Raw genomic sequence first — 114,425 nt, forward strand, 5'->3', positions numbered from 1 at the left:
GATCTCGGCGAGCACGTCGAGCCGACGGTCGGGCAGATTGACGACGCCGATGTTCGGTTCGATCGTCGCGAACGGGTAGTTCGCCGCGAGTGCGTCGTTCTGAGTCAACGCATTGAACAGAGTCGACTTGCCGACGTTGGGGAGACCTACGATGCCGATAGTGAGAGCCACGGGAGACCAGTCTACGCGGCTCGGGCCGCGCCCGGCGACGACGAGCTCGCAGGGGCGTCAGGCTGAGGAGCCGCGCAGGATCGAGGTCATCTTCTTGCCGCGGGCGACCTCATCGACGAGCTTGTCCATGTAACGGATCCGCTGCATCAGCGGATCCTCGATCTCCTCCACCCGCACCCCGCAGATCACCCCCGTGATCAGACCGGCGTTGGGGTTCATGCGCGGGGCCTCGGCGAAGAATGTGCGGAAGTCCGTCTCGTCGGCGACGATGCGTTCGAGGTCTGCGACGTCGTACCCGGTGAGCCAGCTGATGACGTGATCCACTTCGGCCCGGGTGCGCCCCTTGCGCTCAGCTTTCGCAACGTAGTGCACGTACACGCTCGCGAAGCTCGTCGAGAATATGCGATGTTCGGCCATGCGATGCCTCCGGTTCGACTGGAACGCTGCGGTTGCTGCTGCCCATTGTCGCACCGCTTTCCGCTCATCGCCGGATCCGACCGGTTTCGGAATGCAGCGCGCGACCGCCGGTGTCAGGGGCGTGTGACAGAGTTGAGGGGTGCCCGTCGACTTCACCGCCATCGATTTCGAGACCGCCAACAGCCACCCGTCTTCCGCGTGCTCGGTCGGCCTGGTGCGGGTGCGCGCAGGCGCGGTGGTGGATCGCGTGCACTGGTTGATCCGCCCCCCGGCCGGGCATGATGCCTTTCTCCCGCTGAACATCCGAATCCACGGCATCACGCCGGCGATGGTGGCCGAGTCGCGCGACTGGGCCGAGCAGCTGTCAGAGCTTCGGGAGTTCATCGGGAGCGACGTCGCCGTCGCCCATAACGCGAGCTTCGACATGGGCGTGATACGCGCGGCGTGCGCCGAGACCGTGACGCCGACGCCGCGGCTCAAGTATCTCTGCAGCGTGCAGGTGTCTCGCAAGACCTACGAGATCCCCTCGCACCGGCTCCCGCTCTCGGCCGCCGCGGCGGGCTACGGCGAGTTCGCGCATCACGACGCGCTGGCAGATGCGGAGGCGTGCGCTGCGATCATCTCCGACGCGGCGCGCAGACACGGGGTCGACTCGGTGACGGCTCTCGCGAAGCAGACCGGAGTGCGCATTCAGCAGTTGAAGGCGATTCCGCTCAAACTGTGATGCGCGCGGATATGCTCGTCCTGTGAGGGGCTTGATCCGGAACGATCGCATGGGCGCCCGGTTCCGTGCCGCGCTGGCGCTCGCCTCCGCGCTGCTTCTGCTCAGCGGATGCGCGAGCTGGGGTCTCAGCCAGCGAGGGTGGGCGTCGGCCCTCGAGTCGAGCGACGGCGTCGTTTCCGCGGACTGGCGGTACCAGAACAACTGGCCGAGCAGCAGCCCCCGGTACGACGCCACCGTGATCACGAAGCCCGACTTCAGCACCGCGCAGGCGCACGACCTCGCCGAGGCCAGTTGCGCGCAGGAGACCCGAATCGACGCCGCGACGATTCGCACCGGCGAGACCTCGGTCGCCGATGGCTCGGTGGAACTCCGCGTGGAGGGCGCGTGCATCTCGGAGGCTGCGCTCTCCCGCTTCGCCCGCGCTGCTGCAGCGATGGCGGAGCTCCCGTCGACCGACGGCGTCCGCTTCGCGCTCGGGATCACCGGCACCTCCGAGCAGACCGACCCGTCAGATGCGTACACCGTGCGTGTCACGGCGCCCGACACGGCAGCACTCCCATCGATCGTGCCGGCGCTGCAGAACGCCGCGGACGGCACCCCGCTCGTGCTCACGGCGGAGCGCATCGGGGCGGTCGGAGGCAGCGGAACCTCGGTCGAGGTCTCGCTGCAGACGGGAGCGCGCACCGACGATCTCATGGAACTCTTCGAGCTCGCGGCGCGCATCGATCATCGGCGGATCACGGTGAGCGATGCAGCGATCTCGGTCGCGACCAGCTCGACCGAGGCGGTGACGTCGAGTGCCGCCGCCGAGCTCTCGGCCGCGGCCGACCGGCTGGGCATCGAGGCGCGCATCGCCTTCGACGAGGGCGCCTCGACCGGCGACCAGGATGCGAGCTCCGATGCGGCTCGTGATACCGCCCTCGATCAGCTCACGCGAGTACCGGGTGGCGCGGTCGTGGAGTACGCCTCCCCGGGCTCCGAGCTCGCCGTCCGCACGCACGAGATCGCGGGTCTCGAGGCCGCGGTGAGGATCATCGCCGCGACGCCCGAACTGCGCGGATCGTTCCGCGTCCATGCGCCGGACGGCGGCACCGCGTTCTGGGTGGCGGTGCGACCGGGTGCGGTCTCCCCCGAGGTCGCAGCGGAGGCGACGCGGTCGGGCTTGAGTGCGCGCAGCAGCATCACCGGCATCGATCGCACGATCGTGCACCTGGCGGAGAGCGGGCCGGAGCTGACGATCTATCTCCGCGATGCCAGCAGCAGCGCCGTGACCGCGGCACGCGATGCGCTCGCTCCGTACGCGGGAAGCGGCGTGTTCACCGAGGTGCGGCTCGCTGCGAACGGCATCGATTTCGACGATCAGGTCGTGCCTGCACCGTGAATGTCGGAGGCGCGTGAGACCGTACATCTGCACGTCCATCCCCTCCTCGAAACGCGGTGCTCCATGAACACTCTGACGATCGCGCTGTTGAGCGCCAACCTCCTCCTCCTGATCGCGGTGCTCGTCGTCGTGCTGCTGCGCACCGGTCGCGGATCCGGATCCGCCACCGCTCCGAGCGATATCCGCGCCCTCCCGGCCGAGATCCGCCAGGATCTCTCCGCGCAGCGCGGCGAGATCGGCCAGGCGCTCTCGGGCATCACCGATCGACTGCACACGAGCGCGCAGGCGACGCTCTCGTCGCAGAACACGCTGCGGGCGAGCGTCGAGGCGCGGTTCGACGATCTTCGCGCGGCGAACGACGCGAAGCTCGAGCAGGTGCGGGTCGCAGTGGGTGAGCAGCTGCAGCAGCGTCTGAAGGCTTCGCTCGATGAGAACGCTCGGCGAGTGCAGACCCTCGGCGAGGTGCACGTGGCGAAGCAGACGGAGCTGCAGCAGGTGCTGCGAGATGAGCTCGAGAAGCTGCGTCAGGGGAACGAGGCGAAGCTCGAGAAGATGCGTGAGACCGTCGACGAGAAACTGCAGGGGACGCTCGAGCGCCGCCTCGGCGAGTCGTTCCGTCTCGTGAGCGATCGCCTCGAGCAGGTGCAGAAGGGGCTCGGCGAGATGCAGACCCTCGCCTCAGACGTGGGCGGCCTCAAGCGCGTGCTGACCAACGTGAAGAACCGCGGCAGCTGGGGCGAGGTTCAGCTGGCCCGCCAGCTCGAAGACATGTTGACGCCCGAGCAGTACGCGGAGAACGTGGCGGTGCGACCCGGCTCCGCCGAGCGAGTCGAGTTCGCCGTGAAGTTGCCGGGGCGCGGCGACGACCGCGAAACCGTCTGGCTGCCGATCGATTCCAAGTTCCCGCAGGAGGATTACGAGCGGCTCCTCGAAGCGCAGGAGCGCGGCGACCGCGGTGAGGTCGAGGCCGCGAGCAAGGTCGTCGAACGCGTGATCATCACGCAGGCGAAGCTCATTCGCGACAAGTATCTGGAGCCGCCGCACACCACGGACTTCGGCATCATGTACCTGCCCACAGAGGGCTTGTTCGCAGAAGTCATTCGACGACCGGGCCTCACGAGTCGTCTGCAATCGGAGTTCCACGTGACGGTCGCGGGGCCCACGGTGCTGATGTCGCTGCTCAACAGCCTGCAGCTGGGATTCCGCACCCTGGCCATCGAGCGACGCAGCTCGGAGGTCTGGAAGGTGCTGAGCGCGGCGAAGGGCGAGTTCCAGAAGTACGGGCAGGTGTGGGAGAAACTCGGCAAGCAGCTCGCGACGGCGCAGAACACGGTGAGCGAAGCGGGGCGCCGCACACGCGCCGTCGAGAAGCGGCTGCGTGCAGTGGAAACGCTGGAGCCGGCCGGCAGCGCCTCCACGGCGATCGATGACATGCTGCCCGTCGCTGAACGCGATCACACGACAGAAGGCCTGTGGGATGACGAGTGAGGCATCGGGCGCACCAGATCGCACTTCTCGCGTGCGCTAGCGTATGAGCATGGCCTCTGACGCGCTCACGCGCGCCGCGCATGCTCACGCGGCTCACTCCCCCGCCGATGAGACGCCGCTTCGGCTCCTCGCCCTGGACATCGACGGCACGCTGACCAACAGCGCGAAGCAGATCATGCCCTTCACGCGGAAGGAGATCGCGCGAGTCGTCGAGACCGGTGTGCATCCGGTCATCGTCACCGCGCGCGCCATCGATGCATCCCTGATCATCGAGCGCAAACTCGGAGTGCCCACCTCGCACATCGCCTTCGGCGGAGGCAGCGTCCGCCTGCGCGAGGGCGGCCGTCTCACGGTGCTCGAGGAGCATCCCTTCGACAGCTCCGCCGTCGAACTCATGCTCGACGCCGTGCAGGGCTCCGACGTGCACGTCGGCCTGTACACCGCGACTGAGTGGCACGTCAGCGATATGGGGTTCTGGGGGCTGCGCGAAGCCCGCAATACGTCGATCTGGCCCGACACGGTCGGGGACGGCACCCGGCCGCGTGCCCCCGCCGACCCCGTGCTCAAGCTGATGTTCCGGGGCGATCGCGAGGCGCTTGCGCCGATCAAGGCAGTGATCGACCGCGAGTTGCCGAGCGTGTTCGCGCATCTCTCGGCCCGGGTGCTCGAGGTCACGACATCGCGCAAACACGTCGCGCTGAGATCGCTGAGCGAACGCTTGGGCATTGCGCCTCGCGAGGTCATCGCCTTCGGCGACACCGAGGCAGATGCGCCCATGCTCGAGGAGGCCGGCGTCGGAGTACTGATGGGCAATGCGGATCCAGCGCTGCAGATCGCACCGCACGTCGAGCGGACGCTCTCGAACGACGAGGAGGGCGTGGGCCTCAGCCTGCGGAAGCACTTCCCTACGGAAGCGCCGTTCGAGATCTGAACCCCCGAACGGCGGAGGGCCCGAGCGCACAGCGCCCGAGCCCTCCGATCACCTGATCACGACCAGCGGTTGGGATCCATGTCGCTCGTGACGTGACGAATCGTGCCCGAGTGCGCGCGCATCACGATGCTCTCCGCACGCACGAAGGGTCCGTTGCGCTTCACGCCGTCGACGAACTCGGCATCGGTGATGCCGGTCGCGACGAAGTAGCAGTTGTCGCTCGCGACGAGATCATTCGCCTCGAGCACCCGATCGAGATCGTGACCGGCGTCGAGGGCGCGCTGACGCTCCTCATCGTCCTTCGGCCAGAGCCGCCCCTGGATCACTCCGCCGAGCGCCTTCACGGCGCACGCCGTGATGATGCCCTCCGGGGTTCCGCCGATGCCGACGCAGAGGTCGATGTTCGAGTCCCAGCGCGCGGCGTTCACTCCGCCTGCGACATCCCCGTCCATGAGCAGGCGCGTGCCCGCACCGGCGGCGCGGATCTCGGAGATGAGCTCCTCGTGCCGCGGACGGTCGAGCACTGCGACGCGGATGTCGGACACGTCGACCTTCTTCGCGCGAGCGAGAGCGCGGATGTTCTCGCCGATGGGGCGACGTATGTCGACGACGCCGACGCCGAGCGGCCCGCAGACGAGCTTGTCCATGTAGAACACCGCCGACGGATCGTACATGCTCCCGCGGTCGGCCACCGCGATGACGGAGAGCGCCCCCGGGCGCCCCTCAGCGGTGAGACGGGTGCCGTCGATCGGATCGACAGCGACGTCGCACTCGGCACCCTCCCCGTTCCCGACGACCTCGCCGTTGAACAGCCAGGGGGCCTCGTCCTTCTCGCCCTCGCCGATGACCACCGTGCCGCGCATGTTCACCGTCGAGAGAAAGCGGCGCATCGCGTCGACCGCTGCGCCATCCGCTGCGTTCTTGTCTCCGCGTCCGATCCACGGTGTTGCACGCATCGCCGCCGCCTCAGTAGCGCGCACGAGCTCCATTGCGAGGTTGCGATCGGGCTGCCATTCGCCCAGCGAATCAGGTTCAGTCATGCCTGCAACCCTACCGCGTAGACTGGTGCGACGAAGCGGAACCCTACGAAGTCAAGGAGCGCACATGCCCGTCGCAACACCGGAACAGTACGCCGCCATGCTCGACGCCGCGAAGACCGGAGCGTTCGCGTTCCCCGCGGTCAACGTCTCGAGCTCGCAGACCCTGAACGCCGCCCTGCAGGGCTTCGCCGAAGCGGGGTCGGACGGGATCATCCAGGTGACGACGGGCGGTTCCGACTATCTCGCCGGGCACACCGTGAAGAATCGCGCGGGCGGCGCGATCGCCTTCGCGAAGTACGCGGAGGAGGTTGCGAAGGCCCACGACGTGACCGTGGCGCTGCACACCGACCATTGCCCGAAGAACGCGCTCGACGACTTTCTCCTGCCGCTGGTGGCCGCGAGCGAGGCGCGCGTCGCGGATGGCGGCCTGCCCTACTTCCAGTCGCACATGTGGGACGGGTCGGCCGTTCCGCTCCCCGAGAACCTCGAGATCGCGAAGGAGCTGCTCCCCCGCCTGGCCGCGATGAACGTCGTGCTCGAGGTCGAGATCGGCGTCGTGGGCGGCGAAGAGGATGGCGTGAGCCACGAGATCAACGACCAGCTGTACACGACGCTCGACGACGCAGTCGCGACCGTCGAGGCACTCGGTCTGGGCGACCAGGGCCGCTATCTGACGGCGCTCACCTTCGGCAACGTGCACGGCGTGTACAAGCCGGGCGGTGTCTCGCTGCGCCCCGAGCTGCTCGCGGAGATCCAGCAGGGCCTGCAGACGAAGTACAGCACCGGTGAGAAGCCCCTCGACCTGGTGTTCCACGGCGGTTCGGGCTCGTCCGCCGAGGAGATCGCGGAGGCCGTGCGCAACGGCGTCATCAAGATGAACATCGACACCGATACGCAGTATGCGTTCACGCGCGCCCTCGCCGACTACATCCTGAAGAACTACGACGGCGTGCTCAAGATCGACGGCGAGGTCGGGAACAAGAAGCAGTACGATCCCCGCGCCTGGGGCAAGGTGACCGAGACCGCGATGGCGGCTCGTGTGGCTGTCGCCGCCGAGCAGCTCGGCTCCGCAGGGAAGTCGGTGAGCGCATAGTGGCGGTTCCCCACGAAGACGGAACGCAGGCACGGCCGTCGGAGCGCCCGCAACCGGCGTACGGCGAGCTGGCGCCCGAGGGGTGGGAGTGGACGCCCGAGGCGAATGACGATTCGCGCGGGGGCACCTCTTCGCTGAACTCCAGCGCCCCGGGATCCCCGGTGACCGGAGTGCCGCACAACCTCGGCGCCCGAGGCGACGCGTCGGGCGCACCTGCACCGGCTTCGCCTGCGGCACCCTCGACGGGAGCACGCGAACCCGAGCCGTACCGCGGAGACGCACCGCCGGCCCCGCGCGATCCGGCACCTCGCCAAACCCCGTCGTACGCACCCGAGAACGGCTACGGAGCAGCGCAGCAGAAGCCGCGCACGGCGGATCGCGTCATCACGATCATCCTGCTCGTGCTCGGCATGTTCGGCTCGTTGAACTTCGCCGCATCGATGATGAGCCTTCCGGCGAGTTTCTCGCTGATGGGTTCGGCGTTCGAGCTCGAGAATTTCAGCGTTCCATCCTGGGTCGGCACCGTCGGCACCGTGACCGCGATCGCGATCTTCGCGATCTTCGCCGTGAGCCTCATCTTCTCGATTCAACGCATGCGCGCTCGGAAGCTGGCATTCTGGGTGCCGCTGACCGCGGGTGCGATCGTTGTCATCGGAACCATCATCGTGACGACGGCCGTGCTGTTCAACGTGCCCGAACTGATGAGCGCGGCGTCCGATCCGACCGCGATGCAGAAGCTGCTCGACTCGCTGTCGGAGATGAGCCAGCCGTAGGAGCGAGCAGCGGGCCCGGCGTCAGTCGGGCCCGCTGCTGATCCTGATCAGCGCACGCGACCGCCGAGCGCACGCGCGTCCCGATTGCCTGCCGCGTCCTGCCGCAGTTCCTTCGGGAGCGAGAACACGAGATCCTCCTCGGCGGTGACGGCGGCCTCCACATCGCCGTACCCCGCATCCGCGAGATCGTCGAGCAGTTCCTGCACGAGCACCTCCGGCACCGAAGCGCCGCTCGTCACGCCGATCGTCTGCACCCCCTCGAGCCACTCCTGACGCACCTCGCTCGCGAAGTCGACGCGGTAGGCGGCCCGCGCACCGTATTCGAGCGCCACCTCTTTCAGTCGCACCGAGTTGGAGGAGTTCGCCGAACCGACCACGATGACGAGGTCGGCCTGCGGCGCGATCTGCTTCACGGCGACCTGACGGTTCTGCGTCGCGTAGCAGATGTCGTCGCTCGGCGGATCCTGGAGGTTCGGGAACCGCTCGCGGAGCCGGCGCACGGTCTCCATCGTCTCATCGACCGACAGGGTCGTCTGGGAGAGCCACACGAGGCGATCCGGATCGCGCACCACGAGCCCATCGACGTCGTCGGGCGAGTTCACGATCGTGATCCGATCGGGCGCCTCGCCGGCGGTTCCCTCGACCTCCTCGTGGTCGGAGTGGCCGATGAGGAGGATCTCGAGATCCTGCTTGGCGAAGCGCACGGCCTCGCGATGCACCTTGGTGACGAGGGGGCACGTCGCGTCGATGGCGTGGAGCCCGCGATCCGCGGCCTCGTCCACCACTGCGGGAGAGACGCCGTGCGCCGAGAAGACGACGTGCGCCCCCTGCGGCACCTCGTCGACCTCCTCCACGAAGATCGCGCCCATCTTCTCCAGCGTGTTCACCACGTGCACGTTGTGCACGATCTGCTTGCGCACGTACACCGGAGCGCCGTACCGCACGAGGGCCTTCTCGACCGCGACGACCGCGCGATCCACCCCCGCGCAGTACCCGCGGGGCGCGGCGAGAATGACCTTCTTCTGACCCATCACCGGAACGTCGCGCAGTCGGCCCGCCTGCCGCCGCATGCGGGGCATCGCCAGCGTCACCACGGGTGCCCCGATCGTGCGCTGATCTCGCACCTGGGTGTCGTTCATGAGCGCGATTCTACCGTCGCCGCCTGCGCAGTCCCGGGGCGGCGCGGTCGCGCTGAGCGCCAACTAGGCTGGTCGCATGGCAGACGCAGCATCGAACGGTCCCGCAACGCGGGAGGCCCCGTGGCCCGTCGCCGAGATGAGCGAGAAGATCGCCGCGTGGATCGATCGGCTCGGTCAGGTGTGGATCGAGGGCGAGGTCACGCAGTGGCAGCTGCGCGGCGGTCACGTCTACGGCAAGCTGCGCGACCTGCAGCAGGACGCGACCGTCAGCTTCACGGTCTGGCGCTCGGTCGCGCAGCGGTTGACGAGCGACTTCTCGCAGGGCGACCGCGTCGTCGCGCTCGTGAAGCCGAATTTCTGGGTCAAGGGCGGCTCGCTCACGGTGCAGGTGTTCGACATCTCGCACGTGGGGATCGGCGAGCTGCTCGAGCGGCTCGAGCGGCTCCGCCGGCAGCTGCAGGCAGAGGGCCTGTTCGACGCCGGCCGCAAGAAGCGCCTCCCCTTCCTCCCCGGGCGCGTCGGACTGGTGACGGGGCGCGATTCGGACGCCGAGAAAGACGTCGTGCGCAACGCCACCTTGCGCTGGCCGGGAGTGCAGTTCACACTCCACTACGCCGCGGTGCAGGGGGATCGCGCGGCCGCCGAGGTGGCCGCGGCGATCGAGACCCTCGATCGCGACCCCGACATCGATGTGATCGTCGTCGCGCGCGGCGGCGGAGACTTCCAGAACCTGCTGCCGTTCAGCGACGAGCGCGTGGTGCGGGCGGCGAGCGCGGCCACCACGCCGATCGTGAGCGCGATCGGGCACGAGGCGGATCGCCCGCTGCTCGACGAGGTGGCCGATCTGCGCGCTTCGACGCCGACCGACGCGGCGAAGCGCGTCGTGCCCGACGTCGGCGAGGAGCTGGCCGGGCTCGACCAGGCGCGGGCCCGGCTGACGACGCGCCTCGGCCAGGTGCTCGCCCACGAGACGGATCGCATCGCGCAGCTGCGGGGTCGCCCGGTGCTCGCGGCGCCGGATCGCCTCGTCGACGAGCGCGCCGAGGAGCTCGTCCGCTGGATCTCCCGCGGCACCGAGCTCGCAGACCGCGCTGTCGAGGACCGCGGTCGGGTCCTCGCCGAGGCGCGCGGCAGACTCGCCGCGCTCTCGCCCCGCGCGACGCTCGAGCGGGGGTACGCGATCGCGCAGATCACCGACGAATCCGGCGCTCCCGGCGCTGTGCTGCGGAACCCGTCGGATGCGCCGGAGGGCACCGCGATCCGGCTCTCGCTCGCCGAAGGCTCGCTCGACGCGCTCACGACCGAGCGCTGATCGCGCGCGGGCTCCCGTGCGGGCGCGTGCCATACTGCATGACATGGCGAAAGCACGGAAGCCCGGCCCCGAAGACGGATCCTCCTCGGGCGAAGCTCCAGAGCCCTTCGGCGTGCTCGACGAGCTCGACGAGCAGCTCATCGTGCTGCTCGAGCGAGACGGCCGCATGAGCTACTCCGACCTCGGGAACGAGGTCGGTCTCACCCCGGGTGGCGCCCGGGCGCGCGTGAAGCGACTGCAGGAGCGCGGCGTCGTGCGCGTCATCGGCGTGACGAGCCCGAACGCCGTGGGGCTCAGCAGCATCGCGAGCCTGCAGATCGAGGTGTCCGGGGACATCGACGCGGTCGCCGATCGCATCGCGGCGTTCGAAGGCGTCCGCTACGTCGTGCTGGGCTCGGGCAGGTTCAGCATTCTGGTCGAGGTGTACGCGACGACCCCCGCAGAGCTCTTCACGCTGATCAACCGGCAGATTCGCGAGATCCGCGGCGTCTCCCACATCGAGACGTTCCTCTACGACTCGGTGCACACGCACCGGCCGATCTTTCCGCTGCTGAACGGACGATGACGAGTCGCTCAGTCGCCGGGCCGTTCGATGACGAGGCCCAGCGCCCGCGCGAGCTCGGCTGACTGATCGATGACCGCGGTCTGCCAGTCGGTGAGCGTTCGCGTGGGCGAGTCGCCCACAGACAGGTTGAAGGGATCCTCGACGCCGGTGCGCACGCCGCTCAGCGCCTCGAGCACGGCGACGCCGCAGAACGGCACGTGCACCGCCGAGTACCCGCCCTCGTGCGAGAAGACGATCTTCCCGTCGCACGCTTCGTCCGCGATCGCGAGCAGTCGTTCCGCGATGCCGCGGAAGCCCTCGGAGGTCACACTCATCCGCCCGAGGGGGTCGAGTGCAGACGGGTCGAAACCGCTCGATACGAGGATGAGATCGGGTGCGAACGCAGTGATGGCCGGGCGGGCGACCTCGTCGACGACCGACCAGTACGCCCCGTCACCCGATCCCGCGGGAAGCGGCACATTGATGTTGGTTCCCGCGCCGGCACCGGCGCCCTGCTCGTCGACCAGGCCGCTGTCGACCGGGAACAGGCGATCCTGGTGCACGGAGATGGTGAGCACGTTCGGGTCGTCCCAGTAGATCTTCTGCGCCCCGTTGCCGTGATGCACGTCGTAGTCGAAGATCGCAACGCGATTCACCCTGCCCGCCGCACGGAGCGCCTCGATCGCCACCGGCACGTTCGCGAACAGGCAGTACCCGCGCCCCTGATCCGGCTCGGCATGATGCCCGGGCGGGCGCACGAGGGCGTAGGCGTTGTCGACGACGCCGTCGAGCACCGCCTCCGCGGCCGCGAGCGTGCCGCCCGCCGCGAGACGGGCGAGGTCGTACCCGCCGCGCCCGAACGGTGAGAAGCCGTCTCCGGCATCACCTCCGGCGCGTTCGGATTGCTCGCGGATGCGTGCGACGTGCCCCGCGGTGTGCACGCGCAGCAGATCCTCCGCCTCGACCTCCCGGGCGGGGATCCGCACGAGCGACTCCAGCAGGCCGGACACCTCGACGAGGCCCGCGAACCGAGCCTTCGACTCGGGGCTCTCGAAATTGCGATACGGCTGCACGAATCCCCCCGACGGGTAGATCCCGGCGTGCGTACCCGTGTCGTGCCATGCGTACCGTTCGTGCCAGACGTATCCGGTTCTGCGCTCCATTGCGTGTGTCCTTCCAGTCATTCCGGTGGTCCGCGCGTTCGATGACGCCGGTTCCGGTGGCCACCACCATAGTCGGCAGGATTCACGATCCACAAACAAAACGGACTTGTGAATGTCGAAATATAAATGAAACATTCTCAGCGTTGACTTTTGGAAGTTGATCGTGGTCTTATGGTGACGCTGCGGGCCAGGGCCGGCTCGACAACGGAGGGCAGCGGTGCCCACGAGCATCCCGACGAAGGAGTCAACTCATGAAACGCACTCGTGCACTATTCGGCGGTCTCGCACTCGCGGCGGCCGCAGCGCTCGCCCTGAGCGGATGCAGTTCGGACGACGGCGGGGGCGGTGCATCCAGCGGCTCCGAATCGAAGGGCGCCGTCGCGATGAGCTTCGCCGGCCTCGACATCCAGATCTGGAACGACATGCTGCCCTTCATGGAGACGATCGTGACCGACGCGGGATACGAGTTCGTCACCGACGACCCCAAGTGGAACGCGCAGACGCAGGTGCAGGACTGGGAATCGTGGCTCGTGCGCGGCGACATCAAAGCGATCATGGGGTACCCCGTGCAATCCGACGCCATGGTCGCCGTCACTCAGCAGGCGACCGACGCCGGAATCCCGATCCTCGGCTACGGCAGCACCTGGGACGGCGTCGCCGCGGCAGTCATGCTCGACCACGAGGCCGACGGGAAGAAGGCCGGAGAGAAGGCAGCCGAGTGGATCGAGGAGACCTACGGCGACGAGCAGGTCGACGTCGCCTTCCTCGGGTGGCCCGATACCGATCTCGGGCGACTCCGCGGCCAGGGGATGCTCGACGCTCTCGACGCTGCCGGGCTCAACCTCGACATCACTGAGCACAAGGTGTTGAGCCTCGACGACGGCTATGCAGCGGTGCAGAACCAGCTCAACGCCGCACCCGATACGAAGGTCTGGCTCGCGATCGCGAACGATCCCGCTCTCGGCGCGTACCAGGCGCTCACCGACTCCGGCGTGTCTCCGACCGATGACAGCATGCTCCTGCTCAATCTGGATGCGACCGACGCCGAGCTCGAAGTCATCATGGAACCAAATTCGTTCTGGCGCTACGCGTACATCGCCCCGGCCCGTCAGCTCGCCGAGGCCAATGCTCAGATGCTGGTGGATGCGGCAGAGGGCGACCCCGTGGAGGATCAGTCCGTTCCGGTGACCGAGGTCACCAGCGAGAACGCCGAGGACTTCCTGCTGGCGAACCAGTAGTACCGCACGGGGCGCCCGGTTGCTCCCGGGCGCCCCCGGCGAACCCGTTCGCCGGAATGAGAGAGGACCCCCTCATGGTCGACAGCACGTATCGGCTCGAGTACAGCGGCGTCACCGTCGACTTCGGCGCGACGCGCGCGCTCGAGGACATCACCTTCTCGATCGCCCCCGGCGAGATCGTGGGACTGCTCGGGCACAACGGAGCGGGCAAGAGCACACTGTTCAACGTCACCACCGGGGTGATCGGAGCGAGCAGCGGCGCATTCAGCATCGATGGAACGCGCATCGAGAAGCGTCTGACTCCGCGCGAGGCCGCTCAGCACGGCGTCACCGTCATCCACCAGGAGCCCGCGCTGGCGCCGAACATGTCCGTACTCGAGAACCTCTTCCTCGCCCGCACGGCACCGCGCGGCGCCGAACGACGGGCCCGGGCGCATCGCGCCCTCGAAGCCGTGGGCGCCGAGATCCCGCTCGAGATCCCGGTGGAGGCACTGGGACTCGGGGAGCGCCAGCTCGTCGACATCGCCCGAGGCATGCTCTCCGGCGAGATGAAGGTGCTGCTGCTCGACGAGCCGACGGCCGCGCTCGGTCGCGCGGAGACCGACGCGCTGCACGACCTCATTCGCGGATTCGCCGAGCGGGGCATCGCCGTCGTCTACGTCTCGCATCGTCTCCCCGACATCATGGAGGTCTGCACGCGCATCGTCGTGCTGCGCGGCGGACGCCTGGTCGTCGACGGACCGGCGAGCGACTTCACGCCGGCGAAGCTCGCCGACGCGCTGGTGCCCGACCTGCGGTCGCTCGACTTCACGCACGTCACCCCCGGCGCGGAGGTCGTCTCGGTCGATACGCCCGGCGGTGCGGTGCGGGCCCGTGCCGGCGAGGTGGTCGGACTGTTCGGAATGGCCGGCGGCGAGCAGTTCGAGATCGCGGCCCGACTCGCAGGCGCGGCCAGGACCCCGCAATCATTCGCACTGCAGGGAGAGCCCGTGCGCTTCACCTCACCGGGCCATGCGATCAGACGCGGCGTGTTCTTCGTGCCTCCCGACCGCGACACCGAGGGGCTCATAGCGTCGGAGACCGCTCTCGACAACGTCATGCTTCCGTGGCACTCCTCGGGCCCGGGGCGCGGGTGGTGGGTGTCGCCCCGATCCGGCACCGAGATCTACGAGCGAGCTCGGGCCGCGCTCGATATCCGAGGGCCCTCCGCCGACGCGGAGGTGTCCCAGTTCTCCGGCGGCAACCGCCAGAAGCACCTGCTCGCCCGATGGCTCTACCCCGCTCAGCCGACACTGCTGATCCTCGCCCAGCCGACCCAGGGCGTCGACGTCGGCGCGAAGCTCGACATCGTCGAGGCGACCCGCGCCGCCGCCGCCCGCGGTGCGGCGGTGCTCGTCGCCTCGAGCGAGTCCGACGAGATCGCGAGCATGTGCGATCGCGCCTACACGGTGCTCGGCGACCGCCTCGTCCCCGTTCCCCGATCCAGCACCTTCAACGAAGACCTCCTGACCTCGCTCCTCGCCATCGCAGAGCCGACCCGCGCCTGAACCGGCGCCCGAACGGAACTCCCCATGAACGCAGAACGCCTGAAGATCTTCGCCGCGAAGAACGGCATCTTCCTCGCCCTGATCGTGCTCATCACCGTCTTCTCGATCCTTCGGCCCAACTTCTTCACCTTCGCGAACGGGCAGAGCATCCTGCTGCAGGCCGCTGAGCTCGGACTGATCGCGATCCCCGCCGCGTTCCTCATCATGTCGGGCACGATCGACCTGTCCGTGGGCTCGGTAGCCTCGGCCGCGGCGATCACCGGAGGCCTCATGATGAGCGCGAGCGGCTCGACGCTGCTCGGTTTCGGCGTCGCCGTCGCGACCGGAATCGTCGCCGGCGCCCTCAACGGCTTCCTGGTCGCCTACCTGCGACTCAACTCGTTCGTGGTCACGCTCGGCGCTCTGAGCGTCTGGGGCGGCCTCGCACTGCTCCTCTCCGACGGCCGCACGATCCCCCGCGCCGAGCTTCCCGAAGCGTTCCGGAGCATCGGCACGTTGAAAGTCGGCCCCATCCCGATCCAGATCATCGCGCTCATCGCGGTCATTGCGCTCGGGTGGTACGTGCTCAACCACACGACGTTCGGCAAGTCCGTCAAAGCGATCGGCGGGAACGAGCGCGCCGCCCGGCTGATGGGCGTCAACGTGCAGCGCTCGCGCTTCCTGCTCTTCGTCGCGACCGGCGCGTTCGCCGCTCTCGCCGGTCTGTTCCTCTCCGCGAAAGTGCAATCGGCGAACCCCAACATCGGATCCGGCCTCGAGCTCGAAGTGCTCACCGTCGTGCTGCTCGGCGGAGTCGCCTTCGAGGGCGGCGTGGGGCGCATCAGCGGCGTGGTCGCCGGACTGCTGTTCTTCCGCGTCCTGCGCGCGGGTCTCGTCTTCATGCAGGCGTCGCCCTTCCTCCAGACGATCCTGGTCGGCGCGACGCTGATCATCGCGGTCGCTCTCGACAGCTCCATCCAGCGCATGATCCGCTCGTCCTGGGCCAAACTCGGCAAGCGGGCGGCGGGGCGCGATCCAGACGACGACGGCGAACGAGCGGAGACGACCGAGCGCGGGTGATCCGTCGCTCGTCCCCCGCCCCGCTCTCCCCCTCGGCCGCACCCCGGCCCCGGCATCCGTGTCCGCGGCGGCGGGTAGACTGATCCGCATGGCAGATACGGCGGCTCCGGATCCCGCCTCCCTCTCGTACGAGGAGGCGCGCGACGAGCTCATCCAGGTGGTCGGCCGCCTCGAGCAGGGCGGAGCGACCCTCGAAGAATCCTTGCAGCTCTGGGAACGCGGGGAAGCCCTGGCGTCGCGCTGCGAGGAGTGGCTGCTCGGTGCGCGCCAGCGGCTCGAGGCGGCGCGCAAGAACGTCGGCGAGGGCTCCGGCGGGGGTGACGCGTAAGCGATGGCGAAGCGCAAAACGCCGGCGATCGTCGCCGAGCTCGGGAGACCCGAGACCCCGCAGGAGACCGCGACGCGCAAGGCCCGAGACAGCCGCCTGTACCGCGAGCGCAAGACGGTCAACAATCTCGTCTTCTCCCTGCTCGTGAGTCTGGGACTGGTGCTCGTCATCTTCCTGATGGTGCCCCGCGGAACCGGAGGCTTCGCCGAGCACGAGGTCGACGTCGTCTCGCTCGCGGCCGAAGCGGCGCCGAGCGCCGGTCGCGACTTGGCGGCGCCGGAAGTGCCCGAGCCGTGGAAGGCGAAGCAGGCCGAGCTGCGCGGCGGCGACGGAGTGACGGCGTGGCAGATCAACTACACCACGGTCGACGACGCGACCGGCGTCGAGGCGTACGCCGCGGTGACGCAGGCGTTCACCCCCGACGGCGCCCCCGTCGAAGACGTGTGGATCGCCCAGCAGCTCGAGCAGCAGGCGCCGACCGGCAACGAGACGCTGGGCGGCCTCGACTGGATCACCTACGATCACAGCGATCGCGATCCCGACAGCTCGAACGTGCTCTTCGCACTGCAGGCGCAGCACGGCGACGACACGATCCTCGTCTACGGCACCGACTCCCCGGCGACGCTCCGCATGCTCGCAACGGAAGTCGCCGATTCACTCTCCGAACCGAAGGGAACTGCATGACCGCCCCCAGAGTCACGCCGCAGCAGGCGTGGGACGCACTCGTCGCCGGCAACCAGCGCTTCATCGACGGCGGGCCGCAGCACCCCCGACAGGACGTCGAACGACGCCACGAGCTCACCAAGGGGCAGGACCCCGACGCCGCGCTCTTCGGCTGCTCCGACTCACGGCTGGCCGCGGAGATCATCTTCGACGCGGGGCTCGGCGACCTCTTCATCGCCCGCAACATGGGGCACGTCGTCGCGGAATCGATCACCGCGTCCATGGAGTACGCGGTCGCGAACCTCGGCGTCGCCGTGATCGTCGTGCTCGCCCACGACTCGTGCGGTGCGGTCGCCGCTGCGATCGGGCAGATGGAACAGGATCCGGCTGCCGTGCCGACGGCGGTCGAGAACACCCTCGCGCCGATCCTGCCGTCGGTGCAGGAGCTCTGGCTGCGCGAGCACCGAGACACCCCCTACGTCGACGCCTCGTCCATCGACGCCGACGCGGTGGGACGCGTGCATCTCGCCGCGACCGTCAATCAGTTGCTGCGCAGCTCGCGCATCATCAGCGATGCCGTCGCCGCCGGCCGACTCGGCATCGTCGGCTGCCAGTACCGGCTCTCGGAGGGCCGCGCCGTCGCCGTGAGCGCCGTCGGGCACCTCGACATCGCGGGGGCCGAACCGATCGCCGCCTGAGCGCGTGCGGCCCTGACACGAACTTCTCCGACCCACGAGCAGTATCCACGAAACGAAGGATGATTGTGACCGAAGATCGCAGCGCCACGGGCGCCGAGACCGAGTACCGCATCGAGCACGACACCATGGGCGAGGTGCGGGTTCCGAAGCACGCGCTGTACGCCGCCCAGACCCAGCGCGCCGTCGAGAACTTCCCCATCTCGGGCAAGGGCCTCGAACCCGCGCAGATTGTCGCGCTCGCGCGCATCAAGCGCGCAGCGGCCATCGCGAACGGCGACCTCGGCATCCTCGACGCGTCGGTCGCGCAGGCCATCGTGGCGGCGGCCGACGAGATCATCGCGGGCGACCACCACGACATGTTCCCCGTCGACACGTATCAGACCGGGTCGGGCACCTCCTCGAACATGAACATGAACGAGGTGCTCGCGACGCTCGCCACGCGCCACCTCGGGGCGCCCGTGCACCCGAACGACCACGTCAACGCGTCCCAGTCGTCGAACGACGTGTTCCCGACCTCGGTGCACATCGCGGTCACCGGCGCCCTCATCGAGCAGCTGAAGCCCGCGCTCGCGCACCTGGCCGAGGCGTTCGAGGCCAAGGCCGAGCTCTGGAAGACCGCGGTCAAATCTGGCCGCACGCACCTCATGGACGCCACCCCGGTCACGCTCGGCCAGGAGTTCGGCGGATTCGCCGCGCAGATCCGCTATGGCATCGAGCGCGTCGACGCCGCGCTCCCCCGCGTCGCCGAGGTGCCCCAGGGCGGCACCGCCGTCGGCACCGGCATCAACACGCCGCTCGGGTTCCCCGAGAAGGTCATCGCCGAGATCGCGCAGTCGAGCGGCCTGCCCATCACCGAGGCGCGCAACCACTTCGAGGCGCAGGCCAATCGCGACGGGCTCGTCGAGGCGTCCGGTGCGCTCCGCACCATCGCCGTATCGCTGACGAAGATCAACAACGACATCCGCTGGATGGGGTCGGGCCCGAACACCGGTCTCGCCGAGCTCCACATCCCCGATCTCCAGCCCGGCTCGTCGATCATGCCCGGCAAGGTCAACCCCGTCATTCCCGAAGCCGTGCTCATGGTGTGCGCCCGGGTCATCGGCAACGATGCGACGATCGCCTGGGCCGGCGCATCGGGCGCGTTCGAGCTCAACGTGCAGATCCCCGTCATGGGCACCGCCCTGCTCGAGTCGATCCGCCTCCTCTCGAACGCGTCGCGCGTGCTCGCCGACAAGACCGTCTCCGGCCTGGAGGCGAACCTCGAGCGCGCGGCCGCCCTCGCGGGCATGAGCCCCTCCACCGTGACGCCGCTGAACCGTCTCATCGGCTACGAGGCCGCCGCGAAGATCGCGAAGCACTCGGTGAAGAGGGGCATCACCGTGCGCGAAGCCGTCGTCGACCTCGGGTACGTGGAGCGCGGAGAGGTGACCGAGGCCGACCTCGACCAGGCGCTCGATCTGCTCTCGATGACTCACCCGGGCGTCGCCAACTAGGTCGTTCATACGAACTCCGTCGGGCCCGGGATCGCAGTGCTTCGGTCCCGGGCCCGACGTCGTCGGCAGCGACAGCCGCGACATGCCCGGTGCAAAGATCTTCCGAGCCCCTCGCTACGCTGATTCCATGATGCCTGCAGGAGTACCCCGCGACGGCGTGCGCGCGCTCGCGCTCTCGGCCGCGGCCTCGGTCGCACGGACGTTCGGCTGGCACGACGTGCACGAGCGCGTGAACCGGCCGCTCATGGAGCTCGCGGAGATGCAGCCCGTGACCGCCGCGTGGTGGCGGGAGCGCCGCACGCAGCCGGGCACCTTCGGGTACCTCGCGCTCGGAGACTCGACCGCTCAGGGCATCGGCGCCTCCGTGCCCGGCCGCAGCTACGTCGGGCAGCTGCTCGACCGCATCGAGAGGCGCACCGGGCAGCATGTGAAGGTCGTCAACCTCGCCGTGTCGGGGGCGACGACGACGCTGTGCGTGCGCGATCAGCTGCCGAAAGCCGAGAAGGTGCTCGCCCGCGGGCCCGAACTCGTGACGATCGACATCGGCGCGAACGACATCGCCGACTGGAACGCCGTGCGCTTCCACCGCAACATGACCCAGATCCTGGGAGCGCTGCCTCGACACACCATCGTCGGCGAGCTCCCGTGCTTCCATCTGCCCTGGAATGAGCGAAAGGTACGCGAGGCGAATCGCATGATCCACGCCATCGCCGCCGACCGCGGCATGCGCGTCGTGCCGCTGCACGCCGCGACGCGGGAGCGCGGCGTGCGGGGCGTGCTCACGGAGTTCGCGGCAGACGCCTTCCACCCGAACGATCGCGGGTACGAGGTCTGGGCAGACGCATTCTGGCCGCTCGTGGAGCAGCGGATCACCGACGTCGCATAGCGCGGGCCGGCCGACCGGGTGGCTGCACCCGGTCGGCCGGCTCGCCCGCGCGCTCTACGGGGTGTCGAGCAGATCGGTGACGAGCGCCGCGATCTCGCTCCGCTCCGACCGGGTCAGCGTGACGTGGCCGAAGAGCCGGTGCCCCTTCAGCTTCTCGATGACCGCCGCGATGCCGTCGTACCGGCCGACGCGGAGGTTGTCGCGCTGCGCGACGTCGTGGGTGAGCACGACGCGGGAGTTCTGGCCGATGCGGCTGAGCATTGTCAGCAGCACGCCCCGCTCGAGCGACTGCGCCTCGTCGACGATGACGAACGCGTCGTGCAGCGAGCGCCCGCGGATGTGGGTGAGCGGCAGGACCTCCACGAGATCCCGCGCCACGACCTCGTCAAGCACGTTCTGCGACACGATCGATCCGAGGGTGTCGAAGACGGCCTGCGCCCAGGGGTTCATCTTCTCCTGGTGGTCGCCCGGCAGGTAGCCGAGATCCTGACCGCCGACGGCGTACAGCGGCCGGAACACCATCACCTTGCGGTGCTGACGCCGCTCGAGCACGGCTTCGAGCCCCGCCGCGAGCGCGAGCGCCGACTTGCCGGTGCCTGCGCTGCCCCCGAGCGACACGATTCCCATCTGCGGGTCCAGCAGCAGATCGATCGCGAGGCGCTGCTCGGCACTCCGACCCGTCACTCCGAAGACCTCGCGGTCGCCGCGCACCACGTGCAACGAGCGATCCCCGTCGATGCGGCCGAGGGCCGACCCCCGTGTCGAGGTGAGCACGAGGCCCGTGCCGAACGGCAGGCCCGCTGCTCCTTCGACGTCGTCGAGGCGCTCGTCCTCCCACAGCACGCGCATCTGCTCGTCATCGAGCGGGACGGACGCGATGCCCGTGTACGCGTCGTCCTGCGCGAGTTCCGCTCGGTACTCCTCCGACCCGAGCCCCAGGGCGGCGGCCTTCAGACGCATCGGCAGATCCTTCGAGATCACCGTGACCTCGAGCCCCTCCGATGCGAGGTTCTGCGCCACCGCGAGAATCCGCGTGTCGTTGTCGCCGAGTCGCATGCCGCTCGGCAGCCCGTCGAGACTCGTGTGGTTGAGCTCGACCCGCACCGTTCCGCCCGCGTCGCCGACCGGCACCGGGATGTCGAGCCGCAGGTGCTTGCCGCGCAGCTCGTCCAGAATGCGCAGCGCGCGGCGCGCGAAGTACCCGAGTTCGGGGTCATGGCGCTTCTTCTCGAGCTCCATCACCACGACGACGGGCAGCACGACCGAGTGCTCGGCGAACCTGAAGAGCGCCGCCGGGTCGCTCAGCAGAACGGAGGTGTCGAGCACGTAGGTGCGCAGCCTCTGGTGCGTGTCGCCGGACAACTCGGGCGAACTCGGCGCGTGTCCCGTTGGCGAAGCGCTGTCCGCCGACGAGGGAGCATCCGGTTCGGTGACGACCGGAGAGGGTGTTGCGGAGTAACGGATCTCAGCCACGATGGCTCCTCTGCACCGGGGCAGGGCCCCGACTCAGCGAGTTGGCCAGTAGCTCCGAGGTGGTGACCGACCGGCCTCCTCGATCGGGCACCCTGCCCGATGCGTCACACGCTACGCCGACCCTGCGGCCCCTCGCGACAGGACACGCATATCGATCGGTGAACGATGCGTGACGGGCTCGGCAACGAACCGCGTCCCGGCGCTGAACCGGGTGCAGTTGTGGAACTCCCACATCGGGCTCGGCGGAGCGTCGGCGTCGGGTATTCTGAGAGCTGCGATATTGCAGCCCGGGGTGGGGGCATCTGCATTTTCCAGACACGCATCGAACCCCGCGGCGACACTGTGACGAAGAAGGAGCACCGCTTGCGCACGATCGACTGGGTCGACGGAGCCATCGAACTCATCGATCAGACGCTGCTCCCCCAGCGGGTCGAGGTGCGCCGCATCACCGAGCTGCCTGAGTTGATCGACGACATCCAGCGCCTGGCGGTGCGCGGCGCCCCTGCGCTCGGCGTCGCCGGGGCGTTCGGCGTCGCGCTCATCGCCGCCTCGGTGCAGGCGGAGCACGGGGACGACGAGCTCGACCGCGAGGAGGTGCGCCGTCAGGCCGCCGTACTGCGCGAAGCCCGGCCGACCGCGGTGAACCTCTCCTGGGGAGTCGACCGCGCACTGACGAAGCTCGATGACGGCGCTGCCGCCGTGCTCGACGAGGCGATCCGCATCCGCGACGAAGACATCGCGGCGTGCATCTCGATGGGATTGCGCGGCGCCGACCTCACCCGCGAGCTCGCGGCGAAGGATCGCGTGAGCGTGATGACGATCTGCAACACGGGCAGCCTGGCCACCGTCGAGCGCGGCACGGCCCTCGGCGTGATCCAGACGCTTCTCGAGCAGGGCTCGCTCGTGGAGGCCCTGCCGCTCGAGACCCGGCCCCTGCTGCAGGGCGCACGGCTCACCGCCTGGGAGCTGCAGCGCATGGAGGCGCCGTTCCGGCTGCTGATCGATTCCGCCGGCCCGTTCCTGCTCTCCCGCGGCATCGCGGACGCCGTCTTCATCGGCGCCGACCGCATCGCGGCCAACGGCGACACGGCGAACAAGGTCGGATCGTTCTCGCTCGCCCTCGCCGCCCGCCACGCCGGCGTGCCCTTCATCGTCGTAGCCCCTGAATCCACGATCGACATGCGCACCGCGAGCGGCGCCGACATCGAGATCGAGGATCGCGGCGTCGACGAGGTCGCCGGTTTCGGCGGTGCGCGCACCGCTCCCGACGGCATCGACGCCGTGAACCCCGCCTTCGATGTGACCCCGCACGACCTGATCACGGCAATCGTGACCGAGCGCCGGGTGATCCTGCTCGACCGAGGCGAGACGCTCGACAGCGTGTCGCTCGAGCCGCTCCGCTCCTCAGCTCACCTCTAACCCCTTCCGTTCGAAAGGAACACCCATGTTCTTCACCAAGCGCCGCGCTCGTGCGGCACTCGTCGCAGGCGCGGCGTCGGCCGCGCTGCTCCTCACCTCCTGCTCGGGCGGCGGCGGCGAAACCGATGAGGCGGCCACAGACGGCCCCAGCTTCATCTACATCACCAGCGACCCCATCGGCCAGAACGAGTTTCTGAAGTCGGGCAAGATCGGCATCGAGTCGGTCGCCGAGGAGTTCGAGGGCAGCTCGAAGACCTTCGAGTCGAAGGACGACGCAACGCGCCGCTCCAACCTCGAGGCAGCGATCGCCGAGGCTCCCGAGGTCGTCGTGATGCTCGGGTTCCAGTTCGGCGACGTCGCCAAGGAGCTCGCCGAGCAGAACCCTCAGCAGAACTTCGTGCTCATCGACACGTTCGTGGAGGGCGCACCCGACAACCTCTACCAGGCGACCTTCCGCGAGCAGGAGCCGTCGTACCTGCTCGGCATGGAGGCCGGGCTCCTCACCGAGGCGAACAAGGTCGGCTCGGTGATCTCGGTCGACAACGAGCTGCTGCAGAAGTACTCCGACGGCTTCGCCGAGGGCGCCAAGAGCGTGAACGCCGACGTCGACACGGTGGCCCCGCAGGTCATCGGCGGCGACAACCCGTTCGCAGACCCGGCCCGCGGCAAGGAGCAGGCGCTCGCCTTCGCCTCGAGCGGCGTCGACCAGGTGTTCGCCGTGGGCGCCGCCTCGAACGGCGGCATCATGGAGGCCGCAGCCGAGAAGGGCTTCTCCGCGTACGGCGTCGACGCGAACCAGTGCCCGATCGCACCGGGCTCCGTCGTCGACGGCACCGTGAAGTCGGTGAACCGCGTCGTCGAGACCGTGGTCGGCGAGATCATGGACGGCACGAGCTCGAAGGACGCGACGAGCTCCTTCGGCCTCAAGGAGGAGGGCATGACCATCGTCAGCCTCACCGAGGACGCCGCCGATTCGCAGTGCACCATCATGGAGCACGAGGACGTTCTCGAGCAGGTGACGCAGGCGCGCGACGACATCGTCTCGGGCAAGATCAAGGTCACCGACCCGCTCGCGTAACCCCCTTCCCGCCGGTCGAGCCGCGCGCTCCGAGACCGACACCCGTTTCGCAGTACCCTGGGTTTCGTCTCATCGCGCTCGCTCGACCGGCGGGTTTCATGCACCACCAAGAAAAGGAATGCGGATGGTCGCCGAAGTCTCGATGCGCGGGATCACCAAGCGCTTCCCGGGCGTGCTCGCCGATGATCGCGTCGACTTCGAAGTCGAAGCCGGCGAGATCCACGCACTGATGGGCGAGAACGGCGCCGGCAAGTCGATTCTGATGTCGCAGCTCGCCGGCGTGTACCAGCCCGATGAGGGCGAGATCTTCATCCGGGGCGAGCGGCGCACATTCGCCTCACCCCTCGACGCCATCGATGCCGGAATCGGCATGGTGTTCCAGTCCTTCAAGCTGTTCCCCTCGCTGACCATCGCCGAGAACGTCGTCTTCCGCAGCGAACCGAGGAAGCGCGGGCTGATCGACCGCAAGGAGGCGAACCGAACCGTCGCGGAGATCGCGGAGCGCTACGGGCTCTCGCTCGATCCCGCCGCCCGGGTCGATTCCGTGCCCGTCGGGGTGCTGCAGCGCGTCGAGATCGTGAAGGCCCTCTACCGAGAAGCGCGCGTGCTCATCCTCGACGAGCCCACCGCGGTGCTCACACCGCAGGAGACGGAGCGACTCTTCGACGTGCTGCGCGCACTGAAGGCCGACGGTCGCACGATCATCCTCATCACCCACAAGCTGGGCGAGGTCATGGCGATCTCGGACCGCGTCACGGTGCTGCGCGACGGGCGCAACGTCGCGCAGCTCGTCACCGCCGAGAGCTCACCCGACGAGATCACGCGCCATATGACCGGCCGTGACGTCGATCTCACGACGCCGCCGCCGGCTCACGCGCCCGGGGAGGTCGTACTCGACGTTCGCGGTCTCACCGTGCCCGGATCGGGCGAACGGGCCGCCGTCGCGGATGCGAGCCTCTTCGTCCGCCGCAACGAGGTCGTCGGCATCGCCGGTGTCGCCGGCAACGGCCAGGTCGAACTGGCCGAAGCGATCATCGGCATGCGGAAGGCGAGCGCAGGTGCCGTCTCCGTCGCCGGCCGGGATCTCGGCGCGTCGTCCATCGCCCAGCGCCGCGACGGCGGAATCGCCTACATTCCCGAGGATCGCCATGCCGTCGGCAGCGCAGGCGGCGCCGACGCCATCGACAATCTCGCGCTCGGCCACCATCGGAGCGCCCCGCTCCTCAAGGGCGGTCTGCTCTCGCGCTCGGCCATGCTCGACCACGCGAAGCGGCTGATCAGTCGTTTCGGCGTCAAAATCGCTGGGCCCTCGACTCGCGTCGGCACGCTCTCGGGCGGCAACCTGCAGAAGGTCGTCGTCGCTCGCGAGCTCGATTACGGCTCCCCGGTGCTCATCGCCGAGCAGCCGACCCGCGGAGTCGACATCGGCGCGATCGAATCGATTCACCGCGAGCTCTGCGAGTACCGCGACACCGGAGGCGCACTGCTCCTCATCTCGGCCGAGCTCAGCGAGATCATGTCGCTCTCCTCGCGCATCGCCGTGATGTTCGAGGGGCGCATCGTCGCCGAGGTTCCCCAGGCCGATGCGAGCGAGGCGCTGCTCGGCCTCTACATGGCGGGGCACGAGCCGGAGGAGCGGCATCGTCCGGGCGCGTTCGACGCGCTTCGCGGCAGTGCCGCACCGGAGGGCGCTCCTCGACCCGACGTCACCGAGAAGGGGGCCGCACGATGAACGCCGCACGAACAGCGGGTCGCTGGCTCTCCGGCCCCATCCCCGTCTCCGTAGTGCTCGCGCTCCTCATCGGCGCGTGCTTCATGATCATCGCTGGCGTCGACCCCGTGAGCGGGTACGTCGCGATGGTCCAGGGCTCGTTCGGCACCGGGTCGGGGCTCGCGAATACGCTTGCGCGAGCCGTTCCCATCATCGGGATCGGCATCGCCATCGCCATCGCGTTCCGCGCCGGCGTGCTGAACCTCGGCACCGAGGGCCAGGCCGGTCTCGGAGCGCTGACGGGCGGTATCGTGGCGGTCTACATGCCCGGCCCGGCGATCCTCGTCGTGCCGCTCGCCCTGATCGTCGCGATCGCGACCGGTGCGGCCTGGGGGCTCATCTCGGCGCTGCTGCAGAACCTGCTGGGAGTGCCGATCCTGCTCTCCACGCTGCTGCTGAACTACCCGGCCCGGTACTTCTCATCCTGGCTCATCCGCTTCCAGCTCAACGACCCGAGCACCGATCTCGTGGCGACCCAGCAGCTGCGACCGGAGGTGCAGTTGGGAATGCTCGTACCCAAGGACGCAGCGTTCGCAGACACGCTCCGCTCGACGTTCGGCCCGACGAGCCCGATCACTGCAGTGCTGACCGGGGTCAACTGGTCCATCGTCGTGCTCATCATCGTCATCGCCGGAGCCGTCTTCGTGAATCGGCGCACCCGGTTCGGCTTCGAATCGGGGCTGAGCGGCCAGAATGCGGAGTTCGTGCGGTACGGCGGCGTCAAGCCGGGGCCCCTCGTCACCCGCACCATGGCGCTCTCCGGCGGCCTCGCCGGGCTCTTCGGCGTCATGCTCATCATCGGGGCGCCCAGCACGCGCCTCATCGAGGGGTACTTCGTGCAGACGAATTACGCCTTCACCGCGCTGCTCGTCACGCTCCTGGCGCTCTACCGCCCGATCGGCACCGCGATCGCCGGCCTGTTCTTCGCCGCGATCATGGTCGGCAGCGATGCGATGGGGCGCGAGCTCGGGCTCTCGCCTCAGATCGCCGCCGTGATCCAGGCGCTCGTCATCGTGCTGCTCGCGTTCCGCGTGGCCCTGCCCCGGTTCCGGAGGCGGGGCGCGGGCGGCGCGGGCGGCGCCGACGCCGATGCCGAGGCCTCCACGAGCGACCCCGTGGGCGGGCCGCCGCTGAGCGAGCAGACGCTCGCCGAGCCGCACGCGCCCGTGCCCGGAGCCCCGCAGGCCGCACCGACCGCCACCGGCGCCGAAACGAAGGAATCGGATCGATGAACTTCCTCGAGCTCTTCGACCAAGACCTCATCGGGTCCGTGCTCCGGTCGCTCATCCCGATTCTGCTCGCCGCCCTCGGCGGCATGATCGCCGAGCGCGCCGGGATCTTCAACATCGGTCTGGAGGGCATGATCCTCGTCGGGGCGTTCGCCGGTGTCGCAGCGTCGTTCTTCACGCACAGCTGGCTGCTCGGAGTCATCGTCGCCATGATCGCCGGGGCGCTGTTCTCCCTCATCCTCGGCTACGGCGCGGTGTACCGGAAGGGCGACCCCATCGTGCTCGCCGTCGCGATGAACATCCTCGCCGTCGGGATGACGAGCTTCCTGCTCGTCGCGATCTTCAACGTGCAGGGCGTGTTCCAAGACCCCGGCATCGTCGGCATTCCCGTATGGCGCATTCCGATCCTCGCCGACATCCCCTGGATCGGCGAGCTCTTCGCGCTGACGCCGCTCGGGTACCTCGCACTGCTGCTCGTACCCGCGCTCTGGATCGTGCTCTTCCGCACGCCCCTGGGGCTGCGACTGCGCGGCGTCGGCGAACGCCCGCTCGCGGCCGCGACGATGGGCGTCGACCCGCAGCGCTACCAGCTCGGCGCGGTCATCGTCTCGGGCGCACTCGCGGGCCTCGGCGGCGCGCAGCTCGCCCTGGGCAACGTCGTGCAGTTCACGGAGAACATGTCGGCCGGCCGCGGCTGGATCGCCGTCGTCGCGGTCATGCTCGCGCGGGCGCACCCCGTGGGCGTGCTCGGCGCAGCACTGCTCTTCGGGTTCGCGGACGCGATCGGGTTCCGCCTTCAGTCCTTCGGCCTGCCGCAGCAGCTGACGGATGCCGGGCCGTACGTGGTCACGCTGATCGTGCTCGTCCTGCTGAGCAAGCGGTTCCGCAAGACGCGCGAAGCCGCACTCGCGTGACCGGCGCGCAGGGTTCGCGCGCGGACGGCCTCGACGGGGCGCATCTGCCGCCCGAGGCAGCCCGGTGGGTGGAGCGGCTCTCGCTCGAGCCGCTCGAGCACGAGGGCGGGCTCTTCCGCCGCATGCATCTCGACGCGCATTCGAGCGCGATCTACTATCTGCTCGCAGCCCCGGATTTCTCGGCGCTGCACGCCCTCGACTCGGTCGAGGTGTACCACTGGTACGCCGGCGATCCGCTACGCCTCCTCCTGCTGCACCCCGACGGGCGCGCCGAGGAGCGGCTGCTCGGGCCCGATGCCGACGCGGGGCAACTGCCCCAGCTCGTCGTGCCTCCGGGAGTGATGCAGGGTTCGTCGTCGCTCGGCTCCTGGAGCCTCGTCGGCACCACCATGTCGCCCCCGTTCGAGTGGAACGGGTTCGAACTCGGCGACCGTGACGCCCTCTGCGCTCGGTACCCGGAAGCGGCCGACCGCATCGTCGCGCTCACTCGACCCGCTGAGGGGGCTGAGTCGGAGCCGCGCTCGCGCTGACGCTGCGCTCCCTGCGCGGAGCGAGCTGCGGCTGGCGATCCTCACGGAATTGCCCCGTCGCCACGAGCACGGCGGTCACGACCGCGATCACGATCCACCCGGAGACTCCGAGCGGCATGGCAAGGGCGGGGTCGAGCGGCGAATCCACGGCGGCGAGCACGACGATCACGCCGGCGGAGGCGTTCAAGGCGCCGTGTCCGATCACCGCGGGCCATACCGATCCGCTGCGCAGACGCGACCAGCCGAGCAGTGCGCCCCAGGCGACGCACCCGCCCGTCATCAGCGCGACCCCTCGCCAGTCGGTGAGGCCGAAGTTGTAGCCGAGAAGAATCAGGGGCGAGTGCCACAGACCCCAGATCGCACCTGAGATGAGGATCGCCGGCCAGGTGCCCAGCGGAAGCAGCGCGGGCAGCAACCACCCGCGCCACCCGATCTCCTCACCGAACGCGAGCACACTGTTGATCAGGGCGCCGAACGGCACCATGACCAGCTGCAGCGCGACGAGCAGGCCGACCGGGGGCATCGTCGCGCGCGCAAGCTCAGCGGTGTCGCCGTCGAGGGTCGCGAGCTGCGCCTCGAGGGTCGCCTGGAAGCCCGAGAAGTGCACCAGGTCGAGCTGCACCCACCCGAACAGCACCGAGACGGCGACGGAGGCGAGCACGACGACGAGCGGAGCGAAGAGGGCCGCCACGGCGAACCACACGACGCGACGTGCGGGGCGCAACGGCCACATGCCGAGGAACCGGAGCCGCTGGCGCCGCGGAGCGCGGGTGATGAACAGCACCGCCAACGTGGCGATCGCCGGGGTGAACATCATCGCTGCCGCGAGCACGCCGAACCAGAGGGAGTAGCCCGCCGCATCGGCGCCCATGCGCCAGAGCGGCAGCGCGACGAGCCAGGCGAGCCCGAACGACAGGACGACGAACAGCGCGATCACACCCCAGGGCACTCGTGCCATTCGGTCGGGCCGCACCGAGGGATCGGTGCGGGATCGGCTCGCGGCGCCCATCGTCTCGGTCGTCTCGGTCGTCTCGGTCGTCTCCACGGATTCTGCTCGCACGCGCACCCTTTCCACTCGCCAGACACCCTAGCTCAGGGGCTGGGCCGACCGCGCGTGGTCCGGGCGCGTGCCTAGAACGCCGCGATGCCCGTCAGCTCGCGCCCGATCACCAGCTGGTGCACCTCGTCGGTGCCCTCGTACGTGCGCACCGACTCGAGGTTCGCCATGTGGCGCATCACCGGGAACTCGGAGGTGATTCCATCGCCGCCGAGGATCGCACGCGCGGTGCCGGCGATCTTGATGGCCTCGCGCACGTTGTTGAGCTTGCCGACGGAGATCTGACCGTAGCCGAGGTTGCCGGCGTCCTTGAGGCGGCCGAGGTGCAGGGCGAGCAGCAGGCCCTTCTGATACTCGACGAACATGTCGGCGAGCTTCGCCTGAATGATCTGCTTGCCCCCGATCGGCGCGCCGAAGACCTCGCGCGACTGCGAGCGCTCGACGGCGGCCTCGAGGCACGACCGAGCCGCGCCCATGACGCCCCAGGCGATGCCGTACCGGGCCTCGTTCAGGCACTTGAACGGTGACGAGAGCCCCTTCGACTTCGGCAGGATCGCGTCGGCGGGAACGCGCACATCCTCGAGCACGATCTCGGTCTGCAGCGACGCCCGCATCGACAGCTTGTTCTCGATGGCGGTTGCGGTGAAGCCGGGGGTGTCGGTCTCGACGATGAAGCCGCGCACGATGCCCTCTTCGTCCTTCGCCCAGATGACGCCGAGCTGTGCGACGGTGGCGAGGCCGATCCACCGCTTCTTACCGTTCAGCACCCACTCGTCGCCCTCGCGGCGCGCGGTGGTGAGCATGGTGTTGGGGTCGGATCCGCCCTGAGGCTCCGTGAGCCCGAAGAAGCCGATCGCCTCGCCCCGGCCCATCAGCGGCAGCCACCGCTGCTTCTGCTCCTCCGAGCCGAACTTGTAGATCGCGCCCATCGCGAGCGAGCCCTGTACGGAGAGCGCGGTGCGGAAGCCCGAGTCGACCGCTTCGAACTCCATGGCGACGAGACCGTACGCGACCGACGACGCGCCGCGCAGCCCGTACCCCTCCATATACATGCCGAACGCACCGAACTCGCCGACCTCCGGCAGCAGTTCGACGGGGAGTCGACGATCTTCGAACGCCTGGTCGATGATCGGCCGGATGCGCGACTGCGCGAACTCGCGCGCCTTGAGCTGCCACTCGCGCTCCTCTTCGGTGACGAAGTCGGCGACGTCGAACAGCTGGTCGATGGTGGTGGTCATGGTGCTCCTCGGAGAAGGTGGATGAAGGGGTGATGATCGGTCGGGTTACCGCGCGCGCCAGCGGGCGCCCTGGTGCTCGCCGACGCCCGGCGGGGGAACCTCGTATCGCGCGGGGGTCTCCGACAGTGAGATGGGAGTCGCCACCGAGCGGAGCGTGTGCTCGCTGCCGTCGCCGGCGGTCGCGGTCGTCGTCGCCACCGCATCGAGGCCGAGTGTCTCGGCGAGGTCCAGCGCCTGCGCGATCGAATTGACGCGACCGGCGGGAATGTTGGCGGCGGTGAATGCCTCGATCCATTCGGCGGCGGATCGCTCGCGCAGCGCGGACTCGAGCTCTGCGCGCAGTTCCACGCGGTGCGCCACGCGCTGCGGATTGGTGGCGAAGCGTTCGTCTGCGGCGAGCTCCCCGATGCCGAGCACATCGCACAGTCGCGCGAACTGTCCGTCCGTTCCGACAGCGAGCGCGATCGACTGATCGGCGGCTGCGAACGTCTCATAAGGCGCGATCGACGGATGCGCGTTTCCCATGCGACCCGGCGCGACTCCGGTTTCGAGGGTCGAGGAGGCCTGGTTCGCGAGCGCGGAGAGCAGCGAGCCGAGCAGGGTCACCTTGACGTGCTGCCCGCGACCGGGGGTGGCGGACTCCTCGGTGTCACGGGCTCGCAGCGCGGCTTGGATGCCGATGACGGCGTTCAGCCCCGTCAGAATGTCGACGAGAGCCACGCCGACCTTCGTCGGCTCTCCCCCGGTCTCGTCGCTCTGGCCCGTGATGCTCATGAGGCCGCCGACGGCCTGCACGAGCAGATCGTACCCGGGCAGGTCGCGTCCCTCGGTGTCGCCGAATCCGGAGATCGAGCAGAACACCACGCCGGGGTTCTCGGCTGCAACGGCGTCGTATCCGAGACCGAACTTCTCCATCGTTCCCGGCTTGAAGTTCTCGATGACCACATCCGCGGAGAGCGCGAGTTCGCGCGCCCGAGCGAGCCCTTCCTCATCTCGGAGATCGCAGACCACGGAGCGCTTCCCCCGGTTGACTCCCGCGAAGTACGTGCTCTGCCCCACTGCATTCACCGGCGGGCTCCACTGCCGGGTCCCGTCGCCCTCGGGGCTCTCGATCTTGATGACGTCGGCGCCGAGATCGGCGAGAATCATCGTGGCGTGCGGCCCGGCGAGTACGCGTGAGAAGTCTGCGACGCGGATCCCGTGGAGGGCGCCTCGCCGCTCGTCGTCCTGCCTCGCGGCGTCGTGCTGCGGCTCCCCGGTGCCCGTCATCGATGCGCTCCTCATCCTTGGTGTTCGTGCGGCTGCGTCATCCGAGATCCGTCTCGTGCGCCGTTCGCGTACCGCCAGTGTACGGCGCGCGCCCGATTCCACCGTCGTCAGGATTGCATATCAAAGCCTTACCAGTCTGTGCAAGAATCGCACCATGGTCGCCTTCTCGCAGCTCCTGGCAATTCCCCATCTGCACCTGCGCCTCGTGCAGTCGGGCGCGGGAGATCCGACGATCACCTGGGTGTCGAACACCGAGCTGCTCGACCTCGGCTCGTACCTGGAGGGCGGTGAGATCGTGCTCACCACGGGCCTCGCCCTCGCGCCCGACGACCCTCGCTGGCGCGACTTCGTCGCCGGATTGAATCGGGCGCGCGTCGCCGCGATCGGTTTCGGTGTCGGGGTCAATCACGAGCGGATCCCGCAGCCCCTCGTGCAGGCCGCGAGCGCCTATCGCGTCGCACTCTTCGAGGTTCCGCTCCCCGTGCCGTTCATCGCGGTGAGCAAGGCGGTCGCCGAGCTGCTGCGCGCGGACGATCTCGGCGCTGCACGAGGCGCGCTGCGGGCGCAGCAGCGCCTGCTTGAGGGTGCGCGCGGCGAGCAGCAGCCGGCCGAGGTGTTGGCGAGCCTGGCTCAGGCCACCGGCAAGCACCTCGCGCTGCTCGGATCCGACGGAGGCGCGCTGGCGGCGACCGCCGGGTTCGCCGCGGCAGCGGCATCAGCGGACACGGAGGTCATCGACCTCGACGCGGGGGGTCGCTTCCAGTTGGCCATCGCGGAGGGCTCTCCGCTCACGCCCGAGGGCCGCGCCATCGTCGCGGCGGGTGCGATGGTGCTCGGTCTCGCACTCGGCGAGAACCACGCCGAGAACGCGCGCGAACGCGAGCGCTGGGAACGATTGACGCTCGCGCTCCTGTCGAAGCAGACAGACGTGCACGGCATCGGGATCCTCGCCCCGGGTCTCGTGCCCCCCGAGCGCATACGCGTACTCGCACTGCAGGGCGCCGCAGAGGATGTCGCATCGTGGCGCCGGCGGCCCCGGTCCGGGCTCGATCGGCTCGTGGCGACCAACGACTCGCCGAGCCCCGCGCCCGGTGTGGCTCGCGCGTGGCAGATCGTCGGCGACAGCACCGGTGCCCTCGACGCCGCCCTCGCGTCCGCGGCATCGGCCAACCTCGACGCGGTCGTCGGCCGCCCGTCGGCGCTCGACGATGCGGTGCACAGCAGGCGATCGGCGTCGAGCCGGCTGCGAACGCTCTCCCCGACCGCGCCGCTCTACACGGCACCCCGAGTACCGGTTGTGCTCTGGGCGGATCGCGACACGCCCCTCTTGGAAGCACTGCTCGAGCTCGACGCAGCCGAAACGCCCACCGGCGATCGGCGCAGGGGCGAAGGCACCGGCATCCAGGGCGCCCGAGCGCGCGTCCACCCCTCCTCGATGTCGCGTCGGGTGCTCGGCCCGCTCTCCGACCGGTTCGACGCGCGAGACCCCGCGGCGATGAGCGAGGAGGACCGCGCGCTCCTGCGCGAGACGCTCCGCGCGCTCTTCATCGCGAACGGGCAGCGCGGCCCCGCGGCCGCCGCTCTCGGGATTCACCGCAACACGCTGCGCGACCGGGTGGCACGCATCGAGCGCTCGACCGGACGCTCCGTCACCGACCCCGATGATCGCGCCGAGCTCTGGCTGGCCCTGCGACTCGAGGAAGCCGAGTCACCGGCGTGAGCAGCACGCGTTCAGTAGAGCAGGAACTGTGCGGTTCCCGTTCCCTGCACGCCCCCGGCGGTGGTGCGGAGGTGATACGACGCGCCGCCCGCACTCACCGCATCACGGCTGATGTCGCAGGTCTCCGGGCTCGACCGGGTGCGGTCCCAGGCGATCGCCTCGGTTTCAAGGGGAGTGCCGGGCTCGAGGATCACGGCGAGGTGCTCGGCGTTCTCCTGACAGTCCGCTGACCGCCACACCTCGTCATCGCCGCTGGCGATCACGAACTGCAGGTTCGCGCTGCCGAGATCTGCGGAGCACGGCTCCTCGCCGGTGTTCTCCACGCTCAGCGAGAGCTGCGGCAGCTCCCCCGCCGCATAGTCCCCCTTGTCGGTCGCCGGGGTGACCGTCAGCTGGCCCGCGGCGCAGGCCGCGACCTCGCCCTCCTCGCCGCCGGCGCCGCCCTCCGCCTCGTCCGATGCGGGGGACGGGGACTCGACGAGATCCTCCGGCACCTCGACCTGGCCGGCGCTCGCGACGCCGCCGCTCGAGCCGGGTCGAACGATGATCAGCACGACGACCGCGATCACGGCGAGCAGCCCCAGCAGCACGAACAGCCGTCGGCGCACGTAGACCTTGCGATCCTTCGGCCCGACCGGGTCCTTCAGTGTCGACATGGCGTCAGGGTATCTCCGGAGCGCCCGAAAGGTGCTTCAGCATGCGCGTGTTGCCCAGCGTGTTCGGTTTCACTCTGGCGAGATCCAGGAACTCCGCCACGCCCTCGTCGCTCGAGCGGAGCAGCTCCGCGTACACCTCGGCGGCGATCAGCTCGGTGTCCTCGCTCATCTGCTCGAAGCCGTGCTTGCCGAAGAAGTCGGTCTCGAATGTGAGGCAGAACAGCTGCTGCAGGCCGAGAGCGCGGGCCCGCTCCTCGAGTGCGACGAGCAGCCGATGCCCCACTCCCTGCCCGAGCCACGCCTCGGCCACGCCCAGTGTGCGCACCTCGCCCAGCTGCTCCCACATCACGTGCACCGCGCCGTACCCGACAACCGCATCCTCCGCGTCGACCGCGACGAGGAACTCGGGCACCGCCGCGTAGAGATCGACAAGGTCCTTGCCGAGCAGAATGCGCCTCGCGACGAGCGGCTCCATGAGTGCGACCATCTGCGGCACGTCGCCCGTGCGCGCGCTGCGGATGCTGATCTCGGGTGCGGCGCTCATCGTTCCAGTCTAGGCCCGACCTCGGAGCCGGAACACGCAGCAGGGGCCCGCTGCTCGCGCAACGGGCCCCTGCACTGCGTGAGACGCTACTCCGTGATTCCTGGGGTCGCTGCCGTCGACGCCACCGCTGCCGCGGCGGAGGCCGACGCAGCGCTCGGGTCGCGATCGGCTCGCGGCTCGGTGGTGAAGGTGAACTCGCCGTCGACGAAGTCGACCTTCACCAGATCGCCCGCCAGCAGCTCGGCGCTCAGGATGCGCTCCGACAGGCGATCCTCGATCTCTCGCTGCATCGCCCGGCGCAGCGGACGCGCACCGAGTGTGGGGTCGTAGCCCACTTCGGCGAGGCGCTCGCGCGCCGGCGTCGAGATCTCGATGTGCATGTCGCGATCGAGCAGGCGATCCTTCAGCTGCTTGACGAACAGGTCGACGATCTGCAGCAGCTCCGGCTTGGTCAGCTGCGGGAACACGATCGTGTCGTCGACGCGGTTCAGGAACTCGGGCTTGAAGTGCTTCTTGAGCTCCTCGTTGACCTTGCCCTTCATCATGTCGTACCCGACCGACGAGTCGCCCTCGATCTGGAAGCCCACGGGGCCTCCGGCGATCGCGCTGGACCCGAGGTTCGTCGTCATGATGATGACGGTGTTCTTGAAGTCGATCACTCGGCCCTGGCCGTCGGTGAGACGACCCTCTTCGAGGATCTGCAGCAGCGAGTTGAAGATGTCGGGGTGCGCCTTCTCGATCTCGTCGAAGAGCACGACGGAGAACGGCTTGCGGCGCACCTTCTCGGTGAGCTGGCCGCCCTCCTCGAACCCGACGAACCCGGGAGGGGCGCCGAAGAGCCGCGAGACGGTGTGCTTCTCGCCGTACTCGGACATGTCGAGCGAGATCAGCGCGTCCTCGTCGTCGAACAGGAACTCGGCGAGCGCCTTCGCGAGCTCCGTCTTGCCGACGCCGGTCGGGCCCGCGAAGATGAACGAGCCGGAGGGGCGCTTCGGGTCCTTGAGGCCCGCGCGCTGTCGGCGGATCGTCTTCGCGAGTGCCGAGATGGCCTCGTTCTGGCCGATGACGCGCTGATGGAGGGCCTCCTCCATGAAGCGGAGCCGCGAGGTCTCCTCCTCGGTCAGCTTGAAGACCGGAATGCCGGTCGCCTGCGCCAGCACCTCGGCGATCAGCCCTTCGTCGACCTCTGCCTGAGTCGCGACGTTGCCCGAACGCCACTGCTTCTCGAGACGCAGCCGCTCCGCGATCAGCTTCTTCTCCTCGTCGCGCTTATTCGCGGCGGCTTCGAAGTCCTGACCCTCGATCGCCTGCTCCTTCTCGGCGCGCACGACGGCGATCTTCTCGTCGAACTCGCGCAGCTCGGGCGGGCTCGACAGGATCGACAGGCGGAGACGGGCGCCCGCCTCGTCGATCAGGTCGATGGCCTTGTCGGGCAGGAAGCGATCCTGCACGTAGCGATCGGCCAAATTCACCGCGGCGACGATGGCGCCGTCGGTGATCGACACCTTGTGGTGCGCCTCGTAGCGGTCGCGCAGGCCCTTCAAGATGTTGATCGAGTGCGGCAGCGAGGGCTCGGCGACCTGGATCGACTGGAACCGGCGCTCGAGCGCCGCGTCCTTCTCGAAGTGCTTGCGGTACTCGTCGAGCGTGGTGGCGCCGATGGTCTGCAGCTCGCCGCGCGCAAGCATCGGCTTCAGGATGTTGGCGGCGTCGATCGCGCCCTCCGCGGCACCCGCACCCACGAGCGTGTGAATCTCGTCGATGAAGATGATGATGTCGCCGCGGTTTCGGATCTCCTTGGTGACCTTCTTCAGGCGCTCCTCGAAGTCGCCGCGGTACCGGCTGCCGGCGATCATGGAGCCGAGGTCGAGCACGTAGACCTGCTTGTCCTTCAGCGTCTCGGGCACCTCGCCCTTGATGATCGCCTGCGCGAGGCCCTCGACGACGGCGGTCTTGCCGACGCCGGGCTCGCCGATCAGCACGGGGTTGTTCTTCGAGCGGCGCGAGAGAATCTGCATGACCCGCTCGACCTCCTTCTCGCGCCCGATGACGGGGTCGAGCTTGCCCTCGCGCGCAGCCTGGGTGAGGTTGCGGCCGAACTGGTCGAGCACCTGCGAGCCCTTGGACTCGCCGCCCGACTCCGGAGCACCCACGGTCGCGCTCTCCTTGCCGGCCTGGTAGCCGGAGAGCAGCTGGATCACCGTCTGGCGCACGCGGTTGAGATCTGCGCCGAGCTTCACGAGCACCTGCGCGGCGACGCCCTCGCCCTCGCGGATGAGCCCGAGCAGGATGTGCTCGGTGCCGATGTAGTTGTGGCCGAGCTGCAGCGCCTCGCGCAAGCTCAGCTCGAGCACCTTCTTGGCACGCGGCGTGAACGGGATGTGCCCCGCCGGCGGCTGCTGCCCGGTGCCGATGATGTCGGTCACCTGAGCGCGCACCGCGTCGAGCGAGATCTCGAGCTGCTCGAGCGCCTTCGCCGCAACGCCCTCACCCTCGTGGATCAGGCCCAGCAGAATGTGCTCGGTGCCGATGTAATTGTGGTTGAGCATCTTCGCCTCTTCCTGGGCGAGCACCACAACCCGGCGAGCACGATCAGTGAATCTCTCGAACATCTCCTACCTCCTTGCGACGCCTGTTGCACGGGAGAGGCGCCGCCGATGCAAACAGGCTACGTGGTGATGCCGGATCGCGGGGCCGTGTTCGCCGCAGGCGTGACGGGCGGTTGACAGTTCCCCTGGAGCCCGCGTAACTTATCGATCACCGATAATAACGATGATCGATAAGGAGTCGAGATGTCCACACACCAGCGGCAGCCCTGGGCACCGCGGGAACCGAGCCCGCGCCGCATCCGCATCGATGCGACCGCCGTACTCACCCTGAGCGTCGTCGCGGCCATCGCCGTCATCAGCCTCGCCATCTCGGAGTTCGCTCGGCGCTTCGTTCCGGGCGGCATCGTCTGGACGCTTCCGATCCAGGCGCAGGAGATCACCGCGGAGGGACTGACCGACTACGGCGCCGACGGGGCCATACCCGCCGAAGCGGTCAGCGGAGTCGCGAACCGGATCGACGTCATCGTCTCCGGCGTGAATCCGATCTCGACCGGGAGTCTGGCCCTCGCCATCACGGTCGCCGCAATCGCCGCGCTCATCGTCATCGCATCCACAGCACGCGTGACCTGGAGCGTTCTCCGCGGGGCATTCTTCACACGCACCACCAGCCGCTCCCTCACCACAGCGCTCTGGAGTGGGTCAGGTGGGGCATTCGCAGCATTCGCCCTCTGGCACTTCGCTGCAAACGGCGTCGCTGCCGTTCTGGATGTGCGGGCCGCCGATACCGGGAGCCCGACATGGTGGGGCTGGTACGGGCTCGTCCTCTTCGCCTTCACCGCGTTCGGGCTCGTCGACATCGCTCTTCGGCGCGCCGTGCGCCTCCAGCGCGAGACCGAGGGACTCGTATGACGCCGGTCGACCAGGAGGAGGGCCACGCGATCCACTGCCGCCTCGACGAGCTGCTCGCCGCCCGCGGCCTCACACTCACGCAGCTCAGCGAGATGGTGGGAGTGAGCCTGGTGAATCTCTCGGTGCTCAAGAACGACCGCGCCCGCGCGATCCGGTTCTCGACCCTCACTGCGATCTGCCGCGCGCTCGGCTGCGAGGTCGGCGAACTGCTCGTCATCGCGAGGTGATGCTTGGCCGGGAGCGGGCGCCCGGCACGAGAAGCGGACTCGCGCAGTCCATCGCACCGACACCTCGCGTTCACCGGGGGCGCCTACCGTGAACGCATGCCGTCGACCCCGCCTTCGCCCTCAGCGCCCGCGTCGGCGCTCGCGCTGATCCGCGCCTTCGCCGCGAGCCTCGGGCAGAGCGAAGGCGCCGTCGCCCGGGTGATTCTCGAGCGGCCCGCCGAGGTGCCGCAGTGGTCGACGCAGGAACTGGCCCAGGCGGCGGGGACCTCGACCGCCACCGTGATCCGCGCCTGCCAGCGCCTCGGCTTCCGCGGCTTCCAGCATCTGCGTCTCGAGTTGGCTCGGGAGGTGCCGGCGCCGAACGCCGAGGCGCAGACTCCGGGAGACCCCGTGGACGAGGTGTTCGAGAGCGCGCGCGCTGCGCTGCTCGTCGGGCGCAGCTCGATCGACCGCGCCGCTCTCGCCGACGCAGCGGCCCTGATCGCGGGCGCATCCCGCGTCGTCTGCGCCGCGAACGGCTTCTCGGCACCGCCGCTCCAAGACGCCGCGATGCGCCTGGCGACGATCGGCCGGCCCGTGGAGGCCCCCCTCGACATCCTCGCGCAGCAGTTCGCCGCGCACAGCCTGACGGAAGCGGACGTCTGCTTCGCACTGAGCCATTCGGGGGCGAACGCGCACACACTCGCGACGGTGCGGGCCGCTCGCAAACGAGGCGCCCGCGTGGTCTCGCTGTGCAGTTACGATCGAGCCCCGCTCGCGGAGCTCTCGCACATCTCGCTCTCGACCGGGGCCGTGGGCGCCCCGCACACGGTCGATCCGTTCTTCAGCCGCCTCGGGCACTCCGTGCTGCTGCAGGCGCTCATCACCGAAGTCGCGGGTCTCCGATCGAGCACCGACGCCGACGACATGCGCGAAGTGGTCGCCGACGCGCTCGCGGATTCCCCACCGTAACCGCCGCTGATCAGGAGGTTTTCTTCCCTTCCCCGGCCCGTCAGACGCACGACCCCGCGCGTTCACCATCGCGACACCTGACCCCGAGATGCTGCTCCTGTAATCGCATTTCACGCCCGCTGTAACGGGCTCGACCGGCAGGAGATCGCAGCAGTGCACGTCATTTCGCTCGAGGGCAGCTACAACGCGCGAGGCATCGGTCACCACCGGAGGCCGTGGCTCGTGCGCTCGGCAGGTCTCGATGCGCTCACGCCCGGCGGCGAGCGCGCGCTTCGCGACGCAGGCGTCGACCTCATCATCGACCTGCGGGAGACCTCGGAGCACGCCGAGCGCGGCCACGAGATCCCCGTCCGCTCGGTGCCGCTGTACGGTGAGACGCCGCCCAGCGCGGGAACGCTGGAAGAGGTCTACGCCGGCCTGGTTCGCGAGCGCGGCGCCCGCCTCACCGCCGCCGTGATCGCCATCGCCGAGCACCCGGGCACCGTCGTCGTGCACTGCACCGCGGGCAAGGACCGCACGGGGCTCGTCGTCGCCCTCGCCCGTCTCGCGGCCGGAGACGCCCGAACCGAGGTCGTCGCCGACTACGCGATGTCAGGCTCGACCGTGCGCCCGGCGCGGGAGGCGATCGCGGCGGCGCAGCTGTCGGGGCTCGTGCTCTCGGCATCGGCACGCGCCGCTTCGGAGCGCTTGCACCTCGACAGCCCGGCTGAGGCGCTCGAGTCTGCGCTCGACATCGTGGACGAACTGGGAGGGGTCGAGCACTACCTCCGCTCCCACGGCGCCACGAGCGACCATCTCGCCGCTCTCGCGGATCGCGCGGATGCGCATGCCGTGATCGCCTCCGGGTCGGTCGCATGAGTCGCGACACCGGTCGCTTCACGGTGCTCCACGTCAGCGACCTCCACGCCACCGAGAGCGGCCTGCTCTACGACGCGGTCGACGGGGTGGGGCGGCTCGAGCGCGTGGGCGACTATGCACTCGCGACCGGCATCACGCCCGAGGCGGTCGTCGTGACAGGCGACCTGATCGAACGGGGCAATCCGGGCGCGTACGCCGCGGTCGCGGCGGCATGCGCACGCCTCGAGGATCGGCTCGCCGCTCCGGTGCTCACCGTTCTCGGCAACCACGACGATGCGGTTGCCGCGCGTGATCTGCCCCGCCACGCGGACGGGCACGTCGCCGCGCACCTCATCGACGGCGTCCGCATCGTGCGCCTCGATTCCCGCGCGGGCAGCGTCGACGCCGAGCAGCTCGCCTGGCTTCAGCGCGAACTCGCCGAGCCGGCGGAGCGCGGCACGATCGTCGCGCTGCACCACGCCCCGCTCGGGTCGCCCCTACCGACGCTCCGGCGCCAGGGGCTGCGCAACGCCGAGGCCCTGCTCGACGTGCTCGACGGCACCGACGTCCGGGCGATCCTCGCCGGTCACTTCCATCACAGCCTGGCGGCCTCGATGCGTCGCATTCCCGTGTTCGTAGGTCCGTCCCTTGCATACCACCAGGTGATGAACGCCGGCCCCGATGCCGTCGCCGGCCACGACTCGCCCATGTTCTCGCTCGTCCAGCTCACGAGCGACGGTGTCAGCGCCTCCGCCATCGCGCTGCACTCCCCCGAACCCCTCTTCACCCAACCCATCACCCGCACTGCACAGAAAGTGACCCATGTCTCGTAATCGCTCCACCGGCGTCATCGCCGCATTCGCTCTCTCGGCACTCGCACTCACCGGGTGCGCCTCCTCGGCAGACGCCACTGATTCCGGCGAGGCCGGCTCCGCCGATGCATCGACGATCACCCTGTACACCTCCGAGCCGCAGGAGAAGATCGACGCGATCGTCGCCGCGTTCACCGAGCAGCACCCCGAGATCGAGGTCGACGTCTTCCGCGCCGGCACCGGCGACCTCACCGCGCGCATCGCGGCGGAGGAGAAGGCCGGCGACATCGGCGCCGACCTGCTGCTCGCCGCCGACGCGGGCACGTTCGAGGACTACGCGCAGCAGGAGCTGCTGCTCGAGTACGAATCCCCTGAGGCGGCCGCCATCAACCAGGATCTCGTCGACCCCGAGCACTTCTACGTGGGCACGCGCCTGCTGCCCACGGTGATCGCGATCAACACGAACGTGATCACCGACGCGCCGACCTCGTGGCAGGATCTGACGAAGCCCGAGTACGCCGGCAAGATCGCCATGCCGAACCCGGACGTGTCGGGTGCCGCGGCCTACAACGCCGCGGTGTGGCTGAACGACGAGTCGCTCGGCATGGACTGGCTCGAGGGTCTCGCCGCCAACGAGCCGCTCATCGCCGAGAGCAACGGGCCGGTCTCCCAGGCGGTCGCCGACGGCAGCAGCCCGGTCGGCATCGTGGTCGACTCGCTCGTGCGCGACCTGGCGTCGGCGGGCTCGCCCATCGAGGCCGTCTATCCGGAGGAGGGCGTCCCGTTCGTGTCGCAGCCGGTCGGCATCTTCGCCGACACGGCCGAGCCCGAGGCCTCGCAGCTCTTCGTCGACTTCCTCATCAGTCAGGAGGGTCAGGAGATCGCCGCGTCGCAGTCGTACCTGCCCATCCGCGAAGACGTCGACAGCCCCGAGGGCGCACCCGCGATCGGTGACGTCGTGCTGCTGAACCCCGACCTCGAGACCATCCGCGCTTCCCAGGCCGACGCCGTCGAGACCTTCAATGGCCTCTTCCAGTAACACGCTCGCGCGGCCGCTCGCGGGCCCGACCGACTCCGGTCGGGCCCGCGGTGCCAGCGCCGATTCACCCACCCGAGCGCGGTACAACGGACTCGGTGCGGTGCGCGTCGCGATGTGGAGCGCGGTCGCCGCGCTGATCCTCGTTCCGATCGCCTCGATCCTCGCGCTCGCCGTCACCGGCAGCGGGTGGTCGACGCTCGCGGATCCCGACGTGCTCGAAGCTGCGGGCAACTCGCTCGTCTCCGCCGCAGTCTCCGGCGCGCTCGCGGTCGTCGTCGGCAGCGCCCTCGCGCTGCTGCTCGAGCGCACCGACCTTCCGGGCCGCCGCGCGCTCCGTCTGCTCGCACTCAGCCCGATGCTCATGCCGCCGTTCGTCGGCGCCATCGCCTGGCTGAGCCTGCTCGGCCCGTCGGCGACCGTCAACACGTTCTGGACGCAGCGCTTCGGCGCGCCGCTCTGGAATCTGTACGGCGGGGATGGCGTGATCTTCCTCCTCACCCTGCACAGCTACCCGATCGCGATGATCATCGTCACCGCTGCCCTCCGGCGCGTCCCCGCCGACCTCGAGCAGGCGGCGCGCATCGCCGGCTCGTCGGCGCCGCGCGCACTGTGGGAGGTCACCACGCCGCTCCTGCGCCCCGCCATGCTCTCGTCGTTCACCCTGATCGCCGTCTCGAACCTCGCCGACTTCGGCATCCCCTCGATCATCGGCCTCCCGCAGCGCTACGTCACGCTCTCGACCCTCGTCTACCGCACCCTGCAGTCGGGCACCGCCGATGATCCGCTCGCAGTCGTCTCGGCGATCGGCTTCGTACTTCTCGTCATCGCGCTGCTCGGCGTCCTGGTCGACCTGCTGCGCGCACGTACCCGTGTCGAACTCGACGCCCAGGCCGGCGCACCGGCGCTCCTCCCCCTCGGCCGGGCGCGGGTTCCGGTCGGCGTGCTCACCGCAGTCGCCGTACTCGCGGTCACGGTGCTCCCGCTCATCACCCTTGCGATCCAATCCCTGCTTCCGGCACCCGGCGTGCCGCTGAGCGCCGAGACCGTCACCCTGGCGAGCTTCGAGCGCGCGCTCACCGCGTCGGGCACGCTCACCGGCATCGGCAACTCGCTCATGCTGGCCGCCCTCGCCGGGCTCATCTGCGGGGTGCTCGGGCTCGGGATCGGCACGATCGTGACGCGCACCCGCGCTCGCAGCAACTCCGCACTGCTCGGCCTCTCCCTCCTTCCGCAGGCCATCCCCGGCCTCGTGATCGCCGTCGCGTGGCTCGTGATCGCTCCGAGGATCGGGCTCTACAACACGCCCTGGCTGATCCTCTGCGCCTATCTGACCTCGTTCCTCGCGCTCGTCGTGCAGTCCGTGCACGCACCGCTCTCCGCGACGCCGACCACCGCCGAGGAGGCAGCGCGCATCTCGGGGGCCTCCCGCCTGCGAGCGCTCTGGGACATCTCATGCCGCATGGCCGTCCCCGCCGCGATCTCCGGGGCGATCCTCGTCGCCCTCACCGCCGTGCGCGAGCTGACGCTCTCCGTGCTCCTCCTCTCCCCCGGATCGCAGACGCTCGGCGTCGTCATCTTCAACCTGCAGCAGGCCGGCGCGTACAACGCGTCTTCGGCGCTCTCCCTGATCGTCGCTCTGGTCGGCCTCGCCGGCCTCGGCCTGACCGCCCGCACTCCACGTTAGGAACCCCTGTGTCTTCCGTCGCCCTCGAATCCGTCAGCCTCTCCTACCCCGGCGGTCACCTCGGTCTCGCCGACGTCGACCTCCAGATCGGAGACGGCGAGTTCGTCGCGCTCGTCGGGCCCTCCGGATCGGGCAAGACCACACTGCTGCGCACTGTCGCCGGCTTCATCACGCCGACGGCCGGAACCGTGCGCATCGGAGACGCCGTCGTCGCGTCGCCGGGCCGCAGCGTCGAGCCCGAACGACGCGGGCTCGGGATGGTCTTCCAGCAGCACGCGGTCTGGCCGCACTGGAGCGTCGGACGCAATATCGAATACCCGCTGCGTCGCGCCGGCGTCTCGCGCGACGAACGCCGACGCCGAGTCACCGAAGCCCTCGACCTCGTGGGCCTCGCCGGTGCTGAGCGGCGCAATCCCGCCACGCTCTCCGGCGGCCAGCGGCAGCGCGTCGCGATCGCCCGAGCGATCGTGGCCCGACCCCGCGTGCTGCTGCTCGACGAAGCGCTCTCTGCGCTCGACGAACCGCTGCGGGATCGCCTGCGGCTCGAACTCCGCGCCCTCACCCGCGACCTCGGTCTCACCGTGGTGCACGTCACCCACGACCGGAGTGAAGCGCTCGCACTCGCCGATCGGGTGGTCGTGCTCGACGGCGGTCGCGTGCAGCAGGTCGGCACCCCCGCCGAACTGCTCGAGGATCCCGCTTCGGTGTTCGTCGCGAAGTTCGTGTCGGACGCGGCGATCCTCCCGGGCTCGCTCGATGCCGCCGGCTTCCGCGCCGACGGCCACCCGCTCGTGCTCGACCGTTCGCGCATCGAAGGCGCGCAGCATGTTCGCGACAGCGCGGTCGAACTCGCCGTGCAACCCGAGCACGTGCGCGCGATCCCTGATGCGACGGGCACCGCGATCGTCGCCTCCTCGCTCTTCGGCCGCGGCGGCGACGACCTGGTGCTGGAGTGGAACGGGCTCGAGGTCCGGTCGCGCGCGCAGGGCGCGCGGTGCGCCGCCGGCACGCGCGTTTGCGTCGAGATCGAGCGGGCCTCGGTCTTCCGCCGGGCGGACACCGACTCCGATGCTCCCGACACCGCCGCGGGCGCGAGCACGACGAACTCGGGAACGGCTGGCTCAGCGAGTGCTCGTCGCCGAACGGTTAGCGTGGGAGCATGAGTCTTCCCGATACGCGCGCCTCCTCCATCGTCATCGTTCGTCACGGGGAGACCGACTGGAACATCGGCAGACGCATCCAGGGCCGCACCGACATCGCGCTGAACGAGCGCGGGCACGCGCAGGCTGGTGAGATCGCCGAGCTGCTGCACGGCGAGGGCCCCTGGCAGCGCGTCATCACCTCTCCCCTCAGCCGCGCCGCGGCGACCGCGCGCATCATCTCCGATCGGCTCGGGCTCCCGCCCGCCGACATCGACGTCGACGTCATCGAGCGCGACTTCGGCTCGGCGGAGGGCCTGCTCGTGGAGGATGCGAACGCGCGGTGGCCCGGCCTCGACGTCCCCGACGCGGAGGCGCTCGGGGCGCTCGCGGATCGCGGGGCCGCGGCCTTCGCGCGGATCCTGCACGAGGCGCCCGGCGCGATCGTCGTCGCCCACGGTGCGCTCATCCGCGCGGCGCTCACAGCCCTCAGCGGGGTGGAAGCGCCGCGCATTCTCAACGGGGAGGCCTGGTTGGTCGCGCCGGTCGACTCCGCGGCTGCAGCTGCCGTCGGTGCAGCGGAAGGGCCGCGATTCGCGATCCGCCGCCTCGGCACGCCCGCGGAGCAGCACGCGTTCTGACGCCGGCGGCCCGCGCCCGAGCGCCGAGGGGCGCCGCTACTGCAGCGCCGAGGTGAGGCGGGCGAGGCCGTCGAGCAACTGCGAGGGCAGCGACTGCTTCTCCCACTCCTCGAGAGTCAGTTCGCGCGAGTTCTCGCGGTAGTAGTCGGTGACGCCGTCGAGATCGCGCACGAACTCGGCGCCGTGCACCACCATCGAGATCTCCATGTTCAGACCGAAGGATCGCTGGTCCATGTTCGACGACCCGACGACCGCGACCTCCTCGTCGACGGTGAAGTGCTTCGAGTGCAGGATGTAGGGCGGGCGGAACATCATGATGCGCACGCCGGCGCGCAACAGCTCCTCGTAGTACGAGCGCTGTGCGTGGTACACCATCGCCTGGTCGCCGACCTCGGAGACGAAGAGCTCCACCTCGACGCCGCGCGCCGTTGCGGCGCGCACCGCGTTCATGATCGAGCCGTCGGGCACGAAGTACGGGCTCGTGATGCTGATGCGCCGCTGCGCGGAGTACATGAGCGCCACGAACACCTGCAGGTTGTTCTCCCCCGCGTATCCGGGGCCGCTGGGCACGATCTGGCAGTCGAGCTCGCCGGGCTGGTCGACGGTGAACGCCTCCTCGGAGAGGTTCGTCAGGTACTCGCCGGTTTCGAGATACCAGTCGCCCTGGAACACGGCCTCGAGACCCAGCACGATGGGCCCCTCGACGCGCACCATGAGATCCTTCCAGTGCAGCCCGCGCCGCCGGTTCGACCGCTTGTTGTACGTGGAATCGACGAGGTTCTGCGACCCCATGAAGCCGACCGCGCCGTCGACGACCACGATCTTGCGGTGGTTGCGCAGGTCGGGGCGCTGGTACTCCCCGCGCCAGGGCCGCACGGGAAGCATGTACGACCACTCGGCCCCGATCTCGGTCAGGCTCTGCGCGGTGCGCTTCGACCCCGGGTTGCGCACCGCCGAGATGTGATCGAGCAGCACGCGCACCGTGACGCCGCGAGCCACCGCCTCGCGCATCGCCGCGAAAACGTCGTTCGTCGTCTCGTCGTGCACGAGGATGTAGAACTCGACGTGCACGTAGCTCTGCGCCGCACGGATGGCTCGGGCGATGCGCGCGAACGACTCCTCGTAGTCGATGCAGAGCGACGCGGTATTGCCCTGCAGCATCGGCTGCGCGCCCAGCTGCCTGCCGAGCTTCACCACGCTGTCGAGGCCCGGGAGCAATCGCTCGGGCGGCGTGATGAGGTCGGCTTCCTCCTGGTCGGCGATCTGCGCGACGAAGTGGTTGATCGCCTCCTGCTTGCGCTCGCGCGAACGCGGCAGCCGCTTGCTCCCGATGATGAGGAAGAGCAGCAGCCCCGGAACCGGCAGGGCGAAGATCGCCATGAGCCAGGCCATTCCGGCGGTCGGGCGCCGATTGCGAGGCACGACGAAGATCGCGATGATGCGGATCAGGTTGTCGACGACGAGCACGAACCAGGCCCAGACGACGGGCCAGTTCACCCCGAGCCAGTCGAAACTCATCCGGCCCCCTCCGTCACCTCAGCGCCATGAACGCGCGAGTGCGCTCATGTCAACTGTATCGGGGACGGGGCGCGTTCAGGCGTCGTCGCGCGCCGGAAGGCCCGCCTTCGCCCGCTCCTCGGCTTCGATGCGCTGGTAGGCCTGGCGCTCGGTTCGGTCGGCGCGCAGAATCAGCCGCAGCACCAGCCAGAAGAAGATGCCGATCAGCACGGTCGGGGTCAGCGACCAGACCGCGTTCAACCACCAATTGTCCATAGTTCCCCCAGTGTACTTGCGCTCCCGCGCGAAAACCTGGGGAGCTGAGTCGGCGCTACTTGACGAGCGGGAAGAGGATCGTCTCGCGGATCCCGAGCCCGGTGAGAGCCATGAGCAGTCGATCCATGCCCATTCCCATACCGCCCGACGGGGGCATGGCGTGCTCGAGCGCACGCAGGAAGTCCTCGTCGATCGGCATCGCCTCATCGTCGCCGCGAGCCGCCTCCCCGGCCTGCTGGGTGAAGCGCTCGCGCTGCACCACCGGGTCGACGAGCTCCGAGTACCCGGTCGCCAGTTCGAAGCCGCGCACGTAGAGATCCCACTTCTCCACGAGACCCGGAATCGAGCGGTGATGGCGCGTGAGCGGGCTCGTCTCGACCGGGAAGTCCATGACGAACGTGGGGCGGGTCAGGCCGTCCTTCACGAAGTGCTCCCACAGCTCCTCCACGAGCTTGCCGTGATTGGGCAGATGCACTTCGACGCCCTCGGCGTCGGCGAGCGCCTGCAGATCGGCGACGCTCGTCTCCGGTGTGATCTCCCGGCCTGCCGCCTCGGAGAGGGTGCCGTACATCGAGATGCGATCCCAGTCGCCGCCGAGATCGAAGAGTGTCCCGTCCGCCCACTGCACCACATGGGTGCCCTCGCGCTCGGTGCCGACGTTCGCCGCGAGAGCGGCGTTCTGGATCAGCAGCTGCGTGAGGTCGGCAATCCCGTGGTAGTCCGAGTACGCCTCGTACGCCTCGAGCATCGCGAACTCGGGGCTGTGGGTCGAATCGGCTCCTTCGTTGCGGAAGTTGCGGTTGATCTCGAAGACGCGCTCGAGGCCGCCGACGGCCGCGCGCTTCAGGTACAGCTCGGGCGCGATGCGCAGGTACAGCTCGGTGTCGAAGGCGTTGGACTGCGTGACGAACGGGCGGGCGGAAGCGCCGCCGTGCATCGTCTGCAGCATCGGGGTCTCCACCTCGATGAAATCGCGCTCGGCGAACGTGCGGCGCAGGCTGGCCATCGTGCGCGCGCGGGTCACCACGTTGATGCGCGCCTGCTCGCGCTGGATGAGATCGAGGTACCGCTGGCGGATGCGCGTCTCCTCGTTGAGCTCCGCGTACATGTTGGGCAGGGGCGCGATCGCCTTCGCGGCGATCGCCCACTCCCGGACCATGATCGAGAGTTCGCCGCGACGACTCGAGATCACTTCGCCGCTCACGAACAGGTGGTCGCCGAGGTCGGTGAGCTCCTTGTAGCGGGCGAGCGACTCCTCGCCCACCTCGGCGAGGCTCACCATCGCCTGGATGCGCGTGCCGTCGCCCGCCTGCAGCGACGCGAAGCACAGCTTTCCCGTATTGCGCTGGAAGACGATGCGCCCGGCGATTCCCACGACGTCGCCGGAAGCCGTATCCGGCGTCTGCTCCAGATGCCCGTACTCGGCGCGGACCGCCGGGATCGTCGTCGTCACCGGCAGGGTGACGGGATAGGCGCCTCCCGCGAGGTCCGCGTCGGCGTTCAGCCGGTCGCGCTTCTCGAGACGCACCCGCTTCTGCTCGAAGATCTCTTCGGCGGTCGCCTCGGGGGCGCTCTCTGCGGGGGCTGCGGTCTGCTCGCTCATGGGGGCGGGGTCCTCCGGATCGTGTCGGCGTACCGACCCATCCTAGCTTCCGCTCGCCGGAGTGCCCGGCGAGCGGGCGGTCGCGCGCAGGGCTGCACGTCACACCTCGGGGTCGGGCTCCCCCGCGATCAGCTCCTCCTCGACCGCGGCGCGCACGATCCCGCCGACGACGCGGTCGGCGCGCTCGACGCCGAGCGCGCGCAACGCGTCGACGCCCTGCCTCACGATCACCCGGGAGAACTCGCCCGCGGCGCCGACCGCCTCCGCATAGGCCGCGCGATCCTGCTCGGCGATGATCACCGGCTCCGCTCCCATCTCGACCGCCAGCGCCTGGCCGATCGGCAGTACGGGCGCGGGTGCCGTGACCGCCACCGTCGCCTCGGCGAGCCGGGTGAGGTCGAGACTCGTGCCAGTGAACACCATGGCGGGGTGGAGCGCCAGCGGGATCACCCCCGCCGACAGCGCCGGGGCGAACACCCCGTAGCCGTGCTCGGGGGCGGTGTGGATCGCGAGCTGCCCGGGCTGCCACGCGCCGGTCGCCGCGAGGCCCGCGATCAGGTCGGGAAGTTCTCCGCCGGGCACTGCGAAGAGCACGAGTTCGGACCGTCGCACCACCTCGGCCACCTCGAGCACCGGCACGCCCGGCAGCATGGTCGCCGCCCGCTCGCGCCCGTCATCGCTCGACGCGGTGATACCCACGATGGCGTGACCGGCTCCCGCGAGCGCACGTGCGAGCACCGGCCCCACACGACCGGAGCCGATGACGCCGATGCCGAGCCGGGAGGCGGCAGCACCCGCGCTCACGCTTCGGGCACCGGGCCTGCGTCACGCGCCTCGAGGATGCGCTGCGCCTCAGCGCCCTGCACGCGGAGCACCAGAGCGGCGAGTGCGTCGAAGATCTCGCGGGCGGTGCCGAGTTCGATGCCGCGCATCTCCATGCGCACCGGCCCGAGCACCGTGTGCGCCGAGATCGATCCGAGGCCGAGCATGCGGTGCACGAGGGGCCGCCGCAGTTGGATCGACTGCGCGCGCAGGATCGGCATGATCGACAGCGACCGCGTCAGCACGCCGCGGCGGATGCGCAGCGTCGCATCGTCGCCGCCGGTGTCTTCGATGCGCAGGCCGGCGCGACGCCGGCCCCAGAGCAGCACCGCGCCCGATCGACGGCCGCCGCGGACGTAGCTCCGGGCGGGGCCGACCAGGCCGTCGCGGAGCGTCTCGATCTCGTGGGCCTCGTCCCCGGTGCCGGGGAGCAGCGTCTCGATCACCCGGAGCACATCGGATTCCCGCCCGACGGGCAGCACGACGTTCTGCGTGGCGTTCTGCCCGCCCTGGGCGACGGAATGGCCGGCGGTCGTGATGCGCACCTTCCACCAGCCGAGCGGGCGCCAGAGGAGCGGCTGACGGGCCTCGACGGCGTGGATGCGCCCGAATGGGATGGACTCCGTGATGGTCGACGTGAGGCCCGAGCCCGTGCGCACCGCATCATCGGTGCGCGAGAGCGTGAAGTTGAACCCCTTGTTGAACTGCCCGAACATGACGCTCGCCATCACGATGAGCAGCGGGACGACGCCGAAGATGAGGAAGGCCTCCAGCACGGCGCCGCCGATGACGATGCCGATGATGAGGATCACGAGGATGACGGACTCCCAGCTCAGCGCGATGCTCGCAGCGAGCCGTCCCACCGGCACTTTCACCAGGGTCTGAGCCTCCAGCGCACGGGGGTCGATGTCCGTGTCGATGAAATCGTGCGCGCGAGCCGTCAGCCCGTCGCTCGCCTGCGCGTGCACGGATCCGTCGAATCCGACCGGAGCGGGGCCCGAGACCTCCGCGACCGTGCGCGCCTCGCCGCCTCGACGCCGGGTGCCGGAGACCTGCAGGATCTGCTCCCGGACGGTCTTCGCGTCGCGGTGACCGAGGAATGAGAGTTCGACTTTCCCGCCCTGGCCCGCGGTCACGACCTCGATCTTCGTGAGACCGAGCGCTCGTGCCAGCAGGGACCGCTGCAGGTTCACGCTCTGGATGCGCTCCAGCGGCGCGCGCCGGTGCGACCGGAACACGATGCCGTTCCGCACCTCGACGGCCGCCTCGGTGATGCGGTACGTCGCGAACCTCCACGCAAGCCAGGAGAACAGCACGATCAGCAGCAGGACCAGCAGGATTCCCCCGAGTGCGACGAGCACGAGCCCCTCCGCGACGAGGAACTCGTACACATCGACGAGGTCGCGGTCGCCGGAGACGTCGACCGAGGAATCCCCGTCGCCCATGTTGTTCGCGAAGAAGAACTGGACGAAGTGGTCGCGGAAGTTCGCGACGATGATGCCGGCGATCACGATCAGCGCCAGCCCGCCTCGGAGCAGCGGCGACAACGGATGCATGCGCCGCCACCCCTCGGCGTCGGACGCCCCGGGCAGCTGGGCGTCGACTTCGGGGTCGACGGTCACAGGCCGGACCTCCGCGCCTCGGCGAGCTCCACGAGCCGATCGCGCAGCTGCTCGGCGTCCTCGTACCGCAGGCCCGGCAGATTGACGCCGGTCGCCGCCGAAGCCGTGACGAACTTGAGCGTCGCGAGCCCGAGCGCGCGCAGCAGCGGCCCGCGAGTGACGTCGACGAGTTGCAGGCGGCCGTAGGGCACGGCGATGACGCGCTCGAACATGATGCCGCGTCGGAAGAGCAGATCATCCGCTCGCAGCACGTACCCGATGGCGCGCACGCGGCGGAACGCGAAGATCGCGTTGATCAGGAAGATCAGGGTCAGCGCGGGCAGCCCGATGCTGACGAAGAGCGGCGCCGTCCCCTCCGTCGAGACGAAAATCACCGCGAACACGGCGGCGAGCGCCACGACGAAGACCAGGTTCACCGCCAGGTCCGCCCATGCGTAGGACGGAGACACTCGCTTCCACTCGACCCGTTCCGTCTGCCATTCGGCTGCGGACTCAGCTGCGTCGACACCACCCGTAGTCATGTCTCCAGCTTAGGCCCCAGGCGGTCTCCGGTCAGCGGTCAGCGGTCTGCGGTCAGCGGTCTCGCGTGACGGCCGGGTCGGCGGGGCGGGGCTCCGGGTCCATGTCGCCGCGTTCCTCGGGATCATCCCCCGGCGGAACGCGGCACCACTGCTCCACGAGCGCCGCGCACGCGAACAGCGCGGCTCCCGACACGATCACCAGCACCATGGGCAGCCACGTGGTCGAGCTCGCCGCGACGCTCCGCCCGGTGAGCGACAGCAGCAACCCGAAGCCGAATCCGCCGAACAGGGCGCCGACGATCTGGCCGGCGCGCGCCGTCACGAGCAGCCGAACGGCGTGGAACGGGTCGATCGCGCCCGGCTGCGTGCGAATCTGGCGGCGGAGGCGCAAGCCGAAGACGAGCAGCACCCCGGCGACCAGCACCAGGGACGCGGCGAGCGACAGCGGGGGTGAGAGGGGTGCGTGCCCGCGACTCGACAGCGCGAACTGGACGACGAGCCCGACGGCCGCGCCCATCGCGGCCGCTGCGAGAGCACCGAGCGGGTTGCTGCGCTCAATCCTCCTCATCGAGCGCTCCCGTGTCTCGGGGCGCGGTCCGACCTCGAATCGCCCCTCGGTCGTCCTGCAGCGGCACCGTGGTGTCGCCGATCCGGTCGAGCAGATCCGCCACCCGGCCGTGCCCCATCAGCACGGCGTCGGGGTCGAGGTCGAGCCACGGGGCGAGCACGAAGTCGCGCTCATGGGCACGGGGGTGCGGCACGTGCAGGCGATCGTCGGAGATAACGCGACCGCCGAAGAGCACGAGGTCGATGTCGAGCGTGCGATCGCCCCAGCGCGTCTCGCGCACGCGTCCGTGCTCCGCCTCGATGGCCTGCATCACGTCGAGCAGCGCATGGGGATCGAGCGTTGTGACCGCCGACGCGACGCCGTTCACGTAGCGCGGAGCATCGGGATCGGGCCCGGCCGCAGTCAACGCGATCGTCTCCCGCAGCGGAGACGCAGCGAATCGGGCGATGCCCGCGGTCTCGGCGAGGGCGCGCTGCGCCTCGCGAATGGTCTCTCCGCGGTCGCCGAGGTTCGCGCCGAAGGCGAAGAGCACGGGAACCAGCTGCGCGATCACGGCTTCGCCCTGCTCGCTGCGTCGCGCACGACGGTGACCGAGACATCGGAGAACGTCCGCCCGATGGGAGCATCGGGCTTGTGCACGGTGATGGTGGCGGAGCGCACGCCGTCGAACCCGAGCGCGACATCCGCGATCCGCTCCGCGACCGTTTCGATGAGGTCGACCGGGTCACGACCGACAGCGTCGGCGATGGCATCGGCGAGCTCGCCGTAGTGGACGGTCCGAGCGAGTGCGTCGTCGGCCGCGGCGCCCGCGAGGTCGACCGCGACCTCCGCGTCGATCAGGAAGCGCTGGCCCTGGGCGCGCTCGAAGTCGAAGACGCCGTGGTGCGCGAACACTTCGAGACCCGTGAGGGTGATCCGGTCAGCAGGCAGGTCACTCGCCCGCTGTGCGTCATTAACGCGCTGTGGGTCGTTCGCGCGCGCAGGCGATGCGGGGCCGCGGCGCGCGGCGCTCCACGCCGCCTGCACCGCGAGCGCCTGGCGCGTGCCCGCCACGTCATGCACGCGCACGCCCCACGCTCCGGCGTCGGCGGCCAACGCGCTCACGACCGCCGTCGCCAGATCGCGCTCGTGCGCGGGCGCACCCCCGCCTGAGGGGCGGCGAGGTGACGCGGGCAGCTCGGCAAGCGCCTCCCCCAGCATGCGCTTGCGGGACGCGCCGACGAGCACCGGGAAGCCGAGCGCGCGCAGCTCGTCGATTCCGGCGAGCAGCTGCCACCCCTGGGCACCGGTCTTGTCGAAGCCGAGGCCCGGGTCGAGCACGATGCGCGCCGCATCCACCCCGGCGGCGACGGCGGCCTCGGCGCGTTCGGCGAGAGCAGCGACCACCTCGCTCACGACATCCGCGTAGTCGGATCGCACGTGCGCCGGGTCGGGGATGCCGCGCCAGTGCCCGATGATGAACGAGACCGCGGAGCGACGACTGGCGTCTGCGGCGACGCCGAGCATTTCGAGATCGTGCAACCCGCCGGAGACGTCGTTGATCCAGCGTGCGCCCGCCGCGACAGCCGCGGCAGCGGTCTCGGCGTGCAGCGTGTCGACGGATACCTGGATCCCGCGTTCGGCGAGCGCGCCGATCACCGGAAGCACCCGCGCCTGCTCGTCGACACTGCTCACGGGGGTTGCTCCCGGCCGGGTCGATTCACCGCCGACGTCGACGAGGTCGGCGCCGAGGCGCACGAGTTCGATGCCGCGGGCGATCGCCGCATCGTGCTCCGAGTAGGCGCCGCCGTCGCTGAAGGAGTCCGGGGTGACGTTGAGCACGCCCATCACGATGGGGCGAGCCTCGCTCACGATCACGCGACGCCGCTCTCTGCGGAACCGCTCCCGGCGCTGCCGCTCCCGGTGCGACCGATGAGGGCGAAGACCGCAGCCTGCTCCGCAGCGTCGGCGAGCACCCCCCGCGATGCCACGGTGACGATCGTCGAGTCGCTCTGGCGCACGCCCCGATCGGCGACGCAGCCGTGGCTGGCTTCGAGCACTACGAGCACGCCGTGGGGGTTCAGCCCGTCGTGGAGCGTCTGCGCGATCTGCTCACCGAGCCGCTCCTGCATCTGAGGGCGGGCGGCGAGCACGTCGACGACGCGCGGCACGGCGCTGAGCCCGACGACGCGCTCGTTCGGTCGGTACGCGATGTGGGCGCGCCCGCGGAACGGAAGCAGGTGGTGCTCGCACATCGACCGCAGCGCGATGTCGCGCACGACCACGAGCTCGCCCGTGTCGTCGCCGACGGGAACGGAATCGGAGAGCAGCACGGAGGGGTCGCGGCCGACGCCCGAGAAGAACTCGGCGTACGAGTCGGCGACGCGAAACGGCGTGCTCGCGAGCTCGGGGCTGTCGGGGTTCTCCCCGATCGCACTGATGAGCTCGCGCACCGCCGAAGCGATTCGCTCCCGATCCACCGTGTCACCCATGCAACCTACTTGATGCCGTCGCGATCGTCGCCGCCGGGCGCGCCGAGGTTGCGCGGGGGCAATCCCGGTTCATCGCTCACCTGGGGAGGGACGGGGCCCGGCACCGGGTCCGCCGCGATCACGGGGCCGTCGTTCGGCGCCTCGGGATCGAGGCCGGCACCCGGCTCGGGGTCGCCGACCGCGCGGTCGTCGGTGCGCACCGCCGGCGGCACCTCGATCGGCGGGCGGCTCGACACCGGTCGTCCGTCGTGCGACAGCCAGGTCGGGCGCGGAGCGAGCTTTTGCACGTCCTTGAAGATCTCGGCGATCTCGATGTGGTCGAGCGTCTCCTTCTCGAGGAGCTCCCGAGCGAGGGCGTCGAGAATATCCCGATTGCGCACGAGCACCTCGTACGCCTCGTTGTGCGCCTGCTCGAGCAGGTCGCGCACCTCGGAGTCGATGGTGATGGCGACGCCTTCGGAGTAGTCACGGCTCTGCCCGAACTCGCCCATGAACGCACCCGGCTGCGCCTGACCGAGCTTCACGGGGCCGACCGTGGCCGACATGCCGTACTCGGTCACCATCTTGCGAGCGGTGCTCGTCGCCTTCTCGATGTCGTTGCCCGCGCCGGTCGTCGGATCGTGGAACACGAGCTCTTCGGCGACACGGCCGCCGAGCGCGTACGCGAGCTGATCCTGCAGCTCGTTGCGCGTCACCGAGTACTTGTCCTCGAGCGGGATCACCATGGTGTACCCGAGGGCTCGCCCGCGCGGCAGGATCGTGATCTTCGTCACCGGATCGGTGTGGTTGAGGCCGGCGGCCACGAGCGCGTGGCCGCCCTCGTGGTATGCGGTGATGAGCTTCTCGTGGTCGCGCATCAGGCGCGTGCGCCGCTGCGGTCCGGCGATCGAGCGGTCGATCGCCTCGTCGAGCGCGCGGTTGTCGATCAGCTGCGCGTTCGAGCGGGCCGTGAGCAGCGCCGCTTCGTTGAGCACGTTCGCGAGGTCCGCGCCGGAGAAGCCGGGAGTCTTGCGAGCGACGACCTCGAGATCGACGTTCTTCGAGAGCGGCTTGCCCTTCGCGTGCACCTGCAGAATCTTCAGGCGGCCCGGCATGTCCGGGGCGTCGACGCCGACCTGGCGGTCGAATCGCCCGGGGCGCAGCAGCGCGGGGTCGAGCATGTCGGGGCGGTTCGTCGCCGCGATCATGATGACGTTGGTCTTCGGATCGAATCCGTCCATCTCGACGAGCAGCTGGTTGAGCGTCTGCTCGCGCTCGTCGTGACCGCCGCCCATGCCCTGCCCGCGACGCTGACCGACGGCATCGATCTCGTCCACGAAGATGATCGCCGGGGCGTTGGCCTTCGCCTCTTTGAAGAGGTCGCGCACGCGGCTCGCACCGACGCCCACGAACATCTCCACGAAGTCGGAGCCCGAGATGGAGTAGAAGGGCACGCCGGCCTCGCCCGCGACCGCCCGCGCGAGCAGCGTCTTACCCGTCCCGGGAGGGCCGTAGAGCAGCACGCCCTTCGGAATGCGCGCACCGACCGCCTGGAACCGGGTGGCGTCCTGCAGGAAGTCCTTGATCTCGTGCAGCTCTTCGACGGCTTCGTCGGCGCCGGCGACATCGGCGAACGTCACCTGCGGCGTCTCCTTAGAGACGAGCTTCGCCTTCGACTTGCCGAACTGCATGACCCCGCGGCCGCCGCCCTGCATCGACGAGAGCATCCACCAGATCAGCAGGCCGATGATGAGGAGCGGGAGGAGGAAGCTGAGCAGCGACCAGATCGGGTTCGGCTGCGGCACCTGATCGGTGTAGCCGTCTTCGAGATCCGCCTTGTCCACCGCGTCCACGACGTCGACGCCGCGCGGTGCCACGTAGTAGAAGTAGACCTCCTGCGACCCCGTCTTCTCATCGGCCTCTTCGAGCTTCAGATTGACGCGCTGATCCCCGTCGATGATCTCGGCGTGCAGCGCCTTCCCATCGGCGAGCATTTCGAGACCGCGATCCGTCGATACCTCGCGCGTGCTTCCGCCGGACAGCAGCGACCAGCCGAGCAGCACGATGATCGGTGCGAGGATCAGGTAGAGCAGCGGCCCGCGCAGGAGCCGACGGCTCTTCGAAGTGCTCTTCGTCGATTTCTCTGCCAAGTCTGGACCTTTCAGAAGGAGCGTGCCGGGAGATCCAGCATCGGTAAGCGTAGCCAACGCCACTGACATCGGTCTGTGCCGCGAGTGCGTGTCCGCTCACGGCGCATCCGATGACCCGGCGCCCGAGCCGAGCGAGGAGCTTACTCGCCGCCGTAGACGTGCGGGGCGAGTACTGCGACGTCTCGCAGGTTGCGGTAGTTCTCGGCGTAATCGAGGCCGTAGCCGACGACGAATTCGACGGGGATGTCGAAGCCGACGTAGGCGACATCCACCTCGACCTTGAGCGCCTCCGGCTTGCGGAGCATCGTGCAGATGCGCACCGACTTGGCGCCGCGGCTCTCGAGGTTCTCCTTGAGCCATGAGAGCGTGAGCCCCGAATCGATGATGTCCTCGACGATGAGCACGTCGCGCCCCGTGATGTCGGCGTCGAGATCCTTCAAGATCTTCACGACACCGCTCGACTTCGTGCTGGCGCCGTACGACGACACCGCCATCCAATCCATCTGCGCATGGAAGCGGAGCTCGCGGGCGAGGTCGGCCATCACCATGACGGCGCCCTTCAGCACGCCGACGAGAAGCGGCGGCTCCTCCGCGTAATCGGCCTCGATCTCCCGAGCCAGTTCGGCGAGCCGCTGGTGCAGCTCGGCTTCGGTGTGCAGTACGACGGAGAGCTCATCGCCCAGATGTTTCGCATCCATGGGTCTATTCTTCCACTGCCGCACGGCAGTCGGCGACACGAGGCTCGTCCGCCTGGCCCGGCCGACCCCCGTCATCGGTGTGCGGCCCCGCCTGGCGCGGCGACCCCGTTCGGCGCACGAACTCGAGGCGTCCTCTCACGCGGGTGACCGTGATGCCGGGCACCTCGATCGGGCCCTGGCCCCGCCAGTGCGTCACGAGAGCGGCGACCGCGAGCGTGTGCTCCCGGCTGAGCTCGCGGCCGAACTCGGCCTCCGCCACGCGCCGGATGATCCGGTGGCGCAGCGCGGCGGGGTTCGCCGCGAGGGCGGCGACTGACACGGCGATCCCGGCTTCGGCGTGCTCGACGATCTCCTCGATCTGCTCCGCGACCATCGTGTCGAACGCTTCGGCGTCCTCCCGTGCGAGCTCAGCGGTCCGGGCGAGAGCGGCGGCGACACCGGGGCCGAGCTCGCGCTCGAGCAGGGGAAGCACGGTCGTTCGCGCGCGCACGCGGGTGTAGGCACGGTCGGCGTTCTGCGGATCCTGCCAGGCTTCGAACCCCGCCTCGGCGCACGCCGCTTCCGTGACCGCACGCGTGATCGCCGATTCCGCCCGCACGAACGGGCGCAGTACCACGAGCCCGGCATCGAGCGAGCGACGCGGCGGAATGCCCGCGAGGCTGCGGGTTCCCGACCCGCGGGCTATGCCGAGCAGCACCTGCTCCGCCTGGTCATCCCGGGTATGGGCGGTCAGGATCGCGACGGCGCCGACCTCCCTCGCCGCATCCGCGAGCGCTGCGTACCGCGCTTTCCGCGCGGCTGCTTCGGGCCCGCCGGTACTCGCGCCCGTCGTGACCTCGACGCGTCGTACGAGCACCGGGTCGAGCCCGAGCCCGCGCGCCCCCGCCGCCGCCTGCTCCGCAACCCGGTCGGAGCCGATCTGCAAGCCGTGGTCGACGATGACGGCGCCGGCGGAGAAGCCTTCACGCGCCGCCCCGAACGCCGTCGCCGCCGCGAGCGCCAGGGAGTCCGCTCCCCCCGAGAGCGCCACGAGCACGCGTCCCCGACGGCCCGTGCTGCCGGGCCGGCTCCTCCCGAACTCCTCGCGCAGCGCATCCCTGACGGCACGGCGCGTGGCGAGCAAGGCGTTCTGCAGCATAGTTCAACGGTACCCGGCGAGCGGGGTCGGGTAGCCTGGGAGCCGCATATGCACACCCGGCCGCTCGCGGCCGCTCACAGAAAGCACGGAGGAGCGCGCATGGCCGCAGCATTCGACGCCGTCATCGAGATTCCCAAGGGGAGCCGCAACAAGTACGAGGTCGACCACGAGACCGGCCGGGTGTACCTCGACCGCGTGCTCTACACCGGCTTCGTCTACCCCACCGATTACGGGTTCTTCGAGGAGACCCTCGGCGAGGACGGGGATCCGCTCGACGTGCTCGTACTGCTCGACTACCCGGTGTTCCCCGGCGTCGGCGTGAAGGTTCGGCCCGTCGGCGTGCTCAAGATGAGCGACGAGGCCGGCGGCGACGACAAGGTGATCGCCGTGCAGCACAAGGATCCCCGCTGGGCGCACATCCAGGATGTCGCGGATATCCCCGAGTACACCCGCAAGGAGATCGAGCACTTCTTCGAGCACTACAAGGACCTCGAGCCGGGCAAGTGGGTCAAGGTCGACGCGTGGGGCTCCGCGGCCGACGCCGAGCAGCTCATCGTCGAGGCGCAGGATCGCCTGAAGAACGAAGGGCACTGAGTCGACCGGCGCCGACGCGCCCGTGTACGAGTGAGGGGCTCGGGATCGCGATGATCCCGAGTCCCTCACTCGTTCTGGGCACCTCTCCGGTTACGGGAAGGCGATGTACCAGGCGGGGTTCACGAAGTCGTACCAGCCGTTGTCCTGATTCGGGCGCATCTCGAAGTGCAGGTGGCATCCGGTGCTCGCGCCCGTGTTGCCCACGTACCCGACGACCTGCCCGGCAGAGACGGACTGCCCCTGGCCGACGATCGCCCAGCCGATCATGTGGGCGTACCGCGTCTGCCATCCGTTCGGGTGGTTGATGGTGACCATGTTGCCACCGCCGCCACCATCCCAGTAGGTCATCGCGACGGTGCCCTCCTTCGCCGCGAAGATGGGCGTGCCGCATCCCGTGGCGAGGTCGATACCGGTGTGATCGGGGCGTCCCGGGGGCCGGAAGCCCTCGGAGACGTAGAAGCCCGCGGTCGGGTACATCCAGCCGTTCGATCCGCCGCCACCGCCGCCGCTGGGGGGTGCCGGGGCGCCGCCGCCACCGCCGCCACCGCCACCGCCACCGCCGCCGGGTGCCGGGGCGCCACCGCCGCCGCCGCCACCGCCGCCGCCTGCTGCGGCACGGCGCGCCGCCTCCTCCTCGGCGGCCTTGCGCGCCGCCTCGGCCTCCTTGCGCAGGCGCTCGGCCTCAGCGCGACGCTGCTCCTCTTCGATGCGCAGGCGCTCCTCGTACCCCTCGACGGTCTTCGTCGTGGTGTCCTTGAGCGCTGCGAGCTGAGTCTCCAGCGTCTTCTGCTGCTCCTCCTGCTTCCTGACCTTCTCGCCCTGGCCCTCGACGGCCTCAGCAGCGGCCTGCTCCTTCTCCTGCTGCACCTGGCGCAGCTCTTCACGCTCCTGCGCGGCCGCCTCCGCCTGCTTGCCGAGGGTGTCGGCGGTGTTCGCGGCCTGCTCCGCCTCCTGCGAGAGCGTCGTGTTGCGCTCCGTCGCCTTCGACATCGAGGCCATGCGGTCGAGCAGCGCGTCGGCGGTGCTGCCGTCGGCGTCGAGGAACATCTCGACGCTGCGATCCACCCCGCCCGATCGGTACATCTGCGCGACGAGTGCCCCGGCGCGATCGGCGGCCTCGTCGGCCTCCTTGCGACTCGCCTCCGCCTGCGTCTCGAGATTCGCGGCCTTCTCGGACGCCGCAGCCAGCGCGTCCTCCGCCTCGTGCAGCTCCTCGATGGTCGTCGAGTGCAGGTTGCGCAGTCGATCGAGCTCCTTCTCGCCATCGGCGATCAGCGACTCGATCTCCTTCACCTTCGCGGCCGCGGTCGACTGGTTCTGCTTCGCCTTCTGCACGTCGTCCCACGTCGGGAGGTCGAGGGCCTGAGCGGGGGGCGCGTTGAACTGGCCGCCGACCAGCACTCCGGCGCCGATCGCGCACGCGGCAAGCACTCCGAGCACACGCCTCGTCGTGCTCGCCTTTCGTTTCTGCATTCTGCCCCCAAATCGTGCAATATGCGCAGTTCTACGGCAACGGTAGCATCTCGTCGCAGAGTGCGACCAGAGACAGGTGCGGCGCTCCGCTGCCGTTTCAGGTGCGCACTGCCTCGTCTGCGTCGAGTGACGCGCGGCTCCCCTCGATGAGGCGCAGCATGGAGCGGTGCAGCGCCTCGAGCTCGGCGGCGGTCATGCCGAGCCGCTCCGCCATGCGGATCGGCACCTGCTCGGCACTCGTACGAAGCGCTTCACCCGCCTCGGTGAGCGTGATCTCGAGCCGGCGCTCGTCACTCGCGCTCCGGGCACGGCGCGCAAGACCCTGCGCCTCGAGGCGCTTGATCAGGGGCGACAGGGTCGACGCCTCCTGATGCAGCAGTTCGGCGAGTGTGCGCAGATCGAGCGAGCGGTGCTCCCAGAGCGCGAGCATCACGAGGTACTGCGGATGGGTGATCCCCATCGGGTCGAGCACCGGCTTGTACGCCGCCACGATGCCCCGCGAAGCGACGGTGAGCGCGAAGCAGACTTGACGCTCCAGCGCCAAGGGGTCGTGCGAATCCATGCGTTCATCTTCGCAGACGCCGCTTCGGTCACCGCTTCGATCGCCTCTTCGATCTCCTCTTCCGATCTCCGCGATCACGGACTATCGTGGCCCGGGACCGCCGACAATGGCGTCGCCGGTCGCCTGATCTTCTCCGCGGCCCGGCTTCTGATGGCGCGCCGACCTTCGTGCAGTGGATCCTCGCTCGCGCGGTAGCGAGCTGCGCAGTCCGCCCTGCACGACGCCGAATCCCCTGTGCGACGCGAACCTACGCGCCCGGATCAGCCCGCCTTCGGAACGACCGGATCCGCCAACTGCCTGCCCCCGCTCAGCCCTGGTCGAGCAGCGCGGCGGCGAACATCGGGCGCGAGGCGTCCGTGCTCGGCGGGTGGAAGAGCCCGGCGGTCGCATCGCGGAGGAGCCTGCCCGCCTCGCTGCCGTTGTCGAAGCCCGCGCCCCCGGCGCAGGCGAGCGCCGTCTCGGCCGCGCGCCGAGCCGCCTCTCCCGCCGCGATGCGCGACGCCACGAGCCGGGGCGGCCACCCCGCGCCGTGATCGACGAGGTCGTCGAAGTCGCGCGTGTATGCGTCGAGCTGCGCCGGCACCGCGAGAAACTCGCGGTACGCGTCCGCGAGTCGAGTGCGCCACTCGGGCACCTCGGCGAGCGGCGCGTCCCGGGACGCGGATCGCCGCCGCTGCAGCGCCTCTGCAGCGACGTCGAGGGCGCGCCGCGCGACACCGGCGTAGACCGAGGCGACGAGCAGCTGGAAGTTGCTGGTGATCGCGAACGTCAGCAGGTCCGGTGTGCGCCCGGGTGCGATCCGTCGCGCCACGCGGTCCGGTCGCATGACGGCGCCCTCGAGCCGGGTCGCTCGGCTCTGAGAGGCGCGCATCCCGAGCACGTCCCAGTGCTCCGACACCGAGATGCCGGGCGAGGTGCGCTCGATGAAGCCGTAGATCAACTGCGGGGCGTTGGGATCACTCGAGTCGAGCCCGTGGGTGATGAGCCGCGTCCACACCGGCGAGAGCGAGGTGAAGATCTTGGTGCCGGTCAACCGGTAACCGCCGTCCGGCTGCGGTTCGGCGACCGTGTTCGAGCCCTGCAGCACCCAGTCGTTCGCCGGCTCACTGATTCCGAACGCGAAGATCTCGCCCGCGGCGGTCTCCTCGAAGACGTGGGCGAGCGAGCGGTCTCCACGGGCGAACATGGCCGCGACCACGCCGGTGCACATGAGATGCATGTTGATGCCGAGCGCGGTACCGGGCGCCGCACCGGCGAGCCGCTGCTGCAGGCGCGACACCTCGTGCAACGACAATCCCGGTCCGCCGAACTCGGCGGGAACGAAGAGCTGCAGATAGCCCCGGTCGCGCAGCTCGGCCAGGTCCTCGTCGAAGAAGCGGTTCTCCCGATCGACGACGGCGGCCCGTCCACGGAATCGCTTGAGCAGGTCATCCGGGAGGTAGCGCTCGGCGAGCTCCGCGTGCCTGAGTTCGCGATCGGTCATCGTGTCTCCTTCGTCGTCGTGCGGCTCGCGGCCGCGACCTCCCCCGCCTCGCGCATGAGCACCGCCCCGTTGTGCCCGCCGAACCCGAACGAGGTCGAGAGCACGGCGCGCAGCCGCACCTCGCGCGCCGCGCCCGCCACCAGGTCGAAGTCGGGGAACTCGGGGTCGGTGAGATTGAGCGTCGGCGGAATGCGCTGCGATCGAAGCGCCTCGACCGAGATGATCGCCTCCACGACACCTGCCGCGCCGAGCAGGTGGCCCGTGCTCGATTTGGTCGCGGTGAGTGGAACCGTTCGAGCGCGGTCGCCGAGCGCCCGTTCGAGCGCGGCGAGTTCGGCGGCGTCGCCCGCTGGTGTGCCGGTGCCGTGCAGATTCACGTGGTCGACCTGCTCGGGCGACGCCCCGGCGTCCGCGAGGCACTGCGTCACCGCACGAGCGGCACCGCGCCCCTCCGGATGCGGTGCGGTGGCGTGGTAGGCGTCGCTCGACGCTCCGAAGCCGGCGAGCTCTGCGAGCGGTGCTCCCCCGCGCGCTGCGGCGCGCTCCGCCGATTCGAGCAGGATCGCGGCGGCCCCCTGCGACATGACGAAGCCCGCCCGTGCACGGTCGAACGGCCGGCTCGCCTGCTCGGGCGCGCCTTCGTACCCTGCCGCGAGCGCGCGCAGGTTCGCGTTGGAGGCGAGGTTCACGGGCCCGAGGCAGTCCTCCATCCCCACGACGAGCACCGCATCCGCGTACCCGTGGCGAATGCGCCGAAGCCCCTCGCCGAGCGCGATCGCCCCGCTCGCGCACGTCGCGGAGACGCCCTGCGCGGGCCCGGTGACGCCGTATCGCTGCGAGAGGAGCGCGGCCGCCCCGTCCGGAGCCCCGTGCACCGCGAGCGCCAGCGGAACCGCCCGAGGGCCCTTCGCATCGAGGGCGCGGGTGGCGGCTTGCACGGCGTCGACGGGCCCCGACCCGGTGGCGGCGATGACCGCCGCGCAATCCTCATCGCCCGCGAACGCGCCCGTCAGATCTCCGGCGTTGCTCCCGCCGATGATGCCGGCCTGCCGCAGCGCTTCGTCCGCCGCCGCGATCGCCCAGAGCTGCACGGGGCTCAATCGCCGCGCGAGCCCGGCAGGCACGAGCCCCTCCGCCGAGAACCCCTCGATGCTGCCGCCGATCCGCACCGGCAGCGCTGCGAACTCCGGGCCGTCGAGGCGCCGGATCGCGCTGCGCCCGTGCACCACCGCGTCCCACAGCCCGTCGACCCCGATTCCGCTCGGCGTCACCGCGCCCATGCCGGTGATGACGACGCTGCGGCCGGGCTCCGCTCCGCTCACAGGCGCACCGCCGTTCCGTCCGCGACGCGCTCGGCCGTCTCACCCCTGCGCACCTTGCCGCCCACCGTGCGCGGCAGCTGGTTCAGCGCATACCACCGGCGAGGCACGAACTGCGGTGCCAGGCGTTCGGCGGCCAGCGCTGCGAGGGCCTCGCGATCCGGGGTCGCATCACCGTCGGGCTCGACGACGAGGGCGACGACGCTGCCCAGCGCATCGTGCGGGAGCGCCACCGCGACGGCCGCAGCGAGACCGGGAGCGCCGGCGAAGGCGCGCTCCACCTCGGGCAGCGACACCTTGTGCCCGCCCGTCACCACCATGTCGCCCGCACGACCGAGCAGCTGCAGTCTGCCGTCGACGAAGCGGGCCTGATCGTGCACGGTCGCCCAGCCGTCGGCACCGCGCAGCACCTCGTCGGTCGTGCCCGCGAGGTAGCCGTCGGAGCAGGCGGCCGCGCGAATCCAGAGCGTCCCCGCTTCGCCGGCGGGCAGCTCGCGCCCGGATGCGTCGCGCACGCTCGCACCGATCCCGGGGTACACCGAGATCGCCGTGCCGTCGCCGTCGCGGCTGTCGCCGATGAACCCGATCTCAGCCGCACCGTAATAGCTGATGAGGCGCACGCGCGGCAGCACGCGCGCCAGACCCTCCCGGATCGCCGCGGGCAGATTGGCCCCTCCGGTCACCACGAGTTCGAGCCGCGCGAAGGCCTCGGGATCGCGCCGGGCGGCATCGGCCAGCGCCTGCACCACCGCCGGCACCGCGACGACGCGCGTGATGCCCGCGTCGCGCACGCGACTCGCGACCGCGAACGGATCGAACGCATCGGCGACGTGCACGCTGCCGCCCGAGGCGAGGCACTCGATCACGGCGTACAGCGTCAGACTGTACGAGACCGGGCCCGGGGCGAGCGTCGCGACGCCGGGCAGCGGCTCGAGGTGGGCGCTCGACACCGCGACATTCTCGCGGTACTGCCGTCGCGTTTTCAGGAACGCCTTCGGGCGGCTCGTCGTGCCCGAGGAGAAGAGCAGCAGGAACGCCTCGTCCCCCGGGCGCTCTGCGGGCGGCGGTGCGGGGCGGGCGCGGCGCTCGCGATCCTCGAACTCGTCGAGGGTCAGGATCGTGCCGCCCCAGCCGCGTTCCGCGAGCGCGGCCGCGAGATCGGCCGAATCCGAGACGATCACGCCGATGCCGGTCGCGAGGACCACGCCCACCCGGTGCTCGAGCGGCCAGCGCGGGTCGATCGTGGCCGACACGGCGCGATAGCCCGCGAGGGATGCGACGAACCGCGCCGCTGCAAACGCGGAGTCGACGCTGATCGCGCTGATCGGGATGTCGCCGGTCTCGGGCGCCGGCGCCGGTCGCGCGGGTCCGTCCGCGCGATCCGCATGCAGCGCGTCGATCACGGCGAAGGTGCGACGGGACTGCTCGATGAGTTCGCCGTACGCCAGCGCGCGACCCTCTCCCGCGATCGCGAGGCGCTCGGGATGCTGCTCCGCGACGCGCAGCATCGCCGACGTGATGGGCATGCGTTCAGTCTACGCGCGGAGCCGGGCGTGCAGCCTCAGGAGCTCGTTCGCCCTGAGCGTGCGCGGAGCAGGCCGGTCACACGGTACGGGATCACCTCACGCAGGAACAGGCTCGTCGAGGTGCGGGTGATGCCGGGGCAGAGACGGATCTCCTCGCTCACCCGGTACAGATCGTCGGGGTCGCGCGCCACCACGCGCAGAAGCAGGTCGGTGCTGCCCGCGGGCGCGAAGCACTCCAGCACCTCGGGGATGTCGGCGAGTGCCGACACGGCGGCGCTGATCTGATGCTGGTCGAGCTCGACCTGCACACTCGCCCCGACCGGGCGGCCCAGCGCCGCGGGCGTGACTCGCGAGCTGTGCAGACGCAGGGCGCCCGCGTCTTTCAACTTCTCCAGCCGGGCCTGCACCGTGCCCCGTGCGAGGCCGAGTTTCGATGCGATCATGGCGGTCGGCATGCGCGCATCGTGATCGAGCACAAGAAGGATGCGCCGGTCGGTCGCGTCGAGTCCGTTCACTTTGTCCACTTTCTGCTGGGTCTACGGGATCTTGATTGATCATATCGATCAATTTGTTCGGTGCCGCTTGCGCAGATCGCTTCGATAGGATGAACTTCTTCATGTGCTGGCGGACACCCCCGCCGCACTCGGATCACCGCCCGCAGCACCCCGCGGGCTGAACTACCGGACGCGCCACCCCTGCGCCCGAAGAAGGAGCCCGCCATGCGCGCGACCGCACCAGCGAACGCCAGACCGCTCACCACCCCGAGCAGCGCCCCGCTCCCTCCCGCACGGGCTCCAGAGCCGACGGCACGCCCCCGGACTCCTGAGGCCCCTGCGACTCCCGGATCGCCCGCGACCCTGCCCGCCGTGCTGCACCGGCCGCGCGCTCGAGTCGCGCTCACGTCACTGGCGCTCTTCGCCCTCCTCGTCAGCGCGAACCTCAGCACACCGTTGTTCCCGCTGCTCGAGAGCCGACTGGACACGGGGTCGCTCGGCATCTCGATCGCGTTCTCGAGCTACGTGCTCTCGCTCATCGTGGGCCTGATCCTGTTCCGCCGCATCGCCGACGGGGTCAACCGCCGCACCGTGCTCATCGTGGCGCTCGCGGCCGCCGCGCTCGCCACCGCGGCCCTCGCCTACGCGCCGACGCTCGGCTGGTTCTGCGTCGCGCGCGCAGTGCAGGGCATCGCGGTGGCGTGCGCGACGGGCACCGGATCGGGAGCGCTGCGCGCACTCCTCCCCGGCCGCCCCGCACTCGTCGGGCGGCTGACGCTGCTCGCGACCTCCGGTGGCGTCGCAGCGGGGCCCATCGTCGGTGGGCTCCTCTCACTGGTCGGCGTCCCACTGCAGACCCCGTACATCGCAGTGGCCATCGTGCTCGCCGCACTCGTTCCCGTGATCATCGCGGTGGCGCCGCACGGCGAGTGCGCGCCGCCCGTCGCAGGAATCGCACTCGCCGATGCGCCCGATCCGCGCCCCGACCGCCCGGGGTCGCACAGCCGCAACGATTCCGCCGCCGCACGGGCATTCCGCATCGCGGCCGCGACCGGCTTCCTGAGCTTCATGGTCTTCGGCTTCTGCCTCTCGCTCGCGCCCTCGCACTTCGCGGGCATCGCCGGCACCGACTCCCGGGTGATCGTCGGGGCGCTCGCCGCGGTGACGCTCGCCGCGTCTGCGCTCGTGCAGCTCGTGCCGCTCACCGGCGGATGGCGGATGCCGGTCGGGCTGGGCGTGCTCGCAACCGCTCTCGTCGGCATCGCCGCCGCGGACGGGGTCGGGGCCGTATGGTTCCTCGTGCTGGCGAGCGCCCTCGCGGGCGCCGGGCAGGGCATCGCATTCCAGGCCGCCTTCACCGCGGCGACCGCGGCGGTGCACCCGCTGCGCCACGCCTCCACCGTCAGCGCCGTCTACACCGTCACGTACCTCGGCAGCGCGGTGCCGGTGATCGCGCTCGGCGCACTCGCCGAGCAGTTCGGCCTGGCGCACGCAGTGGTCGTGTTCGCCCTCTCGGCCGCCGCGATCAGCCTGGTGCTCGCCGGCGTCTCCGCGCGTCGCCCGCGCTGAGCGGACCCCTCGCGCCCGGCGCGGGGCGCGCTACTCGGCGAGTGCGGCGAGCGCGCGGCGGTCGAGATCGTTCTCGACGAGCAGCCCGAAACGGTCGGCGACCGCACGCCGCGCGATCCGGCTCGCGAGGGCTCCATCGCGCTGTTCGATCGCGGTGAAGAGGCTCCGATCGATCTCGGCGGACTCGAGCTTCAACCGATTGTCGTGGTGCTCATTCTCGACGTCGCGGCGGATGATCGCGCGCAGCACCCCGGAGACGGCTTCGCCGGTGAGACGCAGCACTTCGTTGCCGCTCGCCTCCCAGATGGCCTCGTGGAACTCGATGTCGGCGGCCGCGAAGGAGTCCGCGTTCGCCCGGGCATCGCGCTCCATCTGCTCGATCGCCGCGCGCATGCGCGCGAGCTGGTCGGCGTCGTGCCGCACGGCGGCGAGGCGGCTCGTCGTTCCCTCGAGCACGACGCGGTACTCCACCAGCGCGGAGACGTCGAGCGCGTCGGTGCCGACCAGGGCGCGCAGCGAGCGGGAGAGCGGCTTCGACGAGGGCGCGAGCACCACGGGGCCGCCCCTCGTGCCGGGGCGCGACTCGATCAGCCCCATGCTCTGGAGGATGCGGAGCGCCTCGCGCACGGTGGGCCGGCTCACGCCGAACTGCACCATCAGGTCGCGCTCGCTGGCGAGTTGCGATCCGACCGGGATGTCGCCCGAGATGATGGCCTGCTCGATCTGGTCGACGATGCGCTGATAGGTGTGCACGGGAACCGCGGGCTCGAAGCTGTGGGTCGTGGACACCTGAGACTCTTCCTGGTCGAGGGGCGGATCCGAGCCGACTCGGCCGCGTGCTCCGATGATAGCGCCCCACCGCAGTGGCCTTACCATGTATCCTGGTTCGAAATCTTTCGGGATTTGCTGGAACACTCCGTGAACACTCCCGTCGATTCGCGAATACGCTGTGCATTGCGGATCGACGACAGGGCATCGTCGCCCGACCCCACCCTCCATCCCGGCTTCGCCTCGCGAGGCCTCAGTCACAGGAAAGCAATGATGCGACGTAAGAATGCGATTCTCACCACGGCCGCAATCGCGACCGCGGCCATGCTCGGCCTCGCGGGTTGCTCCGCGGGTGCTGGCAACAGCTCCGCCGAAGGCGGGGAAACCCCGACCACGGCGACCATCGCCCTGACCGGCACCCCCACGAACCTCGACTTCACGACGACCGCCGGGTCCGCGATTCCGCAGGCGCTGATGTCGAACGTCTACGAAGGCCTGGTCGAGCTCGATCAGTCGGGCGAGATCCAGCCGCTGCTCGCGAGCGAGTGGACCGTCAGCGACGACCGCAAGACGTACACGTTCACGCTGCAGGAGGGTGTGACGTTCTCGAACGGCGACGAGTTCACCGCGGACGACGTGAAGTTCAGCTTCGATCGGGTGAAGACCGACTGGGTGTCGAGCCTCAAGGCGAAGATGGACGTCGTCGAGAGCGTCGAGGTCGTCTCCCCCACCGAGGTCGCCGTCACACTGAGCAAGCCGTCGAACGCGTGGCTCTTCAGCCTCGCGACGCCCGTCGGAGCGATCTTCTCGGAGGACGGCGTCGACGACCTTGCGAACACGCCCGTCGGCACCGGCCCGTACGCCGTCGAATCCTGGACGCCGAACGAGAGCCTCGTCTTCGACACGCGCGACGACTACTGGGGCGAGGCTCCCGGCGTCGAGCAGGTGACGCTGCGGTACTTCGCCGACGCGACCGCCACCACGAACGCACTGCAGACCGGCGACGTCGACGCGATCGCGAACCTGCAGGCCCCCGAACTGCTCTCGAGCTTCGAGTCCGATGACCAGTTCGTCGTCACGACGGGCACCTCGAGCGGCGAGGTGTCGCTCTCGATGAACAACAAGGCGGCGCCGTTCGACGACGTGCGCGTGCGCCAGGCCGTGCTGTACGCCCTCGACAAGCAGGCGATCCTCGACACCGCATGGAACGGCTACGGCTCGCTCGTCGCCACCTACGCCGCGCCGACCGACCCGTACTACGAGGATCTGAACGACGCATACCCCTACGACCCGGAGAAGGCGAAGGAGCTGCTGCAGGAGGCCGGTCAGGAGAACCTCGACATCACCTTCACCGTGCCCACGCGCCCCTACGCGCAGGCCGTCTCGGAGATCGTGGTCTCGCAGCTGAAGGACGTGGGCATCAACGCCACCATCGAATCCTCCGAGTTCCCGGCGGTGTGGCTCGACGAGGTCTTCACCAAGCACGACTACCAGATGACCACGGTGCTCGCCGTCGAGGCGCGCGACATCCTGACGGTCTTCAACGACCCGAACTACTACATCGGCTACGACAACTCGAAGATCGCCCCGATCGCCGAGGAGGCGGACGCGGCCGACGAGGAGGGCTACGTCGAGGGCATGAAGCAGGTCGCTCAGCAGATCGTCGACGACGCCGCGTCGGGCGTGCTGTTCCTCTTCCCGAACATCACGGTCGCGAAGGCGGATCTCCAGGGCATGCCCGAGAACGCCATCATCGAGGCGCTCGACCTCACGAACCTGAGCTGGAAGTAAGCGGAGCGGCGGTGCGAACCGCCGCTCTCGTCCCCTCCAGTGCGCGAGAGCGCAGTTGAGGTCGTCCGAGGCGAACGACTCAGACCACAACTGCGCTCTCGCGGGCGCACCACACCCACCCGCCACTGAACCCGAGGAACCCGAACCCGCATGGCCATACGGATCCTGATCAACCTCGCGAGATTCGCGGTGACCTACGTCGTCGCGACGGTCGTCGTGTTCCTCTTCATGCGCCTGATCCCGGGCGACCCCGCCCAGATCGCGCTCGGCGTCAACGCCACCCCCGAGCTGCTCGAGCAGACCCGTGCCGAGTTCGGCACCGACCGGCCGCTCATCGTGCAGTACTTCGAGTGGTTCGGCGGCCTGCTCACCGGCGACTTCGGCACTTCGTACGTGACGCGCACCGACATCAGCCCGATGGTGCTCGACCGCGTGCAGGTCAGCCTCATCCTGGTGCTCACCGCGATGGTCGTCGCCCTGCTCGTCGCGATCCCGCTCGGCACCTGGGCGGCCGTCAAGCACCGCAACTTCTCCGGCGTCGCCATCGGCCTCGGCTCCCAGATCGGCGTCGCGGTGCCCGGCTTCCTCGCCGGCATCCTGCTGGTCATCGTGTTCGCGGTCGGCCTCGGCTGGCTCCCCGCGAACGGGTGGACCGCACCCGCGGTCGACTTCGGCGACTTCATACGTCGGTTGATCCTGCCCGTCGTCGCGCTCGCATCGGTGCAGGGCGCGATCCTCACCCGCTACGTGCGATCTGCCGTGCTCGAAGTGATGAGCGAGGACTACCTCCGCACCGCCCGCGCGAAGGGCCTCAGCAAGAACGGCGCCCTCCTCAAGCACGGCCTGCGCAACGCCGCGATCCCGGTCATCACGGTGACGGGCGTGCAGATCGCCGCGCTCATCATCGGCGCCGTGGTCATCGAGCGCGTGTTCGTGATCCCGGGGCTCGGCTCGATGCTGCTCGACGCCGTCGGCAACCGCGACATGCTCACCGTGCAGTCCGTCGTGATGGTGCTCGTCGCCATCACCCTGATTCTCAACCTCGTTGTCGATGTGCTCTACACGCTCATCGATCCGCGTCTGCGAAGGAGCGCCTAGCCATGAGCACGCAACAGGTTCCCACGCCGCCGTCACAGGCGCCGCGCACCAGCGCGATCAGCGCTCCGGGAAATGCCAGCACGAGCGGTGTCGCCAAGCCGGGCAAGCGCAGGCTGTCGGCCACGCTGCTGATCGGCCTGATCCTCATCGGCCTCGTCGCCCTCGCGGCGATCGTGTCGTTCTTCTGGACGCCCTACGATCCGACGCAGGCGATGCCCGCGGATCGCCTGCAGGGATCGAGCCTCGCCCACCTCATGGGCACCGACAAGTACGGCCGCGACGTGTTCTCCGCCATGCTCTACGGCGCGCGCATCACCCTCTTCGTCGGCGTCATCTCGGTCGGCATCGCCATCGTGATCGGCACGCCCCTCGGCATCCTCGCCGGGATCCGGGGCGGCTGGATCGAGGAGGTCATCATGCGGGCCTCCGACATCGCCCTCGCGTTCCCCGCACTGCTGCTCGCCATCATGTTCAGCGCGGTGTTCGGGGCCTCCACGCTCACGGCGATGGTCGCCATCGGCATCGCGACGATCCCCGGGTTCGCCCGCGTCGCCCGCTCCGGAACCCTGCAGGTCATGACGACGGAGTACGTGCTCGCGGCGCGCGCGGCCAGCCAGTCGCGATTCAGGATCGCGCTGCGCCACGTGCTCCCCAACATCGTCGGCATGGTGGTCGTGCAGTCCTCCGTCTCGTTCGCGCTCGCGGTGCTCGCGGAGGCGGGCCTCAGCTTCCTGGGCCTCGGCACCCCGCCGCCGACCCCGTCGTGGGGACGCATGCTGCAGGAGTCGCAGCAGTTCCTCGGCACCGAACCGATGCTGGCCGTCTGGCCGGGCATCGCCATCGCCATCGCGGTCATGGGCTTCAACCTGCTGGGTGACGGCCTGCGCGACCGCTTCGATCCGAAACTGAACGGGAGCCGCGGCTGATGCGCACCGAACCCACCGCCTCGCACGCAGCCGGCGCCGACCTGCTGCTGCGCGTCGACGATCTCAACGTGCGCACCCCGTACCGCACGCTCGTCTCCGATTTCTCCCTGCACATGGCGCACGGCGAGCGCATCGGCCTCATCGGCGAATCCGGATCGGGCAAGTCGATGACCACCACCGCGCTGCTCGGCCTGCTCCCCAACGGCGTCACCGCCGACGGATCGGTCGAGATCGACGGGTACTCCGGCAATCTGCTGCGGGCGCCCGAGGCCGACCTCATGAAGCTGCGCGGCAACGACATGGCGATGGTGTTCCAGGAGCCGCTCACGGCGCTGAACCCGCTGATGCGCGCCGGCGATCAGGTCGCCGAGATCATGCTGCAGCACAAGCTCGCTCCCAATAAGGCGGAGGCGGGGCGCCGCGCGGTCGAGATGCTCGACGCCGTGCACCTGCCCGACCCCGCGCAGGCCGCTCGCGCGTACCCGCACCAGCTCTCGGGCGGGCAGCGGCAGCGCGTCATGCTCGCCATGGCGCTCGCCAACGACCCGTCGCTGCTGCTCTGCGACGAGCCGACGACGGCCCTCGACGTGACGGTGCAGCGGCAGGTGCTCGACCTCATTCTCGAGCTCGTCCGCGCACGCGGCACCGGGCTGCTCTTCATCACGCACGACCTCGCCGTCGTCGCGAACATGTGCACGCGCGTGCTCGTCATGAACAACGGCGTCGTCGTCGAGGAGGGCACCACGGAAGAGGTCTTCACGCGTCCCACCCACCCGTACACGCGCGGTCTCCTCGCCGCTTCCGATCTCGACGCGGTCGACGCGAACGGACGCCTGTTCACCGTCGCGACCGCGCAGGAGTACGTGCCGCCGACGATCGATGACGAGGCGGGAACCCAGGAGGCTGCTCACGCAGCCGTCGCGCCCGCCGACCGGGCGACCGCACCGGCCGGCGGAGCCGAGCCGGTGATGCGCGTCACCGATCTCGTGCGCACCTACACGCGCGGCCGCACGAGCATCTTCAAGCCCGCGCCGCAGGTGCACGCGCTCAAGGGCATCTCATTCGAGGTGCCCGAGGGCGGGCGCCTCGGGGTCGTCGGCGAGTCGGGATCCGGCAAGTCGACCCTGCTGCGCATTCTCGCCGGGCTCGACCAGCCCACCTCGGGGAGCGCCGTCGTCGCCGGCAACGAGGTGAAGGGCGCCAAGGAGGCGCAGCTGCGCGCGCTGCGTCAGAACCTGCAGATCGTATTCCAGGATCCGATGGGCTCGCTCGACCCGCGCATGACCGTCGAGCAGATCATCTCCGAGCCGCTGCTCGTGCCCGGCCGTGGCGAGACCGCCGCCGACCGAAGGCGCATGGTCGCCGAGATGCTCGAGGCCGTGGGGCTCCCCGCTTCGTCGGCGGAGCGCTTCCCGCACCAGTTCTCGGGCGGACAGCGTCAGCGCATCTCCATCGCTCGCGCACTCATCTGCCGACCCCGCGTGGTCGTCGCCGACGAGCCGGTCAGCGCGCTCGACGTCTCCGTGCGCGCCCAGGTGCTCAACCTGCTCGCAGACCTCGTCGACGAGTACGGGCTCACGCTCGTCTTCGTCTCGCACGATCTGAATGTGGTGCGGCACCTCTGCGATTCCGTGATCGTGATGCAGTCGGGCGAGATCGTCGAGGCGGGAGACACCGAGACCGTGTACCGCTCGCCGCAGCACCCCTATACGAAGCGCCTCATCGACTCGTCGCTGACGCTGCGCCAGGAGCTCGCCCACACCGCCTAGGCCCTCCGTTCTCCGCATCTCCCGCTCCCTCCGACGAAAGGCACCCGGATGACCTCGCACCTCGCCTCCCTCGACGCCGCGACCCTCAGCGCGCGCTACGCCGATGGGTCGCTCACGCCCTCCGAGGTCGTCGAAGACGTCATCGCCCGAGTCGAGTCGCGCGAGCCCGAGCTCAACGCGCTGTACCTGTTCGACGCCGCTCAGGTGCGGGCCGACGCGGCCGCCTCGACGGAGCGCTGGCGATCCGGCACGCAGCTCGGGCCGTTCGACGGAGTTCCCGCGACGGTGAAGGAGAACATCGCCCGCGCGGGGCAGCCGAAGCCCGCGGGCACCGCGATTCCGAACCCGCCGATCGCCGCGCAGAACGCCCCGATCACTGACCGCCTGCTCGAAGCGGGCGCGATCATCGTGGGGTCGACGACGATGCCCGACTGGGGGATGCTCTCCTCGGGGGTCTCGAGCCTCCACGGCATCACGCGCGGCGCCCTGAACCCCGCGCACACCTCGGGCGGATCGAGCGCCGGAGCGGGTACGGCCGCGGCTGCGGGATACGGACCGTTCCACATCGGCACCGACATCGGCGGGTCGATCCGGCTCCCCGGTTCGTGGCAGGGACTCACCGCGCTCAAGCCGAGCGAGGGGCTCCTCCCGCTCGATGCGCCCTACGTCGGTCGTGTCGCCGGCCCTATGACGCGCACCGCGGCCGACGCGATGCGGCTCATGTCGATCGTGGCGCAGCCCGACGCCCGCGACTACCTCACGCGCCCCTACGCCGCGATGGACTGGTCGCCCGAGCCGCTCTCCCCCGCGGGTCTGCGGGTCGGCCTGCAGCTCGACGCGGGCTCCGGCCTGCCGGTCGAGCCCGAGACGCGCGCCATCATCGAACGCGCCGCGGCCCGATTCGCAGAGGCAGGAGCGACGGTCGAGCCGCTCGACCCGTTCGTGCCCGCCTCGGTGCTCGAGGGTCTCGTGAACTTCTGGCGCAGCCGATCCTTCGCCGACTACGAAGCGCTCAGCGAAGACGAGCGCGCCGTCGTGCTCCCGTTCATCGCCCAGTGGTGCATCGCGGGCGCCGAGTTCTCAGCGGCTCAGACCGTGCGCAACCGCGGCATGATCGAGGAAATGGCGCGTCTCACGCGCGCGGCGACCCAGCCGTTCGATCTGGTGCTCTCGCCCGTCACCCCGGTGGCGGCGTTCCCGGCGGAGGATCCGATGCCGATTCTCGACCCGCTCGAGACGATGGGGCACATCTCCTTCACCGTGCCCTTCAACATGTCGGGGCAGCCCGCCGTGTCGATCGGCGCCGGAGTCCAGGCGGACGGGCGCACCGTCGGCCTGCAGATCGCATCAGGGATCGGCACCGACGATCGGCTCATGCGCGTCGCCCTCTGGTTCGAGGGCGTGCGCGGCGACGACGCCGAGGTCGACTGGTCGCAGGTCGCCTGAGCGGGCGGCAGGGGGCGCGGGGCCGCCGCGCCCCGTTCGCTCCTAGGAAGCGGGCGGCGTGAAGCGACCGTCGATCGCGGTCCAGCCGCCGTCGACGAAGAGGGTGGACCCGGTGACGAACGACGACGCGTCGGAGGCGAGGTAGACCACGGCTCCGGCGAGTTCGTCGGGGCGCGCCCAGCGGCCGAGCGCAGCCTTCTGCGCGTACGCTCCGTACCACTCGTCGTTCGCCTTGATCTGCGCGGTGAGCGGGGTCTCGACGACGCCGGGGGCCACCACGTTCACGCGCACGCCCTGAGCGCCGTACTCGGCGGCCGCGGTCTTCGCGAGCTGCACGAGGCCGGCCTTCGTCGCAGCGTAGACGCCCTGACCGGGTTCGACGACCTGGGCGCGGATCGACGCGAAACCGACGATCGATCCGCCCCCGTTCGCGGCGAAGCGCGCACCGAAGTGACGGATCAGCTGGAACGACGCCCTCAGGTTGAGGTTCACGACCCGGTCGAACTCGTCGAGCGTGTAATCCTCCATGCGCTTGCGCACGTTCGTCGCAGCGGTGAAGACCAGTGCGGCGGCGCTGCCGAAGCGCTCCGCAGCGGCCTCGACGGCAGCATCGTCGAGCACGTTGATCTCGTACGCCTCGGCGTCTCCCCCGCGTTCGGTGATGAGCGCGACGGTCGCTTCGGCTCCTTCGAGCGAGTAGTCGGCGACGACCACGTGCGCGCCCTGCGCGGCGAGCGCCTGCGCCGATTCGCGCCCGATCCCGCTGCCCGCGCCGATCACGACCACGGTGCGGCCGTCGAGGCGGAAGAGCTGCGAGTAGTCGATCTGCGTGTGGCTCATGCGGGGGTCTCCAGGGTCAGTGCGGGGTGTGGTTCGGGATGCGGTGCTGGATCGCGGCGCGATCTCAGCCGCGGGCTCTGGGGCGGATCATCGCCATGCGAGTGACGGTGAACTCCTCGATGGCGAACCGGGGACCTTCTCGGCCGATGCCGGAATCCTTCACGCCGCCGTAGGGCATGATGTCGGAGCGGAAGCCGGGAATCTCGTTGACGACGACGCCGCCGACCTCGAGCCGATCGATCGCGTTGAACGCGCTCTCGAGGGAGGCGGTGTAGATGGCGGCCTGCAGTCCGTACCGGGAGTCGTTGACGAGGTCGATCGCCTCATCGATCGAGTCGACCGCGGTGAGGCAGACGACCGGGCCGAAGATCTCCTCGCACCAGACGTCGACGTCGGCGGGAACGCTCCCGAGCACGACGGGGTGCACATGCGCGGCTTCGCCCGCTCCCGGGCCGTCGGTGAGCAGCTCGGCGCCCGCGGCGAGCGCACGGTCGATCATGGCGCGGATGCGCTCGCCCGAGGCCGCATTGATGACGGGAGCGACGTTCGTCGAGAGATCGCGGGGGTCGCCCACGACGAGCTCGCGCATGCGCTCGACGAGACGCGCCGAGAAGCGCTCGGCGATGCCGCGCTCGAGCACGACGCGCTGCACCGAGATGCAGGCCTGGCCGTTGGCGTAGAAGCCGCCGCGCAGCACGGCGTCGACCGCCGCTTCGAGGTCGGCGTCGGCGGCGACGATGAAGCCGGTGTTCGACCCGAGTTCGAGCACGGCCTTGCGGGGGGCGGCCTGCTGGGCGATGAGGTGGCCGATCTTCGCCGATCCGGTGAACGAGACCACGGCGGCGCGCGGGTCGCGCACGAGCGTCTCGCCGACGATCGGGTCTCCGTTGACGAGCTGGGCCGCGGCGACCGTGACGCCGTGCGCTTCGAGCACCTCGCGCGTGATGGCGAGGAGCTCGATCGTCGCGAGCGGCGTATTGGGCGCGGGCTTGATGATGACCGGGCAGCCGGCCGCGATCGCCGGTGCGAGCTTGTGGGTGGCGAGCAGCAGCGGGTAGTTGAACCCGGCGATGCCGATGACGATGCCGGCGGGCTTGCGGGTGTAGTAGCCGATCATGCCGCGGCCGAGCTCCTGCAGGTCGAGCGGCACGGTCTCGCCGTGGATGTGCGACACCTCCTCTGCGGTCGCCTCGAGCGTGACGATGGTGCGGTTCACCTCGGTGCGGCAGTCGACGCGCGGCTTGCCGGTCTCGAGCACGAGCAGGTCTTCGAGGCGGGCGGCTTCCGCCCGCACGCGAGCCGTGAGGTCGGTGAGGATCGCCTTGCGCTGCGCCGTGGTGAGCGCGGCGACGGCCGCTCGCGCTTCCTCGGCCGCGTCGAGGGCGTCGCGCGAGTCCTGCTCACCGCTCACGGGAGCCCGGCCGACGACGCTCCCGTCGAACGGGAAGACGATCTCCGCACTCGCATCCAGCGCACGCCACTCGGTGCCGATGGGCAGCGCTCCGGCGGGCGCGATGAGATCGAGTGCGTGGGTCATGGCGGTTCCTCTGCAGCTGGCGGCGGATCCGTTCGGGTGCGGCCGTGCACACGAACCCTTCGCGCCGAGTGGTCTTACCATTTAATATAGATCACCACAGGCCCATCTCCAAGGCGCGAGCGGCCGGACGTTCTCGAAAGGATCGACATGACTCAGAGCTACGCAATCGCCGTGCTTCCCGGAGACGGCATCGGCCCGGAGGTCGTCGGCTGCGCGCTCGAGGTGCTCGACGCAGCGGAGCAGCGCTTCGGATTCGCCACGGAGCGCAGCACCTTCGCGGCGGGCGCGAACCACTACCTCGAGACGGGCGAGCTCTTCGATGCGGTCGAGGCGCAGCTGCGCGACAAGGAGGCGATCCTCTTCGGCTCCATGGGCGACCCCCGTGTCACCCCGGGCATTCTGGAGCGCGGATTCATCCTCGAGATGCGCCAGCGCTTCCAGCAGGCCGCCAATGTGCGCCCGGTGCGGCTGTACCCCGGCGTGCCGACGCCGATCGCGGACCTCTCCCCCGAGCGCTGCGAGATGGTGATCGTCCGCGAGAACACGGAGGGCGCCTACGTGGGTCGCGGTTCGACCGTGCACGCGGGCACCCCGAACGCCGTCGCGATGCAGGAGTCGCTCAACACCCGTGCGGGCATCGAGCGCGTCGTCGACTTCGCGTTCCGGCTCGCGCTCGGGCGCCGCAAGAAGCTGACGCTCTGCCACAAGACCAACATCCTCGTCGCAGCCGGCCAGCTGTGGCAGCAGGTGGTCGCCGACGTCGGCGAGCGCTACCCCGAGGTCGAGGTCGACTACGTGCACGTCGACGCGATGTGCTTCCACCTGCCGCTCACCCCGGAGCGGTTCGACGTCGTCGTCACCGATAACCTCTTCGGCGACATCATCACCGACCTCGGCGCCGTGATTCAGGGCGGGCTCGGCGTCGCCACCAGCGCCAACCTCAACCTCGACGGCGGCGCGCCCAGCATGTTCGAGGCGATTCACGGCTCGGCGCCCGACATCGCCGGGAAGGGCTGGGCGAACCCCGCGGGCGCGATCCTTTCGCTCGCACTCATGCTCGGCCACCTCGGCGAGGGCGAAGCGGCGCGCGCCGTGGAGGCCGCGACGGTCGAGGTGCTCGGCTCCCTGCCCGCGCTCGCCGGCGCCGACATGGGCGCGTCCACCGCCGAGCTCGGTTCGAGGATCGCCGCGATCGTGCGCGAGGGCCGGGCAGACACGTCGCTCGTGCCCGACTCACTGCTCGGCGTGCTCGCGGGGCTCGCGCCGTCGCGTCTCGCGAGCTGACGCCTCGTCGGGGGCGGATCTCACCCGCCCCGATAGGGTGTTCGAGTGGGGAGCGCGACTCGGGGAGACAGAGACCGGCTCTCCCGCACCCCGCCGCGCTGGGCCACCGTGGCTGCGCTCGCGTACGCCGGGCTCTGCTCGTCGTTCATGTTCACGCTCGTCGTGCCGCTCCAGGCCGAGCTGCCGCGCCTCCTCGACGCGTCGCGGGAGGACACCTCATGGGTGGTCACGATCACGCTGCTCGTCGCCGCCATCGCGACTCCCATCTCGGGTCGACTCGGCGACCTCTTCGGCAAGAAGCGCGTCGTGCTCGTGCTGCTCGCCCTCCTCATCCTCGGTTCGGTGATCGCGGCCGTCGCAGGGAGCATCGTCGGCGTCATCATCGGCCGGGCGCTCCAGGGGGCCGTCACGGGGGTGATCCCCCTCGGCATCGCGATCATGCGGGATGTGCTGCCGCCCGAGCGGCTCGGCACCGCGGTCGCACTGATGAGCGCCACGATGGGGGTGGGCGGCGCCGTGGGCATGCCGCTCGCCGCCTACCTCGCACTGAACGCCGATTGGCACGCCCTCTTCTGGCTCGCCGCCGGTCTCGGAGCACTGGGGGCGCCGCTGATCGTCTGGTGCGTGCCCGGCGACGTGCTGCGCTCGTCGGGCCGCCTCGACGTGCTCGGCGCGCTCGGCCTCGCACTCGGGCTCGCGGGGGTGCTGCTCTTCGTGTCGCGGGGCGCGCAGTGGGGGTGGACCTCACCGCTCGCGCTCACCACCATCGTGGGAGGCATCGTCGTGCTCCTGCTCTGGGGCTGGTACCAGCTGCGGGCGAAGGATCCGCTGCTCGATCTGCGCGTCGCCGCTCGCCCCGCCGTGCTCTTCACCAACGTCGCCGCGATCGGCATGGGGTTCGCGCTGTTCTCCTCCAACGTCGCGTTCCCCCAGTTGCTCGAGCTGCCCGTCGCCTCCGGATCGGGATTCGGGCTCGACATGATGCAGGCCGCCCTCGTCGTGATGCCCGCCGGAATCGTGATGATGATCCTGTCGCCGCTCTCGGGTTGGCTCGAGCGCACCGTAGGGCCCCGCCCGCTGTTCACCGCCGGCACGGCCGCCATCGTGCTCGCGTACGTCTTCGTGCTGCTCTGGTCGAGCGAGGTCTGGCACGTGTTCGCCGCGAATCTCTTCATCGGCGTGGGCATCGGGTTCAGCTTCGCCGCCATGCCGATGATCATCATGCGGTCGGTGCCCGCGCACGAGACGGGTGCCTCGAACGGCTTGAACGCCCTCTTCCGGTCGATCGGCACGTCGAGCGCGTCGGCCGTGATGGGCGGGGTGCTCGCCTCGATGACGATCGACTTCGACGGCCAGGCGATCCCGAGCCGCGCCGCGTTCGACGTCTGCTTCTGGCTCGCGATCGCCTCCGGGGTGATCGCACTGGTGCTCTCGCTGCTGATCCCCCGATCCGCGGGAGAGCAGCGCCCGGCGCTGCCGAACTGACGCTGAGCGACCGCGATGGCGACCGCCCGCGGCGCGCGCTACTTCGGGCGATCGGCGGGCGCGAGGTTCGCCGAAGCCCACCGCCCGAGCTCCTCGAGCACCGGCACCAGCTGTTCGCCGCCGGGGGTGAGCGCGTAGGTCACCGACACCGGCGGGCCGGGAGACACCGTGCGGGAGATGAGCCGCACGTCGGCGAGCTCGGTGAGCCGGTCGGAGAGCACGGCGTCGCTGATGCCGGGAACCGCTCGCCGCACCTCCGCGAACGCGAGGGCTCCCCCGCCGAGCGCGTCGATGATCATGCCGTTCCAGCGTTTTCCGAGCACCGAGAATGCGAGGCTGACCGCAGCGTCGCATTCGTGTCGATCACGCCGGGGGCCTTCCATAGCCTCATTCTACGGTGCTACACTCGCGAAAGTCACTCTGAAAACATGAGCGATTCACTCTCGAGAAACGGAGCCTGCGTGACACTCTTCCGCCTGGATGCGAGCATCCTGCCGCCCACGTCCGACAGCCGCGCACTCGGCGACCGCGTCGAGCACGAGTGGACCGCCGCTCACCCCGACTCCGCCGTGGTGCGCCGCGACGTCGCCACCGAACCGATCTCCGCAGACGTCTGGCGGGCCGCGGTCACCGGCGGCTTCACCGCCGAGGACGAGCGGAGCCCCGAACAGCGGGAGGCGATGGCGTTCGCGACGACACTCGCCGACGAACTCGTCTCGGCCGATGCGCTGCTGTTCGACGTGCCGCTCTACAACTACGGCCCCTCGCAGCACTTCAAGACCTGGTTCGACGTCGCCTACACCGATTCGCGCATCGACCCCGAGGGCACCGCACTTCGGGGCAAGCCGGCGACCCTCGTCACGACGATCGGCGGCAACTACGGTCCAGGCACCCCGAAGGAGGGCTGGGATCACTCCACACCGTGGCTGCGGCGCGTGCTCGAGGACGTCTGGGGGCTCGACCTGCGCATCGTCAAGCGCCCCTTCACGCTCGTCGGGGTGAACCCCGCACTCGACGAGTTCGCCGACCTCGCGGCGTCCCTCAAGGAGCAGGCAGAGGAGGATGCGACGCGATCCGGCCGAGAGCTCGCCGAGCTCCGGTCGCAGCGCTCCGCCTGACGCGACGCTGCACACGCGAACGGCCCAGGCTCCCACCAGCGGAGACCCGGGCCGTTCGCGTTCCGCCGCAGCTGCGGCGCGACGCTCCGCGACTACGGCACGATCACCGCGCGACCGCGCACCTTGCCGGCGTGCAGGTTGTCATAGGCACGTGGAGCCTCGGCCAGCGAGTACTGCTCGACGTGGATGCTGATCGCACCCCGCTTCGCGAGCTCGACGACCTCCATGAGCTCGGTGCGCGATCCCCAGTTGATCGCGCGCCCGTTGACGTCGAGCGGCACGGTCGTCTGGCCGATCGGCACCGCACCCGACGCCACGCCCACCACGACGATCTGGCCGCCGACGCGGATCATGCCCGCCGCGAGATCGGCCGTCGGCTGGATGCCGACGAAGTCGAAGACCGCCTCGGCGCCGAGGCCTCGGGTGAGCTCCTTGACCGAATCGATCGCGTCGGGGTTCGAGAGGAACGCCTCGTCGGCGCCCACCTCGCGGGCGAAGTCGAGGCGATCCTGCGCGACGTCGAGCACGACCACGCGCGTCTGCGTCAGCGTCTTGAGCAGCTGGATCGCGACGTGGCCGAGTCCGCCCGAACCGATGACGACCGCGGTGCTGCCGGGCGTGAGCTTCGGCAGCGCCGACTTGATCGCCCGGTACGGCGTGAGCGCCGCGTCGGTCAGCGACACGTTCTGCACCGGGTCGAGGTCGCCGATGGGCACGAGGTGCCGCGCGTCGTCGACGAGCATGTACTCCGCCATGCCGCCGTCGCTGAAGATGCCGGGAGCGCGCATGCCCTGCTCGCAGTTCTGCTCCTCGCCGCTCGCGCACGGGTAGCACCGGCCGCAGCCCCACGGGCCGTACACGATGACGCTCTCGCCCACCTCGAGGCCAGTCACGCCGGCGCCCAGCTCGGCGACCGTTCCCGCGACCTCGTGACCGAGCGTGAGCGGCAGCGGCTTGAAGTAGTAGTCCTCCGCGCTCGTGCCCATGATGAACTCATCCGAGTGGCACGCGCCCGCCGCGGTCACCTTCAGCAGGATCTCCCCGGGCCCGGGCGCCGGCTTCTCGACGTCGACCAGCTCGGGTCGGCTTCCGATCTTACGGTATTGCAGTGCCTGCATGGTGCACCTGCTTTCTCCGGGCTCGTGGCCCGGCACATGCGCGATCGCTCGCGCGGGGCGTACGGCGCGTCGGGGTAAGGCGGCCGCTTCCACGCTACTCCCGCCGGGGAATGGGTTCGAGCCGAGACTCGTTGCACCCGACGTGGAAGACACCGGCATTCTCGACGGCATCGTGATCGGTGCGGGTCAGGCCGGGCTCTCCGCGTCCTACCATCTGCGGCGGCTCGAGATCCCGCACGTCGTGCTCGACGCCGACCGATCACCGGGCGGGGCATGGCAGCACCGCTGGGACGCCCTCACCATGCGCGACGTCCACGGCGTCGCCGAGCTTCCCGGTTCGATTCCGCCCTCGCGCAGCGCCGACCGGGCGAACACCGCGATTCCGCGATACTTCACCGCCTACGAGCGGCAGCACGAGCTCCCGGTGATCCGGCCCGTGCACGTCGACCGCGTGCAGAACGATGCGCAGGATCCCCAACTGCTCTCCATCACCGCCGGCGAACGGACCTGGCGGTCGCGCACGCTGGTCAATGCGACGGGCACGTGGTCGCAGCCGTTCGTGCCGCGCTACCCCGGGATGGAGACGTTCGTGGGCGAGCAGCTGCACACGGTCGCCTACCCCGGGCCGGAGCACTTCATCGGCAAGCGCACGCTCGTCGTCGGAGGGGGCGCGTCGGCCGTGCAGTTCTTGGGAGCCCTCGCCCCGCTCACGGAGACGCTCTGGGCGACCCGGAGCGAGCCCGTCTGGCGCACGGACGAGTTCACCCCTGAAGCCGGAGCAGCGTCGGTCGCGCTCGTCGAGCAGCGCGTCGCCGCCGGCCTTGCGCCGCAGAGCGTGGTCAGCGTCACCGGCCTGATGCTGCGCGAGCAGGAACGGGACGCCGAACGACTCGGCGCGTACCGCGCGCGGCGGCCCATGTTCGCGAGCGTCGAGCGCGACGGGGTGCGATGGGCTGACGGCTCCTTCGAGCGGGTCGACGTGATTCTCTGGGCGACCGGCTTCCGGCCCGCGATAGCCCACCTCGCCCCGCTCCGGCTCCGCAGTGCCGCCGGCGGCATCCAGCTCGACCGGGGCGGCCGCGGCACGACCGCGGTCGCAGACGCACGCGTGCAGCTGGTCGGCTACGGGCCATCGGCGAGCACGATCGGCGCGAATCGCGCGGGCCGCACGGCTGCTGCTGCGGTGCGGCGGTACCTGCTCCGCCGGGCTCGGGCCGCCTGACGACGCCTATGCGCTCTGATCGCGCAGACGCACGAGGCGCTCGTGCCCGGTCTCCTCGAGCTCCGCGACGTCGGAGCGCGACTTCAAGAAATCGGAGAAGGATCGGAACCCGAGCGCCTTCTCGTTGAACGACGGGTCCATGCGGCGCATCTGCTGCTTCACCGCCGAGCTGTAGAGCCATCCCGAATCGTCCTTGTCCTGGCTCAGCCACAGCGCGCGGATCAGGAGCCCGGTCACCGCGATCTCGGCATCCTCACCCGAGTCGATCGCGTCGCCCGGCTCGACCTCGCTCGCCGCCTCCTCAGCGGCCTCGAGGGCGTTCGCGAGCCCCTGCTCGAACGCGCCCTCCGCCTCGGGCGCCGACTCGCCCCCAGCCCCGCCCCGACCGCCTCGACCTCGAGAGCGCTTCGGCTGATCCTCGCGCCGTTCGCGCTGCGCCGCCATGCGCGGCGCGGGCTCGACTCCGGGGAGCGCGTCGTACGACGCGAACTCGTCGCACGCCGCGGTGAGCGCCTTCGCGGTGGAACCGGCGACGCCCACGCCGACCACGTACCGGCCGAGGCGCTTGCACCGCTGCGCCAGCGGCACGTAATCGGAGTCGCCCGCGACGATCACGACGTGCGTCAGGTCGTCGAGACGGAACATGTCCTCCACCGCGTCGACGGCGAGCCGGATGTCTGCGCCGTTCTTCGCGTAGGCCGCGGCCGGGAAGAGCTGCACGAGGTCGACCGCTCGCGAGACGAGCTGCGAGCGGTACTCGGCGTTCATCGGGGCCGACCAGTCGGCGTAGGCCCGCGTCAGCACGAGCGTGCCGAAGGAGGACGCGTAGTCGATGATCGCGCCGACATTGACGACCGCCGCCTGCAGGCGCTCGGCGATCTCGGGCTCGGAGGGGTTCTCCGCGATGCGCTGGCGATCCCTCGCGAACGAATTGCGCCCGTGCACTCGGTCGTACCAGGAGAGCACGATGTTATCGAAGTCGAGGTAGACCGCGACACGGCCGTTCTGAGTATCCGCCACGCTTCCAGTGTGTCACCGATCGGTGCGCACGCCAACGGAGACCGGCGAGCGGCGCGCCCGCCCGCCGCTCCCCTACGCCTCGAGTGCGGCCGAGGCCTCCGCGCTCGCGCGCTTGGCCCGAGCCCGCCGCACGAGCGGCCAGCAGACCACGAGCACGCCGGTCGCGATCAGGCTCGTCCACACCTGGGTGCGCCCGTCCTCCGTAGTGAGCATGATGACCAGAACTGCGATGATCGCGGCGATGAGCAGCAGGTTCAGCCAGGGGTGGAGCCACATCTTGAGCTTGAGCCCGGCGACCTCGTCCGGAGTCATCCGCGACCGCATGCGCATCTGCGTGAGCGCGATGAAGACGTACACGAACAGCGCGACGAGGCCCGCCGAGTTCATGATGAAGGAGAACACGCCGGAGTCGGGCGCCGCGAAGTTCACGATGGTGGCGACGACGCCGCCGATCGTCGACGCGAGCAGCGCGGCGACCGGCACGCCGTTCTTCGCCTTCTTCGCGACGAACTTCGGCGCGAACCCCTGCTCCGCGAGCGACGAGAACATGCGGGACGCCGAGTACAAGCCGGAGTTCAACACGGAGATCACCGCGGTGAAGATGACGAGCTGCATCACGACGGCCGCACCCGGCAGTCCGAAGAGCTCGAACACATACGTGAACGGCGCAGAGGCGACGTCGACGGGCTCCGGCAGCTCGTCCCAGGGCACGATCGTGGTGATCACGAGCACGGCGCCGACGAAGAAGAGCAGGATGCGCCAGATCACCGTGCTGGTCGCCTGACGGATGCCCTTCGCCGGATCCTCCGACTCCGCCGAAGCCATGACCGCGATCTCCGTGCCGAAGTACGAGAAGATGACGAGCGCGACGCCGGTGAACGCGACGCCGATCCCGTTCGGAGCGAAGCCGCCGTGCTCCCAGAGGTTGGGAATCGAGTAGCTCGCGTTCGGCCAGAGGCCGAAGGCGAAGAGCACGCCGGCGCCGAGGAACACGACGATCGCGAGCACCTTGACGCTCGCGAGCCAGAACTCGACCTCGCCGAACGTGCGCACGGAGATCAGGTTCGTGCCCACGAAGATCGCGAGCAGCAGGAGCGAGCCGACCCAGGAGGGCAGCGCGGGGAACCATCCGTGCAGCGTCTCGCCCCCGAGCACCGCCTCGTAGGCGAGCACACCGACCCAGAAGTACCAGTACAACCAGCCGACGAGGTACGCCGCCCAGTCGCCGAGCCCGACGCGCGCGTACTCCATGAACGAGCCGATCGCCGGTCGCGCCGCCGCCATCTCACCCAGCATGCGCATGGCGAGGAAGACGAGCAGGCCGCCGATGAGGTAGGAGAGCACCGCGGCGGGGCCGACGGTGCGGATCACGTTGCCGGACCCCACGAACAGGCTCGCGCCGATGATGCCGCCGAGCGTGATCATCGTCACGTGCCGGGGGCGGAGCTTCTTGTGGGCGAGCTGCACCGATCCTGCCGAAGTCTCCGGCGATACCGGCTTCGAGGGTGCGGCGGCTGGGCCGTGCGACGAGGGGTTCATTTCGGGAGGATGCCTCACTGATTCGGGTGCGAGTGCCGGCCAGGCGCGACCGGAATACAACCTGGAAATGTTAAGTCAATGTCGGCGAAGCGCGAAATCGGGGCGACCTCCGGGCAACCGATGGAGTTGCGGCAGTGTATCTAAAATCGTATATTATTAGCGATCCGGCTTGTAACACTGCCGAAACCTCGTCACAAAGGAGTGCTTCATGTCACCAGCATCCGCACAGGGATCGCTGACGCCGACCGGCACGATCGCCACAACCGGCGATCGCCGTCGAGTCGCCATCGCCACGGTCGTCGGCACCACCGTGGAATGGTACGACTACTTCATCTACGCCTCCGCGGCGGGCCTCGTCTTCAGCCAGCTCTTCTTCGAACCGGCGGGCTCCGGGGTCGGCACGATCCTCTCGTTCCTCACCGTGGGCATCAGCTTCCTGTTCCGACCGCTCGGCGCCTTCCTCGCCGGTCACTTCGGCGACCGCTTCGGGCGCCGCATCGTGCTCGTCGTCACCCTGATCCTCATGGGCGCGGCGACCGTGCTCATCGGGCTCCTGCCCACGTACAGCCAGATCGGCGTCGCTGCGCCGATCCTGCTCATTCTGCTGCGCATCCTGCAGGGCGTCTCCGCGGGCGGCGAATGGGGCGGCGCCGTACTCATGGCCGTCGAGCACGCGCCGCGCGACCGCCGCGGCCTCTACGGAGCGATGCCCCAGATCGGCGTTCCGATCGGCCTGCTGCTCGCCAGCGCCATGCTCGCCATTATGAACATCATCTTCCCGGGCGACGCGTTCCTCGACTGGGGCTGGCGCATCCCCTTCCTCTTCTCCATCGTGCTGATCCTCGTCGGCTACTGGGTGCGGCGACGCGTCGAGGAGAGCCCGGTCTTCACCGAGATCGCCGAGCGCAAGGAGCAGACCGGCGCCCCCATCGTGAAGCTGTTCGCGCGCTTCACACCGCTGGTGATCCTCGCCGCGCTCGTCTTCGCGGGCAACAACGCCGTCGGCTACATGACGACGGGCGGCTATGTGCAGAACTACGCCACCAACCCCGAGGGGCCCGTCGGTCTCGATCGCGGCGAGGTGCTGTGGGCCGTGACCGCCTCCTCCGTCACGTGGCTCATCGCGACCTTCATCGCCGGCTGGATCTGCGACCGCATCGGCCGGCGCACCACCTACATCCTCGGCTGGACCCTGCAGGGCGCCGCACTGTTCGCGCTCTTCCCGCTCGTCAACACGGCGGACCCCCTGCTGCTCGCGGCCGGGCTGATGCTGCTCACCGTCGGGCTCGGCCTCACCTACGGCCCGCAGTCGGCCTGGTACTCCGAGATGTTCCCGGCCTCCGTGCGCTTCTCCGGGGTATCGATCTCGTACGCGATCGGCGCGATTCTCGGCGGCGCATTCGCACCGACCATCGCCGCGTGGCTGCAGCAGACCACGGGCACCTCGATGTCGGTCACGCTCTACCTCGTCGGCATGACGGTCGTCGGCCTCATCGCGACGCTGCTGCTGCGCGATCGCAAGGGCATCTCGCTGCGCCCCGGCGACGAGGAGGAGCAGCGCCAGGGCATCTACATCTGGGAGCCGGCGAGCACCCCGAAGCAGTGAGCCGCGCGCGAGCGGGGTCGCTTCGGGAGGGTGTCGCACCTGGTGCGGCGCCCGACACCCTCCCGAAATGACCCCGCTCGCGGGGAGCGCCGCGCGCTCAGGGTCAGCGCCGCACGAGCAGCGCGGCGCCGACCGCGGCGAGCACCAGGATCGCGAGCAGCCACGCGAGCGCGACCCAGATCTCGGCCCCTACCGCGACGCCCGCGAGCAGCGACCGCAGTGAATCGACGATCGCCGTCACCGGCTGATGCTCGGCGAACCACGCCACCGGGCCGGGCATCGTATCGGTCGGCACGAACGCCGAACTGATGAACGGCAGGAAGATGAGCGGGTAGCTGAACGCGCTCGCCCCATCGACGGACTTCGCCGCGAGCCCCGCGACGACGGCGATCCACGTGAGCGCGAGCGTGAACAGCGCGATGACCCCGAAGACCGCGAGCCAGGCGCCGAACGACGCGCTCGAGCGGAACCCGATCAGCAGCGCGACCCCGACGACGACGGCGACCGAGACGAGATTCGCGAGCATCGACGTCACCACATGGGCCCAGAGCGCGCTCGAGCGCGAGATCGGCATCGACCTGAACCGCTCGAAGATGCCGCTCTGCCGGTCGAGGAAGAGCCGGTAGGCCGTGTACGCGACTCCGGATGCGACGGTGATGAGCAGGATCCCCGGCAGCATGTAGTCGATGTACGCGCCCGCCCCGCCGGTACTGATCGCTCCGCCGAGCACGTACACGAAGAGCAGCATCAGCGCGATCGGCGTGACTGCGGTGGTGATGATCGTGTCGGGGCTGCGCAGGATGTGCCGCACCGAGCGCGCGGTGAGCACCCCGGCGTCGGCGATCGCGTGCGTCGTCATGAGCGCGCCTCCTGGTCCGCTGCGTCCTCCGGAGCGCTCGGGGCGACGAGCGCGAGGAAGACGTCTTCGAGCGTGGGCTCGGGTTCGATCAGCACGGGCGGCCGCTTCGGCAGCAGCGCCCGCAGTTCGGCGAGGGTGCCCTCCTGCACGATGCGCCCCTCGTGGAGGATCGCGATGCGATCTGCGAGGTGCTCGGCCTCGTCGAGGTACTGCGTCGTCAGCAGCACGGTGGTGCCCGCATCGGCCAGTGAGCGCACGAGACTCCACACCTCGAGGCGGAACTGCGGATCGAGGCCGGTCGTCGGCTCATCGAGAAACAGGATCGGCGGATCCCCCACCAGGCTCATCGCGATGTCGAGCCGCCTGCGCATGCCTCCCGAGTACTCCCCCGCGCGGCGGTCGCCGGCTTCGACCAGCGAGAACCTGCGCAGCATCTCGTCTGCGACGCGCGTCGGCCCGTCGAGCCGTCGCAAGCGCGCCACCAGGCGGAGATTCTCCCGGCCCGTCAGCACGTCGTCGACGGCCGCGAACTGGCCGGTGAGGCTGATCGCGCGCCGCACCGCCTCCGGATCCGATTCGGCATCGTGATCGAGCACGAGTGCGCGGCCCGAGTCCGCCCGCAGCAGCGTCGCGAGAATCCGGATCAGCGTCGTCTTCCCCGCCCCGTTCGATCCGAGCAGCGCGAAGACCGTGCCGGCCGCGACGTCGAAGTCGACGCCGCGCAAGACGGGGGTGTCGCCGAACGCCTTCGCGATCCCGCGCACCCTCAGCGCCGGAGCTCGGGTCAGTGTCGCACTCATGATCGTTTCCCGCGGTCGTCGACGGCTTCGGCGGCGGCGAACGCGTCGCGGAGGCGCGTGCGCTCGCGGTCGATCCACTGCTTTCCGGAGTACGCGGCGACGAACGTCTCGGCGAATTCGACGGGATCATCGCCGACGATGTCGCGCGCGGACATTCCGTCGAGCGCTGCGCGCTCCCAGAGGTCGGCGTGGTCGCCCACCATTCTCGCCAGCATCTCGCCGTCGCTGACCATGCCGTAATACATGAAGTAGCGCTGCAGGGCTCGCGCGACGTCTCGGTACGGCGCGGGCAGCGCTTCGACGCGCGCCGTCGCGGCCTTGTACTGCTTCTTGTCTTCGAGGGAGCCCGTGAGCGTCTCGATCCATTTCGCGGTCATGCGTTCTCTCCATTCGTGCGGTGCGGGTTCGTGTCGAGGGCGCCCGGCGTCGAAGCCCGTGCGGGGCGCAACGCGTCGATGTGCGCGGCGAGGAAGTCCCAGGACTCCCAGAAGTCGGCGAGCCGCTCGCGGCCGGAGCCGTCGAGCGAATACACCTTCCGGGGCGGCCCCTTCTCGGAGGGAACCCTCTCGACCGAGACGAACCCCTTCTGCTCGATCCTCACGAGCAGCGCGTAGATCGTGCCCTCGGCGATGTCGACGAAGCCCCGCTCGCGCAGGGAGGCCGTGATCTCGTACCCGTACGCCGAACGCTCGGCGAGGATCGCGAGCACGATCCCCTCGAGCGTGCCCTTCAGCATCTCCGTCATCTGCGTGGCCACTCGAAGCCCCCTCTACTCTGTGACGCTTACTACGGGTACAAAGTAGCACTAGGTACCGCTACTTGGCAACACCGAATAGTGTGCTTCGAGCCGTTCATGCACTACGCGCCATCCCCCACCGCCCTCTGCATCCGCTCCCCTCAGCAGCGGGGTCGCTTCGGGAGGGTGTCGTCCCTGTCGCGGCGCTCGACACCCTCCCGAACCGACCCCGCTCGAGAAGGGAGGCGGGCGTGCGGACGGCGGGCCGGGCGGTGCGGGCGGACGGCGAGGCGGGGCGGGGCGGGCGGGCGGTCGGGGCGGGCGGTCGCTACACCGTGACGTGCTCGAGGCGATAGCCCATGCCCGCCTCGGTGATGAGGTGGACGGGGTTCGCAGGATCCGCCTCGATCTTCTTGCGCAGCTGAGACAGGTACAGCCGGAGGTATCCCGTGTCCTCGATGTGCTCCGAGCCCCAGATGGTGGTGAGGAGCGTCTGCCGGGTGACGAGGCGGCCGGGGTTGCGAATCAGCAGCTCCAAGACCTGCCACTCGGTCGGCGTGAGCCTGATCTGCTGCTCCCCCTCGGGCGTCGCGCGCGTGACGCTGCGCGCCGCGAGGTCGACGGTAACGTCTCCGAGCCGCACGACGGGCACGGCCTCGTCGCGCACGATGCGGCGGGAGAGCGCCCGGATGCGCGCCAGCAGCTCCTCGATGGCGAACGGCTTGGTCACGTAGTCGTCGGCGCCGGCGTCGAGCGCGTCGACCTTGTCGGCCGCGCCGGCACGCCCCGAGACCACGAGGATCGGCGCCTGCGACCATCCGCGGATGGCCTCGATCACCTCGATGCCGTTGAGCGTCGGCATCCCGAGGTCGAGGAGGAAGAGGTCGGGGCGGTGATCGATGGCCGCCGCGATCGCCTGGGCGCCGTCGGCCGCCACGAACACGTCGTATCCCTTGGCGGTGAGCGTGATGCGCAGCGCGCGGAGAATCTGCGGGTCGTCGTCGGCGATGAGAATCTTCATGAGCGGGCGTCTCCAGAGGGCGCGGGAACGGAACCGGGCGCGGGAACGGAACCGGGCGCGGGATCGGCACCGGGCACGGGATCGAGGCCGGGCGCGACGGGGAGCGAGATCACCATGGTGAGCCCGCCGCCCGGGGTGCCCTCGGGCAGTAGCGTGCCGTGCATCGAGTCGACGAACCCGCGCGAGAGCGCGAGACCGAGGCCGAGGCCCGAGGTGTTGTCGGTGTCGCCGAGGCGCTGGAACGGCACGAAGATGTCGTCGTACTTGTCTTCGGCGATGCCCGGGCCGTGGTCGATGATGCGGATCTCCAGGCGGTCGGCGAACGTGCTCGTGGTGACGGCGATGCGCTCCCCCGCGTCCGTGTACCGCGACGCATTCGCGAGGAGGTTCACGATCACGCGCTGCAGCAGCACCGGATCCGCCTGCACCGCGGCGTTCCCGTGCTGGAGCGCGAGCGAGACCTCGTTCGGCCCCAGCCCGAGTTCGTCGAGCGCCGGCGCGATGACCGCTTCGGGGTCGGTCGGGGCGACGCGGATCGACAGCGCGCCGGCCTGGATTCGCGTGACATCGAGCAGGTCGGTGACGAGGGCGCCGAGCCCGTCGAGGCTCTCCGCAGCGGTGTCCAGGAGCTCCCCGCGATCCGACTCGCTCAGCGCGATGCCGGGTGCTCGCAGACCGCCGACCGCGGCGGTCGCTGCGGCGAGCGGACGCCGCAGATCGTGGCTGAGCGCGGAGAGGAGTGCGCCGCGCACCCGGTCTGATGCGGCGATCGGCTCGATCTCGCGCGCGGTGCGCTCGAGGCGGCGGTGCTCGAGTGCTGCCGAGAGTTGGGAGCCGACGACGGTGAGGAGGCGGCGCTCAGAGGCCGCGAGCTCGGCGCCGGTGAGCTCGAGCGACGCGTCCTCCCCCACGGCGATGTCGATGCACTCCCGAGCGGGCGGCACAGGCTGTCGGGCGGGGGCGGCAGCGGGCGCCTCACCCGCTGCTGCGACCGTCGGCGCCGGCTCTCCCGAGGCGGCGAGCACGGCACCCCCTGCGTCGACGAGTCGCGCTCCGCGCAACCCGAAGGCCTCCCGCGTGCGATCGACCAGTGCCTGCAGCGCATCGTCGCCGCGCAGCACGCTCCCCGCGATCGTCTGAATGAGTTCGGCTTCGGCGGCCGAGCGGCGGGCCGCGCGCGTGTACCTCGCCGCGCGGTCGACGATGACGCTGACGAGCACCGCGATGACCACGTACAGCGCCACCGCCAGCAGGTGCAGCGGCTCGTGGATGTGCACCGTGTGCAGCGGCTCGATGAAGAAGAAGTCGAGCGTGAGCCCGGAGAGCACCGCGGCGAAGAGCGCCGGCCAGATGCCCCCGACGAGCGCGACGAGCACGACAAGCAACTGGTAGCTGAGCACGTCGCTCGTGATCGAGTCATCACTGCGCAGCGACGCGAGGAGCCAGGTGAGCAGCGGACCGCCGACGAGTGCGAGCGCGAAGCCGAGCAGCCTGCGCTGCGCGGTGAGCGCGCCGGTGCGTCGCGGGAGGGCGAGCCGTCGCGGCCCCTCGGCGTGATTGACCATGTGCACGTCGATGTCGCCCGATTCGCGCACGACGGTTGCGCCGATGCCGGGCCCCGTGAGTGCGGCGACGACGCGCCCGCGCCGGCTCGCGCCGAGCACGAGCTGAGTGGCGTTCACGGAGCGGGCGAATTCGACGAGCGCCGTCGGCACGTCCTCGCCGATCACCTGGTGGTAGCTGCCGCCGAGCTTCTCGACGAGTGCGCGCTGCTGGGAGAGCGCCGCGGGGTGCTCGGTGCGCAGCCCGTCCTGGCTCGACACGTGCACGGCCAGCAGCTCTCCGCCGGCCGAGCGCGCCGCGATCCTGGCCCCGCGCCGCAGCAGCGTCTCCCCCTCCGGCCCGCCCGTGAGCGCGACTACGACGCGCTCCCGCGCCTCCCAGGTGCTCCTGATGCCGTGCTCCGCGCGATACCCCTTGAGCGCCTGGTCGACCTCGTCGGCCAGCCACAGGAGCGCGAGTTCGCGGAGCGCGGTGAGGTTGCCGATGCGGAAGTAGTTGGAGAGCGCCGCGTCGACGCGCTCCGCAGGGTAGACCGAGCCGCCGGCGAGGCGATCGCGCAGGGCCTGCGGTGCGAGGTCGACGACCTCGATCTGGTCGGCGCCGCGCAGGAATCGGTCGGGCACCGTCTCCCGCTGCGGGGCCCCGGTGATCTGCTCGACAACGTCGTTCAACGACTCGATGTGCTGGATGTTGAGCGTCGAGATGACGTCGATCCCGTGCTCGAGCAGCACCTCGACGTCTTGCCACCGCTTCTCGTGAGCGCTGCCCGGCGCGTTGGTGTGGGCGAGCTCGTCGACGAGGGCCACCGCCGGGTTCCGCTCGATCACGGCGGAGAGGTCCATCTCCTCGAGCCGGACCCCGCGGTGCGTTGCACTGGTGCGCGCGACCTCGGGCAGCCCGTCGGCCATCGCGGCGGTCGCCTGCCGTCCGTGGGTCTCGACGAAGGCGATGACCACGTCGAGGCCGTCGGCCCGCATCCGCCGCGCCTCCTCGAGCATCGCGAACGTCTTGCCGACTCCGGGGGCGGCGCCGAGCAGCACCCGGAGCCGCCCCCGTCTCGTCATCGTCACTCCTCGGTGTCGCGCTGCGCCGTATCGAGCGCCACGTTGAGCTCCAGGATATTCACTCGGGGCTGTCCGAGGAATCCGAGGTCGGCGGAGCGGGTGTGCGCTGCGACGAGCGCGAGCACCTCACCCGTGTCGAGGCCCCGGGCCGCGGCGACCCGCTCGGCCTGGATGCGCGCGTAGGCAGGGCTGATGTGGGGGTCGAGACCGGAGGCGGAGGCGGTCACGGCATCGGCCGGCACCGCCGCCTCGGGAACGTCGTCGAAGGCCGCGACGGCGGCGCGCCGATCCTCGATCGCGGTGACGAGGTCGGGGTTCTCGGGGCCGAGGTTCGATCCCGACGAGGCGGCCCCGTCGTACCCGTCTCCGGCTGCCGACGGGCGCGGCTGGAAGTACTCGGGCAGGGGCGCTCCATCGTCGTCCGCGAACGCCTGGCCGAGGAGCGATGATCCGACGACGCCGCCGTCGGGCCCCGTCACGAGCGATCCCTCGGCTCGATCGGGGGCGACGAGGTGCGCGAGCCCGGTGATGGCGAGCGGGTAGGCGACGCCGAGGGCGAGCGTGCAGAGGGCCATGGCTCGAAGCGCGACCCCGATGGTCCGGAGCTGGGGCCGGCCTGCGAGCCGGGTGCGTGCGTGCATCTGAGACAGCTTTCTATGCAATGGGGAGTGGGATGGGGGCGGTGAGTGCGGGCCGAATCGTCGCCGGTCAGAACCCGGGAAGCAGCCGAACGGCCTGGTCGATGAGCCAGATGCCCGCGAACGGGGTGATGAGCCCGCCGAGGCCGTAGATCGCCAGGTTGCGACCGAGGATCTGCGAGGCGCCTCCCGCCCGGAAGCGCACGCCGCGCAGTGCGAGGGGAATCAGGAACACGATCACGATCGCGTTGAAGATGATCGCCGAGAGCACCGCGGAGGCCGGCGAGTGCAGACCCATGACGTTGAGCACGGCGAGCTGCGGGAACACCCCCATGAACATCGCCGGGATGATCGCGAAGTACTTGGCGATGTCGTTCGCGATCGAGAAGGTGGTGAGTGCCCCGCGTGTGATGAGGAGCTGCTTGCCGATGCGCACGATGTCGATCAGTTTCGACGGATCCGAATCGAGGTCGACCATGTTGCCGGCCTCCTTCGCGGCCGACGTGCCGGTGTTCATCGCGACCCCCACGTCGGCCTGGGCGAGCGCCGGCGCATCGTTCGTGCCGTCGCCCGTCATCGCGACGAGGTTGCCGCCCTCCTGCTCGCGGCGGATGTACGCGAGCTTGTCTTCGGGCGCGGCCTCCGCGAGGAAGTCGTCGACTCCCGCTTCGCGCGCGATGGCGGCGGCGGTGAGCGGGTTGTCCCCGGTGATCATGACGGTCCGGATCCCCATGCCCCGGAGCTCCTCGAACTTCGCGGGGAGCCCCTCCTTGACGACGTCCTTCAAGTGCACGACGCCGAGGATGCGAGCCGGGCTTCCCGGTCGGTGCTCCGCGACGACGAGCGGCGTGCCACCGCTCTGGGAGACCTCTGAGATGCACTGCTCGAGCTCGGCGCGCACCGGTGCCGGCACCTGCTGCACCTGCTCCACCCACGCGGCGATCGCAGAGCCCGCGCCCTTCCGAATCCGCGTGCCGTCGGGCAGATCGAGCCCCGACATGCGGGTCTGCGCCGTGAACGGCACGATCTCGCCGACGGGTGTCCGATCGAAGTGGGCGCCCTCGGCGACCGCGAGTTCCACGATCGAGACGCCCTCGGGGGTCGGGTCGGCGAGCGACGACCGCGCGGCCGCCTCGACGAGCTCCTGCTCGCGCACCCCGTCGAGCCGGAGGAACGCGCTCGCGCGGCGGTTGCCGTACGTGATGGTGCCCGTCTTGTCGAGCAGCAGCGTCGTCACATCGCCCGCGGCCTCGACCGCGCGCCCCGACTTGGCGAGCACGTTGCGCTGCACGAGCCGGTCCATGCCGGCGATGCCGATCGCGCTGAGCAGCGCGCCGATCGTTGTCGGGATCAGGCAGACCAGCAGGGCGGTGAGCACGGTCACGCTGACCGGAGCCGCGGCGTAGCTCGCAATCGGGTTCAGCGTGAGCGCCACGACCACGAAGATGATCGAGAGGCTCGCGAGCAGAATGTTCAGTGCGATCTCGTTCGGCGTCTTCTGACGCGCCGCGCCCTCCACGAGGGCGATCATGCGATCGACGAAGGTCTCGCCGGGCATCGACGTGATGCGCACCACAACGCGGTCGGAGAGCACGCGCGTGCCGCCGGTCACCGCGGAGCGGTCCCCGCCCGACTCGCGCACGACCGGCGCTGATTCGCCCGTGATGGCCGATTCGTCGACCGACGCGATGCCCCACACGATGTCGCCGTCGCCCGGAATCAGCTCGCCCGCCTGCACGACGACGTGGTCGCCGAGACGCAGCTCGGACGATGCCACCGCTTCGAGCCTCGCGCGATCCGCCGCCTCGTCGTTCCGCGCATCGTAGCCCGCGATTCGCTGAGCGGTCGTGGCGGTGCGCGTCTGACGCAGCGAGTCGGCCTGCGCCTTGCCGCGCCCCTCGGCCACGGACTCGGCGAGGTTCGCGAACAGCACCGTCGCCCACAGCCAGACGGCGATCGCCCAGGTGAACGAGGCCGGCACGGGAGAGCCGCCCGAATCGGCGGGACCGCCCAGGAACGGCTCGGCGACGGCGAGCACGGTGGTGAGCGCGGCCCCGCCCCAGACGATGAACATCACCGGATTGCGCCACTGCCGGCGGGGGTCGAGTTTGCGGAGAGCGCCGGGAAGTGCGGCGCGGAGCATGGCGATCATGACATCAGCCCTTCAGCCAGGGGACCCAGCGCGAGAACGGGAAAGAAGGTGAGTGCGGTGACGAGCAGCGTGACCGCGGTGAGCATGCCTGCGAACATCGGCCGGTGGGTCGGCAGTGTGCCGGCCGTGGCAGGCACACGATCCTGCGCCGCGAGCGAGCCTGCGAGCGCGAGCACGAGCACGATCGGCACGAAGCGGCCGAGCAGCATCACGACGCCGAGGGCGGCATTCATCCAGGGGGTATTCGCCGTGAGCCCGGCGAACGCCGATCCGTTGTTATTCGCCGCGGAGGTGAACGCGTAGAGCACTTCGGAGAGTCCGTGCGAGCCGGGGTTCCAGATCGACGTCGAGATGACGTCGTCTCGCACGGCGGGCAGCGCGAAGCTCAGCGCAGTGCCCGCGAGCACGAGGGTCGGAGCGACCAGGATGTACAGCGCTCCGAGCGTGATCTCGCGGGTGCCGATCTTCTTCCCGAGGTACTCGGGCGTGCGGCCGATGAGCAGGCCGGCGATGAAGACCGCGATGACGGCGAGCACCAGCATGGCGTAGAGCCCCGATCCGACCCCGCCCGGCGACACTTCGCCGAGCATCATGTTCAGCATCGGCAGCATGCCGCCGAGCGCGGTGTACGAGTCGTGCATCGAGTTGACGGCGCCCGTCGACGTGCCCGTGCTGGTCGTCGCGAAGAGGGTCGACCCGACGATGCCGAAACGCCACTCCTTCCCCTCCAGCGCTCCACCGGCGAGCTCCGGCGCGGTGCCTCGGCCCGCGCTCTCGATCGCGGTGAGCACGGCGAACGACGCGAGGTAGAGGATCCCCATGACGCTCACGATCGCGAGGCCCTGCCGGGTGTCGCCGACGATGCGGCCGAACGCGCGCGGCATGCTGAACGGAATCAGCAGCATGAGCACGATCTGCACCAGGCTCGTCCAGGGGGTCGGGTTCTCGAACGGATGCGCGGAGTTGACGTTGAAGAATCCGCCGCCGTTCGTGCCGAGCAGTTTGATGGCCTCCTGCGACGCCACGGGCCCGCCCGGAATCGTCTGCGCGGCACCGCTGAGCGTGGTCACGTCGGTGAACCCGGCGAAGTTCTGCACGACGCCGCCGAGCACCAGCACGGTGGCGGCGATCGACGCGAGCGGCACGAGCACACGCACCGTCCCACGCGTCAGGTCGACCCAGAAGTTGCCGATCGTGCCCGAGCGGCGTGCGGCGAATCCGCGCACCAGCGCGACCGCCACCGCCATGCCGACCGCTGCCGACACGAAGTTCTGCACGGCGAGACCCGCGATCTGCACCGTGTACCCGAGGGTCTGCTCGGGCGAGTACGACTGCCAGTTCGTGTTCGTGACGAACGACACCGCCGTGTTGAAGGAGAGGTGCTCCGACGGCGCCGGCAGCCCGAGCGCGTACGGCAGCCACGGTTGGAGCCGTTGCAGCGTGTACACGATGAGCACGCCGACCGAGGAGATGATGAGCACGCCGCGCAGGTACGAGCGCCAGGTCTGCTCGGCCTGCCCGTCGACGCCGATCACGCGGAAGACGGCGCGCTCGACGCGCCAGTGCTTCGGCGACGTGTACGTCCAGGCGAGGTAGTCGCCGAACGGCCGGTACAGCACGACGAGCACGAGGGCGACCGTCGCCACCGAGGCGAGCGCCATCAGTGCAGTCGAGCCGGCCATCAGAATCGCTCCGGTTTCACGAGCGCGACGACGAGGTAGGCGAGCGCACCCAGGGCGAGTATCGCGGCGAGTGCTTCGAAGACGATCACAGCTTCTCCACCGCCTTCCCCAGCACGCCGATGAGCGCGAACAGCGCGATCATGCCCAGCACGGTGACCAGATCCAGCACGGGATCTCCAATCCGGAAGCGCCGGCCGACGAAGCGGCCGGGGGGCCCGTCTCTCGGGCTCACCTCCCGATCGAACACCCGTGCATGGGCGGGTTCGGCGATCCTCACGGAATACATACGGCGTTCAGGCCGATGCTGACGCAACCCTCACGGAGCCGCTGCGCGGTGCGCGCCAGCTACCGCGCCAGCCCGCACGCACGCCGAATCGGGGTCGAGTTCTGGGCAGTGCGCGGTCGGCGGCACCCCGGATATCGACCCGGATCCTGCGGCCGCGGTCGGGATCCGCGGTCAGGCTTCGCGCAACCTCTCGACGAGCGCGGCGATGCGGCGCGCTCGGGTCTCCGGCCGTACCGCGGTGACGATCGGATGGAGGGCGCTGTAGCGCGCACTGCGGCTCAACGCGTCGAAGGCGGAGCGCGCGACCGGGTCTGCGGCGAGCGCGGCGACGAGTGCTTCGGGCTCATCCATCGTCGCCGACCCGGCGTAGGCGCGCTCCCACCGACCGTCGGCCTGCGCGCGCTCGACCTCTGCCCGGCCGCGGGGGCGCAGCAGCCCCTCGGCATCGAGCCGGGCGATGATGTCGACGTTGCGCTTCGACCACATCGAGCGGGCGCGACGCGGCGTGAAGCGCTGCTGGAACGTGGCCCCGTCGCGCGACTGCTTCTGGCCGTCGATCCACCCGCTGCAGAGCGCCACCTCGAGGGCATCCTGGTAGCTCAGCGAGGTGGGGCTGGTCGTGCCCTTCTTCGCGAGCACCACCCATCCACCGTCGTGCGCGTCCTCGTGCACCTCGAGCCATGCGCGCCATGCCGCGGCGTCGGCGAACACGGCCGGTTCCGCGAAGGTCGGAGCTCCCGGCTCGACCCCCGCGTCACTCCGCGACATCGAGGATCACCTTGCCGAGGTGCCCGCCGGCCCGCAGCATCTCGTGCGCACGCGCGGCGTCGGCGAGCGGCACCCGCGCGTGCACCGGCAGGGTGATCTCCCCGTTCTCGATCAGCGGCCAGACGAGTTCGGCAGTGCGCTCGAGGATGCGCTGCTTGTCGTGCGGTTCGCGGGAGCGCACGGTGGTGCCGATGACGCGAGCGCGCTTGCCCATGAGCGCGCCGACGTCGAGCTCTCCGGTCGACCCGCCCAGGGTGCCGATGATGACGAGGCGCCCGAACTCGCACAGCATCGTCACGTTGTCTCCGAGCGCGGGGCCGCCGACGATATCGAGGATGATGTCGGCGCCGCCCGCCTCGCGCACCGCGGCCACGACATCGGTCGTTCGCCGGTTCCAGGCCTCCGCAGCCCCGAGGCGGCGGACCTCGTCGATGGCCTCGTCCGATCCGACCGTGGTGAGCACGCGCGCCCCGAGGGCGCTCGCGAACTGGATCGCGAACGTTCCGATCCCGCCGGTGCCGCCGTGGATCAGCACGGTCTGGGGCTCCGGCGCCGCTCCACCGTCTCCGCCCGCGGGTTCGGTGCGCAGCCCGCCCTCGATGACGAGGTTCGACACGACGGTCGCCGCCACCTCGATGATGCCGCCCGCCTCCGCGAGCGAGAGGGCCGGGGGTGCGGGCAGCACCTGCGCTTCGGGCACGGCGACGACCTCCGCGTACCCGCCGCCGGCGAGCAGCGCGACGACCGCCTCGCCGGTATCGCGGCGGTGTCCCGATACTTCGAGGCCGGGCAGTTCGGAGGCGCCGGGCGGCGGCGGGTAGTGCCCCGCTGCCTGAACGACGTCGGCGCGGTTCACTCCCGCCGCGACGACATCGACGAGGATCTCGCCCTCGCCCGTCTCGGGCTCAGGCAGGTCGGCGAGTTCGAGTCGATGGTCGTCGGTGATGGTGATCGCGCGCATGCCTCAACGCTAGACCCGGCGGCACGCTCTCGCTAGCGCCCCGTGAGCAGCATGTCGGCGAAACCTGCGACGCGCTGCTGCAACCGCTCGATGCGCCGCTGCCGGTCGCCCGACATATCGAACCCGTCGTACGGCGCCGGCGGGTCGGTGCGCGCAACCCAGGAGCACTGAAAGTTGCGGCAGAGAAGGGTGCCGACGGTGTTGCCGCGGCGCCCGGACTCCCCGACGCGACGGGCGGAGAAGAAGACCACCTCGTTGATCAGGCGCGGATCGCGGCACCACTCGCAGATCTGCCGGCGCTGGGGCGATGCATCGGCCTGACGGAGCAGGACGCCGGTCGGGGTGCCGTCTGGTGCGGGGAGCACCACGTACGCGCGTTTGGCGAACTTCGGGTCGTGCCAGCCCAAGTAGTCGAGGGCGTCCCAATCTCGGGTGTCGAGGTCGTCGGGGAGCCCGGCGACGGAGACCTCTTTTCGAGACGCGTTGACGAAGCTGGAGCGGATGGTGGCTGCGGTGAGTGGAAGCATGAGGGAAACCTGTTCGAACGGGGGCATTCCGGCGGCCGGGACGCGAGGCGTCAGCACGAGCGACACCGTCGGCGACGGGGTGCTTCCCGAAGTGCCCGGGATGATATGGAAGCGTCGCACTCCGACGAGGGTGCGAGCGGGTCTCGGCGGGGCCACGTGACATGGCGCGCATCGCCGAGCGGCGGCGTCAGCTGTCGAGGGCGGATGATCCGCCGACGACCTCCCCGCGCCCGAGGGCCGTACGCTTCGCACTGTTCACGCGACAACGGTAACATGCGGATTCCCGGTGCAGCACCGCCGCGATCGAGAAGGAGCATCATGACTGCTGAGTACGACGTCATCGTGATCGGAGCCGGCCCCGTCGGCGAGAACGTGGCCGACCGCGCCGTGCAGGGCGGCCTCACCGTCGCCCTGATCGAGTCGGAGCTGGTGGGCGGCGAGTGCTCGTACTGGGCGTGCATGCCGTCGAAGGCGCTGCTGCGTTCCGGCGAGGCCGTGCGCGCCGCCCAGCGGCTCGACGGCGCGAAGGAGGCGGTCAGCGGCTCGGTCGACGTCGCCGCGGTGCTGCGTCGTCGTGATGCCTTCACGAGCAGGTGGGACGACTCCGGGCAGGTCGAGTGGGTGGCGAGCGCCGGCATCGAGCTGGTGCGCGGCCACGGCGCCATCACGGGTGAGCGGGAGGTCACGGTGCGCCCGGCTGACAACGGTTCGGCGGCCGATGCGGCGCCGTCAGTGCTGCGCGCTCGGCACGCGGTCGTCGTCGCCACGGGATCGGCGGCGCTTCTGCCCGACATTCCGGGGCTCGCCGAGGCGAACCCGTGGACGAACCGCGAGGCGACGAGCACCGAGCAGATCCCGCCGAGACTCGCGATCGTCGGCGGGGGCGTGATCGCTTCGGAGCTCGCCACCGCGTTCGCATCGCTCGGCTCGCAGGTGACCGTCATCGCGCGGAGCGGGCTGCTCTCGGGTCAGGAGCCGTTCGCGGGCGAGCTCGTCGGCGATTCGCTGCGCGAGCTCGGAGTCGACCTGCGCCTCGACACGTCGCCGACCGCCGTCGAGCGCACCGAAGACGGGCTCGTGCGCATCACGACGGACGGCGGCGACGTGGTCGAGGCCGAAGAGATCCTCGTCGCGACCGGCCGCGTACCCCGCACCTCGGATCTCGGCCTCGACAGCATCGGCCTGGAGCCGGGCGCCTGGCTCGAGACCGACGACACCCTGCTCGTACTGGGCGCCGACGGGTCGCCGCTCGCGGGCGACTGGCTGTACGCGGTCGGCGATGTGAACCACCGCGCGCTGCTCACGCACCAGGGCAAGTACCAGGCGCGCGCGGCCGGTGACGCGATCGCAGCCCGGGCGAACGGAACCGCGTTGCGCGACGAGCCCTGGGGGCGCCACGTCGCGACGGCCGACCGCGCCGCGGTGCCGCAGGTCACGTTCACGGATCCGCCGGTCGCATCCGTCGGATTGACCGCGGCGGCAGCCGAGAAGCAGGGCCTCAGCACTCGGGTCGTCGACTTCGAGCTCGGCGACATCGCGGGGGCGAGCCTGCACGCCGACGGCTACCGCGGCTCGGCGCGCATGGTGGTCGATGAGGATCGCGGGGTGCTCGTCGGGGTGACCTTCGCTGGCCCCGACGTGCACGAGCTCGTCCACTCGGCCACGGTCGCCATCGTCGGCGAGGTGCCGATCGAGCGGCTGTGGCACGCAGTGCCGTCGTACCCGACCATCAGCGAGATCTGGCTGCGCCTGCTCGAGACGTACGGGCGATCGAACGAGCAGGTGGAGTAGGGGCGCGATCCGGCGTCTCGACTACGCGTCTCCGCTCGGCGCTGCGGCGGTGGGATCGCCCGTGCCCTCCTGCGCGGCGACCGGGCGCTCCCCCGGCGGCAGCCGCTTCAGATCCTGCGCCGGGAGCACGACCTTCTGCATGATGATGATCACGCTCGCGGCGACGGGGATCGCGACCAGCGCTCCCAGGATGCCGCCGAGCGCACCTCCGCCCACAGCGGCGATGACGACGAGCGACCCGGGAACGGCGACCGCGCGACTCATGATGCGCGGGCTCAGCACGTACGCCTCGATCTGCATGTAGACGAGGTAGTAGATGCCCGCGGTCAGCGCCGTCATCGGCGAGTTCACGAGGCAGACCGCCGAGATGAGGATCGAGGCGGAGAGCGTGCCCACGAGCGGGATCAGCGATCCGACGAATGCGAGCAGCGCGAGCAGTGCGGGCAGCGGCGCATCGATGATGCTGAGGAAGATGAGGCTGAGCACGCCGTTGCAGAGCGCGAGACTCACCTGCCCGATCACGTAGCGGCCGACGGCGCCCGATACATCCTCGAGCAGCTCCCGGAACCGCGGGCGATGGTAGGCAGGCACGAATCGCACGGCGAGCCGCTTCATCGCGCGCATCGAGGCCATGAAGTAGAGGGTCAGGATCAGCACGATGATCACCCCGGTCACGCCGCCCGCGATGCCCGCGCCCACCGCGACGATGCCGCCGCCGATCTGACCGAGGTTGGTCGGATCCTGCAGGAAGTCGAGCGCCCCCGAGATGGCGCTGTCGAAATTCGTGCCGAGCTGGTCGGTGAGCCAGTCGTACCAGTCGGAGTGCATGATGTCGTCGACCATCAGCGGGGCGTTCTCGACCAGGTTGGTGATCTGCTTGACGAGCACGGGCACGATCGCGAGCAGGATGCCCGCGAACGCGAGGAGCACCGCGCCGACGACCACGGCGACCGCCGCGCCCCTCGGCAGCTTGCGCTCGATGCGCGACACGATCGGGTCGAGGCCGAGCGAGAGGAACAGGGCGACGCCCACGTAGACGAGCACCGTGGCGAGCTGCCCGATGATCGCGCCGATGAGGAGCGCCACGAGCACGCCGAGCGCACCCAGCAGACCGAACGTGAAGGGGTTGATGCGCGCCCCGTTGCCCCAGGGGATGTAGCCCGGGCTCGAAGCGGCCTTGCTCGGCACCTCTTCTGCAACGTCCTTGGCAGCCCACCACCGCAGCATGTCGTTCCCCCTCGCCGGGGCGCGGAATGCCGCGCCGCCCGGTGCCAGTCGACCACTCGGCAGGGCGCGGGTCAAGTTCATCCCGTTGTGGGTCGACGCGTGTCGCGCTACCGTGAACCGCACGCGAGCTCGTCGCGGATTCGGAGGGTGGATGATGGCGAAGCAGCAGAAAGACGACGACGGGTTCTCCCGGGAGGAGCGCGCGGCGATGAAGACGCGCGCCGCCGAGCTGAAAGCGGAGGCGAAACGCGCGAAGAGCGCCGAGAAGGCGGCCGCCGAGGCTGCGGAGGTCGACGCGAAGATCGAGTCGATGCCCGACGGGGATCGGCAGATGGCCGAGCGCGTACACCGCATCGTGGCCGATGTCGCGCCCGGTCTCACTCCAAAGCTCTACTACGGGCAGCCGGGCTACGCGCGCGACGGCAAGGTCGTGGTGTTCTTCCGCAGCGGGGAGATGGACAAGCTGCGCTACTCGACATTCGGGGTGAGCCCGAACGCGGCGCTCGACGAGGAGAGCGGCTTCTGGCCCACGTCGTACGCGCTCATCGACCCGACGGATGCGGCGTGGAAGGCGCTCACCGACGTCGTGCGGCGAGCGGGCGCGACCGACTGACGCCGCTCTGGCGAAGCCCCCCGGGTGAAAGCGCGGGTGAATTCTCCCGGAGTGCAAATGTGCGCCTCTCAGCTTCCGCTATCTTTCACGCGGGGGACGTGAGTGATCACGAACATTTCACTGTTGACGCAGGCATGAAGATCACTCAACATGTCGCACGGGTATCTGGGAGCACATGTTGTCTACCTTCGGCGTGCCACGCGCACGCACGCATCGTCTGCGATCGCGCGCCGGGCGCGCGATCGCCATCGCCGCGACGGCCGCCGTCGCCTTCTCCGGGTTGCTCATCGGCACGGCGCAGCCCGCAGCCGCAGCCGTCGAGAACATCCAGTTCGAGGCCCCGAACAACAATCTCGTGACGCTCGGCGACCTCGCGAGCCGCTCGCAGCGCGGCCCGGTCACCATCAGCGGCATCGGCCCCTACACCGTGCGCGGCACCGACGCGAAGTCGGGCGAACCGTACGAGTTCGTAACCGACTGGAACTACTCGGCCACCAACATCGGCTGGCAGCGCGAGAGCGACGAGCGCACCAGCTCGATGACGTTCGGCTCTGCCTCGAACGTCTCCTTCCTCAACCGCACCGGCGCTCTGCAGTTGACCTCGGGCGGCAACTGCGCGAACAACAACTCGTTCGGCGGGCTCACGACGTACTGCTCGTCGTTCGGGCCGGAGGTCTACTCGCAGCCGTTCGCCGCGACGGACGGCCAGGCCGTATCGTTCGACTGGGCGGCGCAGCGCGTCAGCGACGACTACGAGATCTACGCGTATCTGGTTCGGGTCGATGGCCAGGGGTACGGCACGCCGGCGGACCACACGCTGATCGCGTACGGGCGCGGCAACACGCAGAACTGGACGACCTCGAGCAAGAAGATCCCCGCCGACGGCACCTACCGCTTCCGCTTCGTCAACGGCACCTACGACCAGACCGGCGGCTTCGCCATCGGGTCGAACATGTACATCGACAACGTGCTCAAGCTCGGCCTCGACAACCCGATCGACTTCGCTCAGCTCTCGGACCGCGTGGTCGCGGACGGCCCGCTCACGGTCGGCGCGACGGCTCCGGGCGGCGCCGTGACCTTCAGCACGAGCACCACGTCGATCTGCGCGGTGAACGGCACCACGGTGACCTTCACCGGCAATGTCGGCACCTGCACGATCGTGGCGAACCAGGCCGGCAACGCGGAGTACGTGCCCGCCGAGAGCACCGCGCGCTCCTTCCGCGTGCTCGCCGCGCGCACCGCGCCTGTGAACGCTGGACTCCCCTTCGTCACCGGCTCCACCAACGAGGGCGACACCATCTCGTTCAACGAGGGCACCTGGCTCGACGGCGGCTCGCCGATCACGGAGACCCGCGTGCAGTGGACGCAGTCGGTGAACGGCGGGCCGGCGACGCCGATCGCCGGCGCGACCGGCGACGCCTGCTACCTCGTCGACTCCCCCGGCAGCCAGCTGCGGGTGAGCGTCACCAAGGTGAACGCCATCGGTGAGACCACGTCGGTCTCCACGCCGCTGAACGGCTTCGACTGCGGCGCACCCGCCGCACCGGTGTGGGCGCAGCAGTCGCTCGGCAACCCCGTGGCCGGCGACGCCGTCTCGGTGACCTTCACCGCGAGCGGCGCGACCAAGCCGACCTACTCGGTCGTCGACGGCGCCCTGCCCGCGGGCCTCACGCTGAACTCCACCACCGGCGTCGTGTCGGGCACCCCGATCGAGCCCGGCGCGTACTCGTTCACCCTCCGTGCAACGAACCCGACCGGCACCGCCGACCTCGAGGTCAGCGGCACGGTCAACGCGGCACCCGGTCCGATCACCGGCGGCCCCGACGCGTTCGTCGTCGGCGAGGCCGCGGATGGAGCCGTCGCCGCAACCGGCACCCCTGCTCCTGCCTTCACCGTCACCGCGGGCGCGCTGCCCGCGGGCGTGACGCTCGACCCCAAGACCGGAGCCTTCACCGGCACCCCGACCGTGCCTGGCGACTACGCCTTCACCGTCACCGCCTCGAACGGCATTGGCACGGCGACGACACGAGAGTTCACCGGCACCGTCGAGCAGGCGCCCAACTGGAACGTCGCCATCGGCTGGACCCCGCAGGTCGGAGCACCGCTCGACGTGACGTTCACCGCGAACGGCACCCCCGCTCCGACCTACTCGATCAGCGCCGGCGAGCTGCCCGACGGCCTCACGCTCGACGAGGCGACCGGGCGCATCAGCGGCACGCCCACCACGGCGGGCCCGTACTCCTTCGTGCTCCTGGCGACGAACACCCAGGGCGCGCAGGGGATCAGCATCTCCGGCACCGTGGTCGAGGCCCCCGGCGCGATCACCGGGGAGCCCGGGCACTGGATCGTCGGTGCGGCTGCGACCGGCACGCTCGAGGCCACCGGCACTCCCGCACCCACCTACCTGGTGACCGCGGGTGAGCTGCCGCAGGGCGTCTCGCTCAACCCGATCACCGGTGAGTTCAGCGGCTCGCCGATCTCGGCGGGCGAGTACTCCTTCACCGTGACGGCGACGAACCGCATCGGCGACGACGTCACCCGCGAGTTCTCGGGCGTGGTCGATCAGGCTCCGGTCTGGAACGAGCACGATGGCCTCGCACTGCAGACCGGCGTCGACGTCTCGACGTCGTTCACCGCCTCGGGTACGCCGACTCCGATGTACTCGATCCTGGCCGGCTCGCTGCCCGAGGGGCTCGCGCTGAACGAGAAGACGGGTGAGATCACCGGAACGCCGACCACACCGGGCGCGTACTCGGTGACGCTCGGAGCGTCGAACGGCATCGGCGATCCCGTGCCGCTCGAGCTCACCGGCATCGTGACCGACGCCCCCGTCTGGGTCGACACCACGCTCGGCGACCTGCGCGTCGGCGCGGCGTTCCTCGACGGCGTCTTCGCGCAGGGCACGCCTGCGGCGACGTACTCGGTCACCGACGGCACCCTGCCGGCGGGCCTCACCCTGAACGAGCTCACCGGTGCGATCACCGGAACGCCCACGGCCTCGGGCACGTTCGCGTTCACCATCACCGCATCGAACGGTGTCGGCGAGGGTGTGGCGCACGAGTTCACCGGCACCGTCGTGAAGTCGCCGGAGCAGGCTCCGGGCTCCGAGGTGAAGCTGCCCCAGCTGCAGCAGGGCAAGTACCTGAAGATCGATCTGAGCAGAGGCGTCGACTCCGACCCCGCTCCGACGTACCGCGTCACCAGCGGTGCGCTGCCCGAGGGTCTCTCCCTCGACCCGGAGACGGGCATCCTGAGCGGTACGCCGATGCACGAGGGGCCGTACTCCTTCATCATCACCGTCGACAACGGCACCGGAGAGCTGCTCACCTTCGCGTTCGAGGGGTACGTCGAGGCCGCGGCCGCCGCTGCTCCCGCACCGGGCGAGTCGGGTGCCTCCGGGGCTGCTGATGGCGCCGGGTCGGGGAACGCCGGTCTCGCCGCGACCGGTGCCGCCACGGCTCCCGTTGCACTCCTCGGCGCCGCGCTGCTGCTGACCGGCGGGCTCGTCGGCGGGCTCGCGCTCGCGATGCGCCGCCGCCGCATCGGCTAGGCAAGTCCGCACTCGCCGAGGAGCTCCGCTCCGAAAACGATGCCCCCGGGTCCGCTCAGGATCCGGGGGCATCGTCGTGCATCGGCGTCTCTTCTGCGAGGCGACCTCGGTGACGTCACCTCCGTGACGCCACCTCCGTGACGCCTACTCCGTGACGTTCGTCATGGTGGCGCGCCAGAAGAGATCCTCGACGTCCTCGGCGCTGACGCGGAACTCGCCTCCGCCGTCGGCGCTGTTGCCGGGCCCCCACGGGTTGCGCATCCACACGCTGCCGTCGGGGTCGATGCGCGTGATCACGTAGGAGTGCGACGTCACGACATCGACCTCGCGGGAGTTCCCGTCGGGGTCGGTGACCGTGATCTGGTGGTCGCCGCTCCGGGGCGACGAGATCACCACCTGCCCGCCGTCGTCGAGCACCTCTCGCAGTTCGTCGACCTGGCCGGAGTCCAAGCCGGAGTAGTTGCTGTTCTCGATCACGTCGACCGGGTGACCGGTGATGATCTCCATCGCCTCGGCCGGCACTCCCCCGTCGATGAAGTCGTAGCCGTACTCCTGGCGGATCGCCGCTTCGTAGAGCGCGGCGATCGAGGGCTTGTCGGCGCCGAAGATCCACCAATCCCAGTCGCTCTGCTTGGCGCCGTTGTCGAAGACGTACTCGACGAAGACCTCCTCGGGCTCCCCGTTCGAGTAGAGCGTGACCCAGTACCCCTCCTTCTCGGGGTCCCAGCGCACGTTCTCGCGGATGAACGCGTCGCCCTCGTCCGTGTCGAGCAGCGACACGATCGAGCTCAGCATGAAGCAGTCGCCGATGCTGCCCTGCGCGACGTCGTCGGGGTCGAAGGCGTCGTCGTCAAGGATGTTGTCGGAGACCCGCTCATCCGGGTCCTCGGGGTCGTTGAACCAGCCGAAGGGATCCCACCACGGCCGCCCGTCGCCCTCCTCGCCAACCGCGGATCGCAGCTCCTCGGCGGCCGCGGATGCCGCCTCCTGCAACCGCCCGAGGGCCCCGAAAGCCGCGAACTCGGCGCGCGCGATGCAGAGCGCGGCGGGAATATCGAGCGGGTTGGATCGCAGCGCCCGGGCGGCGCGATCGACATCGCCCTGCGCCTGCTCGTAGGTCGACTGCGCCTCGCGCTGCACCGCCGCGTAGCGGCTCAGCGTGCCCGCCGCCGCTTCGAGCGTGTCGGCGAGGCGCAGACTCTCGGGCAGCGTCTTCGCGACTGCGGAGCCGTACGCGTCGGCCGCCGCTCCGGTCCACGTATCCGGCCGAGCACGAGCGGCCTCCTGGCGCGACCGCTCCGCCGCCTGCGAGCCGACCCGGAGGGCCGCCGCCGCGGCCTCGACCGCCGCCGCGTCACCGAACCTGCTCACCACAGCCGCCACCGGAGCTGCACCGTCGCCTGCGCACCGTCGGCCTCCGAAGCTGCCGCGCCGTCGATGCCGAGCACCTCGACGACGCACAACGCGTGCACGCGGGCTCGGTCGCCCGCGGCGAGCGCCATGTCGGAACCACCGCGCGCCGCATCAGAGGCACCGAGCAGGCGCACGCTGCGCCCCGGGTCGACGATGGAGACGCCGATCGTCGACCCGCAGATCCGCGTCTACGTGCCCGCGGGCACCGTGCGCTCGACGCCCACGAACCCGAGCAGCCCGACGGCGACGAGCGCCCCCGCGGCCGCCACCCCGCCCGCGATCGCGGCGATCCTGCCCCCGCGACTCATGCGCCCGCCTCGGTGCTTGTGGGCTCCGCCTCGGTGATCTCGATAGCCGCCGCGGTCTGCGTGCCATCAGGGCTCACGAAGATGTCGACGACGTGCACCGTTCCGCCACCGGGCAGCGGCGCCGTCTCGCCCGGGCCGAGCTCGACCGCGGTGCGGCCGTCGGGGCTCGAGATGCCGAGACGTGCCGCGATCCCGCCGCCGGCGTCGGATGCGCGCAGCTTCGTCGTGATGAACCCGATCGAGCAGGTCGTGCCGCGGCGCTGCGCGCCCTGCCGCAGCAGCTCGGGTGCCCCGCTCACGCGAGCGGCCCTGCGTCGACGGTCGGCGCGAACGCACCGCAGAGGCGCCCGATGCCTGCAACGAGCTCGTCTTCGACCGCGCTCATGTCGTCGAACGTCTCGCGCACGCCGTTGTCCAGTGCCGCCCAGCGCTCGGTCAGCTGCTCGGTCTGCCGCCGCACAGCCGACTCGAACGATGCGACGGCGCTGCCGAGCACCTGCGGCCCGAAGGCCGCCGCGCCGGGCAACTGCGGCACCGCTTCTCCGAGATCCTCCGAAGCGACCCGCAAGTGCTTGCGAATGGCTTCCACGTCACCGGCATCGATCGCGATCGTCACGCTCACCCTTCCCCGAGTTCCCTGCGTGACATCATACGGCGGGCGTCACTCGTCGTCGTCGGCCCCGCTCACGTCGGGGTGCTTGCGCAGGCGCAGCACCGACCACGCGAGCCCGCCCCACAGAATGCCGATCGAGAGCGCCATCATGATGAGTGCACTGGTGGTCATCGCGTTCCCCCTGAGGTGCGTCGTTGAGCTGATGTTTCCCGGGCCACCGTCACGAGATCGGTCATCTCGGTGTGCAGCTGCTCGGGTTCGTCGGGCACGAAGCTGTCGGCGTCACCGCGACGGTACCGCCGGTAGCTCATCGCGAACGAGAAGATCGCGAGCAGGGCGATCGCGCCCCAGCCGATCGCCGTGATGAACCAGGTCGGGAAGCCGCCGTACCCCTCGGTGATGTACTCGGTGATGCCCCGCACGAGGATGACCGCGAGGATCACGGGGGTGACCGCCGTGACGGCGATGGTCCAGATCGGCCCGAGCTTGAGAGAGGAGAGCGCGTTGAGGTGCGCGCGCAGGCTCGGTACGGCGCGGAACACCCACGCGACGAGCACGAGCGTGGCGACGGCCGAGCCCGTGACGCCGATGTTGTTGACGAATGCGTCGAGCACGTCGAGCACGTTGAGACCCGACGAGGTGCCGAAGAGCAGCACCGAGGGGATGCCCGCGGCGAGTCCCACGGTCACGGCCACGCGGCGCGTCGACCATCCGGTCTTGTCCTGCAGCGAACCCGTGACCACCTGGTAGATGGACAGGAGCGACGAGAACCCGGCGAGCACGAGCGAGCCGAAGAAGAGCACACCCATGAAGGCTCCGCCCGGCATCTCGCTGAGCAGCGTCGGGAACGTCATGAACGCGAGCGCGACGCCGCTCAGCCCGTCGAGCTCATCGATCTGCACGTTCTGCGTGAAGGCGAGGAAGCCGAGGGCCGCGAACACGCCGATGCCGGCGAGGATCTCGAACGCGCAGTTCGCGAACGCCACGACGACGCCCGAACCGGCGAGGTCGCTGCGACGCTTCATGTACGACGCGTAGGTGAGCATGATGCCGAAGGCGATCGAGAACGAGAAGAAGATGTGTCCGTACGCGGCGAGCCACACCCCGGGGTTCGCGAGGGCCGCGAAGTCGGGCTCGAAGAACTGGTTGATGCCGTCCCAGGCACCCGGGAGCGTCATCGCGTAGACCACGATGATCACGAAGACGATGACGAGCAGGGGCAGCGTGATGCGGTTGGCGCGGTCGAGCCCGCGCCGCAGGCCGAGCGACATCACGATGATCGCGGCGATCCACACGATCAGCAGCGTGATGAGCACGGCGGGCACGAATTCGAAGGTGACACCCGGGGCATCGGCGAGCTGCAGGTAGTCGCCCGTGAAGAATCCGACCGCGTCGTCGCCCCACTGGCGGCCGAAGCTGAACCAGACGAACCCGAGCGCCCAGGCGATGATGACGGCGTAGTAGGTGAGGATCAGGAAGGACACGCCCACCTGCCACCAGCCGAGCGGCTCCGCCTTGCGGTTGAGCCGCTTGAACGCGAGCGGCGGCGCGGCGCGGAACTTGTGCCCGATCGCCGAATCCAGGAAGAGGATCGGGAGACCGGCGGTCAGGAACGCGACGAGATACGGGATCAGGAAGGCCCCGCCGCCGTTCTCGTAGGCGACTCCCGGGAACCGCCAGATATTGCCGAGGCCCACTGCGGAGCTGATCGCAGCGATGATGAAGGCGCTTCGCCGGCCCCACGTTTCGCGCTCGGGCGCACTGTTCTTCGTTGATGCAGTCACGAGGTCACGGTAGCAGGCGGTGCGGCGCCTCGCGAAGTCGGGCCCGCCGGCTGAGAGGCGAGAACCGCGATGCTCTTGCTCTCGTTTCCAGGCTCAAGCGAGAATAGCGGCATCGTTATTCTCGCTTCCCTCCTCCGAGTGCAGATCTCCCGGCTCGAGCCTCCGCTGCGCATCGCGGGCGTCGATCTCGCCCGCGGGCTCGCGGTGATCGGCGTGTTCGCCGCTCACTTGGCTGCGATCGAGTCGCTGGAGTGGGGCGACCCCGGCACGTGGTCGGGGCTCGTCGAGGGGCGCTCGGCGGTGCTCTTCGCCATGCTCGCGGGAGTATCGCTCGGCATCGTCGGCGCGGCGGCGCGGCGTCGTCGCGAGGCAGGTGGGCTGGTCGCGCCCGCGCCGCTGTGGGGGCTGCGCACGCAGCTGCTGTTCCGCGGCATCCTGCTGTGGCTGCTCGGCATCTGGCTCGACGACCTCGACGTGCCCGTCTACGTCATCCTCCCCGCCTACGGCGCGCTCTTCGTGCTGGCGATCCCATTCACCTCGCTCGCGCCGCGCTACCTCTTCGCTCTGTCGGCGGTGCTCGCGGTCGGCGCCCCGTTTCTCGTGCAGTGGATCAACACCGCCGTCGCCGGCAGCGACGACCCGATCGCCGCCGAGGAGTCGCTGCGCCTGATCGCCTGGAACTACCCACTCCCGCTGTGGCTGGCGTTCATGCTCTGCGGCATGGCCGCCGGAGGGCTGCTCATGCGCTCCTGGAAGCACGCGTGGCCCCTGCTCGGCGCGGGCGCGCTGCTCGCCGTGCTCGGGTACGGCATCATCGGATCCGCCGCCCGCGCAGCGGAGACTCAGCCACTCGACGCGTTCGCGAGCGCGGGAAGCGAGTGGTGGGCCGCCGTGCTCAGCGACGCGCCGCACTCATCGGGTCTCGGCGAGGCCTTCGGCTCGGGCGGTTTCGCACTCGCGGTCACGGGCGCCGCCGTGCTGCTGTGCCAGACTCCCCTGCGCTGGATCGCGCTGCCCCTGCGCGCCGTCGGCTCCATGCCGCTCACCGCGTACGTCGTGCACCTCGGCATCTGGGCGATCTGGATCGCGGTCGAGACCGCGCGCGACCCCGGCCTCGACCCGTGGATCGATTTCCGCGCGCTCAACCCCTTCTGGCCGATGACGGTGGGCGTACTCGTCGGGTGCACGCTGTGGGCAGTGCTCGTGGGGCAGGGGCCGCTCGAATGGCTGCTCGGCAAGATCACCAAGGCTCCGCGATGGCTCCCGGTTCGCGCGCGGCACTCGTGAAACGCCAAGAAAGTGCACTATAGGCGCTCTTACTGCACTTCATTGGCGGTTCACGGCCGACCAGCACTTGCGCGCA

The 114,425-nt window shown here is 69.9% G+C and carries 107 protein-coding genes and 1 pseudogene (2 of these 108 only partly in view); 48 read left to right on the plus strand and 60 right to left on the minus strand.

Features of this window, described 5'->3' with window-relative positions:
* A protein-coding gene (gene ychF / locus PQI23_RS04875) for a redox-regulated ATPase YchF (protein ID WP_339972096.1) crosses the window boundary here: on the minus strand, window positions 1–171 show its 5' portion. The gene continues 903 nt to the left of window position 1, outside the view; only the first 171 of its 1,074 coding nucleotides appear in the window; the start codon lies at window positions 169–171; its stop codon lies beyond the left edge, outside the window.
* A gap of 57 nt (window positions 172–228) precedes the next feature.
* Window positions 229–588 (minus strand): DUF2200 domain-containing protein, encoded by a 360-nt coding sequence (locus PQI23_RS04880; RefSeq protein WP_339972098.1) that lies wholly within the window; start codon window positions 586–588, stop codon window positions 229–231.
* A 139-nt stretch (window positions 589–727) separates the two neighbouring features.
* Here PQI23_RS04880 and PQI23_RS04885 point away from each other — a divergent pair, with 139 nt between their 5' ends.
* From PQI23_RS04885 to PQI23_RS04900, 4 genes are all read left to right on the plus strand, one after another.
* Entirely contained in the window at window positions 728–1,312 is a 585-nt protein-coding gene (locus tag PQI23_RS04885; protein ID WP_339972100.1) for a 3'-5' exonuclease, read from the plus strand.
* A 22-nt stretch (window positions 1,313–1,334) separates the two neighbouring features.
* Window positions 1,335–2,693, plus strand: coding sequence for a hypothetical protein (locus PQI23_RS04890; protein ID WP_339972102.1), 1,359 nt, complete (start codon window positions 1,335–1,337; stop codon window positions 2,691–2,693).
* 63 nt (window positions 2,694–2,756) lie between these two features.
* A complete protein-coding gene (gene rmuC, locus PQI23_RS04895) occupies window positions 2,757–4,181 on the plus strand; it encodes a DNA recombination protein RmuC (RefSeq protein WP_339972103.1) in 1,425 nt (474 codons plus the stop codon).
* Between the two features lie 49 nt (window positions 4,182–4,230).
* A complete protein-coding gene (locus PQI23_RS04900; RefSeq protein ID WP_339972105.1) occupies window positions 4,231–5,112 on the plus strand; it encodes an HAD hydrolase family protein in 882 nt (293 codons plus the stop codon).
* A 56-nt stretch (window positions 5,113–5,168) separates the two neighbouring features.
* Here the strand turns inward: PQI23_RS04900 and glpX are convergent, their stop codons facing one another.
* Window positions 5,169–6,152 (minus strand): class II fructose-bisphosphatase, encoded by a 984-nt coding sequence (gene glpX / locus PQI23_RS04905; protein ID WP_339972107.1) that lies wholly within the window; start codon window positions 6,150–6,152, stop codon window positions 5,169–5,171.
* Between the two features lie 64 nt (window positions 6,153–6,216).
* Here glpX and fbaA point away from each other — a divergent pair, with 64 nt between their 5' ends.
* Window positions 6,217–7,245: a class II fructose-bisphosphate aldolase gene (gene fbaA, locus PQI23_RS04910; RefSeq protein WP_339972109.1), complete on the plus strand. Its 1,029-nt coding sequence runs from the start codon at window positions 6,217–6,219 to the stop codon at window positions 7,243–7,245.
* Window positions 7,245–8,018: a DUF6264 family protein gene (locus PQI23_RS04915; RefSeq protein ID WP_339972111.1), complete on the plus strand. Its 774-nt coding sequence runs from the start codon at window positions 7,245–7,247 to the stop codon at window positions 8,016–8,018. Before fbaA ends, PQI23_RS04915 begins: the two co-directional genes overlap by 1 nt.
* Before the next feature lie 47 nt (window positions 8,019–8,065).
* On the opposite strand, the gene PQI23_RS04920 is transcribed toward PQI23_RS04915, so the two are convergent.
* Window positions 8,066–9,097 carry a 4-hydroxy-3-methylbut-2-enyl diphosphate reductase gene (locus PQI23_RS04920; protein WP_339972336.1) on the minus strand — a complete coding sequence of 344 codons (1,032 nt, stop codon included), beginning with the start codon at window positions 9,095–9,097 and terminating at the stop codon, window positions 8,066–8,068.
* A gap of 136 nt (window positions 9,098–9,233) precedes the next feature.
* On the opposite strand from PQI23_RS04920, the gene xseA reads away from it, so the two are divergent.
* Both xseA and PQI23_RS04930 read left to right on the plus strand, forming a co-directional pair.
* A complete protein-coding gene (gene xseA / locus PQI23_RS04925) occupies window positions 9,234–10,469 on the plus strand; it encodes an exodeoxyribonuclease VII large subunit (RefSeq protein WP_339972113.1) in 1,236 nt (411 codons plus the stop codon).
* A gap of 43 nt (window positions 10,470–10,512) precedes the next feature.
* Entirely contained in the window at window positions 10,513–11,034 is a 522-nt protein-coding gene (locus tag PQI23_RS04930) for an Lrp/AsnC family transcriptional regulator (RefSeq protein ID WP_339972115.1), read from the plus strand.
* Between the two features lie 8 nt (window positions 11,035–11,042).
* Here PQI23_RS04930 and PQI23_RS04935 read toward each other — a convergent pair whose 3' ends face one another.
* Window positions 11,043–12,176, minus strand: a complete 1,134-nt coding sequence (locus tag PQI23_RS04935) for a class II histone deacetylase (protein ID WP_339972117.1) — start codon at window positions 12,174–12,176, stop codon at window positions 11,043–11,045.
* Between the two features lie 251 nt (window positions 12,177–12,427).
* Between PQI23_RS04935 and PQI23_RS04940 the strand changes: the two genes are divergently transcribed.
* The 8 genes from PQI23_RS04940 (at window position 12,428) to PQI23_RS04975 (ending at window position 20,088) form a co-directional block, all read left to right on the plus strand.
* A complete protein-coding gene (locus PQI23_RS04940) occupies window positions 12,428–13,414 on the plus strand; it encodes a substrate-binding domain-containing protein (RefSeq protein WP_339972119.1) in 987 nt (328 codons plus the stop codon).
* Window positions 13,415–13,488: 74 nt separating this feature from the next.
* Window positions 13,489–14,961: a sugar ABC transporter ATP-binding protein gene (locus PQI23_RS04945; protein WP_339972121.1), complete on the plus strand. Its 1,473-nt coding sequence runs from the start codon at window positions 13,489–13,491 to the stop codon at window positions 14,959–14,961.
* 24 nt (window positions 14,962–14,985) lie between these two features.
* On the plus strand, window positions 14,986–16,020 hold the full coding sequence (locus tag PQI23_RS04950; protein WP_339972123.1) for an ABC transporter permease: 1,035 nt from the start codon (window positions 14,986–14,988) through the stop codon (window positions 16,018–16,020).
* 88 nt (window positions 16,021–16,108) lie between these two features.
* Window positions 16,109–16,348, plus strand: a complete 240-nt coding sequence (locus PQI23_RS04955; protein WP_339972125.1) for an exodeoxyribonuclease VII small subunit — start codon at window positions 16,109–16,111, stop codon at window positions 16,346–16,348.
* Between the two features lie 3 nt (window positions 16,349–16,351).
* On the plus strand, window positions 16,352–17,032 hold the full coding sequence (locus PQI23_RS04960; protein WP_339972127.1) for a DUF4245 family protein: 681 nt from the start codon (window positions 16,352–16,354) through the stop codon (window positions 17,030–17,032).
* Window positions 17,029–17,709 (plus strand): carbonic anhydrase, encoded by a 681-nt coding sequence (locus tag PQI23_RS04965; RefSeq protein WP_339972129.1) that lies wholly within the window; start codon window positions 17,029–17,031, stop codon window positions 17,707–17,709. The genes PQI23_RS04960 and PQI23_RS04965 overlap by 4 nt, the downstream gene beginning before the upstream one ends.
* A 65-nt stretch (window positions 17,710–17,774) precedes the next feature.
* Window positions 17,775–19,202, plus strand: a complete 1,428-nt coding sequence (locus PQI23_RS04970; RefSeq protein WP_339972131.1) for a class II fumarate hydratase — start codon at window positions 17,775–17,777, stop codon at window positions 19,200–19,202.
* Window positions 19,203–19,329: 127 nt separating this feature from the next.
* Window positions 19,330–20,088 carry an SGNH/GDSL hydrolase family protein gene (locus tag PQI23_RS04975; RefSeq protein WP_339972133.1) on the plus strand — a complete coding sequence of 253 codons (759 nt, stop codon included), beginning with the start codon at window positions 19,330–19,332 and terminating at the stop codon, window positions 20,086–20,088.
* Window positions 20,089–20,142: 54 nt separating this feature from the next.
* On the opposite strand, the gene PQI23_RS04980 is transcribed toward PQI23_RS04975, so the two are convergent.
* A complete protein-coding gene (locus tag PQI23_RS04980) occupies window positions 20,143–21,450 on the minus strand; it encodes a PhoH family protein (RefSeq protein WP_339972338.1) in 1,308 nt (435 codons plus the stop codon).
* Between the two features lie 453 nt (window positions 21,451–21,903).
* On the opposite strand from PQI23_RS04980, the gene mtnA reads away from it, so the two are divergent.
* The 6 genes from mtnA to PQI23_RS05010 all read left to right on the plus strand — a co-directional run bounded on the left by mtnA (window position 21,904) and on the right by PQI23_RS05010 (window position 28,502).
* Entirely contained in the window at window positions 21,904–22,980 is a 1,077-nt protein-coding gene (gene mtnA / locus PQI23_RS04985; RefSeq protein ID WP_445238402.1) for an S-methyl-5-thioribose-1-phosphate isomerase, read from the plus strand.
* Window positions 22,981–23,005: 25 nt separating this feature from the next.
* Entirely contained in the window at window positions 23,006–24,058 is a 1,053-nt protein-coding gene (locus tag PQI23_RS04990; RefSeq protein ID WP_339972137.1) for a BMP family ABC transporter substrate-binding protein, read from the plus strand.
* A gap of 124 nt (window positions 24,059–24,182) precedes the next feature.
* Window positions 24,183–25,790: an ABC transporter ATP-binding protein gene (locus PQI23_RS04995; RefSeq protein ID WP_339972139.1), complete on the plus strand. Its 1,608-nt coding sequence runs from the start codon at window positions 24,183–24,185 to the stop codon at window positions 25,788–25,790.
* Entirely contained in the window at window positions 25,787–27,061 is a 1,275-nt protein-coding gene (locus tag PQI23_RS05000) for an ABC transporter permease (RefSeq protein ID WP_339972141.1), read from the plus strand. Before PQI23_RS04995 ends, PQI23_RS05000 begins: the two co-directional genes overlap by 4 nt.
* On the plus strand, window positions 27,058–27,972 hold the full coding sequence (locus PQI23_RS05005; RefSeq protein ID WP_339972143.1) for an ABC transporter permease: 915 nt from the start codon (window positions 27,058–27,060) through the stop codon (window positions 27,970–27,972). The genes PQI23_RS05000 and PQI23_RS05005 overlap by 4 nt, the downstream gene beginning before the upstream one ends.
* Complete coding sequence (locus PQI23_RS05010; protein ID WP_339972145.1) at window positions 27,969–28,502, plus strand: cupin domain-containing protein; 534 nt, start codon at window positions 27,969–27,971, stop codon at window positions 28,500–28,502. The genes PQI23_RS05005 and PQI23_RS05010 overlap by 4 nt, the downstream gene beginning before the upstream one ends.
* On the opposite strand, the gene PQI23_RS05015 is transcribed toward PQI23_RS05010, so the two are convergent.
* From PQI23_RS05015 to PQI23_RS05025, 3 genes are all read right to left on the minus strand, one after another.
* Complete coding sequence (locus tag PQI23_RS05015; RefSeq protein WP_339972147.1) at window positions 28,456–29,562, minus strand: CPBP family intramembrane glutamic endopeptidase; 1,107 nt, start codon at window positions 29,560–29,562, stop codon at window positions 28,456–28,458. The genes PQI23_RS05010 and PQI23_RS05015 overlap by 47 nt on opposite strands.
* 71 nt (window positions 29,563–29,633) lie before the next feature.
* On the minus strand, window positions 29,634–30,797 hold the full coding sequence (locus PQI23_RS05020; protein WP_339972148.1) for an acyl-CoA dehydrogenase family protein: 1,164 nt from the start codon (window positions 30,795–30,797) through the stop codon (window positions 29,634–29,636).
* A gap of 45 nt (window positions 30,798–30,842) precedes the next feature.
* Window positions 30,843–32,066 carry a CaiB/BaiF CoA transferase family protein gene (locus PQI23_RS05025; RefSeq protein WP_339972150.1) on the minus strand — a complete coding sequence of 408 codons (1,224 nt, stop codon included), beginning with the start codon at window positions 32,064–32,066 and terminating at the stop codon, window positions 30,843–30,845.
* Window positions 32,067–32,220: 154 nt separating this feature from the next.
* On the opposite strand from PQI23_RS05025, the gene PQI23_RS05030 reads away from it, so the two are divergent.
* The gene (locus tag PQI23_RS05030) at window positions 32,221–33,786 is read left to right on the plus strand and encodes a PucR family transcriptional regulator (protein WP_339972152.1); all 1,566 of its coding nucleotides are present in this window, start codon (window positions 32,221–32,223) and stop codon (window positions 33,784–33,786) included.
* Window positions 33,787–33,797: 11 nt separating this feature from the next.
* On the opposite strand, the gene PQI23_RS05035 is transcribed toward PQI23_RS05030, so the two are convergent.
* From PQI23_RS05035 to PQI23_RS05045, 3 genes are all read right to left on the minus strand, one after another.
* Window positions 33,798–34,442 carry a hypothetical protein gene (locus tag PQI23_RS05035; protein ID WP_339972154.1) on the minus strand — a complete coding sequence of 215 codons (645 nt, stop codon included), beginning with the start codon at window positions 34,440–34,442 and terminating at the stop codon, window positions 33,798–33,800.
* Between the two features lie 4 nt (window positions 34,443–34,446).
* Window positions 34,447–34,986 carry an amino-acid N-acetyltransferase gene (locus PQI23_RS05040; RefSeq protein WP_339972156.1) on the minus strand — a complete coding sequence of 180 codons (540 nt, stop codon included), beginning with the start codon at window positions 34,984–34,986 and terminating at the stop codon, window positions 34,447–34,449.
* A gap of 86 nt (window positions 34,987–35,072) precedes the next feature.
* On the minus strand, window positions 35,073–37,598 hold the full coding sequence (locus PQI23_RS05045) for an ATP-dependent Clp protease ATP-binding subunit (protein WP_339972158.1): 2,526 nt from the start codon (window positions 37,596–37,598) through the stop codon (window positions 35,073–35,075).
* 180 nt (window positions 37,599–37,778) lie between these two features.
* Here PQI23_RS05045 and PQI23_RS05050 point away from each other — a divergent pair, with 180 nt between their 5' ends.
* The 9 genes from PQI23_RS05050 to PQI23_RS05090 all read left to right on the plus strand — a co-directional run bounded on the left by PQI23_RS05050 (window position 37,779) and on the right by PQI23_RS05090 (window position 45,774).
* Window positions 37,779–38,444: a hypothetical protein gene (locus tag PQI23_RS05050; protein WP_339972159.1), complete on the plus strand. Its 666-nt coding sequence runs from the start codon at window positions 37,779–37,781 to the stop codon at window positions 38,442–38,444.
* Window positions 38,441–38,671 carry a helix-turn-helix domain-containing protein gene (locus tag PQI23_RS05055; RefSeq protein WP_339972161.1) on the plus strand — a complete coding sequence of 77 codons (231 nt, stop codon included), beginning with the start codon at window positions 38,441–38,443 and terminating at the stop codon, window positions 38,669–38,671. The genes PQI23_RS05050 and PQI23_RS05055 overlap by 4 nt, the downstream gene beginning before the upstream one ends.
* Before the next feature lie 96 nt (window positions 38,672–38,767).
* Window positions 38,768–39,622 (plus strand): MurR/RpiR family transcriptional regulator, encoded by an 855-nt coding sequence (locus PQI23_RS05060; RefSeq protein ID WP_339972163.1) that lies wholly within the window; start codon window positions 38,768–38,770, stop codon window positions 39,620–39,622.
* Between the two features lie 153 nt (window positions 39,623–39,775).
* The gene (locus PQI23_RS05065; RefSeq protein ID WP_339972165.1) at window positions 39,776–40,480 is read left to right on the plus strand and encodes a tyrosine-protein phosphatase; all 705 of its coding nucleotides are present in this window, start codon (window positions 39,776–39,778) and stop codon (window positions 40,478–40,480) included.
* On the plus strand, window positions 40,477–41,292 hold the full coding sequence (locus tag PQI23_RS05070; protein ID WP_339972167.1) for a metallophosphoesterase family protein: 816 nt from the start codon (window positions 40,477–40,479) through the stop codon (window positions 41,290–41,292). Before PQI23_RS05065 ends, PQI23_RS05070 begins: the two co-directional genes overlap by 4 nt.
* Window positions 41,282–42,310 (plus strand): ABC transporter substrate-binding protein, encoded by a 1,029-nt coding sequence (locus PQI23_RS05075; RefSeq protein WP_339972169.1) that lies wholly within the window; start codon window positions 41,282–41,284, stop codon window positions 42,308–42,310. Before PQI23_RS05070 ends, PQI23_RS05075 begins: the two co-directional genes overlap by 11 nt.
* Entirely contained in the window at window positions 42,294–43,994 is a 1,701-nt protein-coding gene (locus PQI23_RS05080; RefSeq protein ID WP_339972171.1) for an ABC transporter permease, read from the plus strand. The genes PQI23_RS05075 and PQI23_RS05080 overlap by 17 nt, the downstream gene beginning before the upstream one ends.
* Window positions 43,995–44,002: 8 nt before the next feature.
* A complete protein-coding gene (locus tag PQI23_RS05085; protein ID WP_339972173.1) occupies window positions 44,003–45,157 on the plus strand; it encodes an ABC transporter ATP-binding protein in 1,155 nt (384 codons plus the stop codon).
* On the plus strand, window positions 45,154–45,774 hold the full coding sequence (locus tag PQI23_RS05090) for a histidine phosphatase family protein (RefSeq protein WP_339972175.1): 621 nt from the start codon (window positions 45,154–45,156) through the stop codon (window positions 45,772–45,774). Before PQI23_RS05085 ends, PQI23_RS05090 begins: the two co-directional genes overlap by 4 nt.
* A 36-nt stretch (window positions 45,775–45,810) precedes the next feature.
* On the opposite strand, the gene cls is transcribed toward PQI23_RS05090, so the two are convergent.
* The 13 genes from cls to tilS all read right to left on the minus strand — a co-directional run bounded on the left by cls (window position 45,811) and on the right by tilS (window position 59,119).
* On the minus strand, window positions 45,811–47,292 hold the full coding sequence (gene cls, locus PQI23_RS05095; protein WP_339972177.1) for a cardiolipin synthase: 1,482 nt from the start codon (window positions 47,290–47,292) through the stop codon (window positions 45,811–45,813).
* 75 nt (window positions 47,293–47,367) lie between these two features.
* Window positions 47,368–47,547 (minus strand): hypothetical protein, encoded by a 180-nt coding sequence (locus tag PQI23_RS05100; RefSeq protein ID WP_010157760.1) that lies wholly within the window; start codon window positions 47,545–47,547, stop codon window positions 47,368–47,370.
* Between the two features lie 55 nt (window positions 47,548–47,602).
* Entirely contained in the window at window positions 47,603–49,150 is a 1,548-nt protein-coding gene (lysS, locus tag PQI23_RS05105; protein WP_339972186.1) for a lysine--tRNA ligase, read from the minus strand.
* Window positions 49,151–49,249: 99 nt separating this feature from the next.
* A complete protein-coding gene (locus tag PQI23_RS05110) occupies window positions 49,250–49,954 on the minus strand; it encodes a DUF2520 domain-containing protein (protein ID WP_339972188.1) in 705 nt (234 codons plus the stop codon).
* Window positions 49,951–51,594 carry a PH domain-containing protein gene (locus PQI23_RS05115; RefSeq protein ID WP_339972190.1) on the minus strand — a complete coding sequence of 548 codons (1,644 nt, stop codon included), beginning with the start codon at window positions 51,592–51,594 and terminating at the stop codon, window positions 49,951–49,953. The genes PQI23_RS05110 and PQI23_RS05115 overlap by 4 nt, the downstream gene beginning before the upstream one ends.
* A complete protein-coding gene (locus tag PQI23_RS05120; RefSeq protein WP_339972192.1) occupies window positions 51,591–52,115 on the minus strand; it encodes a PH domain-containing protein in 525 nt (174 codons plus the stop codon). Before PQI23_RS05120 ends, PQI23_RS05115 begins: the two co-directional genes overlap by 4 nt.
* A gap of 52 nt (window positions 52,116–52,167) precedes the next feature.
* On the minus strand, window positions 52,168–52,683 hold the full coding sequence (locus PQI23_RS05125; protein WP_339972194.1) for a DUF3180 family protein: 516 nt from the start codon (window positions 52,681–52,683) through the stop codon (window positions 52,168–52,170).
* A complete protein-coding gene (folK, locus tag PQI23_RS05130; protein ID WP_339972196.1) occupies window positions 52,670–53,236 on the minus strand; it encodes a 2-amino-4-hydroxy-6-hydroxymethyldihydropteridine diphosphokinase in 567 nt (188 codons plus the stop codon). The genes PQI23_RS05125 and folK overlap by 14 nt, the downstream gene beginning before the upstream one ends.
* A complete protein-coding gene (gene folP, locus PQI23_RS05135; protein WP_339972198.1) occupies window positions 53,233–54,534 on the minus strand; it encodes a dihydropteroate synthase in 1,302 nt (433 codons plus the stop codon). Before folP ends, folK begins: the two co-directional genes overlap by 4 nt.
* A gap of 2 nt (window positions 54,535–54,536) precedes the next feature.
* The gene (folE, locus tag PQI23_RS05140; protein ID WP_339972200.1) at window positions 54,537–55,154 is read right to left on the minus strand and encodes a GTP cyclohydrolase I; all 618 of its coding nucleotides are present in this window, start codon (window positions 55,152–55,154) and stop codon (window positions 54,537–54,539) included.
* A 5-nt stretch (window positions 55,155–55,159) separates the two neighbouring features.
* On the minus strand, window positions 55,160–57,283 hold the full coding sequence (gene ftsH, locus PQI23_RS05145) for an ATP-dependent zinc metalloprotease FtsH (RefSeq protein WP_339972202.1): 2,124 nt from the start codon (window positions 57,281–57,283) through the stop codon (window positions 55,160–55,162).
* Between the two features lie 140 nt (window positions 57,284–57,423).
* Window positions 57,424–57,981, minus strand: coding sequence for a hypoxanthine phosphoribosyltransferase (gene hpt, locus PQI23_RS05150; protein ID WP_010154661.1), 558 nt, complete (start codon window positions 57,979–57,981; stop codon window positions 57,424–57,426).
* 4 nt (window positions 57,982–57,985) lie between these two features.
* Complete coding sequence (gene tilS, locus PQI23_RS05155) at window positions 57,986–59,119, minus strand: tRNA lysidine(34) synthetase TilS (RefSeq protein ID WP_339972211.1); 1,134 nt, start codon at window positions 59,117–59,119, stop codon at window positions 57,986–57,988.
* A 99-nt stretch (window positions 59,120–59,218) separates the two neighbouring features.
* Between tilS and ppa the strand changes: the two genes are divergently transcribed.
* Window positions 59,219–59,713 (plus strand): inorganic diphosphatase, encoded by a 495-nt coding sequence (gene ppa / locus PQI23_RS05160; RefSeq protein WP_339972213.1) that lies wholly within the window; start codon window positions 59,219–59,221, stop codon window positions 59,711–59,713.
* 90 nt (window positions 59,714–59,803) lie between these two features.
* Here the strand turns inward: ppa and PQI23_RS05165 are convergent, their stop codons facing one another.
* The 6 genes from PQI23_RS05165 to PQI23_RS05190 form a co-directional block, all read right to left on the minus strand.
* Window positions 59,804–61,186 (minus strand): peptidoglycan DD-metalloendopeptidase family protein, encoded by a 1,383-nt coding sequence (locus PQI23_RS05165; RefSeq protein ID WP_339972215.1) that lies wholly within the window; start codon window positions 61,184–61,186, stop codon window positions 59,804–59,806.
* A 97-nt stretch (window positions 61,187–61,283) separates the two neighbouring features.
* On the minus strand, window positions 61,284–61,748 hold the full coding sequence (locus tag PQI23_RS05170; protein WP_339972217.1) for a MarR family winged helix-turn-helix transcriptional regulator: 465 nt from the start codon (window positions 61,746–61,748) through the stop codon (window positions 61,284–61,286).
* A 307-nt stretch (window positions 61,749–62,055) separates the two neighbouring features.
* Window positions 62,056–63,231: an acyl-CoA dehydrogenase family protein gene (locus PQI23_RS05175; RefSeq protein WP_339972219.1), complete on the minus strand. Its 1,176-nt coding sequence runs from the start codon at window positions 63,229–63,231 to the stop codon at window positions 62,056–62,058.
* Window positions 63,228–64,553 (minus strand): beta-ketoacyl-[acyl-carrier-protein] synthase family protein, encoded by a 1,326-nt coding sequence (locus PQI23_RS05180; RefSeq protein ID WP_339972221.1) that lies wholly within the window; start codon window positions 64,551–64,553, stop codon window positions 63,228–63,230. Before PQI23_RS05180 ends, PQI23_RS05175 begins: the two co-directional genes overlap by 4 nt.
* A complete protein-coding gene (locus PQI23_RS05185; protein WP_339972223.1) occupies window positions 64,550–66,076 on the minus strand; it encodes a class I adenylate-forming enzyme family protein in 1,527 nt (508 codons plus the stop codon). The genes PQI23_RS05180 and PQI23_RS05185 overlap by 4 nt, the downstream gene beginning before the upstream one ends.
* Window positions 66,077–66,111: 35 nt before the next feature.
* The gene (locus tag PQI23_RS05190; protein WP_339972225.1) at window positions 66,112–66,591 is read right to left on the minus strand and encodes an Lrp/AsnC family transcriptional regulator; all 480 of its coding nucleotides are present in this window, start codon (window positions 66,589–66,591) and stop codon (window positions 66,112–66,114) included.
* Between the two features lie 204 nt (window positions 66,592–66,795).
* Here PQI23_RS05190 and PQI23_RS05195 point away from each other — a divergent pair, with 204 nt between their 5' ends.
* Entirely contained in the window at window positions 66,796–68,139 is a 1,344-nt protein-coding gene (locus tag PQI23_RS05195; protein WP_339972227.1) for an MFS transporter, read from the plus strand.
* 30 nt (window positions 68,140–68,169) lie between these two features.
* On the opposite strand, the gene PQI23_RS05200 is transcribed toward PQI23_RS05195, so the two are convergent.
* A complete protein-coding gene (locus PQI23_RS05200) occupies window positions 68,170–68,928 on the minus strand; it encodes a FadR/GntR family transcriptional regulator (protein ID WP_339972229.1) in 759 nt (252 codons plus the stop codon).
* Window positions 68,929–69,177: 249 nt separating this feature from the next.
* Here PQI23_RS05200 and PQI23_RS05205 point away from each other — a divergent pair, with 249 nt between their 5' ends.
* The 5 genes from PQI23_RS05205 (at window position 69,178) to PQI23_RS05225 (ending at window position 75,937) form a co-directional block, all read left to right on the plus strand.
* Window positions 69,178–70,698, plus strand: a complete 1,521-nt coding sequence (locus tag PQI23_RS05205) for an ABC transporter substrate-binding protein (RefSeq protein ID WP_339972231.1) — start codon at window positions 69,178–69,180, stop codon at window positions 70,696–70,698.
* A 150-nt stretch (window positions 70,699–70,848) separates the two neighbouring features.
* Entirely contained in the window at window positions 70,849–71,796 is a 948-nt protein-coding gene (locus PQI23_RS05210) for an ABC transporter permease (protein WP_010154676.1), read from the plus strand.
* 2 nt (window positions 71,797–71,798) lie between these two features.
* Window positions 71,799–72,722: an ABC transporter permease gene (locus tag PQI23_RS05215; RefSeq protein ID WP_339972234.1), complete on the plus strand. Its 924-nt coding sequence runs from the start codon at window positions 71,799–71,801 to the stop codon at window positions 72,720–72,722.
* The gene (locus tag PQI23_RS05220; protein WP_339972236.1) at window positions 72,722–74,491 is read left to right on the plus strand and encodes an ABC transporter ATP-binding protein; all 1,770 of its coding nucleotides are present in this window, start codon (window positions 72,722–72,724) and stop codon (window positions 74,489–74,491) included. Before PQI23_RS05215 ends, PQI23_RS05220 begins: the two co-directional genes overlap by 1 nt.
* Window positions 74,492–74,539: 48 nt before the next feature.
* The gene (locus PQI23_RS05225) at window positions 74,540–75,937 is read left to right on the plus strand and encodes an amidase (protein ID WP_339972238.1); all 1,398 of its coding nucleotides are present in this window, start codon (window positions 74,540–74,542) and stop codon (window positions 75,935–75,937) included.
* A gap of 42 nt (window positions 75,938–75,979) precedes the next feature.
* Here PQI23_RS05225 and PQI23_RS05230 read toward each other — a convergent pair whose 3' ends face one another.
* Window positions 75,980–76,777, minus strand: a complete 798-nt coding sequence (locus tag PQI23_RS05230) for an SDR family NAD(P)-dependent oxidoreductase (RefSeq protein WP_339972240.1) — start codon at window positions 76,775–76,777, stop codon at window positions 75,980–75,982.
* A gap of 64 nt (window positions 76,778–76,841) precedes the next feature.
* Window positions 76,842–78,314: an aldehyde dehydrogenase family protein gene (locus PQI23_RS05235; RefSeq protein ID WP_339972242.1), complete on the minus strand. Its 1,473-nt coding sequence runs from the start codon at window positions 78,312–78,314 to the stop codon at window positions 76,842–76,844.
* A 147-nt stretch (window positions 78,315–78,461) separates the two neighbouring features.
* Between PQI23_RS05235 and PQI23_RS05240 the strand changes: the two genes are divergently transcribed.
* Both PQI23_RS05240 and PQI23_RS05245 read left to right on the plus strand, forming a co-directional pair.
* Entirely contained in the window at window positions 78,462–79,598 is a 1,137-nt protein-coding gene (locus PQI23_RS05240) for a 3-isopropylmalate dehydrogenase (RefSeq protein ID WP_339972244.1), read from the plus strand.
* Window positions 79,599–79,643: 45 nt separating this feature from the next.
* Window positions 79,644–81,083 carry an MFS transporter gene (locus PQI23_RS05245; RefSeq protein WP_339972246.1) on the plus strand — a complete coding sequence of 480 codons (1,440 nt, stop codon included), beginning with the start codon at window positions 79,644–79,646 and terminating at the stop codon, window positions 81,081–81,083.
* A 38-nt stretch (window positions 81,084–81,121) separates the two neighbouring features.
* On the opposite strand, the gene PQI23_RS05250 is transcribed toward PQI23_RS05245, so the two are convergent.
* The gene (locus tag PQI23_RS05250) at window positions 81,122–81,466 is read right to left on the minus strand and encodes a winged helix-turn-helix transcriptional regulator (protein ID WP_339972248.1); all 345 of its coding nucleotides are present in this window, start codon (window positions 81,464–81,466) and stop codon (window positions 81,122–81,124) included.
* A gap of 78 nt (window positions 81,467–81,544) precedes the next feature.
* Here PQI23_RS05250 and PQI23_RS05255 point away from each other — a divergent pair, with 78 nt between their 5' ends.
* On the plus strand, window positions 81,545–82,201 hold the full coding sequence (locus tag PQI23_RS05255; RefSeq protein WP_339972340.1) for an FMN-dependent NADH-azoreductase: 657 nt from the start codon (window positions 81,545–81,547) through the stop codon (window positions 82,199–82,201).
* 92 nt (window positions 82,202–82,293) lie between these two features.
* Here the strand turns inward: PQI23_RS05255 and PQI23_RS05260 are convergent, their stop codons facing one another.
* Window positions 82,294–83,319: an NAD(P)-dependent alcohol dehydrogenase gene (locus tag PQI23_RS05260; RefSeq protein WP_339972249.1), complete on the minus strand. Its 1,026-nt coding sequence runs from the start codon at window positions 83,317–83,319 to the stop codon at window positions 82,294–82,296.
* Window positions 83,320–83,461: 142 nt separating this feature from the next.
* On the opposite strand from PQI23_RS05260, the gene PQI23_RS05265 reads away from it, so the two are divergent.
* Complete coding sequence (locus PQI23_RS05265) at window positions 83,462–84,541, plus strand: NAD(P)-binding domain-containing protein (RefSeq protein ID WP_339972251.1); 1,080 nt, start codon at window positions 83,462–83,464, stop codon at window positions 84,539–84,541.
* A gap of 6 nt (window positions 84,542–84,547) precedes the next feature.
* On the opposite strand, the gene PQI23_RS05270 is transcribed toward PQI23_RS05265, so the two are convergent.
* Complete coding sequence (locus PQI23_RS05270) at window positions 84,548–85,561, minus strand: NYN domain-containing protein (protein WP_339972253.1); 1,014 nt, start codon at window positions 85,559–85,561, stop codon at window positions 84,548–84,550.
* A 72-nt stretch (window positions 85,562–85,633) separates the two neighbouring features.
* Complete coding sequence (locus tag PQI23_RS05275) at window positions 85,634–87,100, minus strand: amino acid permease (RefSeq protein ID WP_339972255.1); 1,467 nt, start codon at window positions 87,098–87,100, stop codon at window positions 85,634–85,636.
* 208 nt (window positions 87,101–87,308) lie between these two features.
* Between PQI23_RS05275 and PQI23_RS05280 the strand changes: the two genes are divergently transcribed.
* Window positions 87,309–88,706 carry an MFS transporter gene (locus PQI23_RS05280; protein WP_339972257.1) on the plus strand — a complete coding sequence of 466 codons (1,398 nt, stop codon included), beginning with the start codon at window positions 87,309–87,311 and terminating at the stop codon, window positions 88,704–88,706.
* A 103-nt stretch (window positions 88,707–88,809) separates the two neighbouring features.
* Here PQI23_RS05280 and PQI23_RS05285 read toward each other — a convergent pair whose 3' ends face one another.
* The 14 genes and pseudogenes from PQI23_RS05285 to PQI23_RS05350 form a co-directional block, all read right to left on the minus strand.
* Window positions 88,810–89,565, minus strand: coding sequence for an ABC transporter permease (locus PQI23_RS05285; protein ID WP_339972259.1), 756 nt, complete (start codon window positions 89,563–89,565; stop codon window positions 88,810–88,812).
* Window positions 89,562–90,365 carry an ABC transporter ATP-binding protein gene (locus tag PQI23_RS05290; RefSeq protein ID WP_339972261.1) on the minus strand — a complete coding sequence of 268 codons (804 nt, stop codon included), beginning with the start codon at window positions 90,363–90,365 and terminating at the stop codon, window positions 89,562–89,564. Before PQI23_RS05290 ends, PQI23_RS05285 begins: the two co-directional genes overlap by 4 nt.
* Window positions 90,362–90,742 (minus strand): DUF1048 domain-containing protein, encoded by a 381-nt coding sequence (locus tag PQI23_RS05295; RefSeq protein ID WP_339972263.1) that lies wholly within the window; start codon window positions 90,740–90,742, stop codon window positions 90,362–90,364. The genes PQI23_RS05290 and PQI23_RS05295 overlap by 4 nt, the downstream gene beginning before the upstream one ends.
* Window positions 90,739–91,122, minus strand: coding sequence for a PadR family transcriptional regulator (locus tag PQI23_RS05300; RefSeq protein WP_339972265.1), 384 nt, complete (start codon window positions 91,120–91,122; stop codon window positions 90,739–90,741). Before PQI23_RS05300 ends, PQI23_RS05295 begins: the two co-directional genes overlap by 4 nt.
* A 307-nt stretch (window positions 91,123–91,429) precedes the next feature.
* Entirely contained in the window at window positions 91,430–92,122 is a 693-nt protein-coding gene (locus PQI23_RS05305) for a response regulator (protein WP_339972267.1), read from the minus strand.
* Window positions 92,119–94,749, minus strand: a complete 2,631-nt coding sequence (locus tag PQI23_RS05310) for a DUF4118 domain-containing protein (protein WP_339972269.1) — start codon at window positions 94,747–94,749, stop codon at window positions 92,119–92,121. Before PQI23_RS05310 ends, PQI23_RS05305 begins: the two co-directional genes overlap by 4 nt.
* 2 nt (window positions 94,750–94,751) lie before the next feature.
* Window positions 94,752–95,390, minus strand: a complete 639-nt coding sequence (gene kdpC / locus PQI23_RS05315; protein WP_339972270.1) for a potassium-transporting ATPase subunit KdpC — start codon at window positions 95,388–95,390, stop codon at window positions 94,752–94,754.
* A 67-nt stretch (window positions 95,391–95,457) separates the two neighbouring features.
* Window positions 95,458–97,527: pseudogene (gene kdpB, locus PQI23_RS05320) on the minus strand (potassium-transporting ATPase subunit KdpB); the annotation flags it as partial.
* A gap of 8 nt (window positions 97,528–97,535) precedes the next feature.
* Window positions 97,536–99,221: a potassium-transporting ATPase subunit KdpA gene (gene kdpA / locus PQI23_RS05325; RefSeq protein WP_339972274.1), complete on the minus strand. Its 1,686-nt coding sequence runs from the start codon at window positions 99,219–99,221 to the stop codon at window positions 97,536–97,538.
* Entirely contained in the window at window positions 99,221–99,310 is a 90-nt protein-coding gene (locus tag PQI23_RS05330) for a potassium-transporting ATPase subunit F (RefSeq protein WP_339972276.1), read from the minus strand. Before PQI23_RS05330 ends, kdpA begins: the two co-directional genes overlap by 1 nt.
* Window positions 99,307–99,498: a hypothetical protein gene (locus PQI23_RS05335; protein ID WP_339972278.1), complete on the minus strand. Its 192-nt coding sequence runs from the start codon at window positions 99,496–99,498 to the stop codon at window positions 99,307–99,309. Before PQI23_RS05335 ends, PQI23_RS05330 begins: the two co-directional genes overlap by 4 nt.
* A 180-nt stretch (window positions 99,499–99,678) precedes the next feature.
* A complete protein-coding gene (locus PQI23_RS05340) occupies window positions 99,679–100,275 on the minus strand; it encodes a YdeI/OmpD-associated family protein (protein ID WP_339972280.1) in 597 nt (198 codons plus the stop codon).
* Entirely contained in the window at window positions 100,262–101,236 is a 975-nt protein-coding gene (locus PQI23_RS05345) for a zinc-binding dehydrogenase (RefSeq protein WP_339972282.1), read from the minus strand. The genes PQI23_RS05340 and PQI23_RS05345 overlap by 14 nt, the downstream gene beginning before the upstream one ends.
* A gap of 32 nt (window positions 101,237–101,268) precedes the next feature.
* Window positions 101,269–101,763 carry an FBP domain-containing protein gene (locus tag PQI23_RS05350; protein WP_339972284.1) on the minus strand — a complete coding sequence of 165 codons (495 nt, stop codon included), beginning with the start codon at window positions 101,761–101,763 and terminating at the stop codon, window positions 101,269–101,271.
* 318 nt (window positions 101,764–102,081) lie between these two features.
* On the opposite strand from PQI23_RS05350, the gene PQI23_RS05355 reads away from it, so the two are divergent.
* The gene (locus tag PQI23_RS05355; protein WP_339972286.1) at window positions 102,082–103,554 is read left to right on the plus strand and encodes a dihydrolipoyl dehydrogenase family protein; all 1,473 of its coding nucleotides are present in this window, start codon (window positions 102,082–102,084) and stop codon (window positions 103,552–103,554) included.
* 21 nt (window positions 103,555–103,575) lie between these two features.
* Here the strand turns inward: PQI23_RS05355 and PQI23_RS05360 are convergent, their stop codons facing one another.
* The gene (locus PQI23_RS05360) at window positions 103,576–104,862 is read right to left on the minus strand and encodes an AI-2E family transporter (protein ID WP_339972288.1); all 1,287 of its coding nucleotides are present in this window, start codon (window positions 104,860–104,862) and stop codon (window positions 103,576–103,578) included.
* A gap of 73 nt (window positions 104,863–104,935) precedes the next feature.
* Here PQI23_RS05360 and PQI23_RS05365 point away from each other — a divergent pair, with 73 nt between their 5' ends.
* The gene (locus PQI23_RS05365; protein WP_339972290.1) at window positions 104,936–105,394 is read left to right on the plus strand and encodes a DUF1801 domain-containing protein; all 459 of its coding nucleotides are present in this window, start codon (window positions 104,936–104,938) and stop codon (window positions 105,392–105,394) included.
* A gap of 193 nt (window positions 105,395–105,587) precedes the next feature.
* Window positions 105,588–108,944, plus strand: a complete 3,357-nt coding sequence (locus tag PQI23_RS05370; protein ID WP_339972292.1) for an Ig domain-containing protein — start codon at window positions 105,588–105,590, stop codon at window positions 108,942–108,944.
* 144 nt (window positions 108,945–109,088) lie between these two features.
* Here the strand turns inward: PQI23_RS05370 and PQI23_RS05375 are convergent, their stop codons facing one another.
* The 6 genes from PQI23_RS05375 to PQI23_RS05400 all read right to left on the minus strand — a co-directional run bounded on the left by PQI23_RS05375 (window position 109,089) and on the right by PQI23_RS05400 (window position 113,062).
* A complete protein-coding gene (locus tag PQI23_RS05375) occupies window positions 109,089–110,315 on the minus strand; it encodes a C2 family cysteine protease (protein ID WP_339972293.1) in 1,227 nt (408 codons plus the stop codon).
* Entirely contained in the window at window positions 110,312–110,446 is a 135-nt protein-coding gene (locus PQI23_RS05380; protein ID WP_339972295.1) for a hypothetical protein, read from the minus strand. Before PQI23_RS05380 ends, PQI23_RS05375 begins: the two co-directional genes overlap by 4 nt.
* 215 nt (window positions 110,447–110,661) lie before the next feature.
* Window positions 110,662–110,964 carry a hypothetical protein gene (locus PQI23_RS05385; protein WP_339972297.1) on the minus strand — a complete coding sequence of 101 codons (303 nt, stop codon included), beginning with the start codon at window positions 110,962–110,964 and terminating at the stop codon, window positions 110,662–110,664.
* A complete protein-coding gene (locus tag PQI23_RS05390; RefSeq protein WP_339972298.1) occupies window positions 110,961–111,281 on the minus strand; it encodes a hypothetical protein in 321 nt (106 codons plus the stop codon). The genes PQI23_RS05385 and PQI23_RS05390 overlap by 4 nt, the downstream gene beginning before the upstream one ends.
* A gap of 45 nt (window positions 111,282–111,326) precedes the next feature.
* Entirely contained in the window at window positions 111,327–111,449 is a 123-nt protein-coding gene (locus PQI23_RS05395; protein WP_339972300.1) for a methionine/alanine import family NSS transporter small subunit, read from the minus strand.
* Window positions 111,446–113,062, minus strand: coding sequence for a sodium-dependent transporter (locus PQI23_RS05400; RefSeq protein WP_339972302.1), 1,617 nt, complete (start codon window positions 113,060–113,062; stop codon window positions 111,446–111,448). Before PQI23_RS05400 ends, PQI23_RS05395 begins: the two co-directional genes overlap by 4 nt.
* Window positions 113,063–113,200: 138 nt before the next feature.
* On the opposite strand from PQI23_RS05400, the gene PQI23_RS05405 reads away from it, so the two are divergent.
* Window positions 113,201–114,349 carry a heparan-alpha-glucosaminide N-acetyltransferase domain-containing protein gene (locus PQI23_RS05405; protein WP_339972304.1) on the plus strand — a complete coding sequence of 383 codons (1,149 nt, stop codon included), beginning with the start codon at window positions 113,201–113,203 and terminating at the stop codon, window positions 114,347–114,349.
* 50 nt (window positions 114,350–114,399) lie between these two features.
* Here the strand turns inward: PQI23_RS05405 and PQI23_RS05410 are convergent, their stop codons facing one another.
* Window positions 114,400–114,425: the 3' end of a hypothetical protein gene (locus tag PQI23_RS05410; protein WP_339972306.1), read on the minus strand. 3,037 nt of this gene lie beyond the right edge of the window; only the last 26 of its 3,063 coding nucleotides appear in the window; its start codon lies off the right edge, out of view; its stop codon occupies window positions 114,400–114,402.

This window comes from Leucobacter sp. USCH14 (assembly GCF_037619215.1).
Lineage (GTDB): Bacteria > Actinomycetota > Actinomycetes > Actinomycetales > Microbacteriaceae > Leucobacter.

Bases quoted from the DNA above. Each gene is read 5' to 3' on its own strand.
- PQI23_RS04880 (WP_339972098.1), bottom strand. From the start codon at position 588: ATGGCCGAACATCGCATATTCTCGACGAGCTTCGCGAGCGTGTACGTG.
- rmuC (WP_339972103.1), top strand. From the start codon at position 2,757: ATGAACACTCTGACGATCGCGCTGTTGAGCGCCAACCTCCTCCTCCTG.
- PQI23_RS04900 (WP_339972105.1), top strand. From the start codon at position 4,231: ATGGCCTCTGACGCGCTCACGCGCGCCGCGCATGCTCACGCGGCTCAC.
- glpX (WP_339972107.1), bottom strand. From the start codon at position 6,152: ATGACTGAACCTGATTCGCTGGGCGAATGGCAGCCCGATCGCAACCTC.
- fbaA (WP_339972109.1), top strand. From the start codon at position 6,217: ATGCCCGTCGCAACACCGGAACAGTACGCCGCCATGCTCGACGCCGCG.
- PQI23_RS04920 (WP_339972336.1), bottom strand. From the start codon at position 9,097: ATGCCCCGCATGCGGCGGCAGGCGGGCCGACTGCGCGACGTTCCGGTG.
- xseA (WP_339972113.1), top strand. From the start codon at position 9,234: ATGGCAGACGCAGCATCGAACGGTCCCGCAACGCGGGAGGCCCCGTGG.
- PQI23_RS04930 (WP_339972115.1), top strand. From the start codon at position 10,513: ATGGCGAAAGCACGGAAGCCCGGCCCCGAAGACGGATCCTCCTCGGGC.
- PQI23_RS04935 (WP_339972117.1), bottom strand. From the start codon at position 12,176: ATGGAGCGCAGAACCGGATACGTCTGGCACGAACGGTACGCATGGCAC.
- PQI23_RS04940 (WP_339972119.1), top strand. From the start codon at position 12,428: ATGAAACGCACTCGTGCACTATTCGGCGGTCTCGCACTCGCGGCGGCC.
- PQI23_RS04945 (WP_339972121.1), top strand. From the start codon at position 13,489: ATGGTCGACAGCACGTATCGGCTCGAGTACAGCGGCGTCACCGTCGAC.
- PQI23_RS04950 (WP_339972123.1), top strand. From the start codon at position 14,986: ATGAACGCAGAACGCCTGAAGATCTTCGCCGCGAAGAACGGCATCTTC.
- PQI23_RS04955 (WP_339972125.1), top strand. From the start codon at position 16,109: ATGGCAGATACGGCGGCTCCGGATCCCGCCTCCCTCTCGTACGAGGAG.
- PQI23_RS04960 (WP_339972127.1), top strand. From the start codon at position 16,352: ATGGCGAAGCGCAAAACGCCGGCGATCGTCGCCGAGCTCGGGAGACCC.
- PQI23_RS04965 (WP_339972129.1), top strand. From the start codon at position 17,029: ATGACCGCCCCCAGAGTCACGCCGCAGCAGGCGTGGGACGCACTCGTC.
- PQI23_RS04975 (WP_339972133.1), top strand. From the start codon at position 19,330: ATGATGCCTGCAGGAGTACCCCGCGACGGCGTGCGCGCGCTCGCGCTC.
- PQI23_RS04990 (WP_339972137.1), top strand. From the start codon at position 23,006: ATGTTCTTCACCAAGCGCCGCGCTCGTGCGGCACTCGTCGCAGGCGCG.
- PQI23_RS04995 (WP_339972139.1), top strand. From the start codon at position 24,183: ATGGTCGCCGAAGTCTCGATGCGCGGGATCACCAAGCGCTTCCCGGGC.
- PQI23_RS05000 (WP_339972141.1), top strand. From the start codon at position 25,787: ATGAACGCCGCACGAACAGCGGGTCGCTGGCTCTCCGGCCCCATCCCC.
- PQI23_RS05005 (WP_339972143.1), top strand. From the start codon at position 27,058: ATGAACTTCCTCGAGCTCTTCGACCAAGACCTCATCGGGTCCGTGCTC.
- PQI23_RS05020 (WP_339972148.1), bottom strand. From the start codon at position 30,797: ATGACCACCACCATCGACCAGCTGTTCGACGTCGCCGACTTCGTCACC.
- PQI23_RS05025 (WP_339972150.1), bottom strand. From the start codon at position 32,066: ATGACGGGCACCGGGGAGCCGCAGCACGACGCCGCGAGGCAGGACGAC.
- PQI23_RS05030 (WP_339972152.1), top strand. From the start codon at position 32,221: ATGGTCGCCTTCTCGCAGCTCCTGGCAATTCCCCATCTGCACCTGCGC.
- PQI23_RS05035 (WP_339972154.1), bottom strand. From the start codon at position 34,442: ATGTCGACACTGAAGGACCCGGTCGGGCCGAAGGATCGCAAGGTCTAC.
- PQI23_RS05040 (WP_339972156.1), bottom strand. From the start codon at position 34,986: ATGAGCGCCGCACCCGAGATCAGCATCCGCAGCGCGCGCACGGGCGAC.
- PQI23_RS05045 (WP_339972158.1), bottom strand. From the start codon at position 37,598: ATGTTCGAGAGATTCACTGATCGTGCTCGCCGGGTTGTGGTGCTCGCC.
- PQI23_RS05050 (WP_339972159.1), top strand. From the start codon at position 37,779: ATGTCCACACACCAGCGGCAGCCCTGGGCACCGCGGGAACCGAGCCCG.
- PQI23_RS05055 (WP_339972161.1), top strand. From the start codon at position 38,441: ATGACGCCGGTCGACCAGGAGGAGGGCCACGCGATCCACTGCCGCCTC.
- PQI23_RS05060 (WP_339972163.1), top strand. From the start codon at position 38,768: ATGCCGTCGACCCCGCCTTCGCCCTCAGCGCCCGCGTCGGCGCTCGCG.
- PQI23_RS05070 (WP_339972167.1), top strand. From the start codon at position 40,477: ATGAGTCGCGACACCGGTCGCTTCACGGTGCTCCACGTCAGCGACCTC.
- PQI23_RS05075 (WP_339972169.1), top strand. From the start codon at position 41,282: ATGTCTCGTAATCGCTCCACCGGCGTCATCGCCGCATTCGCTCTCTCG.
- PQI23_RS05080 (WP_339972171.1), top strand. From the start codon at position 42,294: ATGGCCTCTTCCAGTAACACGCTCGCGCGGCCGCTCGCGGGCCCGACC.
- PQI23_RS05090 (WP_339972175.1), top strand. From the start codon at position 45,154: ATGAGTCTTCCCGATACGCGCGCCTCCTCCATCGTCATCGTTCGTCAC.
- cls (WP_339972177.1), bottom strand. From the start codon at position 47,292: ATGAGTTTCGACTGGCTCGGGGTGAACTGGCCCGTCGTCTGGGCCTGG.
- PQI23_RS05100 (WP_010157760.1), bottom strand. From the start codon at position 47,547: ATGGACAATTGGTGGTTGAACGCGGTCTGGTCGCTGACCCCGACCGTG.
- lysS (WP_339972186.1), bottom strand. From the start codon at position 49,150: ATGAGCGAGCAGACCGCAGCCCCCGCAGAGAGCGCCCCCGAGGCGACC.
- PQI23_RS05120 (WP_339972192.1), bottom strand. From the start codon at position 52,115: ATGACTACGGGTGGTGTCGACGCAGCTGAGTCCGCAGCCGAATGGCAG.
- PQI23_RS05125 (WP_339972194.1), bottom strand. From the start codon at position 52,683: ATGAGGAGGATTGAGCGCAGCAACCCGCTCGGTGCTCTCGCAGCGGCC.
- folE (WP_339972200.1), bottom strand. From the start codon at position 55,154: ATGGGTGACACGGTGGATCGGGAGCGAATCGCTTCGGCGGTGCGCGAG.
- hpt (WP_010154661.1), bottom strand. From the start codon at position 57,981: ATGGATGCGAAACATCTGGGCGATGAGCTCTCCGTCGTACTGCACACC.
- tilS (WP_339972211.1), bottom strand. From the start codon at position 59,119: ATGCTGCAGAACGCCTTGCTCGCCACGCGCCGTGCCGTCAGGGATGCG.
- ppa (WP_339972213.1), top strand. From the start codon at position 59,219: ATGGCCGCAGCATTCGACGCCGTCATCGAGATTCCCAAGGGGAGCCGC.
- PQI23_RS05165 (WP_339972215.1), bottom strand. From the start codon at position 61,186: ATGCAGAAACGAAAGGCGAGCACGACGAGGCGTGTGCTCGGAGTGCTT.
- PQI23_RS05170 (WP_339972217.1), bottom strand. From the start codon at position 61,748: ATGGATTCGCACGACCCCTTGGCGCTGGAGCGTCAAGTCTGCTTCGCG.
- PQI23_RS05175 (WP_339972219.1), bottom strand. From the start codon at position 63,231: ATGACCGATCGCGAACTCAGGCACGCGGAGCTCGCCGAGCGCTACCTC.
- PQI23_RS05185 (WP_339972223.1), bottom strand. From the start codon at position 66,076: ATGCCCATCACGTCGGCGATGCTGCGCGTCGCGGAGCAGCATCCCGAG.
- PQI23_RS05195 (WP_339972227.1), top strand. From the start codon at position 66,796: ATGCGCGCGACCGCACCAGCGAACGCCAGACCGCTCACCACCCCGAGC.
- PQI23_RS05205 (WP_339972231.1), top strand. From the start codon at position 69,178: ATGATGCGACGTAAGAATGCGATTCTCACCACGGCCGCAATCGCGACC.
- PQI23_RS05210 (WP_010154676.1), top strand. From the start codon at position 70,849: ATGGCCATACGGATCCTGATCAACCTCGCGAGATTCGCGGTGACCTAC.
- PQI23_RS05215 (WP_339972234.1), top strand. From the start codon at position 71,799: ATGAGCACGCAACAGGTTCCCACGCCGCCGTCACAGGCGCCGCGCACC.
- PQI23_RS05220 (WP_339972236.1), top strand. From the start codon at position 72,722: ATGCGCACCGAACCCACCGCCTCGCACGCAGCCGGCGCCGACCTGCTG.
- PQI23_RS05225 (WP_339972238.1), top strand. From the start codon at position 74,540: ATGACCTCGCACCTCGCCTCCCTCGACGCCGCGACCCTCAGCGCGCGC.
- PQI23_RS05230 (WP_339972240.1), bottom strand. From the start codon at position 76,777: ATGAGCCACACGCAGATCGACTACTCGCAGCTCTTCCGCCTCGACGGC.
- PQI23_RS05235 (WP_339972242.1), bottom strand. From the start codon at position 78,314: ATGACCCACGCACTCGATCTCATCGCGCCCGCCGGAGCGCTGCCCATC.
- PQI23_RS05240 (WP_339972244.1), top strand. From the start codon at position 78,462: ATGACTCAGAGCTACGCAATCGCCGTGCTTCCCGGAGACGGCATCGGC.
- PQI23_RS05250 (WP_339972248.1), bottom strand. From the start codon at position 81,466: ATGGAAGGCCCCCGGCGTGATCGACACGAATGCGACGCTGCGGTCAGC.
- PQI23_RS05260 (WP_339972249.1), bottom strand. From the start codon at position 83,319: ATGCAGGCACTGCAATACCGTAAGATCGGAAGCCGACCCGAGCTGGTC.
- PQI23_RS05275 (WP_339972255.1), bottom strand. From the start codon at position 87,100: ATGAACCCCTCGTCGCACGGCCCAGCCGCCGCACCCTCGAAGCCGGTA.
- PQI23_RS05280 (WP_339972257.1), top strand. From the start codon at position 87,309: ATGTCACCAGCATCCGCACAGGGATCGCTGACGCCGACCGGCACGATC.
- PQI23_RS05285 (WP_339972259.1), bottom strand. From the start codon at position 89,565: ATGACGACGCACGCGATCGCCGACGCCGGGGTGCTCACCGCGCGCTCG.
- PQI23_RS05290 (WP_339972261.1), bottom strand. From the start codon at position 90,365: ATGAGTGCGACACTGACCCGAGCTCCGGCGCTGAGGGTGCGCGGGATC.
- PQI23_RS05295 (WP_339972263.1), bottom strand. From the start codon at position 90,742: ATGACCGCGAAATGGATCGAGACGCTCACGGGCTCCCTCGAAGACAAG.
- PQI23_RS05305 (WP_339972267.1), bottom strand. From the start codon at position 92,122: ATGAAGATTCTCATCGCCGACGACGACCCGCAGATTCTCCGCGCGCTG.
- PQI23_RS05310 (WP_339972269.1), bottom strand. From the start codon at position 94,749: ATGACGAGACGGGGGCGGCTCCGGGTGCTGCTCGGCGCCGCCCCCGGA.
- kdpC (WP_339972270.1), bottom strand. From the start codon at position 95,390: ATGCACGCACGCACCCGGCTCGCAGGCCGGCCCCAGCTCCGGACCATC.
- kdpA (WP_339972274.1), bottom strand. From the start codon at position 99,221: ATGGCCGGCTCGACTGCACTGATGGCGCTCGCCTCGGTGGCGACGGTC.
- PQI23_RS05340 (WP_339972280.1), bottom strand. From the start codon at position 100,275: ATGTCGCGGAGTGACGCGGGGGTCGAGCCGGGAGCTCCGACCTTCGCG.
- PQI23_RS05345 (WP_339972282.1), bottom strand. From the start codon at position 101,236: ATGCGCGCGATCACCATCACCGACGACCATCGACTCGAACTCGCCGAC.
- PQI23_RS05350 (WP_339972284.1), bottom strand. From the start codon at position 101,763: ATGCTTCCACTCACCGCAGCCACCATCCGCTCCAGCTTCGTCAACGCG.
- PQI23_RS05355 (WP_339972286.1), top strand. From the start codon at position 102,082: ATGACTGCTGAGTACGACGTCATCGTGATCGGAGCCGGCCCCGTCGGC.
- PQI23_RS05360 (WP_339972288.1), bottom strand. From the start codon at position 104,862: ATGAACTTGACCCGCGCCCTGCCGAGTGGTCGACTGGCACCGGGCGGC.
- PQI23_RS05365 (WP_339972290.1), top strand. From the start codon at position 104,936: ATGGCGAAGCAGCAGAAAGACGACGACGGGTTCTCCCGGGAGGAGCGC.
- PQI23_RS05380 (WP_339972295.1), bottom strand. From the start codon at position 110,446: ATGGCGCTCGCCGCGGGCGACCGAGCCCGCGTGCACGCGTTGTGCGTC.
- PQI23_RS05395 (WP_339972300.1), bottom strand. From the start codon at position 111,449: ATGACCACCAGTGCACTCATCATGATGGCGCTCTCGATCGGCATTCTG.